Below are 115,343 nucleotides of genomic sequence, written 5' to 3' on the forward strand. Positions count from 1 at the left end.
AGAAACTCACCTTTATCGTAATGGCTATAAACGGCGTGTTTTACGCCATCCAGAAATACGGAACCGATCAAACCATGGTACAGCGTTACCTGACTGCTAAAACCGACAAAGCAGCTATTCGCGCATCCATATTAGGAGTGGCGCTTACCGTGCCTTTATGGGCTTTGTTCATGTTTATTGGCACTGCATTATTTGCCTATTATCAGCAAAACCCACTACCTGCAGGTATTAAAGCCGACGCGGTTTTTCCTTATTTTATCATGAGCCAACTACCTACCGGCGTTGTAGGATTGATATTGGCAGCGTTGATCTCGGCAGCTATCTCCAGCCTTGGAGCAGATCTTAACTGTCTTTCGGCCATTGGTGTGGAAGATTATTACAAAAAATTCAGGCCTCATAAATCAGATAAGGATTACCTAAAAGCCGGGAGATGGATAGTAGTACTGGCCGGTTTCGGTGCTATGGGTATAGCTACCCTATATATGCTTGCCGGCGATGAAGGCGCATTGGGCATTGTGTTTACCCTCTACGCCATTTTTTCGGGTGGTATAGCTGGGATCTTTTTATTGGGACTGTTCAGCAGCAGGGCAAATAGCCAGGGGGTAAACATCGGCATCATTGCCTGCATCCTGTTTACCGGTTACGCGTTTTTAACATCTGCCAAAATTGGTTTGGGTGATGATAAACATATCCTGCTTGATCTGGGCAAATATAATTTCAATCAGCATAAATACATGCTCGGTGTATACAGCCATCTGGTGGTGATCATAGTTGGCTCCCTGGCCAGTTTGTTTTTCCCTAAACCCGAGTTAAATAAAAACCTCCTTTTCAGCGGGTGGCTTGAGGCCAAACGCGCCGGAAAGCTTACCAAATAATTTACAGCAATGAAAAAGTTACTGGCATCAGGCCTGGGTTTGTTCATGTTTATATCCACACAGGCACAGGTAAAACTGGCATCCATTTTTACCGATAACATGGTACTGCAACAGCAAAGCGAAGCTCCTGTTTGGGGTTGGGACAAAGCAGGATCAACAGTTACTATCAATACCTCATGGAACAAAAAAAGCTACAAAGCCAAAGTGAATGCCAATGGTAAATGGCTTGTTAAAGTAAGTACCCCGGTTTATGGGGGACCATATACTGTAACCATCAGCGATGGCAATACCATACAACTAAATAATGTACTTATTGGCGAAGTTTGGCTTTGCACGGGACAATCAAATATGGAAATCCCGATGAAAGGCTATAAAAGTCAGCCTATCAGCGGTTCTGTTGATGCCATCCTGAAATCAGCCAATAGTAACATCCACATTTACACCGTCCCCCACTCATCTGTAACCGAAGTCCAGGAAAACAGCAAACCATCCGAATGGCATGTGGCCTCGCCTGAGTTTGTAGCCAATTTTAGCGCTACAGGTTATTATTTCGGCAGGTTATTGAATGAGATGCTTCATGTGCCCATCGGTTTGATCAGCGATTGTTATGCCGGATCTAACGCCGAGGCCTGGATGGATACCGAAGGGTTAAAAGATTTTCCGGAGATAAAAATTCCGGCCAAAACAGATACCATCAAGGCGGTATCACGCACGCCTACTACCCTATTCAATGGCATGCTGAACCCGGTTATTGGCTATGGCATTAAAGGCTGTATCTGGTACCAGGGCGAATCAAATTATGACCGCCCCGACCAATACGAAAAACTTTTCCCAGCCTTGGTAAAACGCTGGCGGGGGCTTTGGCAGCAAGGCGATTTTCCATTTTACTATGTGCAGATTGCCCCTTACGATTATGCCCAATTGCCACCATACAATACCGGTGGCAAATACAATTCGGCCTATTTGCGTGATGCCCAGCGTAAATCATTAAAGATTATCCCCAACAGCGGCATGGCTGTATTGCTTGATGTTGGCGAACAGGCTCTTATTCACCCTTCACGTAAAGAACCCGTAGGCACCCGGCTGGCTTATCTTGCATTAGCTCAAACTTATGGCATCAAAGGTTTCGACTATGCAAGTCCGCTGTACAAAGAAATGACTGTGGATGGCAATCAGGCTACCATCAGGTTTGAACATGCCGAAAACGGGCTTACGTCCTTCAACAAGTCTATCCAAAACTTTGAAATTGCCGGTAAAGACAAAATGTTTTACCCTGCACAGGCCATGATATCGGGTAGCGCAATTATTGTATCTTCACCCCTGGTAAAAGAGCCTGTGGCCGTGCGTTATGCCTTCAAAGATTTTGTGGTGGGCGATCTGTTCGGCACTAACGGGCTCCCCGTTTCCTCATTCAGAACCGACGATTGGTAATTATGAAAAGACTCCTGCTACTCTGCTTCCTGTACTGCAATATCGCGTTAGCTCAAAACAAAGGCATAGAACAATACAATGAAGTGTGGACCAGCCAGAGCCAAAATTCAGGCCAGTCGATGCCATGCGGCGGTGGCGATATCGGCCTAAACGTTTGGGTTGAAAAAGGCGAGCTGCTTTTTTATATAGCCCGGAGCGGCACTTTTGATGAAAATAATGCCATGCTTAAACTTGGTCGGATAAGGGTTAAACTATCGCCCAATCCTTTTGATGGCAATGATTTTAAACAGGAACTCAAACTTCAAAATGGCTCGGTACTCATCAACGGAAAAAATGGCGATTTAAAAGCCGAAATAAAGCTTTGGGTTGATGTTTTCCGTCCGGTGATCCATGTCAACATCAGTAGCAATAAAGCCCTTAAAACCGAAGCTATTTTTGAAAGCTGGCGCTATCGCGACAGGGAGGTAAAGGGACTTGAAAAAAATGAAGGATCATGGAAATTCGCACCGCGTAATGATGTAAAAACGCTGAAGGATAACATAGCGTTTCAAGGCAATGCCATCCGGTTCTACCACCACAACCTCGACTCCACCATATTTGATGTTACGGTGAAGCAGCAAGGGATGAATGCGGTTAAAGATCAGATGTACAACCCGCTTAAAAACCTGACTTTTGGCGGGCTAATGCAAGGCAAAAACCTGAAAGCAGCCGGAAACACCAAAGGGCAATACCTCAACACCGATTTTGAAGGCTGGAAACTGGAGAGCATTAAACCTACGACCAATCAGGATATCGAGATCTATCTCAATACCCAACAAACCGCATCCGTAAATGAATGGCAACAAGGCCTCGAAAAAGTAATTAAGGAAGCCGAAACCAATACTAAAACCGACTGGCAAAAAACAGCCGACTGGTGGAAACAATATTGGGACAGGAGTTTCATCTACATCAACGCGACTAAGCCTGACAATGATACAACAGCCTGGCAAACCGGTAAAAATTACCAGCTTTTCAGGTACATGCTGGGTTGCAATGCTTACGGACAAGCGCCCACCAAATTTAACGGCGGTCTGTTTACCTACGATCCCGTTTTCGTTAATCCTCAATACGCCTTTACACCCGATTTCCGTAACTGGGGTGGTGGCCTGATGACGGCCCAAAATCAACGCTTGGTTTATTTCCCGATGCTCAAAAGCGGCGACATAGACATGATGAAACCCGAGTTTGACTTCTATCTCAATTCTCTTAAAAACGCCGAATTACGCAGCAAAGTTTATTGGGGCCACAACGGCGCCTGCTTTACCGAACAGGTAGAGAATTTCGGTTTGCCCAATAGCGCCGAGTATACCTGGAAGCGTCCGGCCGATTTTGATAAAGGACTTGAGTATAATGCATGGCTGGAATACACCTGGGATACCGTTTTTGAGTTTTGCCTCATGATGCTGGAAACGGAGCGATATAAAGGCGACGACATCCATCAATACATTCCGTTTATTGAAAGCTGTCTTACTTTTTTCGACGAACATTATCAATACCTTTCGCGCAAGCGTAGCGCTAAAGCCCTCGACGGCAACGGGCACCTGGTACTATATCCAGGCTCTTCTGCCGAAACTTTCAAGATGGCCTATAACTCCAACTCGACCATCGCAGCTCTGCAAACCATCACCAAACGGATGCTGGTACTGCCTGATGGTTATTTAACTAAAGATGAACATGCCAAGCTGGAAAGCCTGTTAAAACGCATCCCTCCTATCACATTTGGCGATATTGACGGTCATAAAACCCTCACACCCGCCAAATCATGGGAGCGGGTGAACAACGAGGAAAATACCCAGTTTTACCCGGTATATCCCTGGGGCATATTCGGCTTAGATAAACCGGGATTGGATATCGCTTTAAATACCTGGAAATTGGACACGCTTGTAGCCAAATTCAGGAGCGGCATAGGCTGGAAACAGGATAATATTTTTGCGGCCCGTTTAGGTCTTACCGATGAAGCCGCCAAACTGACTAAGTTCAAACTCAAAAATTCCGGCAGGCGTTTCCCTGCCTTTTGGGGACCGGGTTTCGATTGGACACCCGACCACAATTGGGGAGGCTCAGGAATGATTGGCTTACAGGAAATGCTGATGCAGGTAGATGACAAAAAGATCCTGCTGTTCCCCGCCTGGCCAAAGGGCTGGGATGTGCATTTTAAACTTCATGCACCTTATAATACTACCGTTGAAGCTACGCTCAAAGATGGAAAAGTTGTTGATTTAAAAGTTTTTCCGGAAGAAAGGAAGAAGGATATTGAGGTGATGTTAGATAAATAAAGGCTCCTCAAAATCTCCGCCGCCGCTTGGCTCCAGCCGAGTGGCAATTATCAGGGCGGCCTCTGGCCGCCGCGACTAAACTTGGATTAAAATAGCTTTTACCCTTGCGCTTCGGCGGCCAGAGGCCGTATAATAGTTGCCACTCGGCTGGAGCCGAGCGGCGGCGCGTTTTTTTTACAAACTTTTGCCTTTTACCTCATCACTGGCCGAGCGGCTGCGTAGAGGGTTAACAGGGTTAACACTTTTCGAATACTTACAAAGCAAATAACTGACAATCAAATATTTAAAAATCAACAGGGGTAACACTAAAGATTGATTAAAAATATCAGCCTCACGCCGCCGCTCGGCTTGAGCCGCGCAGCGACCTGTGCATTTTTATTGCAACCTTTTGCCTTTAGCCTTTCGCCTCGAAACTACCTGTCCAGCGGCATCCAGGTCTCCATATCCACATGCCCACGGTTACCCCATGCGTAGTATGGAATCAGCCTGATATCAACAGCATTTTGTTTTGGCGTAGATATTTCCTTGTAAAGCTGATTACTCCAATTGTTTTCATCACGTAGGTCGGCTTTACCAACAAGACTCATGATTTCGCTGTTATCTATCCTGATCAACTCGGGTTTAAGTTGATTACCTGCAGATAGCGCTACATTGAAGACCTTTTGTCCCTTAGCCAGATCGGCTGATTCCAGGCAATAAACCACCGGACCTCGTTTTACCGCAACCTGGTTTCGCGTTTCCTCAACCAGCGGGTTGGCTTCCATCAGCGTAACCGGCATAGGCAGATCAAGATCAATTGTCATTCCTTTTTGCCAAACGGCGTTAATTTGAGCATACGTTCCAGGTGTGGTATCCAGTTGCGGCACCGGCTGACCAGCAAGCTTTATACTTGCGCCCTTACACCAGCCCGGAATCCTTAAAAATACCGAGAACGCTTTATTGCCCGGTACTTCATCAAACCGGATGCGGATCTTTCCATCCCATGGATAATTGGTAGTTTGTGTTAGTTTTACCGGCGTGCCATCTTTCAGCTTAGTGGTTATTGTATTGCTGCCATACAGGTTAAACCAAAGGCCTTTATCTGATGTGCTGTAAGCATAATCGCTTACCTCGGCAATGGTACGCACTACATTTGGCGGACAGCAATTGGAAAGTTTGATGTAACCTACCCTATCCTTAGACCAACGCTGTTTAAATGGCAAACTATCCGAATAAGCCAACGGGTTGGTATACAAAAAATTACGTCCGCTAAGGCTAATGCCCGAAAGCACGCTGTTGTATAGCGCTAGTTCCATCACATCAGCATATTTGGCATCACCGTTTACCTGCAGCATGCGCCAGTTCCAGAGCACGTTGCCAATGTTGGCGCAGGTTTCATTATGGGCTGTGAAACTTGGCAGTTGATAATCGCGCCCGTAAGCCTGGTGTACTTTCTGTACATCGTTAGGATTGTAAGAAGTTCCGTCGGGCGAAACGCCGTCGTACAATGCACCGCAGCCACCGGTTATATACATCTTGCGGTTCACGACATCGTTCCACATCAGGTTTAAGGTGTGCATGAGTGTAGTGTCGCCGGTTTCGGCATAAACATCGGCAGCTCCCGCGAACAGGTAGTTGGCTCGTACAGCGTGTCCCATAGCCTGTGTTTGCTGCCGAAAAGGCGTCCTGTCCTGGTTATCGTCTGTGCCATCCTTCATCAAGCCCCGGATATCGATCAGATTTTTAGCCAGTTCCAGGTATCGTGGATCGCGGGTGGTACGGTACATCTCCACTACCCCCATGTAATGCGAGGGACAAATGGCATTCCGCGCCAGTTCGGGCGAGGCAGTTTTATAAAACTTATAAAGATAATCGGTGGCTTTAACAGCCACTTTCAATAAAGTAGTTTTACCTGTAACCCTGTAATGAACACAGGCGGCGGTCATGAGGTGCCCAAGGTTATAAGTTTCAAAATTAAGGCGATCATTAAAAGCCTTTTCCTTACCACTATTCTTGCGTTCTTCAATAAGGGTTGGTGTGTGGATATAGCCATCAGCGCGTTGGGCTTTGGCAATAACAGCTATGGTTTTATCCATCAACGCGTCCAATTTGGGATCATGCGTGGAGGCATACATGCTGGCTACCGCCTCAAACAATTTATAAAAATCGCCGTCATGAAATGGCGGGCCTTCATGCGATCCGGTATCCAGTCCTGCGGCTATCTCAAAATTGCGGTAGGCGTGACTGATCTTCGGATCGGTGTAAACTCGCCACAGGTTAGGGATCATGGTATCGCGGCAAACCTTAAACCTATCGGCCCAGAAGCCGCCTGTCCATTGTACCGCGCCCATATCAAGGCTGCTGAGTTTGGCGTAGTTGCTTTTGCTCGTATTTACCAGCGCTTTGTTTTGGGCCGAAAGTTTTAACGCGCAGCTTAACAATAATGTTATTCCAATATATTCAAAAGTTCTTTTCATATCATTAAGGGATATCAATGAGCAATTTCACTGGGCTAAGCAGGCCGGCCGGTAAAAGCGGGCGACCATCCAACCGGTAAGGCGCGTTTGTCCATGTAATACGTTTATTTTCGGACAGGGCATGATCGCCCATGAGGCGGTTAGCCCAGGTGTTGGTTACTTTGATAGTCAGTTTATTTTCGCCTGATTTGATGGCTTTGCTCAGGTCTACCCGGTAAGGATATGTCCACGCCGTGCCGCAATTGATGCCGTTTACATACACTTGGGCCATGTTGGCAACATTTCCCAGGTCAAGATATGTTTTGGCCCCTGCTTTTCCGGTAAACTGAAACGTGTGACTGTAAACCGCTGTTCCTGAATAATACTTTATACTATCATTGGTATTGCGCGACCAGTCTTCAGGTTGATTGAATGTAACCTGCTTCGCCGGGCCTCCATATTTAGGATCGAACTGTACCTGCCAGTTTGTAAAAGTTTGTATAGTTTTAAAATGAGATGGCTTATTATCCCCGATTTTTGCCACGGAAGAGGCATTTCTGAAAACAATAAAGGCTGAGCCATAAGCGGCCAAATCAAACTTAACATTTGTACGGGTTGATTTACCTGTGCTATACAACTGCCTGATCTCACCAGTTAAAGGATCCCAAAGTTCAGGGATACGGGCCGCTGTCCTCAATGATAAATTAATGGTGCGATTTAAAGCCTGCTGATTGGAAATAAAATAGATATCAAGATTAGCTGAACTGCGATGTACCCATGCGAGATCTTTTGCGGGTTGATTAACTGAATCGGTGGCGATCAGATCACGGGGAATACCTAATTCGTCGAACGTTTCTTTTTGATAAGGGCCGATGAGTACCTTACCTTTCAAAGTGGCTTTCATCCGCTCATTGCCTAATAAAACGGTAGCGCCCTCATTTACCAGTTGCTGAAGCATTTTTACAACCTCAACCGATAATTGCCACGGCTGAGGCGACATCTGACTTACACCGGGGATCACCAGCATGGCATAGCTTGCACCACCTGGCAAAATGATCCTGCCGTTTTTTACCGTGGCTAAACGTAGCAACGCGTCTTTGTTGAAGGAGTCGTAGGCATATCCTCTCAGCGGGTCTATCCAGTTTTCGGGCAACGCCATATTAGCAGAATGGCTTGCATCCTCAATTGAGTTAATGATTGGTACACCTTTGTTGGCTAAGCGCTCTGTTTCCTGCTTTACCCGTTCCTCACCAAAAATCCCCGGCAGGGTGCTAACCAGCCTGTCGGGCAAAATAGCGCGGCGTGGTGTTTCCTCGCCGGTAAAAACAGCGATATCAGCAACCGGGTGCCCCTGTTGCAGCATAGCCTGGCAACGACTGATATAATCAAACCAGGCTTTACCGGGTTCCCACCAGGTTTGGTCGCGCTGGAAAAACAGGCCTATACCGTCGAGCGTCATGCCCGGCTTACGGTCAAGCCATGGGTTATGCACATTTACATGAAAAACATAACGGTTGATGCCGAGGGCAAAATTGCGGTCGGCAGTGGTTTTGAGCATCCCGGGATGTTCATCCCATAATAGCCTCAACTCGGTAAAAGCCTCGGCCTGGATAATATTTTTGCCATAGATGTGCCCACCCGATATGGCATCCAGCATATCATTAGGCTTATCATGCGTAGGGCTCCTAAACCAAAACTCCCCCATCGGGATATCGGCCTTTTGGTAATGCAGCATGCCATCGCTCATCATGGTTGGGGCTACGCTTTCGGCAGTAAATGCGCAACCTTTTTCGTGCGCCAGTTTAGCCATAGTACCGTAGAAATTACCTACCAGTAATTCGGCTATGGTCTGCCTTACATCAGCCAATACTTTTTCAGATTTTTCGGCACTCTCTACCGGTACACCGGCCATTAAAGGCAAATACAGCAACAGGTCATATCCCCTACGCTTCTGAAATTCAGCAGCAAACACCGGCGACCAGTTTTGACTCCCGCATTCCCAGCTATCCACATGAAAGATTTTCAGTACACGCTTTGCCAACTCCGGCCCCGCCTGCTTTACAGCCTCACCGAACCAGTTATCAAACTGTATTTTGGCGGCTTCGGGATTAAACTTATCACACTCCAAACCAATACCGCCACCGCCGGTAGCATTGGTATGCCCGGTAGAAGTGTGCCCGATACGGATAATTGTCCATCTACCTGCCGGTACCTGCCAGTTCAGTTTGCCGTCTACTCCTAATTTATCGGTAAGGTTGATGATCTTGCTTTTATCTACACAAAGGTTAGCCGGCAATTGTGCATTTGTAGTTTGCTTGCTCAAACGCCAAACCTCGCCGGTTTTGCTTTCATATTGATGAATGCGCGGTTCGCTTAATAATTCAATGCCCGATAATTTTAAAGTCGGTTTCCATTTGGCAAAGTCAAGGTCTTCTGCTCCGGGTTCCGAACCTTCTTTATCGTAGGTGAACCTGAAATATCTGGCAGTCGTCGGAGCGATGGAGTTTGTGATCTCAGCATCCCCATCCTGCCAGCCATGGCGTGGAGGCTCCAACCTACCTAACGAGCGATAATTTTTACCGTCATCGCTTACCTCAAGAATCAATCTTTGCGACTGGTAATTACTTGCTGAAGTATGGATAACAAGCGAGCGGCAGGCAAAAGGCTTTTCAAACTCCAACTGCAGCCAGCACTGCTCATTGCTTGTAAAGCTTTTGATATTTCCTTTTTCTGCAAGATATTGCACATCAGTATTTGGCACACTGGTGCTTACTTTCGGATGATCATCATAACTGCTTATCCCCTCGCCCGGGAGTGACGGATAGGCCAGTACCTCGATATCTCTATAATAGTTTTTATAATGCTTAGGAACAGGCAAAGTATCATGATACGCTTTACCGCCTTCAAGCTCAATTTTTGACCATACCACTTTCTGCATGGAAAGCTCCGGGGTTATCCAGGGGCCACCGGCCAGTGCAAAACCATCGCTATCGTGCATAGCCATTTTTACGCCTATCTTGTCGGCTTCCTGCATGGTAAACTTCACCATCGCCCACCACTCCGGACTTAGCTGATTAATTGACGGGGTAATAAAAGGCGGGGTAGCAGGTCCTTTAATGGGCATTAAATACGCTCCTACTATCCCAGCCTGCTTCATGGCCTGCAAATCGGCGGTGATCCCTTCACGGCTTACCGCACCCTGCATCCAGTACCAAAACACCCATGGCTTTGCAGATTCAGGCGGGTGCAAAAAGGCCTGCTCCAAACCATCGTTTAAGCGCGATACTTTACGCTGCTGGGCCACCCCAGGTAAAAACAGGCAGCAAAGGCAAATTGTGAAAACGTATTTCCTCATGGCTTCCTGTTAAATTTTATCTGATACGCCGCGTTTCCTGCCGCCTCAGGTTTACCCTCATATGGTTTTAGGTAAAAACTGTATTGATACTTTTTGGCGGGAATGCGGTATTGCTCCAAAGGCTCGGCCACTTCCGACCAGCTATCGTTACCGCCTACGCCCATTTGCATCAGGTCGATATTCAACGTAATAAATCCTGCATCCATTAGCTTATTGGTGTGCTTTGCTTTTTGAATATTCTCTTCGATATAGGGCCAGGCACTCATACTCAACAGGCTATCGGCAGTGATCAGCAAACCGCCCGTTTTATGGTGCAGCAGCATCCAGCGTACATCCGTACGGTTGCCGTTTTCCTGGGGCACAACATAGGGTTCCATAAATTGACCTATCGATTGTGAGTAGATACCTGCTTCCGAGCCGGTACGCCTGTCGATATAGTTTTCAAAAGGCCCCCGACCATAATAGCTGATATTACTATCGGCCTGTGCAATTCCCATTTGCATACCAACTTTAGGAAGGTTTGGCAAACCTGGTTTAGCGTCAAAAGTATAAGCAACATTCAGCAAACCGTTACCGCGAATGGTATAACTTACTTGTACCGAGGCACTATCGTTAACCATAGAATAAACACTTGTAACCACTACCGAACCATCTCCGGCTTTTTGGCCTGAGATCTTTTTCAGTATCGGCACAGCCTTAAACCATGCCGCCAGTTTCTTTTCCATCTTCCAGCCACGATGATCGTTATCGGTAACCGGTCGGGTAAAATGTGGCAATAAAGGGGCGAACACCTGCTGAGCGCCTTTGTACAGGTACGAGGTTAAAGCACCATTTTCTTTGCTGATGCCTATCTCAAAATCCTTTCCACTGATATGATAAGCCTTATCATCTTCAGATAATTTGGTTTCTGGATAACGCTTATCATTAGCGTTTGCGGCTAATGTTTTAGGATAGGTTAGTTGAAACTGGTCGCTCGCTATTTCGTATCCTTTGCTTGCCCATGGCTTATCTTCGGCCAAGTTAAAGTGAATATCGGCCAGATATTCGTGATTGGGTTTTAAATTGGGCAGGTATTGTTTAATGCTGATGCTTGTATCATGCCCGGCTGCAAGGTTGATATGGGGCATTTGTTTTTTCAGGATGATATTGCCGTCTTCCTTCAACTGCAGGGTAACATCGTAATCAGCCAGAGAAGCCACACTATGCCAGTTTTTGATGTGGATAGTTGCCTTATCGGCATTAACCAATTCACAAACCGCGGGCTGAAAAACGTGCTTGCATTCGTAAATGGCAGGCTTTGGTCGCCCGTCGGATGCTACGATGCCTTTAATGGTAAAATTATCAAAATAGCGTTCGCCATAATCTCCACCATAGGCATAGTACGCCTTGCCTGTGGAGTCATATTTTAGTAATCCCTGATCCTTAAACTCCCAAATTGCTCCGCCAATAATCCGCTTTGTCGATCTCCACTGATCCCAAAACTCCTTTAAGTTTCCGTTAGAGTTGCCCATCGCGTGCGAATACTCTACAAAAAATATCGGGCGGTTGTCTCCATTTTGCTGATTGGCCAGCAAAGGTGCGGTATAAATGCCGGGGTACATCCGGCTTACGATATCCACATAAGGCTGATCGATAGGGTTCTGCAACCTGTGCGAGTGGTCATTAGTTTTAGGATAATGCGGATCGGTTGGGTCGATGTAACCTTCGGCCTGTGGTGTGCCCTGGGCGGGCTCATAGTGTACCGGACGGGTAATATCAAAATCATGGATCCAACCGGCCATAGCCGCATGGTTTGGCCCTCTGCCGGCCTCGTTTCCCAAACTCCAGATGATCACACTTGGATGGTTTTTATCGCGCATCACCATGCGGGTAGCCCTATCGAGATAAGCGCCGGTCCACATGGGGTCATTACTGAGCTTTGATCCCAGGCCATGGGTTTCCAGGTTGGCCTCGTCTATAACCAATATGCCATATTCATCGCACAGATCATACAGGTGGGGATCCATTGGGTAATGGCTGGTGCGGATACAGTTAAAATTGAAACGCTTAATGGTGCGCACATCACTCAGGATATCCTCGCGCGATAATGCCTTTCCTTTTACCGGATCATGATCTGGCCGGTTTACGCCGTACAGGTAGGTTACTTTTCCGTTGATGAGTAGTTTGCTGTCTTCCTTGCTAAACTCGATGCTTCTGATCCCCACCTTGCAGCTTTTAACCTCCAGGGTTTGGCCCGTACTATCGATCAGGGATAAAGTAAGTGTGTACAGGTTTGGCTTTTCATCGCTCCATTTTTCCGGGTTTTTCAGCGTGGTTTCCAGCAAACCGAATTTTACGTTATCCAACCGGGGATAGATCTCATTAATGATGCTTTCCACACTTCGCTCCAAAGGTTTCTGCAATATTTCTTTATTATTTCTATCGAAAAGCCTTGCTTCAATTTTATAACCGGGTACAGCTTTACCTGTCAGGTTTTCAATCCGCGGACGGATACTGAAAACAGCGTCTTTGTATTGCTTGTCGAGTTTTGCCTGCCATTGAAAATCAGCTATACGCAATTTAGGTTCGGCTAACAACATTACTTCACGGTGGATACCACTCATGCGCCACTGATCCTGGTCTTCCAGGAAATAACCATCGCTCCAGCGGATCACCTGTACCGATACTACATTTTCACCTGCTTGCAGGTATGGCGTAATGTTAAACTCCGAGGGCAAAAAGCTATCCTCGCCATAACCTAAAAACTTGCCATTCAACCAAACCTTAAAACCCGAACTTACACCGCCGAAATGCAGGGTGATGTTCAGATCCTTCCAGTTGGCAGGCAAAGTGAACGTACGCTGGTAACTGCCAACGCCATTATAATCCTGCGGTACATGAGGCGGGTTGACCGGTCGGAACGGATAAACCGCACTTTTATAAATAGGCTTATCATAGCCCTGCATTTCAATACTTGAGGGTACAATGATCTTCTTCCAGCCACTTACCCTGCTTTTATAAAAATCTTTAGGTGCGTCGGCCGGTTTTGCTGCGTAGCTAAAATCCCAGTAACCATTCAGAGATAACATTCTCCCCGATCTCTCCCTGTCACCCGCCAGTGCATCTTTAATATTGCTGTACGAATAGGCCGTGGCGCGTGCCGCATCCCGGTTTATACCGTCAACTAATGGATTTTCCCAGGGGTCGGCATCATAAACCGTTGGCGCGTTGGGTATGGCAGCGGGTGTTTTATCAACCAGCTGCGCGTAAAGCCCTGTTGATGAAAATGCTGTTAAAAGCAGGATATTTATGAGCCGTTTCATCATTTTTTTGCGCTATAGTTTATAGTGTACTGTTTTTGTTTTTGGATGGTAAGTTCATAAGTGCCGTTCCCTTTTGCAGTTAATTCCCCCTCTTTGCAAACCGGTTTGGACGTACTTGCAAACCGCAACAGACCCGTTCCGGTACTGCTGCTTACTTTAATTTGTTTAGTACTGCACGATACTTTGATATCCCCATTAGCAGTTGGCACGCTGCCATTCATCCATTGCAAACCGCCCAATTGCGGCTCAATAATATATTGCTGATAACCCGGTGCTGTTGGTTTTACACCGAGATAATATTTACCCAGCAAGTATATCGGACTTGCACCCCAGGCATGGCAAAGGCTTTTACCAAACGGTCGTCCGTACATGGCGTATCGGTCGGCACCGGTTTTAGCGGGATTGTATTCTTCCCAAAAAGAGGTAGCGCCAAGGTTGAGCATGCCACCCCAATAGTCTTTCATTTCTTTGATCACATAACTTTGCTCGCCCATGGCACAAAGCGCTTCCAGTTCGTAAAAGCGCATGTAGGGCGTAGTTATCTTTTGGATCTTGTCATTCAGCAGCACGTATTTTTTAATTTCCTGATGTTGGCCTGGGTTCAGGTAATTGAAAAATATCGAGAACATATTGGTGTAGCGGGTCACATTATCGCTTTGCTTACCATCAACCAGGCTGTGTATAAAAGCGTGTTTATCACTGTTCCAGTACAGGGAGAAGATCTTCGATTTCAGATTTGCCGACAGTTTTTGGTATTGATCGTTACCTGTTTTATCATCCATGATATTGGCGCATAGGGCCATGGTTTCCAGGCTACGGCAGAGCAGTAATTGCTCAAAGCTTACCTCTCCTTTTTTGCTGAGTTTATCGGCCCAGTCAATAAACACCCAATCGCCGGGCAAGCCTTCCATCAAGCCATTTTTATCGCGGCGTTGCAGGCAATAGCTCATCAGGCTTTGCATGCGTGGATACATTTGTTTAATGAAGCTTTTATCGCCGGTGTACTGGTAGTAATCATAAATACCCATGAACCAGTAAAAGGTATAATCCATAATGGTATTGATATGGCTTGTTACAGGGTCTTTACCGCGGAGGGCATACAATGTTCTGGTTACCGTTGGCGAATCAAAATACAGGTAATAGTTCATCAGGTAGCTTTGATAAGCATCGCCCGACCAGATCCACCTGTCCCTCTTGATGCCATCGATAAAAAACTCGCGGGTGTTCAGGTGCAAGGTATAGGCAGAAACATCCCAGATCTTGTTGATCAGTTCGTCCGAACATTTAAAGCTTCCACGCTGCTCAACCTGCGAATATTCATAAAGCATCGAAACGTCATCGGCAGTCACACTATCATCAAACAATATATTGATGTAACGGAAAGCACGGGAACCCTGCATGGTATAATCGGCTTTCTGAGGCTGATCGATATAAACACTATCCAACAGTTCACAATTGGTTAATGATAAAGCTTCTTCCTTTGATTCGCCGTAACAGAATTTAACATTGCCTTTGCCTTTTAAGCCGATAAGCCTGGCGTATCCAAAGGTTTCTTTGCCAAAATCAACTACAATTGAATGCTCCTTCCGTTCGGTTTTCTCAGGCTTATACTCCTCTGTTGGTAAACGAAATGCTGAGGGTAATTTATCAACCGAATCAAAATTCCAGTTACCGGCATTTACATATTTTGTGGCCGATACATCTGAAGTTTTCCCAGATTCGTCAATCCATTCCTTATCTTCATAAGTTACCAGCCATGAGGTATCTGACACCAATTGCTGCCCCTTAACAAATATGGCGGGAGCAGCAGCCTGGTTATAGACTTTGAGACTAAGCCTGTGCCTGCCAGCCGGCACATAAATTTTTTTAGGGTAACCGGCCAATGCCTTACCATCAAGCTTTACATTGTATTGCCCCTCAACAGCCAGTTCGACCGTTTCGGGCTTTGTTAGCGTAAAATCCTTATGAAAATCAACCAGTACATAATGGCTGTCGAGTTTCCAGAACGGCGGAAAGAAAGCGCCCCGCTCGGTACGGCGGTTCTGCATCCGGTTACTCAGCCATACTTCATAATCGCCTGGGTACCAGATCCAGGTAGCTTTTTGTGCCTTGGCGATATCAGCAAAAAGCATAAAGCTTAGCAGCGCGATAAATACACGGGCCTTATTGAATTTTATATGGGTAGATGTTTTATGCATTTTAATGTCCGTTAAAAATGAGGTATAAGGCGATCATGACTACCGTAAGTAGCAGCCAGGCTATTTTTACACGCCGGGTAGGCTTTGCAGTATTTTCTGTTTCAGATTGTTCGGCAACATACACCGCGGGTGTCTTATCAAGCAATGAGATCAGCACAGCCGATACAGCCAGGAAAACAAATATGAAAAACGACAGCATCAGGTAATGCGGCCAAAAGCTGTATTTATCGGGCGGTAACACCCACAGGTAAACTACCCCAGTCCCCAAACTAAAAGCCGAACCTACTGAAAGAATGATATTCACCGCCTTACGGGTTGTACGTTTCCAGTAGACGGTAAGCAAAAAAACCACAGCCAGCGGTGGGGCGATAAAACCCAATACCGATTGAAATACATCAAACAAATTGAGGCCTTTAATGCTGTCAATAGCCAGCGCCATACCTATAGCAAATACGCAGCCGCCAATTACGGTGTAACGCCCTACCCTGATGAGATCTTTATTAGTGGCATTGGGGTTAATCTTTTCGGCATAAATATCCATGGTAAACACGGTGCTCAGCGAGTTGAGCGATGAGCCGATGGTGCCCACCAAAACCGCTATCAACACTACAATAACCAGTCCGTTCATCCCCGGAGGGAAAAGATTAGTAACCATGGTCATGTAGGCTAAAGCAGGATCGCTCAGATGCGGAAAAAGGATAAAACACAGGATACCCGTTAGGATAAACAGCGGCAGCGATAATATTTTCAGCCAGCCAATAAAGTTAACGCCAAGCTGCCCCTGCTCCAGGTTTTTAGCCCCCAATACCGATTGAACCATAGCCTGATCTGTACAGAAAAAAGCCACCGCCGATACCGGGTAACCCAGCAAAATAGCATACCATGGGTATTTAACATCGCTTGCCGGGTGGATAAGGTTCCAGTAATTTGCGGGTGTTTGATGAAATACGGCCGATAAGCCTCCGGCTTTGTTTACACCTAAAACAGTCAGCGTTAATGATACGCCGATAAGCAGCAACATCTGGAAAACATTTACTTTGGCAATAGCCTTTAAACCGCCGGTAAACGCGAATAAGCCAGCGAAAGATACCAGCACAATAACCGATTGCCACATCGGGATACCCAATATCTGCCTCACTAAAAAACCACCTGCAAAAAGGCCTAATGAAAGCCAGGAGATCAGCATTTTGATAAGCGCGTACCAGGCCAGGATATTACGGGTTGAATCGCCATACCTATTACCCATAAATTCGGGCATGGTTGACACTTTGGCCGCGATGTATTTAGGCGCGAATACCAGGGCCAGCAGCATCAGGAAAACAAAAGCATACCAATCGAAATTAACTGCTACTATACCTGTGCTGTAACCGATGCTTGCAAAAGCCAATAACATAGATGGCCCCACATTGGTGCCCCACATGTTAAAGCCAATACTTGCCCAACCCAAAGATTTATTGGCCAGAAAAAGCGTTTCGTCCGTTTTGTTTTTATTGCTAAAGCTGGCGCGGAACCCGATTATCATTAAAATGATCAGGTACACGGCAACCGCCGAGTAATCAAGCAGCGTAAGGCGCGATACGATATTGCTCATGCCCAATATCATGCGCTTAACTCATTTACGGTTAAATTAAACTCGGTCAGGATCTCATCAACCTTTACGGGCTTACCGGTTTGTAACGACCGATCCATGGCCTGAAGCAGGGCGATGGTGCCGATACCTTCTTTTATGTCCGGGTAAGCGGTGTAGCCTTCGGTGATGCTATCGGCAAAGTACTCGAGGTAGTTTTGATACTCGCCGGCGTGGTGGCTTTTGCCCTCAAACCTGAAGTAGTGTTTTAGTTTATGCTCCCAGGTAATGATGCGTTCTTCGCCGGTGTTATCGGTGATGGCATAGCGTAAATCCATGTAATCGCCCTGGCTGCAGCCTTCGGTACCGCGTAAAATGCAGCTCATTTCACTGTCGCGGGTAACGGGTTGCACCGGCCCGGTGTAACAACCGCTCACGCGTGCAATGCGGCTATCTTTTGCTTTGAATATAAAGTGCATGGTGTCGGGGTTCTTCAAGCCTCCTTTTGCACCATTAGCACTTAACATGCCGTAGCCCATCACCTCTTCAATCTCCGGCAGATACCAGCGGATAAAATCAACCGGGTGACTTAAGCCGCCGTACAACCATTTAAAAGCCTGTTGTAATGACCATGGCTTCGCTAAAAACCAGCGATGATCAGCATGGTAGTAAGCCTCAACAGTAATTAAATCCCCTATCAAACCTGCCTCGTAATCTTTACGCTGCTTTTTCATCGGCTCAAAAAACCGCGAGCTTTGGCCTATAAATACTTTTTTGCCGCTTTGCTCAACCAGTTCAAGCAGCTCGGCCGCTTTGCTCAAATCATCAATAAATGGCTTGGTACATACCACGTGTTTGCCATGCAGTAAAGCCTGTTTAACGTGCTCGGCATGTAAATGATCGGGTGTGTAAATGGCAATGATATCTATTTCGGCATCGTTGAGCATGTCCTGATAACTGGTGGTATAGTTATGAAAGTTAAACTCCTCCGCGCGGTGTTTGCACATTTCAATATTCATATCGCATACCATTTTCAGTTCAAGCTTTTCGCTTTTCAATACTGCCGACATGGTGCTGCGCCCTTCGCCTAATCCTAATATTCCTATTTTCATTTTATATCTTATTGCTGATGCTTTAATTTGTATGAACAGGTCTGAATTCAACCCAAACCTCGCCCGACTTTGCACCGGGAATGCCTTCCTGGTATTTCTTCATCAGGCGGTTCCATTCATTTACCCTCGGGTTATTTTCGGTGGTTTTAGGGTTCAGTTTATCAAGGCTTTCGCCTTTGGGAATGCTGATGACCAGCATTAACTGCCTGCCGCTTTTGAACACGAGCAATTGCTGAAAATTTGCGTTGCAAAAGCCTTTGGCTACCTCCGGCCAGTTCTTAAACTGTGTGGCATGGTAGTTTAAATATTCTTGCTGAAGCTTAGGCTCATTAACCAGGTTGGCGGTCATGACTATATTTTCCCACTGTTTGGCCCTAATGGTATCCGCGCACATTTTCCGGTTAAATGCGTAGAAAGGTTTTTCGTAGTATTTGATCGAATCCTGCGGATATGATTTCTTTATTTCCTTAAGTACACTTTCGGGATTTGGGATGTGGAGGTAAATGGTAAAATGATTTTTCCATTGGCGAATGTCGTCAATATCACCGTCTACACTTTTGCCGATATCGAACAACCCGTCATAGTCAAAGTGGGCCTTATCATGTGTAATAATTTCAATAACAGCCGGGCGCACAATCAAGCGTGGTTTTACCTTAGCTACAGCCTTTGGTTGGCTGGCCTTTTTGGGAAGAGGAAGATCACAAGCGCTTAAAATCGATGTAAGGCATCCTCCAAAGAAGGTTATAAACATCAAATATTTTCTCAACTGCCTCATTCCATTTTGTGATTAATGGGCCAATTGTCCCGGTTTACCGATTTGTATTTAAGCAAATATTTATAAGCTGCTTCCAACCCCGCGGCATTTTTAACAGCGGCATCAACCTGCGGACCGTTATTTTCCCAGACATTGCCGGGGCCATTGGCATTCTTCAAAAATTTATCTGCCGGGCACCAGTTGTTTTTTAGGGTGATGTATGACGATCCCTCATCAGTATACAAGTAAAACCAATGCTGCGGATCATGCGCGTAAGGGGCTTTGTAAATGCTATCCACATAGTTATCACTGATAACCGAACCGGGCTGCGCCGATAGCGTGTAGATAGCCGCCACATCATACATATTGCGGGCATAGTGATGAATTTTATTGGCCGTGACGCAGTTATCGCTCATGGCGTTAACGGTCTTGGTCCAGCCCCAGCCCATGCTGATGCCGGTGTAGTTTATATCGCAAACCTCGTTATGCATTATACTGATACCTTTTACATAGCCCGCCCCAATGCCCACACAGCCCCAGTCTTCGTTAGTAGCGTCGGTGATTAAATTGTTGGTAATGGTATCGTTGGTGCAAATCTCCCGCTTATCACCTGGGTTATAGGGTAAATGCACTTCTTGTGCTTCATCAGAATATACGCCGTCAAGTATCGCAGTTCCTCCAAGATCTTTAAACAGGCTGCCTTTAACCACATTATTATGTGTGCCACGCTGAAAATCTAAGCCGGTTGAGGCCATATGTTCAAAACCGCAGCCATCGAAGTTAATATGTGATGCATAAGCCACTTCAACCGCTGCCTTTGGCCTGCCTACCCACGCCTGGTTTTCCAATCCTTTTTTATCCGGCGTACCGGGAATTTTCAGTTTATAGGCATCAAGCATATACATTCCCGCCTGGTGCGGAACCAAACCTTCTTTTGAAGGGCGAAGCCAGCTGCTATGTTCAAAACTGATATTTTTAAAGCTGATGTAATTAACCGTGTTATCAACGGTGCCCTGCATTTTAACCAGGGTTTCCAATTGAGGGACTGTTGCCGTGGCCGTTTGCAAATCTTCTCCCTTGCGGGAGATGTAGTAAATTTTGTTAGTCCTGCGGTCATGATACCACTCGCCGGGTTTGTTTAAAAAGCTGATGGCATTGCTGAGATAAAAAGCTGAATTACCTGTTTTTTTGGAGATCCAGGGCGCGGGCCAGGGGTGCTCTGACTGGATACGGCTTTCGGGCTGATAAAATGATAAGCGGGCGCTATCACCCATCACCTTAACAGCTTTAACACGTAAAATAGCAATGGCCCACCACTGGTGAATAAACATCTCCATCCCCTTGAGATGAGAGGTATCTACCGATGCCGACCATGGAATTACGCAAGTCTGAGTTTTATGATCCCAGGAAAGGATGCGGTTCATCAATGGCGCTTCGGTATCCCGGGCACGAACAGCCTTTTCGTTGTTCACCCATAGCTGCCTGAATTGTAAGGGCTCATCGCCGATTACAGGGCCATCAGCAACCCAAACTTTCGCTTTAGCTTCCGCGGGCAAACCCGGAATTTTGTTGTTGACTTTATGCCAGCCATTTACTTTGATACCGCCGCTTAAAATAGTTTTACCAATGCCCTCGCCCTCAATAATAGTGGGGCTATCGGCAGTACCTGAGTCTTCCGGACGGATAAATAACGGCTCATTTAAATAGTAAACTCCCGCTGCTACCCTGATATAAATGCCACCTTTTATCGATGCGTCATTTAAGCGCCTCAATTCACGGGCTTTCCTGATGGCCATGGCTACGGTAGCCAGCGGCTGTTCTCGGGTACCGGTATTGGTATCAGAGCCTTTAGGTGATACCCAGATTTCGGCCGCAAAAAGGCTGCCTGTCAAAATAACATTTAACAGAAATACCAAAACAATGATGCGGCGGATGTTCATTTATATTTAATTAGTTAGCCTGAAAAATTGATTTTACATAAGTGGTGTTCGCGCTGAAATTCCACTTCACGTTACGCGGGTCTTTGGCATCGCGCGATCGTTCAATCACCAACCAACCCGACCAGCCCATTTTATCTAAAGTGGCTTTTACATGCTCCATGTTGATCTTAGGATCGTTTTGCAGCCAAACGCCATCGTCATTGGTGCAATGGATTTGAATAATGTTGGTTTTACCCAACGTTTTTAACTCCTTATCCAGATCGCGACCGTTTCTGATAGCGTTTTCAAAATTGAAATAGCTTTTGATAGCCGGCGAGCCTATATCTTTCAAGAGCTGCAACTCGCCTTTGGCATCTAATGCAGTTTCGATACCGATCACCACACCAGCTTTTTCGGCTATCTTGCCAACCTCTTTCAGGCGGGAAACTATGGCCCCGCGCAATTCGGGAAACTTCACCAGGTCGCCTTTTATGCCCATGGGCAAAAAGCCAACTTTAACACCCATTTGCTTCATGGTGTTGATGCAATCGGTAACGGCTTTAATTGCGGTTGGCCGTTCGGCAAATGATTGAGCGAAGAAGCCGGTCATTCCCATAGATGGGATTTCGAGATTCAGCTCTTTGGCCTTGCTCAGAAACACTTTTCTGATCGAATCATTGGCCAACTGGTTATCAAAAGTTTCCCGGTCGCCAAGCCCCCCCATATCAACTTCAACCCCATCGGCACCGATGTCTTTAGCCAACTGAAAGGCACCCAGCTTTTGCCGTTTAAGGATCATCAAATCAACCACCGCAACTTTATAGCGTTGCTTTGACGCGGTTTGCGCAGTAGATGGTGCCCCCAAAGCACATACCATTAGACCTATCCAAAAACCTGATATCAACCTGTATTTCATATCTTATTTTTTTATTGACTGCGCAAATACTTTCTCTAACTGATCAAAACCTTTTATAGCGTTGGCGGGGAGTTTTTCACCTTTATCGCCAAATACATACATAGCAGGCTCTTTTTCAATGGTCACCTTTTTATCATCGAAGCTGCCGCCGCTGTCTTTGATCTTATTAAGATCTAACCGGAAATTCTTTGCTACGAAAGCGTACAATGCAGCCCTTTTTGACGGGCCGAAATCATGCCCCTCGTTGGGTAGGTGTACATTCTCTACCTTATCGGCAACCCCGTAATAACCGTACATTTTTTGGAGGTAAGGAAAATCATGTTCAGGCATATTGGCTGTCCAATCCTGCCCGTCCGAGATCAGCAGCTGGGGCCGGGGCGCTGCCATAGCCGCCAGTTCTACATTGTCGGTTCCGTTGCCGCATTGGTGGATAGGCATACCGCTTTCGCAAGGGCATCCCCCATAAAAATAAGATGACACCGACACCACCGGGGCGCTCAATTTGATCCGGTCATCCAGGGCTGTCATTAAAACGGTATGACTGCCGCCACCCGAACCGCCGCTGATGCCTACCCGTTCCGGGTCGGTTTCTTTAAGCGAAACGACATAATCCAGGATCCTGATAGCACCAAGCGCCTGGATGGTTTGCGCCAGGCTACGGCGATGATCTTCGTCTTTAAACTGCAGCAAGGATTCGCCCCAGGCAAAAAGATCGTAACTGTAGGCCATCGCTCCCATCCGCGCCAGTGATGCGCAACGGATCTGGCAATCGGCACGGTAGCGTTGATGCTCCCAATGCCCGTCCGGACTTAGTATCACAGGTATTTTACCTCTAATTTTCAGCGGTTTATACAGCGAACCATTGATGTACAAACCCGGTAATATTTCAATGGCGATATTCTCAACGGTATACCCATCAAACGTTCTTTTTAGAGTAATGATTGGTTTTGACGCAGGTTTGGCAGGCAAAGGCGATAGTTCTAAAGCTTTGTAAAGCTCCGGCTTCAGCATGGCCTTCCGCTGTTCCCAGGTATCACGGTCGTGGTATTGAGCGGCTATCCTGTCAAGCTCCTTCCAGCCATCGCTTACCGCCCAGCGGAAGTATTCATATTCTTTGAGCTTATACCTGCCGGGAGCCTCTTTATTCACTTTCAGATCGAGCGGGGTGAGGATATTGGCCAGTGAGGTATCCACATTGGGCCTGAAACGCCATTGCGCGTAGTTAACCCATTTACCATCAACCTGGGCAGCTGTGTATTTGATCTTTACGTGGTATTTGTCCTGCACCTCATCAAGCACCTCCTTCAGGGTTTTCCTGTACATGGCATCTGTAGTTTGCTGCGCGTGGGTGGCAAAGCACATTGCTGTGAGGCAGGTTACCAATATGTAGATCAGTTTTTTCATGGTTTTATTTTTTGTAGAGACGCATCACATGCGTCTCCCGTGGGTTGTTATTCAACAGTTGCTTGTCCTGAAGGAGACGCATGTGATGCGTCTCTACATTTGCAAAATCAAGGTCATGCTGGACTCGTTTCAGCACCCCACTCGCCAAGTCACTATGCTAAGCAAATCGACTACCTGTCCTGTGAGGTGCCGAAACAAGTTCGGCATGACGCTTTTTTGTCCATCAGGGTCTCTTTCCTCCTTACAAATCCTTCGTCTCCCCAACCGGCACGGGCGGCGTATACCCCTCTACCTTAGGCCAAATGCCATCCTTTATCTCTTTCAACTCCAACTTTGATGGATCAATAACCACATGCTTTATCTTTTGCCGGCGCCAGGTGTAAACCACATGCACCATTCCATCCGAAGTTTGAATTACCGATGGATAAGAATACTGGCTAACAGGCGAATCTTCAAGGATCAAAGCCGCATACCACGTAATGCCATCTTTGGAAACTGCCACATTCAAAGGCGTGCGAGCACCTTTTGCGAGGTTTCCTGGCGGCAAAACATGGTTGTAAACCAATAGCTGCCGGTCATCTTTTAGTGTCATAGCGTCGGTACCGGAATTGTTATTAGGCAGACTGGTCTTCTCCAAAGGCGACCATGTTTGTCCGCCATCCTTAGACCAGGTGCTTAATATCGCCCGGTTCTGGCTGCGGCAAAGCGCCTGCAGCCTGCCATCCTTGTAAGTTAAAATACTCGGTTGTATAGCTTTCAAATCTTTGCCATCGCTGATTGGGCCTATCATTGTCCAGTTTTCCCCAAAATCTTTGGTGGCTTCAAAATGAACCTGCCAGGCCTTACCTTCGGTACTTACCGGGCTCAACAGCGTGCCGTTTTTAAGCAATACCGGTTTGTTTTTGATAGGGCCTAAAAACCCTTCGGGCAAAGCCTTCTGCTCCGACCAGGTGATGCCGCCATCTTTAGATGTTTTTACAAAACCTTTCCATTTTGCCGGGCTTGGGCCTATTTTATAATAAAGCTGCAATTCGCCTTTGGGCACCTGGTACAATACCGGGTTCCAGCAGGCATAGCGTAAAGTATCATTCTGGATGCCGTTTGCTACGTTAATACCCTCGGTCCATTTGCCGTTAACAAAACGGCTTACCCAGATACAAACATCGGGGTTACGCTCCTTAGTACCGCCAAACCATGAGGCTACAAGGCCGGTCGGTGTTTCGGCTATAGTCGCCGCGTGGCACTCGGGGTATGGTGCTTTATCGTATATAAACTCGTCCTTCACAATGCCCTTACGCCAGGGATTTTGGGCAAAGGCATTGATCATGAATAAGCAGCTTACCGCACCGGTAAACAAAATCTTTTTTAACATCATAACATTATTTTTGAGTGACTGCCTTATCCTTTGCGGCTTTATCAGCAGCCTTTTTCGCGATGATGGCTTTGGTATAATCGCCGTATAATTTGTGCCAGTTACGGCCGTTGCTGTTGAGGTATTGCTCGTTTTTGGTTTTGTAGATCTCGAATATGGCCGATACCTGTTTGATATTTTTAAAATCGACTGCCTGTTCGCGGGCTTGCTTCAGGTTGGCGAGGATCGCGGCCTCTTCAACCGGTGTCAGGTCGGGGATAATCGATTTATAACCGGCTAAGGTGAAAGCCACTTTGCCGATGGTGTATTTATCAAGCAACGCTTCAACCTGCTCTTCGGTCAGGTCATTTCGCAAACCGGTCATCAGGTTTTCATGTACCGATTTTGGCAGCGATGAATTAACGATGATCTGCCTGTCCATGGTGCTCAAAGTTTTACCCGTAGCCGGATCAATACCTGCCGGAACGGATTCATACGAATGGGTATTGTTCCAATCGCGGATGGCTTTGAGGTGGTTTGCTATCACATTTTTTACGCGAGTAGCCTTTGCGGTATCAGTAAGCGATAATGAGGCAACCCAATCAGTCGCTTTCTTATCAACCTCAGCGTCGGCTTTGGCCTGGGCTTCGGGAGATGGAGCTGCTTTAGTTACCTGTTGCTCCTGGGCTTTCAAGGTGCCCGACAGTGCTAATAAGGCTATTAGCATAGCACCCGCCACGTTTAATTTTTTCATATCAATGTTGCTTTAATATTTTACTTCAAAATCATAATCGCCCGAACCTATGCTGAGTACCGCTCTCCCGTTCTCCATTTTCACTTGTTTAATATCTTTTATGGCGGATACTTTCTTCCCGCCCTCGGTTACTTCATCCATATTTTTTGATGGCACATAAACCAGCGCCGAACTGTTTGGCGGTACGGTAACATGCCAGTTAAAACTGCCCTTTGTATTGGTATAACTGCTTTTTACAAGGCCATAGGCTGTTTGGTACGAAGCATTAACACTGTCCAGCCCTTTGATAATTGCCGGTTGCATCACCAGTTGCTTAAAGCCGGCGTTAACCGTTTTTATCCCGGCTACGTCCTGATAAAACCAGGCAATCAGATCGCCCAGCAGCATAATGTGATTACGTGAATTCATAGCCGGATTGGCAGTATCGCCATTCCATAATTCCCAGATGGTAGTAGCGCCCCTCTCGGCCATATAGCCCCAGCTTGGGTAAGTGGTATTAGATGCAATTTTCCAGGCCAGATCGGGGCGGCCAAACTCCGTAAGCCCACGCATAAGCCATTGGGTACCAATTACGCCGGTACTGATATGATTATGTGCCTCGTTGATCTTAGCTACTATATTTTTGAATACCGCTTGTTTATTTGCAGGTGGTGTGATCCCAAAATATAACGGCAGCAGGTTGGCTGTTACTGTATTGTTGCTGTATTTCAATGTGGTTTCATCAAAATATTTATCATTAAATGCTTTAGCTATATTTTGCTTCATGCTGGCAAAAAACTGTGCATCAGCAGGTTTGTGCAGTATTGTCGCGAACTTTTCCATTAGTCCTGACAAGTGATAATAATAGGCCGTAGCAATCAGTTGTCCATCGGTATTCAATGATGAATCTTTGGCGTGGATCAGTTCAAGTGATTCCGGCGGCACACACCAATCACCATATTTATCTTTGGTAACGATGGTGTTTTTCATGTACTTAACCCGCATATAGTCCATCCATTTTTTCATGGAGGCATAATGCTTTTCAATAGGCGCTTTATCGGCAAACTGGCGGAAAAGCATATCAGCCACCAGGATATAGGTACCGGGCCAGGTCATGTTGTCGCTGTAATAGTTCCAGTAAGCGGGCGCAACGTCCGGGATAGCGCCATCCGGCGTTTGCGATTGCGCGATATCATCCAGCCATTTGGCGTAGAAATTACCGTTGGCAAACACAAAACTTTCGCCAAGCGAACCCACAGCCCTATCACCAAGCCAGGGCATCCGTTCGTTACGCTGCGGGCAATCTACGGGCATACCTTTGTAATTGCTCAGGATTCCCCAATACGCATTGTGATATATCTTATTGACGATGCCGTTAGATGTTTCAAAATGGCCAATAGTTGGTAAGGCATCGTAAACCACCTGCCCTTCAAAATCGGCTAATTCAGGCTTACCGGGATACCCGCTGATCTCTACATACCTGAAACCGTGGTACACAAATACCGGGTGCCAGGTTTCTTCTGCCCCGCCTTTCAGGGTATACACATCGGTTACTTTGGCATCGCGAAGGTTAGCTACGTAAAGTTCATTGTTGGGCTGAAGGGTTTCTGCATAACGGAGTGTTACTTTATCGCCGCGGTTTCCTTTTACACGCACCAGCAACCAGCCTGCCATGTTTTGCCCCATATCCAAAACCCACGTATCTTTTTTAAGCTGACTGATGCTAACAGGTTTAACGATATCCATCACCCTGATCGGCTCATTCATCTGCGCGTCGAGCTTTCCACCGGGAGCCTGCACCAGTTCCGCTTTAAGCCATTGGCTGTCGTCAAAATCTGCATTGTTCCATCCCGGAAATTCTTTGGTGGCATCGTATTCCTCACCGTCATATTCGTTATTGGTGCGGATAGGGCCATCAGCGGTAAAATGCCAACTGTTATCGCTTATGATAGTTTGCTTTGTTCCATCGGTATATTCCACCTCCAGTTGAAGCAGCATTTTTGGGAAACCAAATTCCTTGATCTTTTTAGGCTTGTATTTTGGCCGCATGGTAAAATAACGGCCGTTACCCAATACCGTTCCGATAGCATTATTGCCCTGTTTCAGATACCCGGTAACATCAAACGTGTTGTACTTAACCGATTGGGTATAGTCGGTAGGTGCTTCGGCCAAAACCTGGTCGCCTATGATCTGGCCATTAACATATAGCTCGTAATGACCCAAGCCAACTATGTAGGCCGTGGCATGCTTGATGGCCTTATTCAAACTAAACCCTCGGCGATAATACCGGCCCGAAAGGCGCGAAAACTTGGAAACACTATCCCAGGCAAATCCACGATCACAACCTATCCATTTGGCTTTCCAGTCGGCTGGATTTAAAAGTCCAACACTCCATTTAGCGGGTTTACTCCAAGCGCTTCCACCGTTGTTTGTCCAAACCCTTACTTTCCAGTAACATACCGTACGACTCACCAGGGGCTTGCCCGCATAACTGATCATGATGGATTCAGCAGAATTTACTTTGCGAGAATCCCACAGATCACCCTGCCCGACTGTTAGCTTTTCGGGAGTTGAGGCTACTAAAATTTGATAGGCCATCTGGTTGGTATTCCGTGCATCGCTGGTGATTTGCCAGCTTAAGCGTGGTTTATTGGTGCCGATGCCTAAAGGGTTATTCTGCATTTCGCATTTCAAGTTTTGCAAACCGATGTGGGCATCCGCATAGCAATTGCCCAGGCAGGTTAACATAACCACTACAGCCAAACCGATATGTGCAAGCAACCTTCTCATCGATTATTTACCCGAAAAGTCGAAATACAGGTTCAGCGAAAGCGCGTCTTCTATATTCCTGTCGTAATTAAAATATTGGTTCTTTTGTCCGCCCGGGCCCAGCTTTTCAGGCTTTTGCGATTTGGTGCCGATGGGCGTGATACCATGCATAAACGAGATATCGCCCGAAGGGAAAGCTGGGGCCGTATTGTAAACCTTTGCAGGGTTTGTCGGCGTGAACAGACGCATAAAAACATCCCGGCTATTGCATACAATAGTTACAGGTTGCCCCGTGGTTTCCAGTTTCATCCAGTACAGGTTGGAGTAATAGCCTTTAAACTCAGGATAAACAACCTTGCCCTGCCCGGTTATGGTATTGTTGTAGGTTTTATCCCATACACCCAGCGAAGTACCCTTCATCCTGTTTTTCCATACCCGGTAAGGGCCATCGCCCATGTAGGTAACGCCTTTAATCTCTTTTTCGGGGAAGGAGAAATTAACACCCATCAGTGTAGCATCCTCGCCAATTGGCCAGTATTTAACATCAAGCTGCACCCAGCCCGATGGATAGATAGTCCATTTCAGTAAAGGTTCTGATTTTTTGGGTGGGAATACCGCTTCAACTACCAGGTTATCGCCTTCGTAATGATAGCTGAGTTTTTCAAAACCTGTTTGATCCTGCCCTTCAACCAAAACAGGGCCGTTGTTAAAAGGAATATCACCTTTAGCATTTTTCACACTAACCAATATGCCCGAATTACGGTTAAACGCCAGTTCGATCCCGTTGCCGGTTTTTACTTTATACAGCGAATCTGTTTCGGTAATTACAGCTTTACTTCCGTCTTTTTTTGTGATGATACGGTTGGTGATTTGATCATGATTGCTTACCGGGAAACTCCAGGTAAACAGTTCGTGCTTGTTTACATCAAAAGCCGATATATAAAGCACATCATAGCTTTGCCAGTCCTTTGGTAATTGTAATTGCAGGTTTCCATACTGTCCGGGCGCAACATCCGGCGACGCAATAGCCCCGGTTTTACTTGTTGATCTGGCGTCGTTTAGCGTAGCCAACTTATAGCTGAATGTGCATTGTTTAAGGTTAGTATAGGCGTACCTGTTCTCTAAACGCAAAATGCCGTTAAACTCGGGAGTTATTTCACGGGGTTCGAGGTAAACCGGGCTCCAGATTTCTTTAATAGCATAGTAGCTGCCTTCTTTTTCATGATATGGGCCTACTATACCATCGGGACCGTGGTCGCCATCACTGTCAAGGTCTCCATTTTTATCGGTGCGAACTACGGCCTCATCAGCAAAATCCCAGATAAAACCACCCGCCGAAATTGGGGTATGCCACATCTGTTTCCAGAAATCATCCAGTCCGGCACCGCCGCCGCCATCATAAAGACCGTGTAAAAACTCGGTCGGGAAAAATACGTCGTGTCCATTTATACCTGTATTGGTACCGTAGTCATAATTGATATAATGCTGCGTATTTGTTCCGCGAAAGATCCCCCAGGGATGAATCAACGGGCGTTTTTGAAGATCCAGCTCATCAAACCAATGATCGAGGTTAAAGTTAAAGCCACCTTCGTTGCCGTTATCCCATATCACGATAGAGGGATGATTGATATCTTTTTCGATTAGTTCTTTGGTCAATTTCGATCCTACCACATCATCATATGCATGGTGCCAGCCGGTGAGCTCATCCAATACAAACAGACCTAATGAATCGCACACGTCCAGGAAATGATCATCGGGCGGATAATGCGACATACGCACGGCGTTCATGTTCATATCTTTCATGAGCTGAACATCTTCGATGCTTACTTTTTTACTTAACGCCCTGCCTGTAGTTGGCCAGAAAGAATGGCGGTTTACGCCTTTAAACTTGATCTTGACGTTATTTACATAAATGCCGTCATGCTCCCGCAACTCAACCGTGCGGAAGCCGATGCGTTGTTTTACGGCATGAACAGGCTTGCCATTTTCATTCAGAGTAAACACCACATTATACAGGTTAGGAAACTCCGGCGACCATAATTTTGGCGAGGCGATGTGAGTATTGATATTAGCAACGGTATCACCCGCGTTAACTTTTACAGAAAAAGGAGCGCCAAACTTCTGCCCTGCCAATGTATATACTTGTCCTGTCACCGTGCCGCTTTTTACAGATGCCAGTTTCAACTGTGCTTTTAAATTACCATTGGCTTTGGCATCAATAGCATAATAGCTGATGTGCGATTTAGGGGCAGCTTCCAGAAATACCGGTCTGAAAATTCCGCCGAAGATCCAGAAATCGCCTTTGCGTTCGGCCGCGTTTACCGATGCATTGGCCGAATGTTTAGATACTGTTACCTCCAACAAGTTTGATTTTCCGTAGTTGAGCAAAGCGCTTACATCGTATTTAAAACGATAAAATGATCCCTGGTGAATTGCTCCGGCCGATTTGCCATTTAGTTTCACTTCGGTATCGGTCATCGAGCCATCAAAAACAATATTGATAGCCTTACCCTGCCATGATGCGGGCACCTTAAATTCGTATTTATATAACCCTTGCTCCTTACCTTTTAAACTATCTTTTGCAAGCCCGTAATTGTATTTGCCAAAGCCCTGAAACTCCCAGTTTGATGGCACCGGAATGGTAGTCCATTTACCTGAATTGTTGCCCGCGGTGCAATAAAACTGCCAGTTCACGGTATGGTCGCTCCCTGTACCCGACAGGAATAACTTTTGCGTTTCCTGGCCATGGCTTACCGACCAGTTAATAACAAACAGCAAAGCAATCCATATTTTAAAGCAGGCAGATCTCATTAGTATATTCAGTTAGCAGTTAAAGTAAATTTCAAAGGGTTATCTGTGCGGAAAGGGGCAGCAGGCAAACCATCTTTGTTATAAAAATTGGGTTGTGCCGATTCCGACCAGGCAAAGCGTGCGGTTACGGGTTTGGCAACCGACATGGCTAATACTTCAACCGTATTTCCTTTTATTGTGGCTGTGGCCACAGCAAAATTTCCGTCGGCGCCGGCAATGGTGAAATCAGTAAGCGGTTTACCATCATGGCTCACCAAGCCAGCACCCACATGATCAAACTCAAGAATGATCTTGTTGTCGCTTATCTTCATGCTTTTATATACCGGGCCCGAAAAAACGACTGTTTTTTTGTAGGTGTTAGCAAGCGCCTGCAGCTCAAGCCTCCTGCCTATTTCCCATTTAAATGGCGGATGGATATTTTTAAGATCATCGTTTAAATCGGTAGTGATGATCATGCCTGTATGCGGAATTTGCAGTGCGGCGGCTTGCGCCTCACGAAATTCGGGCTCGGTAAATTGCGTATAGGTTACGGGGCCTTTTCCCTGGGTATAGTAATACGGTGCTATCTGTACATAGTAAAACGGCAATGTTTTATCGCCCCAGAGCTTGCGCCAGTTATTGATCAGCGCCTCCATTTTGTAAGTGTAGCTGATGGTTTCACCTAAAAAACAGCCACTTTCGCCCTGGTACCATAAAAAACCTTTCAGCGCGTACGGCGCAACAGGCTCAATCATTTTGGCATAAAATTTACCCGGATCGCCGTCAATTTTAATATTATTGGCTTTGAAATAAGGGATAGCATCAAAACTTTCCTGCGATACCCAGGGCTCGATCCTACTACCGCTTACTGCCGATGAAATAATGCCCACCGGCACTTTCAGATCATGCTGCAGGTTTTTAGCGAAGAAATATCCCGCCGCCGAAAATGCCCTCAAAGCCGAATCTTCGGCCACGCTCCATCCCGAATGGGTTGAATCGGGCTTTAACAAATTTTTCTGCGTAACCAGGAAGATCCTGATCTGCGGGTTATGCGCGCGGTCCAGTTCATCAACCGGCGAATTTGCCGTGCTTGTATCCGGCTTTTTCACCTTGCTGTTCTTGCGCATTTCGTATTGCATGTTTGATTGGCCGGAGCAAAGCCACACCTCGCCCACCAGTATATTTTGCAGTTGGATAGTGTTTTTACCCAATATGGTTAGCGTTACCGGTTTGGCAGAGGCCGGCATCGCGTCAAGCTTTATCATCCATTTGCCCGCCGCATCAGCTGTAGTTGTTTTGGTTTGCTTATTGAACTTTACCGTTACCTTTTCGCCCGGCGAGGCTGTGCCCCAAACAGGTACGGGAGCATTACGCTGCAATACCATATTGTTGCCCAAAACTTTAGGTAAAACTACCTGCGCCCCGGCAATCCCGGAACTTAGCAGGCAGACCGTTAACCAACAATATTTTATCAGGCGCGGTATCATTAGTAATTACTTGTTTTAAATGATTTGATGTAGAAAACAGCTTGCTTTGCTGCTTCACCAGCGTTTGGCCGGTCGAAGTCCTGATCGGTAGGTGTATCGGCATCCGGGAACCTTCTGATATCCCCCGTACGGAATACAACCCGATTTACGCTTAGCACCGGCGCGAAAAACAGGCCGGTAAGTACATCCTTTCCGTTCACATTCACCGTGTAAAAGCGGGTATCCGTATTGAGCCTGATGACTACGTGATATTGCGTACCACCATCATACTTCATAAAGTTTTTATTGCGGTACCCAGCCTTGGTCCTGAACTGTCCCGCCGAATCAAGCGTAAGCCTGATGGCAGCAGTACCTTTTTCATCCTGAAATTCAATGTCCAGCATACCTGCGTTGTTTTGCCCTGCAGTGATGGTGAAATCGGTCATTAATTTTTTAGAAACAGGCACAACACGTTCTGCTTTGGCAAAATCAAATGGATCGCTGTCTTTCAGGGTTAACGCGCGCTCACCATCAGGCGACTTGTCGATACTTGCTGGCGCCCACTGCGGACTGTAAGTATTCCATTTCTCCAGTTCTTTACCGGAAGGTAATTCGTTAAAAACCTCGTTGGCGTGCGTATCCGCTTTTTCGGTGATCGGCACGGGGATGGATGATACCCAGATATCCTCCTTGTTCATGCTGTAGGTTACCCAAAGCTTACCATCTGGCGGGGCTCCGTTCCCTTCCTCAATACCGCGCGTATATTGCGGACCGTATGATTTATAAGCCCCACCGTAACGCATGGTGGTTATCTCGCCATTAACCAGTAGTAGATTAGTATAATCTAATCCATCCTTACTAACGGATAAAGCCAGCGGCCAGCGGAACTCCGAGGGATTGTAAACCGTAGCGTATTTGCCGTCGGATGTGCGTTGTCCCCAGATCTTGGCATTGGCGGTTACAAAACGTGGTGCGCGGGCAGCATTAGCAGGCCATGTTTTGCCATTATCTGTGCTGATGGCGGTAAGCGCGTATTTCCATAAACCAACCACGCGTCCGTCGGGCAGGTGGTAGAAGTTAAATGCCTTATAATCCTTATGCAGCGGAATCAAAGGATCTTTCCTGTCGGTTTCCTCAACCCATTGCATCATCATTAGCGGGTTGGCCATCAACTCATCGCAGGCCTGTACAAAACCTTTGTCCTTACTGGTTTTGTAAAAGGGATATGAGGTATTCTTTTCGTTCCATTTGGGGTTGTAGTGAATAAAATAGACCGGCCCAAATTTGCCGTTTGGAAAAACTTCACGCACTACGCGGCCAACACCCAAACCATCGTTAGGGTCATCATGACCATCCAAACAAATGCCATAAAAACCAAGCACCAGCAGGCGTTTTGATTTGGATGTATAAAAACCCATACGCTGGTGCATTACCGAATACAGGTCTTTAGCCACACCGGGATGCCCTTCTTTGGTGGTGCCATCAGGTATTTTATACTGAGGAAAAACTACAGTAGGCTTTGACCAGGTTTCGCCATCTTTTGAGGTCATGAGCAGGGTTTGGCCCGGTGGCACGCTTTCGCCTACCTTATCGCTCAGGTATTCTACATAAAAAGTATTGTTCCAGTAGGCCAGCATGGGCGCATGGTTATAGGTAAAACCAAACCCATCGGCCAGTTCCGGATGTTCGCGGTTGGCCCTGAAGATCTGTTTGCTATGCACGCCTATCACCGGAGTTAACTGTCCGTGATGATAATCAACATTGGCAACCGTATTGCCGCTGTAATGCACGGTGTCCTGTGCATTGGCAACGCAGGCCATCGATATAAAAAACAATATGCTGATGAACTTATTCATGTTTAGCTGCTTTGGTTTGCCCGGCGGCCTGTAAAAGCTGCGCAAGCTGTTTTTTGGTAACCTTAAATATGGTGCCATGCTTATGCCCTTCCGGTACGCTTACGCTGTCGGCCAGGTCGGTAAAAGTTTTAAAGTCGGTTGTGCGCATAGCGCCATATCTTTTTAATCGGTACGAATCGTAATAGATCAACCAGCTATTGCCCGCTTTGGTCATGCTCGGGCCTTCGCTGAAGGGCTCGGTAAATCTTGGGATATAGTTATTATATGGCCCCAGGGGATTATTGCTGAACGCTACAAGAATATTGCGGTTAGGCCGGGTATTATCCTTCATCACCAGCGCGTAATCATTTTTGGCCCGCTTTACAATTTCGGCGTCGATTACACTAAAACCCGGATCAAGGAAGAGCTTTGAGGGACTGAAGGTTTTAAAATCTTTGGTTGTGGTGTAGTAAAGGCGGTGATTATTATTTTCATCCTCCTGCCCTTTTGAAAAGCGGAACGGTACAGTTGAAGCCCAAACGATAATGAAATACTTATTACCCTCATCATAAAACAACTCCGGTGCCCAGGCATTCACCGCGGTGGGCTCGTTGGCCATCACTTCAATATGCTCTTCTGCCGACCAGTGAATCAGGTCCTTTGAACTGGCATAACCAATACCTTTATCGTTTTTCCAGCCGGTTGTCCATACCAGGTGATAAACTCCCTCGGGGCCCTGAGCTATGGATGGGTCGCGCATGATTTTGGCGTCGCCAACTTCCGGTTTAATGAAAATATGATCGATGGCATTCCAGTGATAAGCATCATTGCTGTATAAAAAGCGTAAACCTTCATTAGCAGGCTCATGAAACGATGTAAAAAGGTACACGCTTTTACTGGCCTTGCATGAAAACATCAACGCAATTGCAAATAGTAAGCTGATATGTTTAATCGCCCTTTTCATTTATATCGCGTCTATGATAAGCACCCAGTCGTTACCGTTTGATACTTTACCGGGCGGTTTAAATTTTATTGTTTTAGCTTTCGCGAAGGTGCCAATAGCTGTAGTTTGCCCGTTGCGCGGGTTATACCATGATGCTTTTAGTTTTGTGCCTTCCAGTTTATCAGCATTGATATTGATCTCACGACCGGTGTAGGTATACACAAAAGCATAATTTTTACCATGGGTAGCTATCAGCCTGTTATATTTTTCGCCATTGTTACCCGCTATTAATGATTGATCGGGTACCCGATCAAAATATGGGCGCGACAGCATTAGCTTCTTCAGATAAACCATCTGCTTAGCCCCCGGATCATTAACTGAATTATACCAATACCCTTTTGAACCGTACGCACTGCCTTTATCAGTTGGCTTGTGCATTTGCATCACATCATTATCGCCATAAGTATATCCGCAAGCCCCGGCAAAAACCGACCAGTAACCGTAGCGTCTTACATCGGCGGCAGTCCAGCGGGGTAGCTTGATGTCATGCAGACCATAAGGGATCTTTTCATAGGATGGTTCGGCATCAAGCGTTGGTTTTGCAGGCGATAGATTGTAATCCGTTTGCACATAGCGCCAATTGTCCTCGCCATATTTCAGATCTTTTTTTGAGGTATCCTGCGCATAGGTACGATGGCCGGATTGGAAGCAATTGAAATCTAACCAGTCTTGATTATGAAACCATTTTGATGATTGCGTGCGGCCACGTGGGTGGTAAGTTACCAGGTGTGTTCCGTCCTGATCATGCAGCGTGTTACCTATGGCATTCCAGGTTTTTAATGAATCTGAACCAGCAATATCGCCACCATTCATCCAGATCACATTCGGCCGGTCGCGATATCTTTTGGCCAAAAATCCAGTATACGTTTTTGCTTTATCAGCACCAATATGGCTTTCCTTCACAACCGATCCCCAAACAGGAACCAAGGCAACGTACAAACCTTTTTCGGCAGCTTTGGTGATAATCCAGTCAATATGATCCCAGTAGTCATATTCGTTTCCTTTACCAAAGTTATTGCCGGGAGTTGTTTTTGGTTGAGCGATATTTTTATTACTTAGCGCGGAATCCCCGTAGGCATTGGTTTCTTTAATGCTGTGCACTACCATCACCTGTATCACGTTAAAGCCCTGTTTTGAGCGAGTATCAAGATACTGTTCTGCTTCTTCTCTTTTCAGTTTGGAGAATAACAACCAGCCTGTATCACCCAGCCAAAAAAACGGCTTATCACGGGCCATAAAATAGCGGTGATTGGTGGATATGCTTAAACGTGGCATTTCCTCGTTGCTTTTAAAGGCAAAAAGCAAACAGGCTATAGCGATTAGTATGGTAGATTTTTTAAGCATAGTATAGTAACATTTATAAGTTCCCCTCTTGAGAGGGGGCGCGTTGGGTTGAGCATTGGCAGGGGTGTGTTTCGCACACGTTTATTATCACTTTGTTAACACACCCCTTCGCCCCCCCCCCCAAGAGGGGAATCGCGCTGTCCGCCGCTTTTTTAATCCCTTTATTTTCATTATCGCCAGTTCAAGCGCCCTTCGCTTGAACTATACCCGAAGTAAGCGTCCACGCTTACATTCCATACATTTTTACTGGAGCGTGGACGCTCCTACTAAGCCCAACACTCAAGCGTAGACGCTTGACCGTGCGCAGCATCAATTCCGGCTCAACCACAAAATTGCAGCCTCATTACCTTGTGCTTTAATTTCTGTATTAGCAGTGCCTTTTACCGTGTCAGCACCGGGTAAAAGTTCACCGGTTCTTGGGTCAATCCATTGTGCTTTATAAGTGGTACCAGCCGATAAATCAAGACGGATAGCATTACCACCATTACTGTAAACGATATACCCTTTTGATGAGGCCAATCCCCATTGATCTTTAGGCGAACCGGGCAGATCTGCAGGTTTCATGCTGCTTGCATCGGCCAGGAAAGCTTTATTGGTATTGGCGGGCAGCACAGGTAATGAGCCACCAGCTATGAATACTGCCCAACCGAAATGGTCATAATCATCGGCAGAAAACAAGACCGCTTTATCAGGGTATTTGGTGCGATACTCATGAACTGCGCGGTAAACCTGCTCAAATGATGTTGCCTTTGGTTTCAAAATTCGGGCCTGCTGACGTGGCGCAAGGCTTTGACCACCTTCTGGCTGATAGGCCGTTCCGTTGGCCTGGTAATACCAGTACCGAATATCAATAACATTAATAACCGCAGCTGTCGCCGGGTTGGCAAGAATGGCATCCTGAACATCTTTGGTAGCGCTCAGGCCTATGATCTGTTTCTTTTTATGCGTGGTCTCCCATTGTTTAATAGTTTCTACCCAAAACTTCATAAAATGCAGCGGCCCAGTAAACTCTGCCCCTATTTGTTGGATCACCCCGGTATTACCGGCGAAGTTGTCCATGCATTTGTTGATGTAAGCGATATGAAGCTTACGACGGGAAAGGTCATTTTCATCATAAAACTGCTCGGCCATAAACTGGCGCTTGTCACCGGCATAAGGTACGGGTTCGGGAAAACCACTGCCATTGATGTTATTGGCAGTACGCCATGGAAAATCAGTATAGTGCGCTCCTGCCTCAATAATATTGTGCTGAAAATAGTTTTGATGAACCAGTACCAAACCTTTTTCATCGGCCAAATCGGCGAATTGTTTTAGGCGGCTCCAGTACCAGGTATTGTATTTAGTAAGATCGTATTTGCTTAAGCCATCGTAAGCCAGTTCTTTACCACTGCGGGCAAAAGGCAACTCATAAAACGGTGCCCAAACATCACCATCCATCCGGCGAATGCGCTCATGATCATCACGACGGCGATCATACCATAAACCGTAGTTATGTTCAAAAACCACGATATTATCTTTCTTCATCCAATCGGTTACCGCGTTAAGATCGTCAGTTAAACCGGTTCCGGTTTGTCCGGGTACCCAACGGGAGATAGCTGGCTTGGCCTCTTTTTCCGTATAATCCGGATGAACTGTGCCATTCCACCATGGTGTTTCAAAATGTTTCCCGGTTAGCACAACATTACCACGGGTTAACCAACCGTTGGTAACAGCCATTTTAGGGGCTAAACTCTCCGGCGCTACAGGCTTATATCCTATTTCATCAATAGTTTTTGCACCCGTTGATTCTGTGCTGATCGAATTTCTTTTTGGCGATTGATCTATCCAGGTGCTGATAGTTACCGCGGGTTTACGTGCAGCGGCCATTAACTCTGCCGCCTGCTCAACGGTTGGGCTGCTTGATGGCTCGGTGGCCGGGTAAAGGATATCGGCCTGCTTAGTTACATCTTTATTTAATCGGTTAGCCAGTTGCGTATAGTAAAAACTTCTTGGGCTTATGGTGCTGTTTGGTGTGCTCCAATAGCCATCGCCTGCAAATTGCGCCCATGTACCAAAAGCCCAGTTTTGAGCAGTTGGGGGTTGGTAGCAATCAACACGGGCTGCGGTACAATTCCAGAACAGGCTGTTGGCAGCGCTCCATCCGGCACCTTGTCCGTCCTGTCCGCGGTTCATATAGCTTAGTGGCTGCCCATCAATATTGGCAATATCAAACAAAACGCCCGAAGCCCAGCTATCAATACCTCCGCTGAAACCCAACGAACCTACCGACATACACTGCACAAAAGCATTTGGCCCCGGCGCGCAATAGCCGGTAGCAAAATCATGAAAGCCCTGTTCAGAATATAAGCGCTGAAACAGGTTTTGCCCGCCCATGGTCAGGAAGGTGTTTCGTCGTTGCCCTCCTATTTCTGAAACTGGCGCAAGCGATTTACAGTCCTCCACCGTAACGCGGTTACCGGTAGTGCCAACAAATACCGCCGAGCCTGCAAAATGTTCGAACGTTACCTGCCGCACCCAGGCATCACTTACGTTTTCCATAGTGATAGCCATCCAGCGGTGGGCTTCATCTTTTGCATTAGCAGCGTTATAAGCCGACTGTAGTTTTAAGTTTTCGATACCTACCTGCGCTATTCTGCCGGGCCATTGGTAGGCTGATATTAAGCCCCCTCCGTAACTGGTATCTAAAGCTGTTGTTAATGGCGCATCAAGGGTTATTTTATTACCATCTATTGATGTTACTTTACGGTCCCAGTAAATATCACGTTCGCCGGGTTTCCAGGCTAAGGCGGTTAAGTCGCCGCCAAAATGATCGGTTTTGATGGTACTGATCCAGACCTGTGTACTTGGGCGGTGAATTAAAACCGGATCGCCGGTTTTAAGATCCGCGCCATCCGCAATATGCACCGTATTGGCGTTTACCGGTACGTAAGCATCAGTAATTTTAATTTCTTTGGATGTTTTCCGGTCATTTTTACCGCTGACGTGGATAAAAGTTTCCCTATCCGTTCCGGCAGCGAATAGTACGGTACCGTTAGCTCCCATCCCACTTCCACGCAAAACAACGCCTGATGCATTTATTTTAAGGCTACCATTAACCTGGTAAGTGCCTTTGTTGAGCAGAACCGCCCCACGAAATCCGTCTTTATCGGCAGGTAAACCTGCAACATAATCTAACGCAGCCTGGATCCTCAGTGTAGCGTCACCTGCTTTTACAGGTACTACAACTTTTACAGGCACCAAAGGGATGGGCTTTTCAGAAGCCATGTACCCGCAATATGAGTAATCAGGAATACGGTCGCCGTTTGGTGCAACCGCGTAAGTTAGCTTACCGTTTTTATCGGCAGCAACGGGCGGCTGTGGTTTAGGGGCTTTTTTCTTATCCTGTGCAAATAAGGGGGAATGCATAAGCATCCCCCCAGTCATTAAACCAACCCAAATATAAATCCTTGTAAACCTCAATCCCCGCATTATAGCAGTTGTTTAAAATGTATTTTTTTTCATTGCCGTTGGTTTTAACCAACGGTTATATAAGCTAAAAAATCCAGGCTTCAGCCCAATTATGCATTGGCATTTGGGCTAAAGCCCTTTGTTTCCATTTATTATTCCGTTGGTTAAAACCAACGGCAATGATTTTTATAAACGGCGCAAATGACTTCAAGGCTTTCTAATCTCTTTACTTTAACGAAGCCAATTTCTTTTCGCCTTTAGCGGCTACTGTATTTAAATATACTTCGATATTGGTATAACCACCGCCATTTTTTGCAGGCAGGGCCGAGTCTTTACCATCTTTAGGGTTCAGGCCATGTGCTGTTTCCCAATCATCTGGCAAACCATCATGATCCGAATCTTTGTAAGGCGTTCCTTTATATTCAGGATAGCCGCCAACCTGCCATGGGGCAGTGATGATACCCAGTTTGTACGAGTCTTTAGGTAATTTACGCACTTTAAACTGGTAAGCAGTATCGGTTTCCATTTCCTTGTAAGTAATTTTACCGGTGCGTACCTGCTCGGTGATGCGCACATCAACGGGGTCGCGTTTGGGAAGGGTTGCTCCGGCGTTTGCCACAACAAATTTGAAAGCATCCTTTGCCGACATGATCGTCATTGAAGGCATCGGAAACGGATCATCCGATTTCATGTAATCTTTATATTCACCTGCATCAGGCAATTCTTTACCACCGGCACCTTCAACCTGGATACCACCGTTCCAGGCATCTTTAGTCACTTCAGGATAACCTTCCATAATATTGCCCGAAGCATAAACACGACCAAAGAATTTTTCTTTCAACTTGCTCCTGCCTGATTCTGGTTTCAGGATGCGGTGGCCTACCGGCTCATCTTTTGGTGTAACCGGACCCGGTTTAAAATAGTTATTGATAACGTTGTAGTTGGTAGTGTAATCGCCGCCATCCATTGAACGGTGGTGCCAGTTAAATACTACGTTGTTTACAAAGTTGTATACGCCATTCCAGCCTACAGATGGGTTACGACCAGTATTATCGGCCCAAAGGTTACGCATCAATGAGCTGTTTTCGCCACCGGTTGTTGAGCCAAAAGCATGGTTCCAGTAATCCAATGATTCTGAATAGATACAGTTTTGGATGGTGATATTCACGGTACCCAGTTTCTCTTCTTTTGAGCCATCACCAGGGTCAAACATGTGACGATACATTGAGAAGTTTTCGTCAAGGCCCCAGCTTGCAGATACGTGATCGGCAATGATATTACCAACCGGGTTGCCACCCAAAGCATCATCCCTGCGACCAACATTAGTTTCACCACGACGGAAACGCATATAGCGGATAACCACATCATGCGTATTTACCCAAAATGATTCGCCTGCAATACAAACACCGTCGCCCGGGGCAGTTTGCCCTTCAATAGTGATATATGGCGCCCTTACAATAATTGGCGTTTTGATGCGGATAATACCGGCAACGTTAAATACCACGATGCGGGCACCTCCTTTTTCGCAGGCTTCGCGCAGGGTACCAGGGCCATTATCTTCCAGACTGGTAACTACATATACCTTACCGCCGCGACCTCCAAAAGTGAATTTACCCCCACCTTCGGCACCCGGGAAAGCCGGGATCTTAGCCTGTGGCAAATCGGTTGGGCGCGCAGCCCATGGTACATATACCTTGCCTTTTCTTTGATCGGCTTTTATAATAGGTAGTGCAACCGCCCATGCTGAATCTGAACGACGGGTAGCCTCTTTCATCAAAGCTTCACTCTCTGCTTTAACCTTCTCCGGCACTTCAGGGTACTGGGCAAAAGCCGGTTTAGCTAAACCCAATGCCGCTGCTACTAAAAATAAAGCTGTGTGTTTTTTCATATTTGTATCGATAATATTCTTTTTGCTGAGTGATTAGCAGGCACCCATCGTTCTATTAATTTAATTATTGAAGCGGATCAAACGGCCCACCCCAGGTGTTATTTTGTTGTAAATTGATATTGTTTAACAATGCTGCCGAAGGGATCCCGAAAAAGTAATCACCTGCCTGAACCGCGATGTTGTATGAATCTAAAGCTTTGGTTTTAACCGTGAACGACGTGCTGTACAGGACATCTAAAGATGCAGCTGCCGAAGCATCACGTGTACCGGTTATGTAATCCTTAGCACTCGCGTTATTGTTCAACGTAACCGTCAAACCGGTTCTTTTGGTACCGTTCAAGGTGCTTTCAAGCAATTTACGGCGACGAAGGTCCCAGTAACGTTTACCTTCAAAAGCGAACTCGATCTTGCGCTCGTTCATGATAGCGGTGATCATCTGGTCAGGACTCATGCCCGCGTCTAAGCCATATTGACTATCGCCACCGGCTTCAATGCCTGCACGTTTTCTGATAGCTATAATATTGGTATAACCGGTAGTTACGTTACCCAACGCGGCAGCACATTCGGCCTGGTTTAGCAACACTTCGGCATAACGGATCTCCATCCAATCGGTACCCACATATTGCGCGTTAGATACGCTGATATTAGGATCGATAGCTTTACGTAAGTAAAAGCCTGAGCCTGTTGCCGATGTAGGTTCGGTAGTTTTAACACCCGAGCCATCCGCCTTATTGTAGTAAAAATAAGTCCACAGGCGATATGAGGTATTACCGTTTATAGGCCAGTTACAACCGTTGTAAGCAATGGTTTTGTTAAACCTTGGGTCGCGGTTATCAAAAAACTTTGAATCATCATAAGCATATTTGGTTGACGCGCCAGGGGCTTTACCATCAAGCATCGGGTACGATTTTACAATATCCCAGGTTGGCTGGTTTGAACCACCTTTGGTACCCAAATAAGCCGGACGGGTTGCATTGTCGTACGTATTGTTATTTTGGTTCTGATCGGTTGTTGATGTATTGTAACCTGTTACCAAAACCGCCTCCGGATTGCTGCTGCTTTCGGTAAACCACATGTTATCGTACGATGGGTTTAAGCCATAGTTATTGGCATTAAGTATTTGAATGGCCTTATCATTGGCGTCAGCAGCTGTTTGCCAGCGGGCTGCATCATTATTGGCATTAAACTGAGGACTTGCATAAGTTAACAATACCCTGCCTTTGAAAGCCGCGGCTGCAGCCGATGAGATTCTGCCATAGTCGCTTCCGCTCCATTTGGCGGGCAGGTATTTGATGCAGCTGTCCAGGTCGCTTACAATTTGTTTAAAGCATTCCGAAGTTTTGTTACGAGGTAGCAAAGCCGCGTTTTTAGCATCCTGTCCGATAGCATCCAACGGTTTTAATACCAGCGGAACACCACCGTATAACCTTACCAAATCAAAATACCTGAAAGCCCTCCAGAAATAAGCCTGCGCTTTATACCTGTTTTTGGTTGATGCCGGTAAAGTGCTGGCATCAAGATCCTGAAGGGTTTGGTTGATGTTACGGATGCGGCCGTAGTTATTGCTGATATTTACTGATGTACCGATATCGCCAACGGTTTCGGTAGTAACGGTACCTTTTACATATGCGTTATCGCTGTAAAATTCGTCGCATTTATCGCCGCCACCGCCAAGGGCGCCGCCGGTATCGCCAAACCAGCCGGGCTGATTAGCAGTGTAAAGGTAATTTATGTTTAGTATGGCTACTGTTGAGTCATTAAACACCTGACCGGGAGTACTATGGGTAAGATCCTCCTTATCAAGCACCTTTTTACAGTTTGTAAACAGGGCTGATACGATCAAAGCTGCAAATATGGTTTTAAATAATTTCATGTCTTTCAAAGTTTAGAAGCCTAAGTTTAAACCAAAAGATACTGTACGTAAGTTAGGATATGCCCCAAATGGTGATGAAATATCACGGTAATGATCAGGGAAAGGGTTTACAAAGTTGATAGGGTTTGTTGCTACCACGTATGCCCTTATGCTTGACATGCCAAGCCTTTTGGTTAAACCGGCAGGCAGGGTATAGCTTAAGTTAGCGCTGGAAATATTCCAGGTGAACGGACTAACAAACCAGAAATCACTTGTAGCACTCACATCATCTGAATAGTATGGATCCGGATATCTTGCGTTTGTGTTAGTCGGGGTCCAGTGATCGGCCCAGAATACCGGTCTGTTTTGGTTAGCCGTACCCTGTTTAATGGCCGCGCTCTCAATTGATTGCGTACCGCCCCAGCTCATTCCCATTACCACATTAAGGCTTAGTGTTTTATATGAACCACCTAAGTTTAACCCAAGATTATAGTGGTTGTTGGCTTTATGACCTAAATAAAACTGATCGTTAATATCATTCTGCTTGATGATACCATCGCCGTTTTTATCAACGTAATTGATCATACCAGGAGCCGGAGTGTAACCGAAGATCTTAACGTTTTGCGCGCCACCGGCAGCGGCAGCCCTTTCAGCAATGATCGCGTCGGCATCGGCTTGTGTACGGATGATACCTAAGGATTTGTAACCCAGTGTTCCGGGGTCGCCAGATTTGCCTGTCAAATCCTGGATGGTTCCAACCTGCGCCGCAGCGATATCATATTTGATGTATTTATTATCGCTCCATGAAAAGAACGGGCTGAAGTTGTAGCTAAAGTTTGATCCTATTTTATCTTTCCAGCTTACCGAGATCTCATAACCAAAAGTATTGATGATACCGTAGTTTTCGGCAGATGGCGCGGCACCAATAGTTACCGGAACCGAAGTATTCAATGAAGCTAACATATCATAACGGTGCTCCCAGAAATAATCGGCCGAAACTGATAAACGGTTATTCAGGAAAGCAGCGTCCAAACCGTAGTTTGTTTTCAAGTCGTGGTCCCAGGTTAGGTTAACGTTAGGGATAGCGATGTTTAACAACGCGCCCAGTCCCCTATCGCCATTACCACCGAAAACCGCGCCACCCTTGTTACCTGTACCAAACTGGTAGTTAACCGCGTACAGGAATGAAGGCGTATTATCAGACCCTAACAAACCTACCGAACCTCTGAATTTCAACAGGTCAACAAAGCTTACCGATTTAAAGAAGTTCTCTTTTGAGATTACCCAACCTGCCGATGCCGAAGGGAAATAACCCCACTGGTGGCCCGGTGCAAAGTTGGTATTGGCATCCGCCCTCATGGCCAGTTCAACCAGGTATTTATCTGCGTAAGCATAGTTTATCCTGCCTGCAACCGCTTTACGGCCATACTCTTTTACCAATGTAGCCTGGTTTGACGATTGATCGCCGATGGTGAAGGTCTGATTGTCTTTTCCGCCTACAATTACACCGTCGGCCTCAGCTGCAACACCTTCGCTGTATGATTCATACTGCTCATACAACGCAAGGGCGGTAATTTCATGCGCGCCAAAGCGTTTGTGGTATGTCAGGTTAGCATTGAACTGATAATTATCAGCCAATGATGGTGTAAGACGAACCTTGTCACCATTTTTGATGGCTTTTACGCCTACCACAGTTCCTCCCGGAATATGGTTATTATCGCCTTCGCCAGAGTATTGGTTGTAATAAAATGTTGAACCATATTGCTTGTTAAAAGCGTTATTGATGTTACGGTTATAGCTTACATTGGCGGTTAACCCGTTAATGCCCGGAATTTCGTAACTCAAATTGGCTAAACCATTAAATACAGTATTATTGTTACCTGTGTAGTTGTTTGAATTTTGAACAGCAAAGAAGTTAAGGTTATCGTTATTGCTGGTTCCTAAGTATACAGGATGCCCGTCGATAAAATATTTTTGCCATGGTGGTGCCTGGTTAAGCGACAGAAAGTCGTTATCAGGGCTTTCGCTGGTGCTTGCCAGTTTGTACCAGTATATTTTACTTTTGGCAAGATCCTCGCTTAATGATAACGATAGTTTTAAACCTTTGGCCACTTTAGCGTCAACACTTGCCCTAAACCCGAAACGGTTGGTATTTACACCTTTAAAATTTGAGTTTTGGTTTACGTAGTTAGCACCGGCAAAATAAGTAACCTTATCATTACCGCCGGTTATGCTAAGTGCGTTCCTGGTGGTAACGGCCGGTTTAAATGCCTGCTCCAGGAAATTTTGGTTATTGTTTTTGAAGTACTCCAGCTCATCAGGCGTATAATATTTTAAGTCTTTATTGCTTAAATCGCCATTGATGTAACCTTCAGGAGTAATGGTGTGGTTATATCGTGTTTGCTCAATATCATTCAGATAAGTAGCCATTTGAACGCCCGACATCATTTTAGGTAACTGAATAGCGTCTGCAACACCTACCGATGAACTGAAGCTCACTTTAGGCGCACCTGCCTGACCACGTTTTGTAGTTACCACGATAACACCATTCGCGCCCAAAATACCGTAGATAGCTGCAGCTGCATCCTTCAATATCGAAATGTTTTCAACCTCACTCTGATCAAGCAGGTTAAAATCGCTTTCTGTACGTTGCACTCCGTCAATAATATATAAGGGAGTTGTGCTACCACCATTCTTGGCCAGGAAAACCGGGTTACGGATAGTGATGGTACCGCTTTGGCCTGGCCTGGCTATACCACCGGTAACGCTAACCGCCGCATTGGTTCCACGTAATGCTGCCGCAAGGTTGGTAGTAGGAATATCCTGAATGGTCTTCATATCAACCGCGGCAACCGCGCCTGTTAAGTGAACCTTTTTCTGGGTACCGTAACCAACTACAACCACCTCTTCGAGGGCGTTTTGTGATGGCAACATTTTAAAGTCGGCATTCATTTCGCCAATCTTCAACGTTTTTTCCTGGTAGTTGTAGCCCAGAAATTTAACCCCAACAACAATGGCCTGCAGGTTGGTAGCCTTAAGTGAATACTTACCATCGGCATTGGTTAATGTACCTGTGTTGCTGCCTTTTACCTGTACGGCAACCCCTGGCAGCGGAGCACCTTTCTCGTCCGTAACGGTACCCGTTATGTTACGATCCTGGGCTTTTAGCGCGCTGCCTAAGCACAGCAACACCGAAAGTAAGAGGAAAAGTTTTCTCATAAACTTGATAATTTAATTTTCATGATCAGGTTAATTAATTGGTATAATTGGTTGGCCCGGCTAAAGCTTATATCATGATACCGGGGATATTTAGGTTAGTTCAAAAATTACTGCTTTGCAGCCTGTCGCTCCTTGATGCGCTTTTGCCATTCTTCCCCCTCCTTCTTCATATCGTAGCCCTGTGCAGACAGGTAGTTATTAATGCGGCCTTTAAACTTGCCAAACCAGGCATGTTTTTTCTCTGATGATTCGGCGTCGATAGCGTTTTCCCTTGCTTCCAGCAGCCAGCCTTTTATCTTACTTTTTTGCTCTTCAGTAAGGTTCGGGATTTCGTCCTGGTAAGCCGTATAAGTGATTGGATAAATGCGGTAGGTCATGCCGTCTTTTATTTTATCAACCTCATCGGCACTTAACTCTTTATTTAACTTCTTGATGTATGCGGTATGTAACACTTTAACCTGCTTTACCACATCGGTATCTATAAGGGCTATTTTGGCATTAGCACCGTTTTTGTCATCGGGCATCTGCGCTTTAATATCGTTTACCTTGGTTTTGCGAGCTTCGTAAACTGTGTTCAAATCGTTGTATTGTGCAACCACAATATCACGCACTTTCTTAAATTTTACAGAATCGGTAATGCCTGCTCCGGTGACAATTTTGTTTGAGCGCTCGGTTATTACTTTAATGTAGTTGTTATCGGCAGGTGACTGCGCAAAAGCGGCGTTGCATGCAGCTGATAATAACAATATGGCTATGTATTTAAAGTGCTTCATGGTTGTTTTAATTGGTTAAATTATTATACAGCTTATTATAAAAGCCTCTCAAAATTTTATAGAATACTGCCGTTTTTCAATGCAATTAATTGTTTATATCACAATTAATTAAATATTAAAATCTTGTCAGTTCTAAAAGCCTGATAAAAAGTATAATTAATTTTATTGGTTTATATTTCCTGGTATCCTGCAGCCTGATTTACAAGTTGCTTTAACAAATATCACGTGTTAGGCTTTGCGTTTCCTATTTGTATTTATCTATTTATTATACAATCTTACCATAAGCCATTTTTCCTGTAAAGCTAAATTTTTGTCAAAAGAAAATTACATTGTCACAAATAGGGTTTAATTAAAAATTGCTACTTTTAAAAATATAAACCGAAGCGGCGCATACCTAATCGCCTGCCGATCTGCTAACCTTTATTGATTTTTACAAAATGAAGCCCCATTTTCTCAAGGTTGCGGTAAAACCGCAAAATTCATTCAGTATCAGGCATGATATTTTGCCCACCTTCAGGGGTATCTGGCATTATCATCCTGAGCTTGAATTACACTACGTAATAAAGGGCGAAGGGGTTAGGTTTATCGGTGATAATATCAGCAATTTTTCGCCGGGCGAAATTACTTTGCTTGGCGAAGCTTTGCCACACTGCTGGCGCTGCAAGGATGAATATTTTTTGCCCGATTCCGGATTGAATGTCGAAGTGATCGTGATTCATTTTTTGCCCGACTGCCTTGGCCGTTACTTGTTAAATTTACCCGAAGCATACATGCTGCCCAAGCTTTTTGAAAAAGCCAAAAGCGGTATGGTAATTAAGGGCGAAGCAAAAACCGAACTGGCCAAACTGATGCGCCAGGCTGTTGAAGCAACCAACCTCGACAGGATCATTATCCTGTTATCGATACTGAAAGTACTGGCGGAAAATGAAGAATTTGAACCGATAACACTATCACACAGCGACTTCCACCAATCAAACGAATCGGATACCATCCGTCTCAATAAAGTATGTTCTTATACCCTGGCCAACTATAAGCAGGAGATCAGCCTGGAAAAAATAGCAGCTATCGGCAATCTTAGTGTTACCTCATTTTGCCGCTATTTTAAGCTGATGACCAAGAAAACTTATTTTGATTTTTTAACTGAGATCAGGATCAGTCATGCCTGCCGCTTTTTGATTGAGGACAAGCTGCCTACCGAAGTTTTGTGCTTTGAATGCGGTTACAACAATATCTCCAACTTTTACCGTCACTTTAAAAGGGTTACCGGGATGACACCGCTTGAATATAAACGCCGTTACATCAAAGGGCAAAAGCAGGCAGTTTCAGCTTGATTTTTGTTAAGTTTTAAGTCCTTAGCCGGAAGTTCTAAGAGGTTGTTTTAAAATGTAGAGACGCATCACATGCGTCTCCCACATGCAAATCCTTGTTTTAATGAATTTACAAAGCGGCTTGTCCTATGGGAGACGCATGTGATGCGTCTCTACGTAAAAACTTCTCAACAAATTTAAATAAGAACTTTCGACTCCAGACTTAGTACTTCCCAATACCTATCTCGCTTCGCAACATTGTATAATTGCTATGCAGATCTTCGATCTTATTGCGGATAGCGGGTGAAAAATAACCAACATCTCTACGGGTGGTAGTTGATATTTTCAAGCCCCGTTTGGTAAGATAATATTTTGCAATAACCGGGTATACATTGTGCATTACATCCATGTTTTCGGTTAAAAACTCCTGCACCATAGCAACCTCATGCTCATGCGATTCATCTACATAATGATCACATAACCAAACAATAAGCTCCGGAAAAAAATTCCCCTGGATACATGACAATCCCGCCGAACCCGCTTTCAACGATTCAACCGCGTGGACCATGTAAGCATCATACAAACCAAAGGCCGGGTTAATTTTACTTGCCTCCAGTTTCTGTTTTACCATATCCAGGTTCAGGCAGGTATCTTTATGATATATTATCCTGCGGGTAGCTGCAAAATGATGAAGCTGCTCTGCCGATAATAACCTTTTGTAAGGCACCGGGCATTCATAGAAACCTAAAGGAATATTTTTGGTTTGATCAAACAGATCAAATACGCGGTCATTAAATACTGCGTCTGGTTCATTGGCATCAGCCAATAAACTTGAGATGGCAATTACCGCCGAAGTACCTGTATCATAAACTCTTTTTACAAAATCAGCTTGCTTTTCAACCGGGCCGCCAAAGGTTCCAGTGGCAACTACGGGCACAGCGCCGTCAACAGTTTCAACCACGTGCCTGATAATGGCCAGCCGCTCCTCACCACTCAGTTCAAACATTTCGCTTGAGAGACAATTGGCAAACACACCGGCGGCGCCGGCGCGTAAATACATTTCGGTAAGGCGGGTCAGGGCTACATAATCAACCGCGCCGTTATCTTTAAAAGGCGTTAACATTACCGGGATAAAACCCTTTTTTGATTGTTCCATTTGATGATGATTAAACTGTTAACTGCCTGGTTTTGGTTAAAAATATTCCTGTTAAAAATATAGCGAGGGTACCTGCAACAATGATCATATTGGTATTGAGCGTGCTGCGAAGAGCGGCATATTGTTCCGGAATGAGCGATGGAAAAGTAAGCCAAAGGATCACTAAAACGCCAATAATACTGGCGATAATGGCTTCATGGTTGCGGGTTTGCCTGCTGATAATGCCCAGCAAAAACAAGCCCAGCATACCCGCGGCAAAAATGCCCGAAAGCTGCCACCACAAATCAAGGATACTCTTTACCCCTATCATGGCTATCCCAGCCGCCATACCCGCGAACCCGAAAAGTACGGTGCCAATATGCAGGGCATTCAAAGTATTTTTGTCGTTGAGTTGTGGCTTAAAATACCTTTTATAGATATCGATGGTAAAAACAGTAGCTGAGGCGTTCATGCCCGAACTGATGGTACTCATAGCGGCCGATAAAATAGCTGCTACAATAACGCCAACCAGCCCTGCCGGGATTTTGGTAACCATAAAATGCGGCATGATCTTATCACCATAATCGGCAGGGGTAAGTTTGCTTATAAATGCCGAAACCTCATTTGCCGAAGCCGTAGCAGGCAGACGCTCAATGGCTACCTGGTGTTTAAGGCTCAGGATCAGATCGGGATGCTGACTGTAGTAAGCATATAAGCATGAGCCTATTACAAAAAACAGAAAAGATGCAGGTACATAAATACCAACGCAAAGCCAAACCGATTTGGCCGCCTGTTTCGTAGATGTTGCCGCATGATAACGCTGAATATAATTTTGATCCATCCCAAAATTGTTGAGATTGATAAAAAAACCATAGAACAGGATCACCCAAAAAGTTGGTTCAGTAAGGTTGAGCGAAAAACTGCCCAGGCTAAACTTATGATCAGCTTTGCCAATTTCTACAATTTTATCAAAGCCGCCGGGGATACTGTTTATCACCAGGTAAATGATCAGCAAAGCTCCTAAAGTTTTAATGATAGCCTGTACCACCTCCGTCCAGATCACAGCCTTGATCCCTCCGGATACGGTATACAATATGATGGAGATGCCCATAACGATCATGATGGTTTTCATAGAGAGCCCGGTAAGCGCCTGCAAACTCAATGCAATGCCGAAGAATACCGAACCCATACGGGCTATCTGCGTAAGCAAAAAACATATTACCGCGTAAACCCTTGCCCAGGGACCAAAGCGTTTTTCGAAATGGGTGTATGCCGAAATATTACCGGTATTACGGTAAAATGGTATAAAATACTTAACCGCTATCCATGCCGCGAATGGCATGGATAAACTAAATACAAAAGCGTTCCAGTTACCTCCGTAAGCCTTGCCCGGTACGCCTAAAAAGGTGTTACTGCTTAAAAAAGTGGCATAAATTGATAAACCGATAGCCCAGCCCGGTATTAACCCAGAGGCGACGGTGAACTGCTCGGCATTTTTATTTTTACGTGAAAAATAAAAACCAACCAGTACCATAGCTATAAGGTAAATACCTATAATCGCGAAATCTAACACGGGCAACACTTTCATGCGTTAATCGGGTAGTACGGTAAAAATTAGTATTGTGGTTTAAAATTGTATAACAAATTTAACAACCCACAGTTAAGCTTTACTGTAATATTTTCTCCTGCTATTGTAGGATATTATCACCAACGAAATAAATAAAGTCCCCTCGGCTGACTGGAGGTTTTAAAAATTCCCCTCTTGAGAGGGGGCGCGTAGGAACGTGTGATAGCAGGGGTGTGTTTCTGCTATATACTTATCAAAGCAGAAACACACCCCTCCACCCCTCTCAAGAGGGGAATCGCACAATCCGGCGCTTTTTTCGTTAACGGCAATGAACCCCCTTTCGCTTTTAACAACTGCTTAACGCTTGCCCTGAATAACTAACCGGGCCGGTTGTAATCCATCTGCCGTAGCGACTATAGTAATTTCGCCCGCAACTGATTTAGATTGAATAATTGCCAGCCCCAAGCCATTAAACAAATGGTGCTGATCAGACACAAACGGATCCAGATCTGTTTGTGAACCATTATCCAAACCCTTCAAAATCCCTTGCCCCGTTACTTTAAACTTTACCAGTTGATTAGCATCGGGCACGGGCACATTGTTTTTATCCAAAACAGACACGGTAATATATGACAGATCTTTGCCATCGGCATTAATCTTATCCCGATCTGCTTTTAACTGTATTTTATAAGGCTCGCCTGCTGTAACCACCTGCGTGGTCATGACTACTTTACCGTTACGACGGGACACCGCTTTTAACACTCCCGGTTCATATTTAACACTCCACATGACATGCAGGTCATCGCCGTTCTTTTTCTTAACCGCTATCGATTTACCGTTTAAAAAAGCTTCCACTTCATCGGCATTATTGTAATAGGCCCAAACATCAATTATCTGTCCAGGCTTCCAGTTCCAGTGCGGTAACAGGTGTAAAACAGGCTTGGTTGTCCACTCGCTTTGGTACATGTAATAAACATCTTTGGGGAAGCCGGCAAGATCAACAATGCCAAAATATGAACTGCGGGCAGGCCACAGGTATGGGGTTGGTTCGCCGATATAATCGAAGCCTGTCCACACAAAAAGGCCTGAAAGGAAATCATGTTTTTTGATGATCTTCCAGGTTTCCTCGTGCGTTGAACCCCAATAGGCCGAAACATTATCGTAAGATGATACCGTAAAATCGGCATTACCATCTTTTAAAGGAGTTTTACCATCTTTTGGCCAGCGCCTGACACTATCCGAGGGCATATCATAATGTCCCCTTGTTGCCAGGGCCGACATATTTTCGGTGCCGATAAACTTCTGACCGGGATAGTTTTTTTGAAAATCGGCATATACTTCCTGGTGGTAATTTAAGCCAACCAGATCAAGCGCGCCCGACTGATAAATAAAATTCTTTTTAGGGTCGGCATCACTCAAGGCCGATGTAACCGGCCTGGTATTATCCAACTGCTTTACAATTTTAACCAGCTCGCGGCCTATGCTCACGCCGGTACTATCAAACTGCTCCCTGATCTCGTTTCCAATACTCCAGGCAAAAACGGACGGGTGGTTACGGTCGCGTAAAACCTGGTCTTGCAAGTCTTTCACATGCCATTCATCCCAATCTTCGTGATAGTCGTGTTTGCTCTTTTTCTTCTTCCACATATCAAAGGCTTCATCCATCACCAGCAAACCCATTTTATCGCACAGATCAAGTAACTCCGGGGCTGGCGGATTGTGTGAGGTACGGATGGCGTTGCAACCCATTTCTTTTAAGATCTGCAATTGCCGCTCTATAGCACGTGTATTAACAGCCGTGCCCAAAGCCCCCTGATCATGATGCAGACAAACACCAAGAATCTTCATTGGCTCACCATTTAGACTGAAACCTTTATCCGCGTCGAAATTAAAATACCTGATGCCTGTAGTTGTAACATAATCATCAACCACTTTGCCCCCCGCCATCAACTGCAGCTTTACTTTATACAGGTAAGGATGCTTTACCGACCATAGTTGAGGATTGCTTAGCCGGATACTTTGCTGAATTACAGTGTCGGTTATCGGAGTTATGACAGATCCAACAACCTTACGCTTATCATCCAAAACAACGGCTTTAAGCTTATACTTTGAGTTGATGGAACCCGGCAAAACTGTACTAATAGTGATCTCTGCCTTTTGATGATCAACCTGCGGTGTAGTGATAAATGATGACCATTGCGGCAGATGAATTTTATTGACGGTCGTCAGCCAAACATTACGGTAAATACCAGAACCGGTATACCAGCGCGAATTAGGCTGATCGCTGTTATCCACCCTCACAGCTACAACATTTTGTTGTGTGCCGAATTGGAGGTAAGGCGTTAAATTATACATGAACGAGATATAGCCGTTAGGCCGTTTGCCTAAATAATGGCCATTGATCCAAACCTCGCTGTTATGAAAAACACCGTCAAAATCAATCAAAATAATTTTAGCTTTTGATGATGCGGGGATAGAAAAACTTTTACGGTACCAGCCAATGCCGGCTGGCAATCCACCTTCGGCCTGTGTGGAGGGGTTTTTACTGTCGAATTTCCCTTCGATGCCCCAATCATGCGGAAGGTCGAGTTTCCGCCAATGACTATCATCATATTTTATCGCGTTAGCTGTTGGATCATCGCCTAAAAAAAACTTCCACCCGGCATTAAAGCTCGTTGTTTGGCGTACGTTTTGGGCAGATACAAAACCGGCCGTGAAAAGCACCAAACACAGCGTATATAGATAACGTAGCCTCATTTATTTGGATTTGCTTTTCTTAACAGGCGGCGCTACAAAGTTGAGCCCGCTTTTACCCTGATCTTTTGATACAGCTACGGCTATACCACGCTGATCGGCTTTGTTTACGGCGCAATAAAAATGATAAACCATGCCCTTATACTTCACCACGCACGATTTATGGGCGAACATATTATCGTAAGGCTCGGACGATTGAATGAGCTTCTCCCCTGTCCAGTCTGTCCAGTGCACCAGGTCGTACGAGCAGGCAAAGCGGTTAAACACGCCAGAGTCACCGGTTTTCCAAAAAGCTCCGAAATAGAACATTACATACACATTTCCTATTTGCTGGATATATGGATCACCCGTGATACCGTCGCCATGATTCAATACAGGGTCTTTGCCAAAACGTTTCCAGTGCAGCATATCGTCTGATACGGCCATGCCAATCCGCTCGGCACCACGTTTTTTATTTACGCTGTCGCCATTGGCATTGTAATACATAATGAAAGGGTGACCTGTCAGCTTCTTTTTATCCCAGATCACGGTTTGTTTGTATTGCGTATGGTTATCCCACCAACTTACATCTTTATCAATACTCGATAATACCGGATGATCTAAACCTTGCCACTCATGTACCGTACCCGGATCTTTATCGGTAGAAGCTACGCTTATAGATAGCAGACCTTTTTCATACCCCCTGCTTTGTCCGCCGAAGTACGACAACCAGTACTTACCATTGTATTGCTGCAATTTATATGAGCCGCCCCATTTATAATCCTGCAAACCTACGTAACCCGCCTTTTGGTTATTATCCCATTTAGTGGTATCGTCCGAAAACGACAGGATCCGGCCACAGGTTTTCCAGTGCAGCAGGTCCTTACTATCAGCCAGCCAGGTTTCATAACCCCTGCCATTGAAAATGATATAACTCATATACCAGCTATCGCCCTGGCGAAAAACCGTGGGGCAATCGGCCTTTTGGCTATTATCTTCAGGTGCTATCACCAGGCCATATTTGTAAGGTGTTTTTACCTGTTCATAAATATCCTTCATCACCTTTTCGGGTACATCCTGGGCGTGTGCCTTCAGCATTAAAAAAACGCAAATGAGGAATGCAGATGATTTGAAAATGTGTTTCATGGTCTGTTTAAATATTATTTGGCGATGAATGTATAGTTGCCTGAACCTGCCTTGATCTCAGCTTTCCCATCGTGATAACCTATAAATTTAATATCATGGCGAGTTTTAATATTTTGTCCGTCTACCATAATAGTTGCGTTATTTTTTACGGGCAAAAAGATGCTTGCAGTTGTATTTGCAGGGATGCTCACCTCCAATTTAAACTGGCCCTGCCCCTTCGCCCAACTGCTTGAAATATCGCCATAGGGCGATTGATAATTGGCCTTAGCCCAGGTTACATTGCCCACCGTTTCGGGCCTGATCTCGATTTTATTAAACGCGATGGCATCATCTGCAGGACGGATTCCTGCCAGGCCGCTGTAAAACCATTCCATCAGGTGCCCCAACATAAAGTGGTTATTAGATACTGAAGGCAGCGCCGCCCATGATTCTGTCAAAGCGGTAGCCCCATGAGCCAGTTGATAACCATAACCGGGTACATCGGCACGGCTGTTCATATCATATATTACATCCGAAAGCCCCTCGTCATCCAACACACGCAACAGGTAACGATAACCAATATCACCTGCCGTTAAGGCATTGCCACGCCCACGGATATCTTTTACGATATTGTTCACCACTGCTTTTTTATACTGTTGCTCAACCAAACCGGCATAAACAGACATAGCATTAGCCGCCTGACTGCCGGTGCCGTACTGCTTGGTACCGGCATTAAAAAATGTTTTATTATAGGCTTGCTTTACTTCAGCAGCCAACTTTTTGTATGATAGGGCATCATCGTTTTTGCCAAGCAGGGTAGCTATTTTGGCGGCTATATCCAGATCGTAATAATAAAGCGAGGTTGCGGTAATGCCCTCAGGTGTTAATTGCGAAACACCGGGAGGGTTTGGGCCCAGATCATACCAATCGCCAAGGCCTTGGTACAATAAATGATTTTTTGATTTTTTATCGAGATAGGCCAGGTACCGTTTAATCATATCATAATTTTGCGTAAGCACTTCCTTATCGCCATACCATTGGTACACATACCATGGCAGGATTACCGCATTACTCCCCCACTCGGGCGAATCACGGAAAGGTTCGTCAAACTTTACATATTCGGGCGAGATCTCGGGAATCAACCCATCCTCGGTTTGGGAGATGCGCATATCGTTGATACACTTACGCGCTAACCCAACTATATCGTAATTGTAATGCAGGGAACTGCCAACCAGATGCGCTTCTTCCAGCCAGCCCAATTTTTCGCGGTGAGGACAATCGGTAAATACACTGGCCATATTGCTTTTCATGGCCCAGTCAATCAGTTTAAAAGTTTTGTTAAACAGCTCGTTTGAGCAGGCGAAACTCCCTACTGTTGCCGCGGAGTTACGGGTATGCAGTCCTTTAATCTCAATAATCACAGGTAGCTTCGAGGTATTGCGCTCATTTACAGGAACCGCGCCCTGCACCTGCAAATACCTGAAACCATAATAAGTAAACAGTGGATGCCAGGTTTCAACGCCGTTACCCTTCAATACGTAGCTATAATAATGCGGACTGCCGGATGCTTTCTGATTGGCGCTACCATCCTCGTTAACCAATTCGGCGGGGATAATGCGTACAGTATCGCCTTTTTTGCCCTGAACGCTGATTTGTGGGATGCCTGAAAAGTTTTGACCAAGATCATAGATCCATGCGCCATTAGCGAGCTGCTTTTTACTTTGCGGTTTCAACTCCTGCATAATTTTCAAAGGCTCGGCCGTTTGCGCATTTAACTCAGGTATGCCATCTACCTTAACCACACTGCGCCATTTGGAATCATCAAAGTTGTTGGTGTCCCATTCCGGTTGTTCAAGATTGGCGTTATAATCCTCGCCACCGTAAATACTGCTAAAAGTAACCGGCGAAGGGGCTGTTTTCCATGAGCCATCGCTCACTACATTATCTATCCGGCCATTGTCATATTCTAACATCAAACGGCAAATCATTTTGGGATATCCAAAAGCACCGGTGAGCTTTCGGTAACGCCTGTCGCGCGGGATATAGTAAAACCCGTTGCCCAGCGCTACGCCAATGGTATTTTTACCAGAAACAAGCTGATCAGTGATATCAAAAGGCACATACAAGGCCTGTTTATCATACTTTGTCCAACCTGGATCAAGGAAATGATCTCCTACTTTTTTACCATTCAGACTCAGCTCAAAATGCCCCAATCCGCATAAATAAAGCGTGGCTTTTTTTAGCTTGCCATCAACATTAAAGCCCCTACGCATTAAAGGCAAAACATCATTGGCGGCACCCAACTTTTTAGGCCCTTTACCATGAAAAAAAGGTACTATTGCCGATGAATCGGGCAATTTATCATAAACAATCCACTCGGCATTATGCCAGTCGGCTTTTGTGAGCAGGCCCATTTGCCAGTTGGCTATGTTGCTCCACGCCGATGCTTTGCCGTGATTATCCCAAACCATTACCTTCCAGTAATAAGTTTTTGCGGCCTGCATAGGCTTGCCATTATAGGAAACCTGTAACGATGCGCTGGATGGAACCTTACCCGAATCCCATATATCGGCATTGTTGTTTGCCAGTTTAGCAGCTTCATCGGCAATCAAAACACGGTAAGCGGTTTGCATTGTATTGCGCGCATCGCTTTGTATTTGCCAGCTTAACTTTGGCTTAAGCGATTCAATACCCAGCGGATCGGTTTTGTACTCGCATTGCAGGTTTAACACTTTCAGACTTTGAGCAAAAGCGCCGAAGGGCAGTAGCAAAAACAACAGGCAGATACTTTTTTTCATGTTAATATTTTATTGCATTTCAATACCCGAAACAGCCAAACCATCGGCCTTAATACCTGTGATTATCAGTTTATAATTACCCGCGTTGATACTTGTGCCTGTATTGGTTGCAACCGTGCCCGATTTATTTTTGGCAACCGGTTTAAAACTCAGTTCTTCCTCCTTCATCACCGTACCATCGGCGGCCAGTAATTGCATTTTTGCCGTAAAAGTTTGATTACTCAGGTTATAATATTTTATGCGTAAGGCATATACATCTGCAACTCCCGGTGTTAACGCGAATGCCACACTGCCGCCTGCCACACTGCTAAATTTAATTACTTTCTTTCCGTTCAGGGTGTCGGCTTTTAAGCCCTCGCCTTTTATTTCAGCCGTCTCCGCCTTATAGCTTACGGTTTTACGAAGATCAGTAGCCGGTTGCAACGAAGTAACAGGCAGTACCACTACGGTGTACATGAACCTGCCTTTATTTTCGCCCAAGGTTACTACATCAGCCTTTTTAAAACGCTTCCTGTAAACAGACAGTTGACGCCGCCCATCGGCATCATTTTTTACAAATAAACCGGTATTTTCATAACCGGCAACCCAATCTGTCTTGTCCGATGCTGACTTGTCCATGGCAACATATACGTCAGCATCAGCATTTAAAGTAAACGAGCCTGTTTGCCCTTGAATCGAATTTGCTGTACTTATCCAATCGGCACCGTAAAATATGGGGGGCAGATCATTAAAAGTTACCCCGACATCGGTATATTGCTTTTGGCCGATATCCATCCAGCTTTTTATTACCCATTTGTTATTGCCCTGTAATTGGCTAATTATTCCTTTGCCCGACTGATTTGGCTTGGCTGCTTTATTTAAAGTACCTATAGCAATGCCTGATATGATAGCTTCACCGGCCGCAGCGTTTGGAAAAGATATGGTTAGCATCCCGCCGGTAACATGAGCAGTAATATTTTTCTTAAGCGCCTTAGTATAGCCTGCTTCTTTCCAGATATCCAGATTGCGGATCATGGTTTTACCATTTACTGCCACATCAAACAAACGCCAGCCTGAGCAGTCTATCCCGCCGCCCGTGCCGTACCAGGGTTCAGCAAAATATAGTTCGATGCGATAATCGCCATCCGGCACCGGGAAGTTGAACTTCAACTTATCCAAACCATACCTGAAAGTCCGGAACAAAGCCTCATCGGTGGTATTGCTGATTCTGTCAAAAGTGCGCTGCTGACTGGCAAAAAATGCAGGCATACCGGGGTAATCATCCGTCCATGATTTGGAACCGGGTTGTTGTTTATTATCCTGATGTTTGTCGGCCATCCAGGTATTACCGTAGGTGTCGGTATAATCCGGTTCGCCGCAATTGAGGCGGTACAAATAGTTGTAACCTGCTTCCGGTTTCAGAATGACGGGATTCCCTTTAAGCAGATGCGGTGCCGATGGCAGGTGGTTCAGCATCACCTCATCATGAGCTACCTGCTTACCATTAACATATCCCACAGCATACAGCACATTGTATTTAATATCCACCCCATCCCACTGAAAATGTGTGCCGACGCCCTGTCGTTTTCTTCGGCCTAAAGATTCATGATTGACATCATTAAAAAGCTCAACCTCATCGCAGTTGGAATAAACGATTATGCTATCCTTTTTGCCCGGAGCCAACCAGCGGTTTGGCCAGGTATGCGATGCAATATAAACCATCGGCTCCTTATTCTTTGGGGCATAATTGGCCCGGTACATGTAAAAAGCATCGGTTGGCTGGCCCCATGGCGTAAACAGGCCTTTATAATTAACAGGGCCAACCCTGTCCAATTCACGCTGACCTTCGCCGCCCTGCGTTCTTCCAGGATTTTCATGTGAGTATAACAGCCATTGGAAATGTCCCGCTACCTGATCTTTTACAGACTCGGCCAGGCGGACTTTAGTTTCCATCAGCTGGGTCATGCGGTCTTCACTTAGCGGGCCGTTTGCATCAAACGGCCCCTCGGTATGCAAACCAAGGCTTCGCCAGGCGCCATACTCGCCTACTAAGATTTGTTTTTTCAGATCTTCACCATAAGTAAGCGGATTACCGCCATAAGTGCCCGTCCAGTTTTGGGGCACATCCCAATCGGTACCCTCGCCGCCGTTACAGGTTGTTATTTTGCGTTGCGATGAAGCCGTAGGATCAAACTTGCGGATAATGTCGCTGCATTCCCGGGCAAAATCGGCAGGTAATTTACTTTCGTTTTGTAAGCCCCACAATATTACCGATGGATTGTTACGACGCTCTTTTATCCAATCAACCAATAAAGCTTTATAATTGGCCCTGAACTCAGGCGAATCATACCAGATATGCGCCGAATACTGCGGCCACCACAAAATGCCCAACTTATCCCAATATTGCTGATAGGCGAGATTATGAGGCTGATGCGCATCCCGGAAAGCATTAAAACCGGCGGCTTTTACCTGCATTACCCGGGCTTTGATCTCCTGCGCTTCAAAAGCCTGGCTTTTACCCATCAGGTGTTCATACTCGGCAATGCCATTGATAAACACAGGTTTCCCGTTAAGATAAAAACGATTATCGTTATTATTCCTGCCAATGGGCCAGCTGATCCACCGGATACCATAAGGTGTTTGCGTTCTGTCAATCAATTTTCCATCAGCCCAAACCTCTGTTGTTACATGATACAGGTAAGGTTTCTCCAGCGACCATAGCTGCACGTTTTTAACATCGGCAAATTGTTGACTTACTGTATTAACTTCACCGGCTTTTAATGTTTTGTTTGTTTTTGCTTGCGCGATAGTTTTGCCACCGGCATCAACCAGACTGTTTATTACGGTTATTGCAGATGGCTTGCCGTTGTAGTTTTTAACTTCAGTTTCGAGGTTGAGTGTAGCTGATTTTTCGCGAACAGTGGTATCATTCCAGATATGTACGCCAAAAGGTTCAATCCTGATAGCGTTAGTGACCATCAAATGCACCGGCCTGAAAATCCCCATCGGCTGCGAACCCTCTGAAAAACCCGGATCATCCGAGCAGGCCCCGCAAACCCAGGGCAAATCTTTAATAAACGAAGGATGATCGGCCCTAACGCATAGCAGGTTTTGTTTGCCTGCTTTGATAGCATCTGTTACATCAATAGTAAAAGACGTACGTCCGCCGGCGTGGTATCCAACCTGCTTTCCGTTGAGCCAAATAGTAGCATAAGAACCTACCCCCTCAAACCACAGGAAATACCGCTTATCATTTTGTTTACTTTCAAGCGGGAATATTTTGCGGTACCAGGCAGTGCCGTGCCTGTTGCCATGCTTCAGCCGGCGATAGCCTCCGTAAGTGTCCCAGTTATGAGGTACGTTTACCGTTTGCCATTGGGTATCGTTAAAACCAGTTTGTTCAAAACCGGCATTAGCTTTTGGATTGGTATCATCGGCGATGCTTTTCCAATTGGTATTTAATAAAACATCTTTAGGCTGTGCAAAAAGGTAACTATTGGAAAAAAGGAGTAGAAGCAGCAGCGAGGCGATCAATTTTAAAAAAGGAAAACACAGCCCTCCCTCTTTCCCAAGAGTAATAGCCCATGAATTGACAATTCCCTCCCCTGGGAGGGGCGCGTTAGGATTGCGTGTTGGCAGGGAGGGGTTTATGCGCCTTTCTGACGACAATACATCTCGCCGAACCCCCTCCCTACACCCTCCCAGGGGAGGGAATCGCACAACCCAACGCGCTTTAAACTCCTCTATAGCCTTATGGGCTACTACTCTCTCAAAAGGGCAATCACACAGCGCCAAAACACATTGCGCTTTCCCTGCTATCCCGCAGTAATATTTTTGCGCTTCGCCCATCTTTTACAATTGTTTCAGATCAGCATCGAAGCGATAGCTTTTACCTTTTTGAGTTTCGATATCAACTGTTTTTCCGGCATAATTTAAGCGACAGGTTTTGCCCAATTTTGAAAGTACCTGCAGGTTTTTCAAGCGGCCATTTTGCCATTCAAAATCCAGCACAAAGCCGCCCCTTGCACAAATACCTTTAATGCTACCTTGTGGCAAAGCAGTTGATAAGGCTGGCAGCAATTCTATAGCATCGCCCTGACTTTGTAAAAGCATTTCGGCTAAACCTGCCGCGCCGCCAAAATTTCCATCAATCTGAAATGGTGGATGTGCATCAAACAGGTTATGATAAACGCCGCCCTTCTCTTTACCCGAACTTACATCGGCTGGCGAAAGCAGTTTGGTTAACATGAGATAAGCATGATCGCCCTGGTGCATCCGCGCCCAGATATTTACCTTCCAGGCAATGCTCCAGCCGGTACCTTCATCGCCACGGTATTTCATAGATTTTTCGGCGGCATTCAATAGTTCCGGCGTTTTAAAAGTGATATCTGTTCCGGGATAAACGCCCCACATGTGCGAAACATGACGATGAGTATCAGTGGTATCATCTTTATCTTCCATCCACTCCTGCAACTGGCCATACCTGCCAATTTTATTGGGTGCTATCTGGCTGTATTTCAACTTCAGCGTATCGGCAAAAGCCTTATCAATGTTAAGCACTTTAGCTGCTTCGATGCAGTTTTTAAACAAATCGCGGATGATCTGGTGATCCATCGTTGGCCCGGCAACCAAACCGCCATGCTCGGGCGAGTTAGACGGCGTGCTGATGAGGTATCCTGTTTTAGGATCTTTAACCAAAAAGTGTACGAAAAACTCCGCGGCACCTTTCATTTCGGGATATGCCCTTTTTTGCAGAAAATCCTTATCGCCGGTGTATAAATAATGCTCCCATAACTGGTGGCAAAGCCATGCAGCCCCGCTAACCCAGATCCCATGATTGGAGGCGTTAACAGGTGCCGCCCCACGCCACAGATCGGTATTATGGTGCAATACCCAACCCGGGGCACCGTAATGCTCAACCGCGGTTTCATGACCCGTTTTTGAAAGATCATCGACAATACTAAAAAACGGCTGACTACAAGCCGATAAGTTGAGTACCTCAGCAGGCCAGTAATTCATTTGAAGGTTGATGTTGGTGGTAAACTTGCTACCCCAGGGCGGCGTAAGCAGGTTGTTCCACAAACCTTGCAAGTTTGCGGGCCCGTTGCCCGGTCTTGATGACGAGATCAGCAAATACCGGCCATATTGCGCATACAAGCTGATAAAAGAAGGATCAAGTGATTGGCCAAATTTCAGGATCCTTTCATCTGTCGGCAGCTCCGCATTTTCGCCCTTGCCTAAATCGATAGAAAATGTATTGAAATACCTTTGATAATCTTTAATGTGAGCAGCTTTGATAGCCGCATAAGTCTTGTGCGTTATTGCTTCTATTTGAGCTTTGCAGATAGCCTCGGGATTGCCCGATACATCATGATAGTTTTTAAAATTGGTTGCCGCTGTAAGGTAAAAAGTAGCTTCGTTAGCTCCTGTGACTGATATATTCTTCGGACTTACCACAACCTTACCAACCGCGACCTGTACATACAGGTAGCTTACGCCACGCAAAACACCACTTTTTATTTTTAAAGATAGCGCCAGCGTATGGTCATCAACTTTACGGATAACATAGTTTTTTTGCAGACTACTAAGCAAAGCTTTCACGCCGATTTTGCCCGGTTTATCGGCAGTTAAATGTACCGCCATCACCTGATCCGGTGCACTGCTGAAATACTCGCGACTGTAAGTAACACCATCTGCCTTATAACTCACATGGGCGTTAGCATTAGTAAGATCAAGGTCGCGTTTGTAATCCGTAGCCTCCTGCTTTGGAAATTGCAGGTACAAATCAGCGAAGGGCTGATAATCGGCATTGTAGCGGGGATATGCAGGTGGGTTATCATCCTGTATAAAATATTTCCACTGTCCGGCAAGGCTAATCGCATCATTTTCACTTCCTTCGGGATAAACTGATAAAGTTTTAGCGTTGCTCGTAAAGCCACCCTTATCATAAAAGTTGATTACCTGTACTGCAAGCCTATTCTCACCGATATGTATTTTATTTGCCGGGATAATGTATTTCCGGTAGGCGTTACCCGAAGTTGTGCCGATGTAATCTCCATTAAGCCAGGTGCGGTCGATATCTCGTATCCTGCCTAAACTGATCACCACGTTCTTCCCTTTCCAATCAGCCGGAACATTAAAATGTTCGATGAACCAAACTGCGCCATCAACTCCTTCAAACCCTGGCGAGACTTCCCATCCCTGTTCTGTCGGCAAATTGATAGTTTTAAAATTATCATCATGAAACAGCTCGTCTTGCGGCAAATGGTACGCACCTATCATCTTAAACCACCTTGCAGAATCAGCAGCATAAGTAGCTTCATCGCTCTTCGTACCCATAAAATGTTGTTGGGCCATGGCCTCTGCTTCGGCTTGTTTACCATCAGCAAGGAGCTTACGGATGGGCTCCAAATATTTCACGGCACCTTTGCGGTTATAGTCGCGCGGGCCGCCTGTCCACAGGCTTTGTTCGTTATACTGGATATGGTCTTCGGTAACGCCGCCATAAATCATGCCACCAATGCGGCCATTACCTATGGGTAAGGCATCCGTCCATTTTTGAGCGGGCTGTTTATACCAAAGCTTAAGGGGTTGCTGGGCAAAAGCCTGTACAACTCCAAACATTAACATAGCGATATAAAAACTTTTCCTGCTATTCATAAACATCAGTTAAAAAGCCAGCGTAAATCTTTGATATTACCTTCGTTGCTTAAGCCGGCATCGTACACCGGCACATTGGCCTCCGCATCAACAATGCCCAAAACCAAGGCCGCACCTTTACCCAAGGTAAGCGTATTTGAACCCGCTTTAAAGGTGTAGGTATGGATATTTACAGGCGGCAAGCCATCAATTTGAATGGCATTGGCAATCTTGATATCTGCCTGACCATAATCGTTAGCGCTGGCATCTGTTTCCAGTTGTGGTTCGGGCAGGTATTGAGGCATTTTACTGTTGAAAAAGCCAACCAATACCTTTACCGGTTTATCATTTTTAAAGCTGATGGTTGTGCCATTTTTATGCTGATCAGCCTTAGATAGCTTTGCACCTTTTAAACCCGCCAGTTCTTTCGCGATATTTTTGATTGCCGCTGATGTATCGGCAAATACCATCTCACCGGCGTTGACTTGATAGCTATTATTTTCAAACTTCACAGGCGCATCTTTCAAAACTGCAACCTCTTTTTGCTTTTGCTGTGTTTGAGGCGATTTCAGCGAATCAATATTGCGTTTAAAATTGTCAAGTTCCTTTTGGTAAACTGGCAAAAGCTCGGCCCAGGTTTTCATTTTGGCATCGTTGCCCCCAACCGGGATTTTGCGCTGCTTGGTTTGCATGCTGTTGGCATACAGGTAAGTGTTTTCGGTTAATTTCACCAGTTGTTTATAATAATCCAGACTGGTTTGCAGTTCGGGCAAAGCCTTTTCAAGATCGGCAACATTATCCGAATATTTATAGCGCAATACCCATAATGCCGCTTTTGCCTTGTAGGCATAGTTATTGGCCATGGCGTTGTAGCAATACATGTCGTTTTTTAGGCGGTTAAACTCCGCTTTATCTTTAGTTACCTTTGCAGACGCTTCGTTAATAGCCTCAACCGCCTTTTGTCCCTGTACTATTACGCTATCGATCACCTTAACCGGCGTTTCGCCGATATGCGGCTGGTGTTTCCATTCTCTCTCGGCATATTCGCTCATCATTTCACCAACCGGGCCCTCTGAATTGTACAGCAGCGAAAACAAACCATATTTTTCGGGATTAACCAACTGGCTCATCAGCATGCCCAAAGTCATGGTTTGGCGGTTGCCATCGGTAATACCAAAGCGGCGCAGCAGTTCGGGCGAGATATTGCCCGATTGCTCATATGCTTTCAAAACAGCCTCGCCATGAGCCTTATCGCATCCATATTTATCCGCCAACTGCTTTGCCCAATAACTTATTTCGCCGACCCTGTCCCGCTTGCTATCCCAGGCATAGCGCGACCATGCTTTATACCAAATCCAGTCCCTGTCTAATTGCAATAAGCGCTCGCCGCCGGTATTATCGGCAGTATAAGGCCAATCCCAGTATGATGCCTGCGGATACAAGTGCAGGGCATTAGCTCCGTAAATTTGATGCATAGCCTGTACACATTTCTGAATAAAATCGGCCGAGCCATAGCGGAAAGGCTCCAGGTTGGCCATGATATGCACATTCTCTATCTGTACGGTTCCAATACTACTCAGCGTACGATGCAGATCGGCCCATGGGCCATGCGGTTCATAAGTAGTCAAGGCCTCGCCGTTATACTTTGCTTCGGTGTATAAATTTGAATAAAGTGGCTTAGCATATTTCATCACAGCAGGGGCGTCCGTGTCATGTGCACGGAGCACAATCGGCGGTTCATCAGTGCGGCCCAAAGCTTTTAATCCGTCCTTTACCCCCGGAATAATGGTTTGGGTAAACCAGTCAATATCATCCTGACCAACACCTTCCATGGCCTCTCCCAACGTAACCAATAAACCAACGTGAGGGTATTTTTGTACAAAGGCTGCGATAGATTTGCGGGTATAATCGGCTATGATGGGTACAATATGGCGGTTCCTGTCCTGCGTTTTCAGGTTGTTTTTTTCGGCGAAGGGTTTGGATACGATGATATTATAAAATCCCTGAATAAGCCAGATGCCGCGCTTATCAGCTTCATCGGCCAAAAAGCTATAGATCTCTTCATTTTTCTTAAAAGTAGCATCATCAACTTCCACGGCATAAGGATATTCCTTTACCCGCACCAGCGAGGCAAAGGGGTGGCCGTTCCACAAATACAGAGAGTTCATGCGGTTATACGCCAGCGAATCCAGGTAACGGATCCATAAAGCTTTATCATAAAACCATGGGAAATTTTGAGGGGTGTAAGGGTACTCATAAGTACCGCGACCAGGAAGTAGCGCAGGTTTTTGCACCCCGATACAGGTCCCTCGCAAAACCATTTCGGGCTGATCATGCAGATTGATATTTACCGGAAGTTTTCTATTTAAGGCGATCCTATCCGCCAGTTCAAGACAGCCGTAAAGCGCACCGGAATTATCAGCACCCGCTATCAATAGTTTATTTTTTAGGCCGTTATCACTGATGATAAAACCCTCTTTTCCGGGACGATTACTTGCAGTACCAGCCAGTTTCTTAACCGGGGCATCCGTAAGTAAACCAACAACTATAGCATTGGCTGAAGGAAGTGTGCCTTTATATGCTTGTTCGGTAACCGAATACCCGGCATGTTGCAAAGCCAGCGTTAGCTTTTGTACGCCATAACTTATCCTTGCGTGATGCTGGGGCAAAGTAACGATGGTAATTTTTTTAAATTGGTTTTGAGCGTGTGAAGTTGAATAAAAACAAAAGATCAGCGTAAAAAACAGCAACAGGTAACGGTTGAACATCTTCATTTTCATTCGTATTAAAACAGGCTTACCAAAGCCCGTTTCGTTGATTTGAATGAAGGCTTTAGTATCTTAAATGATACCCAGGGTTTTGAACTTAATTGGTTGTATAGTATTCAAAAATATCAGTGCAAGGCTGCAATTTCATCTGATATTTTCTCTATCTACTATACGATATTATCATCATTAAAGTCAGCAAACCAACAAACAAGAAAAAATGAGTCAAGATTAGCCCGGAAGCTTAACCAGGATACGTTTCAATTGCGCACTCCGGGATATTTCCTTACCATCGGCATAAATAATAAAACCTTTGCCTTTATGGTATTTGGTACCCGTTTTATCCCATACCACGCTGATGGTATGACCGTGATAAAGCACATTATCCAGCGCAAACCATTTCCACTGGTTTTGAGGGATAAGCGGGAAAACTTCTAACATATTATCTTCACGTGGTTTCAGGCCAACAAGATCATTGATCACCAGATCACAAAATCCGGAGTGGTTGTAATAGCTGCTTCGCGGGTTATCGCCTTTAAGCCAGTAGCCGGTCTTTTCGTCCTGGTATTCGCCAAGGTAAGGTTGCCCACGCTTAATGTGCGAAAGGGCATATTTGTGCAACTCGTCATAAAAAATACCCGGCGTCATATTGCCCCTATTTTGATAGGCGGTAAGCAGGTTGGCCAGTCCTTTTAAGGTTTGCGTAGTAGCAAAAGGCCATACCGCACCGTCCCACTCGCAGCCATGCCCGGTACCATGGGTACGGAACAGGGGGTGCCTGCGTTCGGCTGTGGTAATGCCCCAGGGAGCTTTGAAACCTTTATCGTCAGTTAACTGATCCCATTGTTTAGCATAGGCTGCTTTATCATCGGGCAGGTTAAAGTACCAGGGGATAAAACCCAGTTCCTCGCGGGCACCGGCAAAATGTCCATCGGGTTTGCGTACTTCAAAAAAGGAGGCACTATCGTTCCACAAGCTATCCTGCACCAGTTTTTTCAGGTCGATAGCTTTTTGTGTGTATTTTATTTTCAGCGAATCATTGCCGGTTAAGGCGGCCATTTTTGATAGCGCCAAAGCATTACCATACATATAACTGTTAATGGTAGGCCGGATGTTTTTGACTTTGCGCCCCCCGCTGATACTTTCTTCCATGGCGTCGCGCACATCAAACTGCCAGAACAATTTGGATGGCAGCTGCTTTTCCGTTTCCCAAACGTGGTAATCGGTGTTAAGCAAAGGCAAAGCCTGTTCAACAAAGTGTTTGTCAAGGTTTACAAGATAGTAATTGTACACTGCGTCATCAATCCAACTGCTGAAAGCATGCAAATGCGGCTTCTTTTGCTTAGGATCAACATACAGCCAGAAGTTAATATACTGGTTTATATATTGCGGATCATGCAGCCAGCGCCCTTCGTAAACCTGGTGACCAAGCGCACTGCTTGAACTGTTATAAACACCGGTAAAGCTAACGGGAGTTATAAATTCGGTAAAAATAAAACCATCTGGTGTTTGTTTCAGGTGTTTCCGGAATGTCCACCAGCGGTAATAATAGATTTTTTGAATAGCCGAATCCGGACATTCAAATAAGGGTACATTTTTGGATAACCATTCGTAGGCATGATCGTTGGTGATGTAATTTTTAACCATTTCGGTATCGGCTTTGTTAAAGCTGTTTACATACGTTTTCAGCTTGTCAAAACTCAATACACGCTTTTGCTGTGCAAAAAGATTACCCGCCACACAAAAAAACAAACTAATTAAAAATGCCCTTTTCATCATCGCTTATACCTCTACAATAGCCTTAATAACTCCATTTGCCGGGTTAAGCCAGCCTTCAAACTGATCTTTTACTTCATCAAACTTTAACCGGTGAGTGATATAGGTCTGCGGGTTTACCAAACCACTTTTCATTGATTTGATCACATGCTCAAAATCCTCGCGGGTAGCATTACGGCTGCTCATCAACGTGCTTTCGCGTTTGTGAAACTCGGGGTGACTTACAATAATATCATCACGCTGTAAGCCAACCAGCACATACCTGCCGCCATGGGCCAGGTACAAAAACGCGCCATTAATAGCTTTTTGATTGCCGGTAGCATCAATTATCACGGTAGGCATATCGCCATTGGTGATCTGTTTAAGCCGCTCCGTTACATCTTCGTTTTTTACGTTGATGGCATAGTTGACTTTAAGGTTTTCACGGCAAAAATTCAGGCGTTGTTCGTTTACATCAGCAGCTATAACCTTTGCGCCGGCAATACGGGCAAACTCCATAATACCCAGACCGATAGGTCCCGCGCCGATGACCAGTACAAACTCGCCTGGTTTTACATCAGCTCGTCGCACACCATGCGCACCTATAGCCAATGGCTCAACCAATGCCAGTTCGTCAAAGCTCAATCCCTCGCCATGAACCAGTAAATGCGATGGAACCTGCAGGTATTCGGCCATACCGCCATCGGTATGTACACCGCAAACCTGGATATTTACGCAACAATTTGGTTTGCCCGAGCGGCAGGCAATACAATGCCCACAATTGAAATATGGGATAAATGTAACGGCCTCGGCCTTTTCAAAACCTTCGGCGTCGCCTGCTTCAACCAGTTCGGCGGCAAGCTCGTGGCCCAAAATTCTGGGGTAACTAAAAAAGGGCTGGGTACCTTCAAAGGCATGCAGATCGGTACCGCAAATGCCTATGCGTTTTATTTTAAGCAGCGCATTACCCGGTTTTAATTGCGGAGCTTCGGCAGTGCCGTACTCCAGTTGACCGGGCGTTGTACAGGTTAGTATTTTCATTGGCTTTTCGTCGTGTTTTTATCCCGTTTCCGTGTCCTCACGGAAACCCGATGTTTTTTTACTATGGTTGTTCTCTTTTCATTCCATATCCCCCCTCAATACCTGTCTACGGGTGTTCGTGAGGACACGAACACGGGGAGGAGGAAATTAAAGCGAAACCCCTCTTTTCCAGGGAATAAAATCATCCTGCCCGTGCCGTACAGCATGAACTTCAATTTCTCCGCTGGCTACTTTTACCACGTAATCCAGGATACGTTCGCCGGCTTGTTCAATGGTTTCGTCACCTTCTACAATAGTACCGGTATTGATGTCGATAATATCGCTCATACGGTTATATAACGCCGTATTGGTAGCAATTTTTACAACAGGGGCTATCGGGTTGCCGGTAGGCGTTCCTAAGCCCGTAGTAAATAATACGATATTAGCGCCCGAACCAACTTCGGCCGTGGTCGATTCCACATCATTCCCTGGCGTGCAAAGCAGGTTAAGTCCGGGTTGTGTTACCTTTTCGGGATAATCCAATACATCTGCCACCGGCGATGTGCCGCCCTTTTTAGCCGCCCCGGCCGATTTGATAGCATCAGTGATCAATCCGTCTTTAATATTACCCGGCGACGGATTCATGTAAAAACCGGAACCGGCTTCCTCTGCACGTTGGCTGTAAGTACGAACGAGATCAGCGAAGCGATCAGCTTTAGATTTATCTATACAACGGTCAATCAGGTTTTGCTCAACACCGCAAAGCTCCGGAAACTCGGCTAAAATAACCGAACCGCCCATAGCCACCAGCAGATCTGAAGTATAACCAATAGCAGGATTTGCAGAAATACCCGAAAAGCCATCCGAGCCGCCGCACTCCAAACCAATAGTGAGTTTACTTAGCGGGGCCGGCTTACGGGTGTGCTGATTAGCCTGCATCAAACCGGCAAGCGTTTGCCTAATAGCCAGTTCCATCAAATCGGCCTCTTTCCCTGTTTTTTGCTGATCTAAAATGTATAGTGGCTTGTTAAACTCCGGCGAGCGTTTATTGATCTCTTCCTGCAAAGTTTTCACTTCGGCATTCTGGCAGCCTAAGCTCAAAACCGTTGCACCGGCTACGTTGGGGTGAGTAATATATCCTGCCAGCAAACCACAAAGCGCCGTTGAATCCTGACGGGTGCCCCCGCAGCCGCCGGTATGTGTTAAAAACTTAATGCCATCAACATTTGGGAAAACTTTGTTACCGGCATTTTGGGCGGTATCGCTGCCTATTTCGGTATATAAAACCTCATCTATTTCCGCGCCAGCCTTTATTTTACCAATAAGCTCCTGCGCTTTGATCTCATATGTTTTTTTTCGCCCGTAACCCAGCGGTTTTACCAATGCTTCCCGCAATACTTCAATGTTGCGGTTTTCGCAAAACACCATGGGTACTACCAACCAGTAATTTGCCGTACCCACGCCGCCATCTTCACGATGATAGCCACTGAATGTTTTACCCTCCCATTTGCTGATATCCGGCTTGTGCCAATCGATATGGCTTTGGCCTGTCAAAAAGCTGTTTGCAGCGTGCTTAACATTGGCCGTACTTATCAAACCACCAACCGGGATCGGGCTTTGGGCCTTGCCTACCAACACGCCATACATAATAATTTCGTCACCTTCCGGGATCTCCACGATAGCGAATTTATGTTTGGCCGGAATCAGTTCTTTTACGGTATATGTTTTATCCTGGTAAGTAACCTGCTCATTAGCCTGTAAATCGGTAAGTGCTACAAGCACATTATCGGCAGGGTGTACTTTTAATATATTCTGTTTCATTGTTATTCTGTTTAAATAGCGCGTATGGCTAATTCTCCCTCTTCATTAATCAATTTAAACTGACGTGTTACGGCCTCGGTAAAGCCGGATAAAGTTGTCAGGTCAGCATCCCAAAGGCTTTTATTTTTTAAGATAGCAGCTATCGCGGTTTCAGCATCAGCCCCGCTCCATGCTTTGCTCAAAGTAGGCGCCTGATCGTCAGTTACCGTGTAGTTATCTGCATGAGCTATACCTATGTATTTGCCTTCGGCGGTTTCCGTGATCTGCATAAAGCGAATAAAAGCCGCGAAACCGAGGGCCATCATTTGCGGTGCTTTATTGTTTTGTTTATAGTAGTTCAATAATAACGGAATAACCCGCATTTTAATTTTAGTAGCGTATTGTACCGAAATACTTAACCACTCATGCCTGATGTTGGGGTTACGGAACCTGTCGAGCACTTTATTACCAAAATCGCGGGCTACATCTTCATCAATTTGATAAGGGATGGATGGCATAATTTCGGTGAACATCAGTTGGGTAATGAACTTGGTGAAATGGGCATCGTCCATAGCTTCCTTAACGGTATTGAAGCCAGAAAGGTAGGCTACAGCGCAACTTAACGTGTGCGTGCCGTTAAGTAACCTTAGTTTCAATTCCCTGAACAGTTCAATATCTGGGGTGATCACAACACCTTTATCAGCCTGGGCAAACGATAAAACTTCGGCTATTTTTTCATCGCCCTGGATAGCCCAAAGGCTGTAAGTTTCAGACATGATGCTCAGGTTATCGGTATAACCACGTTCTGTTTCCATGGCTTCACTAAGCTGCTGATCAGGCCTGCCGGGAACGATCCTATCTACCAGCGAATTGCAAAAGCTATTGCTGCTCTCCAGCCAGTCCATAAACGCAGGTTCAAGCTTATTCAAATGGGCAAGCTCCAGTACTATAGCTTCCAGTTTTTTGCCGTTATCGATGATCAGCTCGGTTGGAATGATCACCAGACCGGTATCCGGTCGGCCATCAAATGCCCTGTAACGCTCATATAAAATAGCCAGTAATTTGCCGGGGAATGATACAGGCGGATGTTTACGAACATCCTCCTTAACCAGTTGAATGCCTACTTCAGTTGTATTGGAAATCACTACTTGTAAACTTTTACTGCGGGCTATCTCCAGGATCTCTTCCCACTCGTTTGAGGCAGACAGCACACGACTTATCGCCGAACAGATGACCTGCTCGTTAACTTCTTTACCATCTTCAATACCTTTTGAGTAAATGGTATACAAACCGTCCTGCATATCAAAATCCGTGGTCGAACCTTTGTCGGTTGATTTAACAACGGCTACCCTGCCGTTGAAAATGCCCGCGCGGTTCGCCTTATCAATAAAGTAATCGGGCAGGCCACGCAGCAATACGCCCGTGCCGAATTGCAGCACTTTTTCAGGCAGATCGAATACATTTGCAGGAGGCAGTTCGCCTGCCGGTACAGTGGTTTTGTTCAGGTTATATCGTGATAATATCATTTGCTTATGGATTGTAAGGGGTTACTATTTTTTTGTTTGAGGGATTTGTTTAACCAGCCAGCTCACCAAATCGTTAGCTGCTTTAAAATTGTCATATTCGGGAGGCAGTTTCCGGCCGTCTACATATTCGTTGTAAAACCAGGGGTCACCAACGACAAACACGGTGCCTTTACCATATTTGGCAGTGGCTACGATAATATCCTTGCCATTGGTTAGCTGCGGAACTGCCGGGTTGCTTAGCTGCAGCGTGCTTAACTCTTTGATGTAGACTTTGCGGGCCGTTTTAAAGATAGTGTTGCCGGCAGGAATATTAACAGCACCCTGCTCAAAGTTACGCCCAACCACTTTGTTAATGCTATTTTGGTTAAAACTGATGCCAAACCTCGCCATCAATTTGTTCAGATGTGTAAACTCTGCATTGCCGGTATCATTATTTAATACCACCAGTACACCGCCATTTTTCACCCAGTTACCGATGGCTTTGCTATGCGGCTCTTCGATATATTTAGCATCCGGGTTTTCCTTTGGGATATCAGGGTCAACAATAATGTAAACTGAAGCTTTTTTCAGGTTGGCATCTTCCGGCGCATCATTTAAAGTCTGGGTATGCAGACCGTAATTATTAAAGATCTGCTCAAGGAACGAAAAACCGTTAGGACTCAGCTCATCCCACTTGTAATGATACGGAATACTTTTACCGGTAACATCTGTGCGGTGCTCATTGTTGAAGTAGCTATCCAGCAGCACGGTTTTGCCTTTTCCCAGGTTCAGGTTAGCAAGGCGTTCCATTTCCACACTGGCCAACATAAACGCACCAACGCCTTTAGTTTCATTAGTGATGGTTTTAACGCTTGTGTAATATTCGTAGCTACCATCGCGATAAGGCTCGCCGCCCAGGCCCACCGCACCTGCCGTACCTTTAAGATTTACCTGCCCGGATGCATCTGTTTCGATAAAGTTTTTGATAATACCATCATAGGCTTTTCGGGCAACCGGTAAATATTTTTGAGGCAGATATCCTTCCCTTACACCTTTTGCCAGTGTATAAACAAACATGCATGACGCGGACGCTTCCAGATAATTGCCTTTTTTAGCGCCCTGATCAAGCACCTGGTACCACAAGCCCGAAGCTTTGTCCTGGCTACCTTGTATAGCCACAGCAAGGCGGTTTAAAATAGCTACTAACGCGGCACGTTTAGGATGATTGACAGGAAAATACGGCAACACATCAACCAATGCCATGGCATACCAGCCATCGGCTCGGGCCCATAAACTTGCCGATAAGCCAGTTTGCGGGTTTGCCCAGCGTTCTTTTTTACTTTCGTCCCAGGCATGATACAACAAACCTGTTTTGCTATCACGCGCGTGTTGTTCCATCCAGATAAACTGATCGGCTATCTGGTCAAAATCCGCATCCTCATGATAAACAGAAGCGTATTCGGCATAAAAAGGTTCGGCCATGTACAAGCCATCAAGCCACATTTGGTTAGGATATCTTTTTTTATGCCAGAAACCGCCTTCGGGTGTTTTAGGTTGCCCATCCAACTGCTTACGAAGCAATGAAGCTGCTTTATAATACTTTTCTGTATTTAATACCCGGTGCAGCAGCAACAAGCTCCGGCCCGAAAGGATATTATCCAGTGTATAATCATTGGCTTTATAGGTGCGGATATTCCCATCAGCACTTACATACCTGTCCATTGATTTTTGGATATAACCGAAATACTCGCCCTGTGCCGATTGTTGCCACACGCTTTGCAAGCCCAACAAAACAATCCCCTGATCATACGACCAATTGGTACCCGGCAATGAATCTTTCCAGATATGCAGAGCGGTATTAGCCATGCGTTTTGACCAGGGCAGTGTCTGCGCGCTAATCCCCAAACCCGTAAACAGGAATACAGCTAACAACCATATTTTTTTCATCGTCCAATTCATTTTATCAGCGTTACATCCCATTTATCGTTCCCGGCAAGTATGTTATTCAAAGTATATTTTTTCGCTTCAGCATTCGTCAATTGGCGCGACCATGGTGCCCGCTTGCTTACATCGGTACCCTTGCTTTTGTATTCGGCAAAAAATGCGGTCTTTTCATTTTCGGGGTTACGCCAGTTGTCCCAACCTGTGGCGGAGATTTGGGTATCTATCTGCGTATTGATGAAAACCGATTTGGCATACGGTCGCCATGGTCGGCCCAGGAAAACTTTTTTAACAGATGTATCAGCCGGGATCAGCTTACAAGCCAGAAACACAAAGCCAAACTGCTGCCTTGCTGTGGTTGCCGGTGCGGTTATAAAAGAGTTTTTAAGACTCCTGATCACACAGTTTTGAAAAACAGCGGTGGCTTCGCCAAAAATAAAATCGGTAGTACCTTCAATATAGCAGTCCTTATAAAACTGGCGACTGCCCTCCGTTCCCGCGTATACCGTATCCTGGTTACCCAATAGCCTGCAATCGATCACGGCACACCTATCACCTTCAATATGCAGGGCCACAGCCTGCCCTACCGGTCCGGCGGCATTTGCTATGGTTAAATTACTGGCGGTAAAATCGTTGCCCTGAACCAAAACCGTATAGGAAGTATAGGTTGTAAACTCGGCTTTTCCGAAAGCATCCTTGCCCTGAGGGTTTGGTTTACCGGAGAAATCGCTGTTGGTTATGATGGTTTCATTTTGATCCTCGCCCAACAGTTCGATATTACATTTCCAGGAGGGGATCACCAGTTTTTCCTGGTAAATACCTGCTTTTATATTGATGACAACTCTCTGTTGCGACAGATCGCGAACAGCGTTTACCGCCTGCTGGATGGTTTTAAAATCGCCGCTGCCATCCTGCGCTACAGTAAAATGATTTGGATATGTAACCGCCTGTGCCAGCAGCAAAGCAGGTACAAAAACAATCCACATCAATAGCGCCGCCCTCTTCATTATTTTGAACTAATTAAAGCGTTTTCCGCCGCTCCTGAACTAAACGCTGCTTTGTTTTTAGCTTTCGAGGTATCTGTATTCAGTAATTTTATTTGCTGTGATTTTTTCCCGCTGATCCTGAACAGTAGCTGTGTATCGCCATAAGTGATATGATCGAAGCTTATATTACTACTATTTTGAATGTTGATGAGCGGATTGGTTTCCTTACTTTCGAAATGGATATTTTTCAGGGAGATATTCTGTGCTTCAATCACATCCGCTCCTTTAGTAGTTTTGAACGTACTGTTTTCGATGTGGATGTCCTTAATTCCCATCTCAGGTAGCCCCCTGATCATAAGCGCTTTTTCGGCGCCATTGCAGGCCACATTGTTTACATAAAATTTGCGGAAAGATGGAGTAGCTTCGGTTACCGGTACAACGGCCTGGTCATTTACATCGCCATCTTCGCCGGGCGATTTACCGCCATAGTACATATCAAACAAGATGGCCTCATGAACAATATCTTTCATGGCGATATCCTTAATAAAGATATTTTCGACCACGCCACCCCGGCCACGGGTAGTTTTAAAACGCAAACCAATATCCGAGCCTATGAATGTGCAGTTAGATACAAAAATATTCCTCGCCCCGCCAGACATTTCGCTGCCTATCACAAAACCTCCGTGCGAGCGGTAAACAACATTATCTCTCACAATTACATTTTCGGTAGGTTTGCCCCGTTTGCGGCCTTCCTCGTCCCTGCCCGATTTGATGCAGATACCATCATCGCCGGCATCAAAAGTACTGCCTTCTATCAGAACATTCCGGCACGATTCAACATCAATACCATCACCATTCTGCGCGTTCCAGGGATTTCTAACCTTTACGTTTTGCACCGAGAGGTCTTCGCACAATAGCGTGTGAATATCCCAGGCAGGCGAATTCTGCAGCGTAACGCCCTGTAGTAATACCTTTTTACAATTGGTAAGTACCAGCATATTGGGCCTGAAAAAATCTTTAAAGGCTTCGTTGTCCTTTATGGTTTTGCCGTTGCCTATCACACCGGCTCCGGGAGTTTTTAATCCGTTAACATAGCTTTGGGACGGATACCAAGCCTTGCCATGTTCACTTACCACGCCTCCCGAGGCCACCAGTTTATTCCATTCGGCTTCGGTTAGCCTGTCTTTGCCTATGGCCCGCCAAACTTCGCCATGCCCATCAATGACACCCTCGCCGGTAATGGCAATGTTTGTAAGATCTGTTCCCGAAATCGGCGATTCATTACGTACGGCGGCGTGACCTTCATAATTGCCTTCAACAAGCTTGTATTGGGTTTTATCGTCGGTAAATTGCAACAACGCAGCACGGCTTACATGCAGGTTAACATTACTTTTCATCACCAGCGGACCAGTCAGCCATAATCCCTGTGGAATAAGCACTACCCCACCGCCTTTGGCGCTGCAGGCAGCTATGGTTTTGTTGATACTAACCGTATTCAATGTAATGCCATCGGGTTTAGCGCCGTATTTTAAAATGCTGATGGTGTCTTTTTTAAACACAGGCTTGCTCACCTGCGGCAAATGCTGCCAGGAGTATTGCTGTACCTGTGCCTGCGATGTAACACAGCCTGCCAAAAGCAAAACCACTACCCTAACCGTTGTTTTTATTACCGACATGTTTTTATTTTAAAACAGCTATTTATCGCCTTATAATTGGATGCAGGATTGTTAAATCCCAAACAAGATTAAAGGCTGAGGGCAATAAAAAAAAGGAATTGTCCAACTAAAAAAGCGCAAACGTTCCCAGAAACGTTTGCGTAAAATTTTAAGCGGTTTGAAAACATAGCCGGATTGCTAAGTTGGCCGGACGGACACATCCCGCCAATTTGCACCGTCAGTTGCTGTTCAATCAATACACGGGAGAAGCATGTTTGAAAGGGTAGCACCTACGGCGCAAAAAATCCAATCTGTTATTCTGCTACAAACAGGTATCCCCTACGGGGAATTAAGGTCTGATAAAAATTATGCTCATGGGGATTGGGCCAATTTGAAAACATAGCAGAATCACTATCCCAGTTGGATAGCAATCCTGCCAATTTGCGCCGTTAGGTGCTACCTATTTGTAGATTATCATCCCGAAAATCCAATTGCGCCGTAGGTGCTACCCAATCGTACATGGAAGAATCATCTTTAAGAGGGTATCATCAAGGCCTTACAATACCACCTTGATGGTATCGCCGCTTTTGATAACGTAGGTATGCTGTTTGGCTCCTTGGATAACTTTTACGGCAATTTTTCCACCCGCCCGTCTTGAAATTCGGACATCGAAAACTGTTCCGAAGGCTTTAATTTTATTCAAGGCCATATTATTCCAATTGGTTGGTAACCTTGGCGTACAATCAAAACTGTTAAAACCGATAGGTCTTATGCCGAACAGCCCCTCGGTGAAGATCCGGCAATACAGACCGCTTTCGGCCGATAGATGACGTTGGTTGCCCTCAGGATAGGCCTCAACCGGGTATGGCACATGCTCACCCAACAGTCTGCGGGTTGAATAGTAATGCAGATAATCTATTGCCTTGTCAGTTGCACCGGCTTGCAGCACGCCTCGCAAAGCATACAAAGTTGACCGATCCCAGAATGTTTCTTTTCCGGCTTCGGTTGCCAGTCCATCTGCTGTCCATAGTTTTGGCGAAAACAGCGCCTGGATAGTTCCTTCTTTCCTGTCGAAAATACCCATGGCCAATGGCATACAGATCCAAGCCCGGAGGATATTGTTGGTTTCGTAATAACGATAGGTTTGGTATCCGTCGATAGTCGCGCCAAAGTATTTTTCTATTGCGGCTTTAAGCTGGGCCGCTTCTTTCCGGTAGCCATCGGTAATTTTAGCAGGAACCTGCAACTGTTTACCAAGCAGCGCTGCTGATGTCAAAGCATCATAATACAAGCAATTGGTTGATAAATTGGCTTTCCCCGCCGGAAACCGTCCTTCCAGTTCGTCGGCATCAGAAGTTACCACACCTTCCTGGTTAATATGCCTGCGGCTGTACTCCAGGCACCAGGTTATCAGCGGCCATAATTTGCGGGCCGAATCTATTTTACCATAGGCAAGCGCAAATCTTGACGCACCATAAGCTATCATAGCCTGGTCGCCGCGGTCGCCTGCGCCATTCCAGTAGGTATCGCCCTCGGCTACAATTGAACTTGGAATGGGCTTGTACTGCGGGTTCATATAACTTGCAAACAAGCGATAACAATTCATGGCAGATAAAACGCCTATGCTATCGCCAGAAAAAGCAAAATACGGACTTACATATTCTGCCTGGTCATTAGCCCAGATAGCCGCATAGTATGATAAGCCACCCGGCCCATGCATATAACCGGCTTTTGTTTTAAAGATGCTCTCTGTGGCGCGTATTTTGGCAAAAGCAAATTCGGTATTTAAAATACTATCGGGTGTTTGTAACTGCAGCGGCGCTAAAATCTCGGTTACACGCTGCTTTCTTGCGGTTTCTTCGGCTAAGGGATTAACCGGGTTTGACATTCCCGGATGATCGGTAGCGAGGTAACAAACAGACAAAGCTACCGATTGCCCCGGCTGCAACACATGCCTTCCATCATTAACCGTTTGCATGATCACCTTATGCGGTGCCGATTTACTGGTTGCCGAATCAGTTGTAACCATGCGACTTAACTTTTCCATCGAAACAGTTACCTGTTCGCTGCCCTTATTTGTGATGGTAAACTTTTCAATAGCCAAAGGTTTGTCGACAGAAGGAAACAAACTGCGGTCGACGCTGATAGTCCCTTTTCTACCTGCCTGGCCCAATAAGTGCATAATGCCATGCTGATTAATACTCTTAACCTTCAAGCTTATATCCCCGGTACCATCTTCGCCGGTTAAATGCAGCAATTGGTTATCAATATAAATGCGCGGCAGTTCATTATCATGGAAAGTGTAAGCGATATGGCTCCGGGTATCATCGGGCAGCATCCGGAAAGTTGGAAAAACCACCGTGCGGGTCAGGTTAGCCAATTCGCTGGTGTCTATTCCATACTTAACCCATAATGAAACCTTTTCGCCCGACATTTCAATGTGGTCGCTATGTGGCAGACGGTTATCTGTTTTCCAGGAGATACTGCCGTCGGGTTGTATAGCCCACCTGTTATTTTGTTTAGCAAGACCAGCTTGTTGCGCCTGAGCTGTACAACAGGTCGATACAATAGAATATAAGAAGATGCAGTTTTTAATAAACTTCATAAGGTAGAAAGCATAATTGCCGATAGATTAATATACTTTGATGTTAACTTTTTGATTGGGGTTAACGGTGGTTTCCACAAAAGACACTACTTTGTTTTGCAAGTCTTTTCCCGCTTTAGTGGCCGTGATTTTACCATTAACATTGGCATGCTTAAAAGTGCCATAAAACATGGCTTTCCATTTAAAAGCGCGGGCTCCTGTATTTTTCATGGCCGATTGCTGCCTGCTTAAATGATCCAAACTGATATTGGTGTTTAAAAGCGGCACATTGCTGATTGCAGCATTACCGGGCGCATCGGTTTTGTAAATGGTGCTTAAGGTTTGTGTGCGGGCATCGGGCGATATCCCCATCAGGCCCTGCACAACACCCTCCACTATACCATACGATACTTCAGGATATTCCCGGCGGGCGGTTGACGGATCGGAAAGCAGCAGGATATAATCGCGGGCCTTTTCCCACCGGCCAAACTTGTAAAACAGGAAAGGATAGTACGACATATTTTCGACATTAATCCTGGCCGCGGTAACCCTATCCAGGGTTTTGCCTGCCCTTACGTTATCCTTCAAAGCATCAAACCAAAGCAAAAACGTTTCACCTTCGTCTTTTCCAAATTGCCCCGTATTACTGTAATAGGTATAGTATTGATTATCCTTATCGCTCCACCAATCGGCCTCAAGTCGGTCGAGATATTTTTGCGCTTTTTTCGCGTAAACCGCGGCTTCCTTAGTTTTTCCTTTAAGCGTAAGGATATCCGAGTAAGTAATCATTCCACGATAAAGCGCGGCAACCAGATCGACACCGGTTTTAAGGTTTTGTACTCCTTCCGAATAAGAAGGTAAGCCCCGGCAGCGGTGAAAAGAATCACTTTCATTATACGGAACAGGAGCATTGGGATGGGCAGGCCTTTTCAATAAAGAATCGGCGGCCAATACCCAGCTGTTGATATACTCGTTCACAGATCTCTGCTGAAAATTAACAAACGCGGGGGCATCAATATAGTGGCGGTTGCCGGTCCACAGGTACATTCGCCAGCTTGCATTTAACACATCAAAATTCGCGGGCAGGTTATACCAAAACTCCTTATCGTTGCGGTAATCATCTGGAGCAGGCTTGTTCCATTTATTGATTTCCCAGTACGAACACCAATCTTTTGACTGCGAAATGTTGTCCGCAAATAAGTTGAACATATTAACGTTCTCAGGGCTCAAACCCAATACTTCGGCACCAATGCACTGATGCGATACATCCCGCATACAAAATGCAGATCTTGGAGGAAGCGCAGATTCATACCAGGGGCCAACAGGGTCTGTAGCACCACCTCTGTAATGCAGGGCTTGCTCTTTTGCCCAATTAAAGGCCTTTTCAACAGCCTTATCCGACGATGTAAAGGCCGGTTGAGCGACGGCGTTAAAACATACCAAAAGCAATAAAAGCAGGCTTGCTTTATATTTCATTAAGGCCATATCGTAAATTATTTAATGTTTATAATGTATTAAGGTTATAGCAAATATACAATAAAGTATAAATTCTATTCTGTTCTATTCTATAAATTGTAAAATATATTTTAAACAAACTTACTTTGCCAGAATCAAGGGAGAGAACATCACAAATAACGCTATCATAAGAATAAGCAGAATACCTGCAAAATAGTACCGGTTTTCCCAGGGGCGGATATCTACCAGGTTATTCAGCTTTAAAGTATAGGGCACCGGCATAGGATATAGCTTGCCAATAAGCAACATCAAACCACACGTAAGCACAAACAAAATGGCCAGGATATGCAGGAAATGAATATGCGTATTCACCACTAACTGGGTACACGCGTAGCAGGTAATAAAAAAGCCCAACCCTACTTTAGCAGCTACACCGGGCACTTTTTTAGTTACAAAACCGATGAACATGATTGTAAAAATGGGCACGTTGAAAAAGCCGTTAACAATTTGCACGTAAGTGTAAAAACCATTTTTAACAAACATGATAAGCGGGGCTATAAACATGGCCAGCAGGCAAATCAAAATCTCAAACTGTTTGGCTGTGCGCACCAGCTTTTTTTCTGTAACCGGTTTTGAGTGTTTTTTTAACCAGGGCTTGTAAATGTTCAGCATAAAAAGTGTGCTTGAACTATTGAGCCCGGCATTAAACGTTGTAAGCGATGCCACAAAAACAATTGCCGAAATAAAGCCCGCGATAAAAGGCGGCGATACCTGGCTAACCAATCTCGGAAAAGCCTCGGCGGTGTTATGCATATTGGCAAAAACATGAACAGCAATAATCCCAGGGATATTGAGCAGCAGTGGTGATACCAGCTTTCCTAAACCGGCAAGAGCGATGCCTTTTTGGGAGGTTTCCAGATCTTTGGATGACAACACCTGCTGAATAATATATTGCTCGGTACCCCAATAATAAAGATTAACCAGCAGCATCCCCGTAAACATAGTACCAAATGGTATAGCGTCATGCGCTGAACCTATGCTGTTCAAGTGCCAGGTATTTTTGGTAAGCACTTGCTGCAAGCCGTTACCTATGTTTCCATGCCCAATATACCTGAGGCCGAAGAATGGCAGCAGGATCCCCCCGCAGAAAAAGCCTACACCCAATAATATATCCAGCTTTGTGATTGCCTTTAATCCCCCAATGATGGATACAATGCAACCGATAGTCCCCATGATCCACACCAACACCACAATCACGGTAGTATATGATATTCCCCATACATCGGAAAAATGGTATAAACCATTAAATGCGACTGCGCCTGCATAAAGCACAGACGGTAACAGGTTGAATATATAACTGATCAGGAATATTACCGACACCAGTCTGCCCACATCAGCCCCATATCTCGCGGTCAAAAAATCGGGAGTTGTTGCTATTCCCATTTTGAGGTACAACGGCATCATAAATTCCGATACCAGCAGCATAGCAACCACCGAACTTACGCCCCAGGCCATAACCGTCATGTTATTGGTATAAGTAAGCTCATTTTCGCCTATGATGGATGCTGCATTGATATTGGTGAATAACAAACCGCTGCCCACCAGCACAAAGCCAAGGCTCCTGTTAGCAAAAAACAGGTTATTCAGGGTATTAACCCGCGCACTGCCCCGTCGGTACCATGATATAAAAACTACTATACCGGCAAAAAATAAAAAACCGGCAATCATCATGGCATTCATATCGATGGGTTATAGCGTATTCCTGTCAAACAATAACATCGGAACGGTTAGCTGCAGTTTTTCCTTAGATAAAACAGCCTGCCCGGCCCTTTGCCCCATGCTCGAGAAATCGGCAGAGAATGTCGTTATACCGATGATTTCCTTGGCTGGCTCATCATTATGCGATAACACCCCCAAGTCCTTACCCGGTTCAAGCATCTGCGTTTTACAGTCGCGCATAATTTGCCAGAGCGCAAAGTTGTCGAGCGTAAAATATACCTTTCCTTTTTGGATAGACCCGGGTACGTACTCTTCCAGGATCTTACCTTTCACATCAAAATCTTTCAGGAACTTTTTAAACGATTGTACGATCTCTTTTGGGTCGAGCGAGTTTTTAGAATGGTAAAATATAAACTCATCAAACTGCTTTATCCGCGGGGCAAGCTTCGAAAAAACATCATAGGAGCTTTGTCCAAACTCCTGGGTAATGTGGTTAAACTCCCCTTCCAACGACTCGAACCTATCAAACATCAGGAATTTATTACGGGGAATAATCTCCAGCAACTCTTTGGTTTTAGGATGCGGGATAGGTGCAACTACATACATTTCGTACTTCCCTCTTATCTGCAAAAGTATGGTTTCAAATATCTCGATATTACCATGATGAAAATAGGTGGTAAGCTGTACGGTTTCCCCAAGCTCATGCCTGAAGTTGCGGTAAAACTGCTCCTCAAAAGTATCCAGGTTATACATGAGCAAGGCTACATTTAAGGTTTGCCCGGTATTTCCGTTGCCAACAAAGTAGCCCAGCCTGTTTTTACTCTCCACAATCCCCCTGCTGATGAGGTCTTTATAACCTTTCATGATGGTTTCGCGTGAGAAGCCCAGTTCCTTGATCAACCTGTTCACCGATGGTAACACCTCATCCTGGCCGATGAATTTTTCGTCGATAGCGTTGATAATTCCCTGAACAAACCTGTCATGCTTGGAGTAAGAAGGAACTTCCGCCAGCTTTCTTATCTCATCAAATATCTTATCCATTAAGTACGTAGTTTTAGGCAAAGTAAGAAAAAAAGGCAGCTACGCTGCTGCCTTTTTTATGCATTGTTTATTTTAATTGTAATTAGGGTTCTGTTTAATATTAGGATTGATCTGGATCTCTTTACGAGGGATCGGGTAATAATAAAAACTTGGCACCCAGGTACGTTTTTGTATCGTGGTTACTTTATAAGTGAACGATGTATTGGCCGGCGAGGTTGGAGTAATAGTAATACCCAGCGCGTCTTTAGAGCCTATTTCGGCCATGCCCCATCTCCTGATATCAAAGAAGCGGTGCCCTTCAAAACATAGCTCGATCCTGCGTTCATGGCGGATAGCATCTGTTAGTGCCGCGCCTGTAGCGGTAATAGTTGGCATGCCGGCCCTTACCCTGATTTTGTTCAGATAATTCAGCGCCTCGCTGCTGTTGCCAAGTGCGGCTTCAGCCTCGGCATAGTTCAGATAGATCTCGCCCAAACGGAAAGCAACCCACTGGCAGGCACTATAAGGCTGCACATTAAAGTCATAGCTTTCATCAACCATCTTCCTGATTGTATAGCCTGTTTTTGAAGCATTCCATGGAGATAATGAGCTTGTTTTTGAATCAAGCCCGCCCTCGTAAAACTGCGCACTGCGCTTCTGGAAAGGTGCTCCATTATATAAGATATCGGCATAAAAACGTGGCTCCCTATTTTGATAAGGGTTAGTGCCGTTTGCGGTCCAGCTAAAGTGGCTGCCATCGGCCATATCAAAATCCTCAACCATTTGCTCCAGTACATTGTATGCGCTGTAGCCGTTGTAACCGTTAGGGCTCAGGTCGCGGTAAAGGGTGTTGTAGCGGTCTTCCTGTACCTGGGCATTAAACACCCGCGAAAAGATCACTTCACTGTTAAAGAAATCGGTGAAGATGGTGTTATAGGTTGTCGCATTTCCGTGTAGAGAATAAACGTTAAGATCAATCACCGCCTTTGCAGCATCGGCAGCAGCCTGCCAGCGGCTTACATCATTACCGGTGTTAAAAGTTGGACTGGCAGCATACAACAGCAAACGGGATTTAAGGGCAAGAGCCGCGCCAAGCGTAGCTTTACCATAATCGCTGCTGTTGGCATACGTTTTTGGTAGTATTGCAGCGGCGGCAGCTATCTCGGTCAAAATAAAATCACGTGTCTGATCATAAGTAGCTCTCGATTCCGTAAAAGTATTATCGTTAGCGGTATATACTTTGGTAATCAGCGGAACGCCGCCAAAACGCTTCAACAACTCAAAATAACAGAGCGCTCTCAGAAAGTGCACCTCTCCTTTCATATTGTTCAGCTGTGCACCATGCCCAACGCTATCGGCCATACTTACGTTTTGAAAAAACAGGTTCGTTTTCTGGATGGTGCTGTATAGCGTTGTCCAGTAATTTAATGTGGAGCTGTAATTTAAAGGGAACGAACTCGATTGGTTATCAGGCGTAGCCTGACCCATGATATAGGTATTTTCATTACACCAGTTAAAATTACTGTACAATTCGTCTGTTTGTGATCCCCAGCCAAAGCCGCCGTCTTTAAAGGCAAATACCGACTCTTTATAGATCTGGTTAACAAACACCTGTATCAGCGAGGGGTCCTTCCAAACGTTGTTGGTTGTGAAGGAGCTGGTGGGCTGCAGATCGATTACCTTTTTACAGGAAAAACCCATAATCAGCAGCAGTAGTAAACTAAAAGTTATATATATCTTTTTCATCACTCAATTCATTAAAATGTAACGTTTACGCCCAAATTGATGATCCTTTGTTGCGGGTAGATCCTGCCATCGTTAACAGTACCTGTGGCACTTTCAGGATCAAACGAAGGCCCGAACTTATCAAACGAGAACAGGTTGTTACCGCTTACAAATACCCTGGCGCCTTTTACTTTGATCTTGCTCAGCAACTCTTTTGAAAAGCTGTAACCCAATTCAACATTTTTGAGGCGAAGGAAGGAATCATTACGCAGCCAGAAAGTTGAGGGATAAGCATTGGAACCGAACGTGCGGCTGGTTGGCCCGTTGAACGTGCGTGGGTAGTTGTTATCTCCCTCTTTTAGCCAGCGGCCGTCAAAAAACTCTTCGGCCATATTTAAGCCATTAGGTTTCAAAATAGCCTGAGCCCTTGCCTGTCCCTGGAAAAACACAGTAAAATCAAAGTTTTTGTACCGGCCACCAAGCGTTAAACCGTAAAGGATCTGGGGGGTGTTAGATAAAGTATTCCTTACTTTATCCAGGTCGTTAATAACACCATCATGATTTACATCTTTATACCTGATATCGCCCACACCTGTACCTACCGGATGTGGATAAGCGTTCAGTTCGGCAGTGTTTTGAAAAATGCCATCGGCCTGGTATAAAAGCCATGAATCAATCGGATGACCGGTAACGCGCTGGTAATCGGGCACATTGGCTGGCTCGGCACCATAAACTACTTTGTTAACCGCGTAAGTAAGGTTTCCGTTGATGTTAAAAGAGAAATCATTGCTGAGTTTTTTGCTGTAGCCCAGGTCAAGCTCGATACCTTTGTTATCAACTTTACCCAGGTTCACGTCCGGCAAAGTTAAACCGGTGTAATCAGGTACCGACGCGCTTGGCGGAACCAGGATATTTCTGCGCGATGAACGAAACGCGTCGACACTTACCGAAAAGGCATGAAACAACTGCGCGTCAAAACCGATGTTAGTAGTTGTAGCAACCTCCCAGGTTATGTTGGCATTAGGCGTTGGGCCTAAAGTAAAACCAGGTGTCTGTGTTGCATTGGGTCCGTAGTAGTAACCGGCACCCAGGTACTGTGAAATCTGGCCGGCCTGCAATCCGTAAGTTTGCAGATATTGAAACGCTGCCACAGCATCGTTACCCGTTTTACCCCATGAACCCCTCAGTTTCAGGTCATCGATAACTGATGAATGGAAGAAAGGTTCCTGTGAGATACGCCATGCAGCCGAAACTGATGGGAAGAAACCGAAGCGCTTACCAGCTGGGAAGTTTGGCGAACCATCATAACGCATGTTATAATCAAGCAGGTACCTGTCGTCATAATTGTAAGAGAGCCTGCTGATGAAATTTTGGCGGGCAAACTGGGTTGTTGCCGAGTTATTGGTTTGCCCTTCGGTGCTGCCTGCAAACAATTCCTGCACGTTATTACTCAGGAAACCGGTACGGTAAGCATCCAACTCGGTATAAGTTTGCTGTTGCTGCTCGTAAGCCACAAAAGCCTCAATCCCATGTTTACCAAATTTACGCTCATAACCAAGTTTGATGTTGGTTAGCCTGCTTTTGGTTTGATAATTACTGATAGAAAGGTTTGGCGGCACGGTAGAGGTATACTCATCATAGTTAGTGGTGATTTTGTTATAGCTGTAAGCAGGCGGTGGCATAGCGTTAAAGCCTTTGTACGCCCTGCTATTGACATCATAAGCAAAATAACCGTCCAAATGCAAACCGGGGGTAACTTTAGGTAAAGCCCAGCTAAATGATGTTTTGGTCTGTAAAAAGTCGTAGGTATTGTGGGTGTAACCTAAATCCTGGTTGAGGATGTAAACCATACTGGTAGCGGGACCGCCACCAATACCAACACCCACTTTCCCATTTGGATAAACTGGTGTAAGGTAAGGATAGGCATTCCACAACTGCTGGAAAATACCATTGGCGTCATAGCCTGGTGCTTCGCCATTTTTAAATTCACTCCGGTACATCACATCTACGCCAATTTTAAAATTGTCGGTAGCGGCAATGTCCACGTTGGCGCGGGCGTTATCATTTTTATAATAATCGGCTCCGCTGTTATAAATACTGTTTTGGTAAAGGTGCTGGCCCGAAATGTAATATTTCACCTTATCCGAACCGCCCCTTAATGTAAGTATGTTGTTGGTTTGTGTTGCCCATTTACGCATAACAGCATCCCACCAATTGGTATTCGGGTGGCCAAGCGGATCAGATCCGTCGCGGTATTTCTGAATATCATCGGCAGTATACTCGTGCTGCTGGCCAACCAGGTCGTCATATTCATTGGCCGCCTGTGCGTATTGCCATGAACTTAACATTTTAGGTACCCGGGTAGGCTGGGTAATAGAAAAATTAGAGGTAAACGATAAAGTTGCTTTACCGGCAGTACCCCTTTTGGTGGTAATCAGGATTACACCGTTCGCCGCCCTTGCACCGTAGATAGCTCCCGAGGCGTCTTTCAATACCGTAAAAGATTCTATGTCGGCAGGATCTAAACGGTTAAAGCCACGGTCGGGAATACCATCAATTACCACCAGCGGACTGGTATTGCCTAATGTTCCTTTACCACGTACAAGGATGCTGGCATCATCCGCACCAGGTTCACCACTGCGGGTGTTCACGATGAGGCCGGGTACCGCGCCCGCCAAGGTATTGGATACGTTAGCAACCGGCGATTTCTCCAGTTCGGTACCTTTAATGGTACTAACCGCGCCGGTAAGGTTTGCTTTTTTCCTGCTTCCGTAACCTATCACTACAACCTCGCCAAGACTGCCCGCGTTTTTATCAGGTGTCAGGGATACATCGCCATTCCAGTCTTTGGTAACAGGCACGATCTTTTTGGTGTAACCAACAAATGAAAACGAAAGTTTTGCATTGGCGTCGGGAACGTTGATTTTATAAAAGCCGTTTTGGTCGGTACTGGTGCCCAGGCCCGTGCTCTCCAATAAAATACTTACTCCCGGCAGGGCCTGACCATGCTCGTCGGTAACATGGCCAGTGATACTTCTTTTTTGTTGGGCAAAAACGTGCTGATAACAAAGCAGCATGATACAGCACAGCAAATACATGCCCAGTTTTTTAGGTGGTACTTTTTTTTTCATAATGGTTTTTAATTTGAATAATTGGTTATTCTGTTCTGGTCTATTCTTTAATAAAGGTAGTAACAAAAATGATACGTCCAAACATTTTTATTTTTTTTGGTGAAGATTTATTAGGGAAGGGGAAGATTGGCGGAGAAACGGGATTATTATTTACGGTGGGGATCCCGCTGAATAATGGGTTGCCGAGAGTATCGAATAGGAAATCCGTAATTATCAGGCCCGATTAGAGTAGTTGAGGTAAATCAGTATTTGCCCCCATTTTGGGGCACAAGGAACATCAAAATGGGGCAAAAATCAAAATCCGAGCATAAAGAAGAAACCGCGTAATTAGCTGTAATTAAGCGGTTTTCTTGTCTAAGAAAGGATTGAGTTTGTTTGATTTTGACGGTTTACTTTCCGATACAGAAAGTACTGCATATCTGATTATCAGTAACTTAAACGATTCCAGGTACAAATCAGTAACAAATATCGATTTTGTTACTGAGTACTATTCTGTTATCCTTTTGTAGATAACTACGCAATACTAAGCATTACTTTTCAATAATTGTCAAAGTTGTTTTTGACTATAATTGATCAATAAGCTTATATAGTCTCGTCAGCACGGTGGTGTTTCATCCGCTATTTCAGCTTTGAACAAATCGATCGTGATCAGATGCAAGGTAGGTCTATTTTTTTGTAGGCAAACAATAAGCATTCGGATCCAAAAAGACATCCGAACGCTCTGCAATGGCAGCTTTCCGTTCAAACCGGCGATATTGTATCCTCACCTCGACCCTAAATATCTTTCACCTCTTCCCCATCCAGGTGTAATCTACTTTGCCAAACCTATGATGCACTAGCTCACAGTACACTTGAAAAAACCAGTACCGCATTGTCACCAAAAGCTTGCATTCCTACCACGACTTCCAGATACGCGATGCTTGAAAGGAGCCAAACTGTTAGACCATTGATTAAAAACATACCTTTTCCCAAAACTACGGATGTTGTTAATTCGGCTCTTCCTTATGCTTGTGTTGAGAAATGACGAATAACAACAAGATAACAAAGAAAACACCTATGTAGAGCATTTCCAAAGGATCCAGGTGTTCCCCCGATTCTTTAAAAAATAATTTTTCAATGATTTTTAGTGAGGTATAGGATAACAGCGATGAGAAGAACAACTTTTTAGAAACGTTTAGATATTTTTCAGCATTGGGGTTAGGTTTATTTGCCTTGTTGATCAGCCTGCTCCATTCCAGATCGTAATAGTTCAAAATGCCAAACAATATAAATACCGGCAAAAAATAGAGGAAAAGCTTCTCGGAAAACTGTAGGATGAACGGAAATTCATGCTCATCAGGAATAGTCAGGAACTTTCCCTGAATATCAACGAATAATTGAAACCCGGCATAGGAAATGGAACAGATCAGCAAAGCATAAATCAAATAGACAAGCATATTGTCAATTAACTTCTTACTGATAACTTCTCTGAGAGTTTCTTTTAGTACTTCATTTATCCAGCACCAGACTTCAGTGATTATCCAATTAGTTTTCTTCCAGGACATGGCCATAAAGGTTTTGATCCCGGTCCCGTGATTTAATTTTTCGTCGGGTGTTATTCCGTCGCCGTCGTAGTGGTCTTCCATAAAATATTGATTGTATTTCGCGTTTTTATTGCAAGTTCGATTCCTTGGTAATGATTTTTGTTGATAAAATTTTTCTTGTCAAACGTAACATCCGTATGAAACTCTGATCTTTCCCAATTTGATACCACGATAGGAATTGCCCGACCAGTACGTCGGTGATCCAAATTGATTTGATTGAAGAGCTTCAACCCCAATTCGTCCTGTCCTTTATCTAAGCTCACATCTATGATAAAAAGATCTATTCCGTCAGGGATCAATTCAATGCCTTCACCCTTATTCAAAGCGGCAATAAGCGCCGGAAGCTCCACTTTTTCGATGTCAAACTTATATTTAGACATCGCTACGCCTTCAGCAAATAACTTATAATGCTGCGGGTTATCTTCTATGATCAAAGCCTTATAATTCATCATCTTTTGATTTTTATTGAAATTAAGAAATAATCACCATATGGCTTTACAGGCATGCTGATTGAACAACGGCTGTCTTCTAATTTTTCCACTTCTTTACACATCTTTAATCCGTAGCCTTCCACCTCCTGTGATACAGTATCGCTTATACGGTTGCCAAAAATCAGTTCAAATTCCGTTTTATTATCCTTCCAGTTAATGGTCCGGTCAACTCCATATTTTTTTTGATTGAGTATCAGTTCCGGAATAAGACTGTTAACGATGACTACCGGCAGCTTAATTTTGTCGAATTCATTTGGATTAAGAAACTTAACAACTTTGCAGACATCTAGTGAACCGACTTTACCCAAGCGTTCAGAAAAGTAAATGGTATAAAGTAAGTCCATGAAATAAGCGTAAAAAAACACCTTCTCTCCTTTGTGTTTTTTTGTACTAATGCCCATCTGGCTATTAATGGAATTGGTCACTACCAGGAATTCTTTAAATGGGAATGTAGCTTTTTTGATATATTCCAATTCCAAAGCTTCCTTCACATCCTCGATTTCGTCGTCGACTTCAATTTTTCTCCCGATTTGTTCATAATCCTGTACGATAGCTACCTGATTGGAAATGAAGTCTCCAATGCCGTGCTTTAAATGCCGCTGATAATTCATAATCGTGCGGTTTTCGAGTAATTCCAGAAAGGTATTACTTGATGTTTCAGACTTGATAAACTCACTCAGCGACTTTCGAAGTAGTAACAAGAGCCTTAATTTCCGTTCATCGACACGCTCTCCGCTTTCAGATACGATCGTCAGCACTGCTTGCGTGAAAAGTGTTTTGCTCTCTTTGATATCTGACAAACGAATGGCCAGTAAGGAAAATGAATTTAATTTACTTAGCGTTTTTATTTCTGAAAAGCTTCCCATCAATTTGTCGTTGATGATGTTTTCCCGATAGCGTATTCCTGCCTGCGTCTTGTAGATCTCGATATTAGATGGGCTATGCTCTGCGCCGTTTACATACCGGGATTCAAACATATGCCTGGTCAGCGATCCCTTAAGGCTTTCATCATCCTCTAGGATACGGTGTACGGGAGGTTTAATACCAAATTCACACGGGGCGAAAACGTACAAGTCCGAATCGTTTGCTGATTCCAGGCTATTATAATTGACCGTCAGGTGTGCAGATATTACCTGATTTCCAAGCATTATACCAACTTGCTTGAGCAACTGATTTATCTTGTACTTAAGGTCATTACCTGTTATAGGTTGCTTATTGGTCTCCGCTCCCCAATTATATAGCATGCTTTTTATTGTTAAAAAACCTTTAAACGCATCCTCACAATTGATAATAAGGTCATCTCTGATTACCTTAAATTTCGGATCATGCCTGTAACTGCCGAAGAGATGCCTAATATTGATGATCGAAATTGTTTTTTTACCATTGGCGCTTTCATTTAAGCGGTAATGTTCCCAGAAACGTTCGATGATGGCAGTATTTTCAAGTTTCAGTAAGCGCAGGTAGTGATTAAAGTTACCATTCCGATCGTCTGTTGGATTATATTTGGGCTTACTCCATAAATCCAATTTCAAATTTTTCTCTAAGCGTATCGCTTTTGTTTCATGTTCCTCGATAAGTTCCTGAACTAAGGAAACCAATTGGTAAATGAACTTTTTTACGGAAACATAGGTATACTTTGATTGCTCCTTTATCGCTTTAAGATGACGGTAAAAGCCCTCTCTCTTGGGGTCAAAAATCAATTCCGTGTTATAACTTATCGCAGCTACTTCGAGTTCCTTCTGATCTATATCTTCAATAAGCGTGGTGTAAGCTTCTGACATGATTAGGGCCTCGAGTTCCTTTAAATATTTGGCTACTTCGATTTTACCAGGAGTATAATCTGTTTGTACAAATAAATTAGTTAACTGGTCGAATATTTTCCTGTTACTTGCAGCAAATTCAAGATTAAGCATGCTTTCCTGCTCATAAAGCATATCCATAAATTTCTCCAGCGATCTCAAAAAGGTAAGATGGAAAATGTAATTGCTTTTAAGCTGAACAGAGCGCTTCAAAAGGAATTTGAGCCGTTGAAATTTGGAAAAGTAATTTCTTGATGTGACTTCAAAAAATGTGGCTAATTTCTTTCTATCTATGAACTCCATTTCTTTGCGCAGTCCCTCTAATTCGTAAAGCACCCACTGAAACGCCGCGTTCCTAACACCTTTATAGTACACCAATGGCGTACTGCACAATAATTTCAATATGACGTATTTCACATTGTGCGCATATTTTTCTATAATGTCTTTATGATGGCTATCATTAGCTAAACCATTCAAAATGAAATTGATCAGGTTTTCCAGACTATGCTGATCTGCATGAAAAAAATCATGTATGGGCTGTTGATATTCATAATTCATCGCACCGCTATCCATCTGTGTTGCAGACCGGATCTCAAACAAATTATATAAATGATGTAAAACTAACAGCTGAAATAACTTCTTGTCAAAATAAGCAACATCATCCCTGATCCGATTCGGTACGCTTTCTTCGATATCTACCGGTTCCAGTTTGTTCAGCTTGGTCAGGAACAGCAGTCTGATAGCATCGAGTGACGAGGTCTCGGCAAGAGCATTATACCGTTTACGCTCTTTCGCCAATGGAAATTCGCTGTCAGGTTCCTCAATAACTGCATTATTCAGCTTTGCAAAATATAATAAGCGGCTATGTTCTTCTGCATTTAACGAAGGTAATTTGATCATCAAGTTATCCTCGCAATCATATGACATCCTGTTAATAAGTGAAATACAAAAATCGATCCCTCTTCCGGTTAAATATTTATTCCGTATATATTTGACGATGTAATTAATCTCTAAGAAGGAATTGATGGAAGACAAAACATCATCCACAAAAATAACAATATCCGCCTGATGTAATCCGTCGGCGTAAAGTGATTCTGTATTCTCGATATAATCTTCGCCTAAGGAGATCGTCAGGCAATTGGCCGTATATTCAAACAAATATTCATTAACTAAATCAATAAAATTGGACTTAGTTCCGGTCGCCGGGGTCAGTAGTACCACCTTCTTGAAGGCAAGGACACTTTCGTTAAAGACGTCTTTCTTCAGGCGCCTGAGCCACTCAATGATCGATTGGCGATTATTCGATACCACCTGGCCAGACCTTGAGAAATATAAATAATTATTCCGACCTTTCGTAATATTACCATATAACAAGGAATGCCGGAGGTCCAATGGGTTTCGGCCGTAATCATTACAGGATTTTACTTTTGGATACCCAAATATAAGTGTGGGCGTAATGGAGGTCCTGCCGGTCTCAATAAGGCATTTTTCCGCAACGATATCGTCTGGGTTACACAGGTCACAATTATCGGCATCCTTCCAGCTAGTATAGACGGGGATAAAATAGCGCTGAAATGTGTACTCATCCTCATTTGAACCATTGAAAGATTTTAACCTTACAGTCTTCCAGTTACGATTGATAGACACCCAGTTATAGGTCCGGTTCAATAATTCATCATCATAAAGGAAAAAATCCAGTCCTGCATCCTCGTCCTGTTTTTCGCTCGCCATTCGCTCAAAAGGTCTGTCATGCTCATCCCTGTGACCGACAAGAATAAGATTAAGGCTCTCGGGCAATATGAAATATCTACTGGCATATTTATAACTTTCCTGGGTGCGGAAGATTTCGTCCAGCTGGTTTTTGATCTTCAGCGAGGTTGAAAAGCTTGATGCTATCGGCACAAGGATCAAGATGTTTTTACTAACAGTTTCCAGGCCTTTAGATAATCGTCCGTCTTTGATTGTATTGTGATTGAATTCGATCCGAAGGTCCCGGACGTGTTTATTTTTACTAAGGATATTCCTGATCGTACTGGTCAGAAACGAAGAGTAATCTTCATAACCAATGATGGTCATTTTAAAAACAGGATCGGTTGCTCCTAAGGCATCCTCCCGCAGCAGCTCATCATCATATTGCGCAATGACGCCGACAATGGCTTTTGAAATAAGGTAAGAAAATGGCGTTGTAAAAAAGCTATTTTGAAATAAACGTTTTGCGTAATAAAAATCTTTGATATGAATTTTTGAGCCTAGCCGGAAATGCGTATCGGAAATCTTGTACCCTTTGTTATTAGTATCGTAATTATTTTCAGCATTAAATTCTTTATTGAGAGAGAATTGAACAGAATGTTCAAATATGGTGAGTTCATTGCCGTCAGGATATTTATTCTTGATAAGCAACTCGAAATACAACAACTTGTCTGCATGAAAAAGCTTTGAATTTGACAGGACATATCTTGAATCCGCACCATCTGTTTGTGACGGCTCTTTTAAAAAATCTTTTCTGAAGCTGTAATGGTGCCTCCAAATGTTCTTATTTAAAATATCGAAAGAAGTCTGACTTGCGCCGGTTAATAATGTGGCCCCATACCGCCTGATTTCTCTTCGGTCAGCCAGTTCTTTATAACTATAAAATAATACCCTACTTTCATTGTTCCAAAATTGCAAAGCCCCCTGGTCCGAGATCGACCGCCTTATTGCGATGATATTTCGAATAATATCATAATGCAGGTTAAATACGATCACGTCAGAGAAATAAAGAGACAGGGCGGATAAAAGCCTGATCCACTGACTTTCATTTTCAGCTCCCAAAAATGCTGCGTTGATCAGCAGGATATCCTCCCCGATCTGCGGCGCCAAATCTGAAAGCTGCCGATATACTCCGGCAATGCCTCCGTATTTTGTTGTCTGCTGCCCAACCTGAGCTGCCAGCGGCTGATAATATCGGATCGGCCTCTTATCAACTATTCCGGACTTCGTTATTCTATCCCATTCGACAATCTCATATTCATCCAGTTTTTGAAAAGCATTGATATTGGTAGCTTCCTTTCGCTTGTCTTTCAGAAAAACATCGTTTTTATCGGCAGTTGGACCCTGAAATCCAACAGGAACTATACAACTGTAAGCAGTCCCCAAACTCCTTGCCGAACTTAAAGATTGAACATAATCTGTATTAGAAGGCCCGTGATAAGCAATAAACCCTTCGCTCAGGGATTGTGACCGGATAAAACCATTATATTGAGATTTAATGATATGGGTAAAATAATGCAACCCAAACCGGCTGATCAATTTGTTCTGTTGATGATCTAAGCGTTGATACTTATCTATATCAACAATAAAAAAGTCTTGGAAGTGATAATCTTCCCCAATCACTTTTGCGTCAACAAGCCCCCCGACGTCCGAAATGACATTGTCCTGGATCAGGTCTTTAAAACTTTTCAAATAAGTCTCACGTATCGACTCCTCACCAATGTCGACCATCTCAATAGTCAAATAATGGCTTGCATTACATTGTTCTGTGAACGTTTTTTCTTCTTTCTCTTTCAAAACTGCCATCCGCCTGGCATCGAACAAACGACAGCTGATGATGCCTTTCCCGGTGCTGGAATGTTCAACGGCGTTCAAAGAAAGTTCTTTCAACCCGCGGCTGATATCGACCGCGAAACTTGCAAAATAATTTATTTTTTCCCTGTCCCTTGAAATTATTTCCCTTTTTTTCCTATCGTTAACATTGCGGTTCTCATAAAGGTCATCTGCCATGAGCAAACTCATGATACAAGTTTCTATGAAAGTTAAATTCAGCAAGGCTTCTGTATCGTAGAGAGCTGAACCGTCCGGATATTGCGTTAAGGTTACAATGTCCGCCATCAACCTGTCCATATAAGCCTTCCAAAGCCGGTCTGATGTGCCCTGCGAATACCGCCTGACAAAATATTTGTCTATATCATTTTTATCTTCAGTAAATATCAGTGGTGTAAATTTTCGGGATGCAACAGGCTGATCGCTTAAGTTATGAGTGATCGTTTGAATTTCGCCAGTCTCACGATCAGCCATTTTCGATCTCAAAATGATTTTACCTGCAAGCCAGGGGTTCAAATAGATGAGCTGACAAAGCTGATCTTTTAAACTAAAAACCCGGTCAGTAAGTTCCAGTCCTTCAAATGAGATGGCTACACGGCAATTATAATTTTCCCTGATAATTAAAACCAAGTATGACAAAAACACAGGATCAGCTTCGCCAACCAGAGAGCCTTTTTTTGCCTTTTCTCCCGTCATGGCTATAATTAATTCGCTGGAAGTTTCCTTAGAAGTCTCTTTATAAAATTTGATCAGCTGATCGATTGCTTCAGCGTTGATGTTTGCAGCTACCCTGATCTCTTTTTTCATATGATTAACGTGATACGCGGAATTTAGGCTTGATAAAACACTATTAAATAGACATTAACAAAGCGTAAGTTATATAACAATCTTATTTAAACAAATCATTTTAATAAAATAAGTCCGATCTACTTACATATTTACATTTTAAGTTAATATTATTGCATCGGAGTACTTACGAAAGAAAATATTATGGGTTTAATATCAAGATTAATAAAGAAGTTCTCCTCCTGAATAATAGATTGGACGACGGTCCGGCAATTCACGTAATTCTGTTGTTTAGGACTGCTAATCGTAATAATTTACCCTGGACCGGAGCTTGAAGATTTCCGGGTCACTATCATTCTTCCGAATCTTTGGGATTACGATTTCATCCTCCGCATCGTCACCAAAAGCCAGCATACCCATCACAACTTCGTAACGAACAAACTCTTTAAAGTCATGGATTTTGGGGATAATCCGAGTCATATAATACTGAGAAATTCACTTTAAAATGGGTAAGTATTTTATCAAAGGGTAAGTGTGAACTTACTCTGCGTCCGGATAAGGATTAGTTTGCAATTTATCTGGTACTTGTCGGATCAAATCTCATTATGGTTTCGGATGATACATATTCGCCCCCCTTTACGATAATTGGATATCACCCAAAGAAAATTTCGAAAATACACCCTGAGAAGATGAAAACGGTCAAAAGGTCTACTACACTTTTAATATCGTTTTTGCTGTTTTAGTGTGTGCTGTCATTGGCTGCTTCTTCTATTTGATAAGTCACATCTTCACTTCGAAGCAAAAACTTCAAAGAGTCTCTTAAGCAAAATGCCCCTGTAATAGTCGCAGTTGTAACAATATTAGGTCTTTTGATAAGTGGAGAGAAAACAAATCCAAGTAATCAATTTCAATGTCAAAAGATACCACGAAAAAATAGAGTTATGAGTATCCCGGAGAACGGATGATCGAAAAATATCGTAATAAGGTCTCTCATCAACAAAACCCATACCTCTGGAATGAAAATAGGCTGCCTGAGGTAAGGGTTTATAATACTTCTAAATCAATTATCGCTCGTTTTGCCAGCATCGGCAACGTATGATTCTAGCTGTCCGAGCAAAATCTTCTGATGCACCGACTTTGATTTAAAGGACCTTATTATTTTTATATCTTTTATAAACTGGTTGAGTTGAATCGTATCCGCAACTGGATATCGCCGGTCCAATACGAGGTCGGTCATCCGACTGAATTTCGTATCCTTAGATTTATCCGTAGCCACAAGTGATGTACCTCGATCTATACGGGCGATGTAAAATTCCCGTGATCTGTCTTTAAATACATTGTAAGGAACTTCGCAATATCCATTACTTCCCCAATCAAACCCCCAGGAGTTAAGTAAAATAAAGCGCCTGGTAATGTCATTGTATCCCACACACAAAATGGCATGATAAGCATCAATATCATCGGAGGCAGGAGACCATAAAAACGGTTTCGTCTTATCAACATGATTATATCCTTCGAGGTCCATGCTACCGGATGAATAAAGTCCAACTATAACAGGTATTTCCAGAGCTATATATTCTTTGACCGTCTCGATATCGCTGCTTATCCTTCGAAACCGGTAGTTGTCGAGCGTGGCTGCTTTTGCGAAAGCGGCCGCACCAGGATTAGCATTACAATTTTGGAGAGAACCGGTATAGGGATAATCAAACCATTTGCAGATTCCTTTTCTACCGATAAGACCAAATGCTTGAGAGAAATCTATCCCGCTACCACAATTCCTATTTCGTTGTTCATATTTGATGGCATTGAAAACGAATGCGGGACTATAGACAGTTTTGTAATCCGGCTTGTTATTTCTTTCCCCGTAACTATAGCCTCCCTGCCGTTTTTCATAATAAGACACCAGCGAGTAAGAAGTACAAAAGGCCGCACAAGAACCCTGCTCCAGTTGATCTCCTGCAGGCGGAAAAAAGCTTGGATTAATGCGTGCCGTCTTAGAACGGCTTTTCATAAAGTTCAGCGCACCACGGTCTAGCGTGTCGTATGGTATATTCTTGACAGAATCAAAAGCAGGCACAAGCAGAGGTTGATGTACCCTGCGTTTGGATGTGTCAGGCGCATTAGCGTTATTATCTGCGCTACCGCCCTGCCCGCAGGAAAACAGCAGCCAAATCATACCGGATAGCGTCAGTTGGCAATAGGCCCAAAAGCTGCCTTTTCTGAATGTCGGTCTCATATTCCCTTCCTCCTAGGAGCCTTTGCCGGTGCCCCGAAATTAAGGTTCATTTCTGCCCGAAAACCAAAAGTCAGGATTTTGAGGTTATCATAAGTTTTATATGGCCCTTGATTTAACAGTCCCCTCCATTCGGCAAAAAAATATAAAGGTGTATTTGCTTCTTTAGATGAGATTTTAGTCTGTAAGCTAATCATCAAATACTGCAGGTCGGTGGCGCGTTTGTTAAATACAGTTTTAAATGTTTTTTCAGATTCACTTGTCGCATTGTGCCAGGCGTAAGTATACTGAATTCCCATTATGAAAAGGTCATCATAGGAGAAAGCCAAACCCGAACGCAGATTGTGCTGTACTACCGTCAGGGTTGAATCAGCAAAATTTGATACAAGTTTTAACCCGAAGTTTACAGGAGACCAAGCCAATTCTCCTTTACCCATCTTGAAGCGCAAAAAGTTATTTATCGTTATTCCTGCAGTTCCAGGAAGCATCAGCCCAGGAATATAAGAAGTCGAATCTCTTATATCAATCTGACCTCCAACATAAGGATTGATTGAAAGGTCGTAGTGAAAGCGTTCGTCCTTTGACGTTGCCATCGTCCGTGTCCAACCGTAGTTAACAACCGGTGTTAAGTTACTTAAGCCTTTTTTGTTCCCAGAAAAGTTATAAGACAATAGCGCACCCAAGATATTTGGCTTGGCATCTTTTAGTTTTTTATCTTCCGGGTCATTACCCGCATTCTCATCAAAGGTACTATCAGAAACGGTTGTATCGGAAACGGTAGTTGTTTTTTGCATAACAGGTGTTTGTCCTATGCAAAAGTTTGCCATGAGCATAAAAAATGCCAGAAAAATATGTTTCATAACTATGATTATTAAGGTTAATAAAAGTGAGGGAGACCTAACGGAGCAACCGCGTCGTATCTCAAAGAGAATTCAGATTATTATACAGAAAAATTGTCGTCGTCGAAGCAGGTCATTTTTACAAACAAAACATGACTGAAAAATACGCTGCGGGGCCGGGGCACTCCGGTTTTGATAGAAGCGATGAAATGTTGACATAACAATTGAGTTAATGATTAATAAACAGACACTGGCAGATAATTCTGCTCCATACCTGACAGACCAAAATTGGTTCAATCTTGCTGCTTACTCACAAGTGTTTTGCCCGGATCTTGAAGTATTTTCCTCATTTAAAGCACCCCATGGCGGGGGTTTATCTTGAGCATAGTCCAGAAAAACTTTAAGTGAGGATGAAAACACGAGATAAGGGCCGTGGGAGGCTCTTACATCATTACATTTTCTAAGGAATACCGATAGCAAGATTATTCGTAACAGCTTCAAAAACAAGATGATTATCTGAGCGAATACGGTCAACAAATATTTAATAAGTAAAATTATCTTCCGTATTCGTGCGATTACAGTCCATTAATACACACTTTTTGTCACAACAGCAACAAGATTTTCAAAAAATTTGATAAATACCTATAAATCAGATATTTTTAATAACAAAACAACCAAAATGCACCCAAACCTTAATCATTTCTATCCTGACCTGATATTTTCGGTCTCGGTTCTTAAAATGAAAATACAACTGCTTTTAATACAATCTCATTACATACCTAACCTCACGCATTAATTCTGACTGCATGAAGACAATCAGCATAGTTATTGTAGACGATCATATCCTTTTCGCGAAGAGTTTAGAAATTCTTATCAAAGGATTTCCCGAATATTCGGTATTATTCTGCTGCTCAGATGGTGTCGATCTTACCAGAAAAATAAGTCAGAAGTTGAAACCCGATATTGTTTTACTGGATCAAAATATGCCAAATATGGACGGTTTAGAAACCGTAACATGGTTAAAACAAAACTATCCTGATATAAAGATACTTGTGCTATCGATGAATCATACCGAAGACACAGTTCTTAAAATGGTAAGAAGTGGCATAAACGGTTATATCCTTAAGGATTCAGACATAAACATATTTAAAAATGCATTAGACACGGTCAGTAATGACAATTATTACTATCCCAGATTCGTCAATAACTATTTAATAGGCAAAACGAAGTCATCGGATACATCGCCGAACGTTAAAAATCAGGAATTAAAAGATCACGAGATCGAGTTCATAAAATTAGCGGCCTCCGAGCTTACCTATAAAGAGATAGCCGATCAAATGCTGGTTAGCCTGCGGACAGTTGATGGTTACCGAGACCAGTTATTCAAAAAGCTGGAATTAAAAAACAGGGTTGGCCTTGTCTTATATGCCATTAAATGTAAAATAATTTAATGTTGTTTAATGCAATAAACCGATCAATAAAGGGAGCCCTCATAGAGATCTTATTTTTAAGATCTCTATGAGGTGTCTTCTGTATAATAATCTAGAACAAGAGGACATGTGCATGTTAAAAAAGATTATTCCAAGAAAAACACTTACCGCAGAGGGGTTTTCACTTGATTTCTTTTTTATCAATAGCTATACCTTTAATTCATCAAATAATTTAATAGTAACTCCCAAAAAGTCATGGAAAACACAAATCACATGTGCCTTCAAGGAAAAGATGTTGGCGATTCAAACAAAACAATTAAGATCAATTTAGCAGATGATGTTTTAGAAGTAAGAGGCTTCGGTCAACCTATAACCCGCGAGCGGGCGAAACAAATGGCAGAAGCTTATTTTACCGATATCGAAGCGGCTGACAGGTTGGTGCAAAAAATAATTAACGATGACAGATATCGTGACCTCGCAGAGGATCCGGATTTCGACAAATTAAAAAAACTGATTTCACCCGAATCTCAAACTGTTTCAGGTGTATTTGGGAAGGAAATCATATTGCAGATTCTGGCCATGAAAAACTGCGAAGGAATAAGATACATTGTCGGAAAGGACGAAGATGAAAAGAGAAACACGATCATCTTGATTGGGGTCACAGATGAAGGTGTGATAACAGGTGATAATGGCATTCCAAGAGCAAGTTCTCTTCCCTTAAAAGTAATAGATGCAAGCACTAATAATATTCCGGTCGATGGTGAGGTCCATAAAGCTAGCTTAACAATAGCTCAGACCAAGACAATGCTGAATAAACATAATTTACTCGACTCACCCAAAACCAGGACAGATATAATATTCGGTTCCTTTTAATCATGTTTACAGCTTACGATGTCATCTATTTTATAATTTACATAATATGCCTCACCGTTAGCTTTAAAACTACAACAAGAAGCATACCTGGATTGTCTTATATCCGCCTAATACTTTGTTGTGGTTTTGTGACGGAGCTGGCGGTGAGCATATGTAAATATTACAGAATCAATGATAATAAACCATATTATCTATATATTCCACTGGAATACTGTCTGCTGGTGCTGTTTTATGTTGCGAACACACAACGAGTTTTCTTAAAGAATTTCCTTTATATATCAATCGTTCTTTATTTAACCATTTGCCTGACCCTTGCTCTAGTGCACCCTCAATTTACAACTTATCCTTCTCTCATATACAATGTAAGTTGTGTTTTGAATACGCTCTGGGTTACCTTTCTTTTTTTTGAACTTGTATCTATTGACGATTTGCCGATTACTGATCTCCCCTTATTTTGGATATATACCTCATTTCTTATCTTTTATTCGGGTATTTTCTTTTTTAATGGCGTATACAATTACTTTTTGGTAACAGATTCCCTATTGGCAAAACAACTTCGTAACCTGATCAATACCGGCCTCAATTATGTTCTCTACGCTACACTCACTTATGGATTTTTATGTTCAAAGAACATCAAGAGGTATTAATTACCGTCGTCGTCGGCGTATTACTGATTCTTTTTCTGGTAGCTGTGTTTATATTTTCTATCGTAAAATACAAGCGTAAAGTGACAGAAGACATCAAAGAGCGTCTTGCCATGAGAAAAAATTTCGAAAACATTCTGTTTCAAGCCCAGATAGAAGTCCAGGAATCGACACTTTCAACTTTGAGTCGTGAAATCCATGACAATATCGGCCAGCTCCTGAGCACCGCAAAAATGTTATTAAACATTACGGTAAGAGATTCCATCGAACCCGCCGAAACGCTTTTGGTAGCAAGCGAAACGTTGACCACTGCCATCAATGAATTGAGGGCGCTTTCAAAATCCCTGAACAAGGATTGGTTAGTTCAATTTGACCTGATCAAAAACCTTGAGGCCGAAGCAGAACGCATAAATTCAGGAAAATCCTTGCTTGTTGTCCTTAAGCATACCGGCAACCTGATGATCAGCTCTGATCATCAGATTATTCTTTTCCGCATCATTCAGGAAGCATTGCAAAATACCATTAAACATTCGAATTCTAATATTGTCCATATAGAATCACTTGCCACAAATGAGCTTATAGAAATAAAAATTGAGGATAACGGGAACGGTTTTGACATTCGGCAAATGAGTGATGGCATTGGCATTTCAAACATGAAGCAAAGGACCAACTTGTTAGGAGGGACGATCGAATGGACATCGATGAATAATAACTGTTCTGTGTTTATAAAAATACCTGTTACACAGTGTTAACGGGCATATTTATATCCTACATAGGCATATACTTCTTCTTGATTGAATTTTTCCTTTCTAAACAATCTATATCTCAATTACGGGAAATCATACCTTTTGCAGAAAAAAGCAATATCCATTGCTAATCATCAAGGGCTGCGCCTAATCCCAGAAATACCCAAATTACCAATACCGTCCATCAGTAATTCGAAAAAAATCCTACAATGTACTCTAATGATGAATGCGCGAGGTTTGTTATCACCCAACAAACTGCCAATTTAATATCATAATTCCAATGTTTCCTCCAAATTCTCCTCTTTAAACAGATCTAAAGTGGCTCTTTGCATACGATAAGAATACGGGATTGACACCGGCTGACTGTCAGATAGTTCAGGATTTAAAGTTATCTTATTTTGAGGAACCATAAGCTCTTTGGAAAGTAAGCTAAGTAACTCATCTTTTGTGACAAGGCGGGTGGAATATTCCTCCTCAATATCTGTATTCGTTATATTTACCCCGTGAACATTAACTGCTGATATAGTTGGTCTTCCGCTTTCATCCCTAAGCCTTCCAATGGTTAAATCAACCGGCAAACTTAGGGCATCTGGTCCTGGTCTATATAACAATCTATCGCTGAATGGGCGTAACTGATCGTTAATCATTACAAATGATTCTCTAAACCGAACATCGCCTTGCAGATCAATAACTTCCTTGAGAAATTTTTGCTTCAATGCACTTTTTCTAAATAGTCCATGTCCATTAAAGTATATCTCAAAGAACATCCCACTTACAATATGGTGTGCCCTTGCACCTGCATTTCCAATTAACCAATTTTTTAAATCACGATAAATAGCGATACCTGAATTTGAATGATTTTCGCCAGCATTAACTAAGCCCCGCCCCAATAAAAATAATTGATCATCCGACCAGGCATTTAATGATAAATGCGGTATTTTATCTAGTGCTTCATTTTGCTTATGAAAATCACCACTTAAAGCTGCCAACAATAAATCAACTGCTGAACCTGAATTAACGGTTTTAAATTCGTAATCAGCGATTACGGTGTCGCTGTAAGGCAAATTTTTCGAGTGTCTTAACTGGCCTGAGTTCAGAATTAGCGGTCCGATAAGTGAAGTATGCTCCCAGCTGGTTTGTGCGCCTTGTGTAGCAGACGATACGGTTGCCCTAACTCTTTTAAAGAACAATTCAATTTCAATATCTTCTTGCTTAAGATGCTGAACAAATGCCAAAGTATAATAACTATTGTTTCCGATACCGTCTTTAGCAGCCTCGCCCGGGGAAGTTGAAAAGGCTATCAGGGTTCCCTTGGGTGCAAATACAGGTGCAAAATCATTGCCTTCACTCCCACGTACAACACCTTCAATCGGCTTTCTGCAAGCATCTAAAATAACAACTTTGGCATTCACGCCAGATCTATCCATTTTTTTTATAAGGTCTTCCAGCAAAATAGAGTCTCTTTTAGCGGATGTGAGGCTGAATGCATTTATTTCCTTCCCGGCAAGCAGATTCTCGCCGTCAATCTGAAACCCATGTCCGGCAAAATAGAAAAGCCCCAAATCATAATTTGTCAATGCGGAACAAAACTCTTCAACCAGACCGTCAATCTCCCTGATGGTCATATCATAGCCGCGTATAACTATAAACCCTAAATTTTCTAAGGATTCGCTGATTAATTTAGCATCGCTGACCGCATTATCTAGTTTTGTTAAAGTTTCATAATCATTGAGGCCGATTACCAACGCAAGTGCACTTTTCATTTTTATAATAGTATTTTCAAAAATAGCTTTTTTACATCAGGCTTCTTCGCCCATAGTTCACCAATTACAGAATGCTAACAATTCAAGTATGAGCAGGACTGTTCAGTACAAAGACTTCCATCTCTGACCCAAAAATTGAAAGTACGCCTAAACTTCATTTGAATAAACAGGTGTTCTGAAATATACAATAAGATACTAGCTTAAGCGATTCAGATTTAGAAACATCGGTAACAATAGCATTTTTTACCGCCTGCTCTCTTAATGTCATGCGATTATGCTTACCTGAAGTTTTATGATAAGAAAAACGCTTTACATTTCCACGATTAACAAACTATCAGAAAATGTAGGGCGAAAAGGGCGGGCTATTTATTTGCAGGAAGCTCCACCTGCCTTTATCCTGGCAAGTGGGCTTCCGGTTTACCTTTCATTTCCTGTTCAACCAGGCTGGCCAGGAATTTCGCAAAGGGCGTGATATCCTGCTCTGTACTGGCTTTTTCAAGCGCCGCCATATAAGCAGTCCTTTTTTCAACCGGGATTACTGTCCAGGGATAACCGCCGGATGCCAGCATGCTGTTCATCAGAAACCGGCCTATACGGCCGTTTCCATCCATGTAGGGATGGATAAAAACAAATACAAAATGGCCTAATACAGCCCTTACGCATGCTTCAGGTTCTTCTTCCAGCAACTCAAATAATACCGGCATGGTATCCCTCATCGCGTCAATATTTAAAGGGGTATGTTTGGAACTGGTAATAAAAACCTGGGCATTGCGGTAGCCGGCGAGGTCTGAAGCTTTCAACAGACCTGCAGACACACTGGGATCAAACAGTTCCCGGTACCAGGCAGCGTGGTCCGCGTCCGCCTGTTTTCCGGGATTTCCGCCATCTATGATCCTGCTGATCGATTCCTTTACCTGCTGAAAAGCCTGGTAATATCCCCTTGCGGCCATTGCGTCTTTTTGCTTCTTATCTTCAGGGTTTTCATTCTTGTCCCAGGCCCCGCTGCTGACCCTTTCGATCAGCTCAGGTGTTACACGGTACCGCTCTATCGACAAAGAATGATAGGCATCGGTGACGAAGACATCATCAATATGTTTAAGATAGGCCGCTTTATCTTTGGGTATGCCCGGCGCGGCCGGAAAATTCCGAATGACTGTGGGGCGCATCAGCTGCCACATCAGGCGAAGCCTGTTAACATAAGGCGAACGTTCCCTTGCTGACAAATTGATGGCTATCTTTTCTTCAAAAGGATCGGATTCCCTCACATCATAATCTGCCGAACGCATCGCACCAAGAATGTTGTCTGCGATCCGTTCCCGGCCTATATTTCTGAAAGCACCGGCCAGCCTTCCCGCGATAGAGGTATGTCCTTTATCCAACAACACCGGCAAAAGCTCAGATGCGTCCCTGATCATGGACACCGCGGTGCGTGCGTCAATCGGGTTCCGGGCGTAGGTGTTGGCCGAAGCATAAATTACCGCCCCGATGAGCGTATACATCCTGATCCCGTTTTGAACCATTCTCAAGCCTTCTTCCGGAAGTTCGGCTTTAAGATTAAACAGCGTGGTTTGAAAAGGCAAATTGGTCAGCGTATTGTTGGCTTTTAGTGACCTGACAATCAACTGTGGCGGAACCGTTAAGTTACCGGCATGTAACTGTAAGGATTGTTCGGCGGAGATACACCAGTCTGTCCCGTATTTATGTTCCAGTAACCTGGCACAAAAATCCCAATACGAAGAGTACCACGAGGTACTGTCTCCAGGACGTTCCTGCGGGTCTGCCGGTATGTACCAGCCTTTGATGATCTCTTTGAGAAAACCTTTTTTAAGCAATAATACCCGGATCGTTTTTTTTGAAATCTCAGAAGTATGGATTGCGACCAGGCCTTGATCCTGAAGTTCCTTTAATGTTTCCAGCGCTTCTACAAGCCGTTCCCTAGGTGTAGCCATTTAAATCAGAGCAATTAGAATAATATAAACAGTTGTAATAAAACAATTACAAACAAATGTAACAAAACAATTATAGACAAAAGAATTAAAACAATTACAAACAGATGCAACAGAACAATTATAAACAAACACAATAAAACAATTACAAACAGCCTCAACAGAACAATTACGAATAACCGCAACAAAAACCTCGCGAACAAGCGCAACAAAAAAACATCGCGAACAGGCGCAATAAAAAGAGGCATCAGCAACGACCTGACGTTATCCCGATTGCCATAAAACCTGATAAAAATCCGGCATTAAGGTTTATCGGCAGTGCATGACAAGAAAAGCGCCCCGCATGCTCACCAGAATATAAATAATGGGGCATGCGGGGCGAAGGGGGCGGGCATTAGCCCGCCCGCCGGGGAATTTCCAAAAATTCAAGGTAACTGCGGTTCGTAGACCCAGATATCGGTATCCAGCAGGGACAGGTGATGTTCAATCATCGCCCTGACCCGTTTCCAGTCCAGTCCGCCGTTGCCGCAGCCCAGTGCGGGCATGGCCAGGCTTTTGAGCGGATTTTCTTTCAGGTAAGCGGCAAGCATCAGCAGGCCGCTTTCAATATACTCATATTTCGAGGGCAGTTTCCAGTGCTGCTTTGTCGGAAAATTGATGATCAGCCTTTCCCCGAGGATCAGGTCGCTATCGCTGACCGCCAATAGCTGCCCGGTCTGCAGCTTACCCGACAAACAGGCTTGCCTGTATACTTCGTAATTGTGGGGGAAGGCATTTTTGAATTGCAGGGCGATGCCCTTTCCCATTACGCCAGCTGTATTCACGGTATTGACTAAAGCCTCCGCACTCGAATCCAGCAAGTTACCTGTTGTAAACCTTAACATGTTGCAAATATTTGAATTATCGGTGATTTTCCGGTCACCGGTTTGTTGAAACCTTAAGCGACTTTAAGCGCCTGTGACCTGAACTCCCCGAGGTTCAGGAAAACGCCCCGGCTAAACAGCATCCCTTCGCGGAACATCTTCTTCAGGATTTCCACGCCGGTATAAGCAAGCGAGGCATTGATAAACAAGTCCTGCTCTTCCAGAGCGCCCGCTGTCGAGCAGGTATTCCGGCCGTCCCCTTTTTCCGACAGGGCCAGCAAATCCCTGAACTCGTCGGTAATCTTCGGCAGGTTTTGGACTGGCCGGTACAACTTGGATTGGGGCTGCGGGATGTCCCCGACTGTCGACAGGATCGCTTGTCCCGCTGATTTGCTGTTCCCGAAATCAAGCCAGTAGCGGGGCTGCCCGCGGTTATAGCCGGAGGCCTGAAGTGCCTGTTCCAATACCGCTGCAATTTCCAAACGGGCTGCGACTGAATCCACGCAGCTGACGGTAATTTCCGCAAAGGGGATGGACGCATCCGCTTTGAGCAATTGCCGGTCGAACTTTTCCGTAAAAGCTTTCCAGTTCGTTCCGAAAAAACGATTGTTCCGGTTGGTGACGACCACTGATTTATATAAACCGGTTTCCGAGGATGCAAACAGCGTCCGCAGGCGGTTGGCGGGTTCTATCCGATCATCATCGAACACCCGCACCATCAGACCGGGATGGTTCATTTCGGTCAGCATATGGTCAAGTCTTGCCAGTGCGGTCAGCACATGGCTGCCTGTCCCTCCCGCACCGATGAGGTTGACCGTTACGGGGTTGGTGGGTTTCAGCAGTTCGGACGATACGAAGTGTACCGCCTGTCTGATGTTATTCTTCAGTTTACCTTTCATGAGATCAATTGTTTAAGGGTATACCCCGTCCTGACGAGTTCCTCCTGCGGAAACGCTTCGCCGCTTTCCCGCAGCCTTGCCCACAGGGCTTGCAGGGGTGATCTGGTGCTGCTGTTCCCGTTAATGGAATGGCTGAAATAACTGTTGAAAAAATACTGCTCCCATGCAGTCATCAAGTCCTCCAAAGCGGTCTGTGCATGAATACCCACCTGCACTGTCCCCATACAGACATTACCATTGTGGTAGATATTGAAATAAGGCGCATGGTAAAGCGGCGTATCTGCGGTGGGTTTCGCTTTTCCTTTGATGGCGAACACGGCCAGTTTCTCGGCATCGGCACGCCATACCATTGCCGGGATTTTGGTTTTTCCGGAGGGGATATGCAGCGTATCCGCAAAAAAGAGGTTAACCTCCTGCGGAGGCGTATACCATACGGCGAAGCCGCCAGCCTGCTGGTTCAGGTACAGCAACCTGGAGGGGATGATCCCCGCCGGGCGCAGGTAGCCACCTTTGAGTTCCTGCGTGGATAGCAGGATTTCGCTTAAGGCGCTCATTTCTTTCAGCGTCAAAGGGTGCGCATTGATGGGCTGCCCCTGTTTTCCGATGTCGTAGCTTTCCACATAGATTTGGGTGGCGGTGTCGTAGTTGAGATAAAGGTTGTTATTATCTTCTTTGGGTTGGTGCAGGTAGATCAGCAGGGCTTTGACCGGGGTAAAAGCCGTATCGAAATCTTCGGTTATGTTGGTCATGGTCTTATTCTTTGGTATCGTATTGGTTCAGCAAATCACGCAAGCGGTCGATCAGGTCAAAAAGCCGGTGTTCGAAATCAAACTCAGGCACAGTGTCCACGGGCAGGGTATCAAAGAAACGGAGGCAGAGGGGTTCGTCCATCATCGGCATTTCCTGAAAATAACAGTTCAGCATCTCGTCCAGTTCGTCCGCAAAACAATCGTTGCTGCTCCAGAAAAACCCGGTGTACATATCCGGCCTGATCCGCTCTTCCTCGGCGGGACAGATCAGGTCGGGACGGGTGCAATCCGCTAAGGAGCGCCGGGGATAGTCCCGGTACAACCGCAAAAAATCCCGTCCCAACTGCTCCCATTCGGCCTCCCCTTCGTCCCGGTGACGGAATGCAGTGATCTTCACCTCCATCTGCTTTAACCAGTACGGGTCCTGCAGCAGGCGCAACAAACCGACACCTGCCTGCGAGGCCTCGTACAGCGTATTTTCCTGGTGTTCCCGCCATTCCTGTTCTTCCCCGCTTTCTTCCCCGTCACAGTCCTCCATCAGCCACTGGTACAGCGTATCGTACTGGCTGTACATGAAGCTGCCGCTGTCGCCGTAACAAGGGATACCGACGATCTGGTACAGGTAAGCGAAAACGGTCAGGATCAACGCTGTGATCTCCTGTTTTTCCGCACATTGCGACCAGCGCCACCACGTCCGGATGGGAATAAAATACAGGTTGTAGCCGATACCGAACATTCTGGCGGTGGCCATTACCGCCCGCCTTCCCCTGTCTTTGACGATCATGGCGTTGAGGTTCGGGTCAACCGCCTTCAAGGCCTGTTCCACCTTTTGCCATGCCGCATAGATATTCTGCGGGTAAAGCGCCTCCCCTGTCTGCGGCAGGGGTATCCGGTAAAAGCGGCAAAGGTTGGAGAGGGAGTGGTAAAACTCCCTTTCCGTCTGCTCCCGGTTTCCGCTCACCGCCCACAGGGAGCGAAAACGGTGTTTCAGAAAACCATTCCCGTCATTTCCGCCGGGGCGCTCCGCAGCGGGTTTTGCTGTACCTCGCCTGCGTCCGGCAGGCGGTTTAAGTGCGCTGCCAGTTTTCCGAATAACTGCTGTATTTTCCATTGGTCTCCCTCCCTCCTGATCCTGACGACCCGGTTTTTGTTTATTGTTCTCATCCTTTTGTTCCCATCGTGCTTTCGAAGCGGTAAAACACTTCGTCGTCCCTGATCTCCGGTCCCGAAATTTTAGCGTTGGTGAGTATGGGATAAGTTCCCGCATAGAAGTGCTGTACATCGCCTGCGGAAAACTCCGCACCGGGGTCTGCCAAACGGATTTCCTGCCCGCTTACGGTGTGCAGGAACACCCTTTTCAATTCATTTACGATCATGGTTCTATTATTTAAAAGGTTATATACTTAATCCTGAAGGCTTGCATAGATCGCTTTTTGTTTGCGAAGTTCGGCGGCTTTCGTATTGATCTCTTCCACCTGTTCCGGGTGTTCTCCGGCATCCGGCAAAGCGGCGATGGCTTCATCATATTTAAAGGTCTGTTTGAGTTCCCGCACTTTGTCCATCGCTTCATCGAACAACTTTTTCTTTTCCGCTTTCGCCTGTTTGTCGTCCGCTTTCGGGCTGAACAAGTCTTCGGCAGCTTCTTCTGCTTCACCCTCATTTTCAGATTTGGTTTTGCCCGCTTTGTCCTTGCCGCCCTTGCTGTCTTTCTGCGCTTTGGCCAGTGCCTGCTGGTAAGCCTCGGCGTTGGCAAACAGGTCGCCGGTCTGTTTGAGCGGGCCGGTCAGTTTCTGAAAAAACACCTCGTCGAGTTCCCCCGGGCTACCCTTGAACAACAGCGGGGGCAGGTTCTTCCCGGTACTCACCTGCGGGTTGCCCGGTGCGGGCAGTACGGATACCAGCAGGCTGTCATTTTCATTCAGGATCATATTGATTTGCAGGTTGCCTTTGAACTGCAATCCTGCGAAAGTTTCAAAAAAATTGGTTTTCATGTCGTTTTCATTTAAAGGTTATTGAAAAATCAGCAGGAACACTCCTGCAAGGATGGCCAGCAGGGCCAACAGGCTGAGCAAGTTTTCCAGCCGGGTGGTCAGCCACCATTGTTCGTAGGAGGCAAATACCTGCAAGCCCGTGATCCCACGGCGGTTAAACCTGCGCCTGCCGATGATATACCGGACGGCGAAACCTATAGCGATGAGTATACAAGCCTGTTCGTGCGTGGCGATGAATTTCATGACAATAAGTATTAAGGGTTAAAAAATAAGTCGACGGCAGTCCTGAACTTCGGGTCTGCATGGTGGTTATTCCCTACGTACTGCTGTAACTGATGGCACATAAAAAGTGCGCCGAAACCCGAAAACAGCTGTTCGGCAAATACCACGCTGCTCGCAAACACCCCTTTGTGTTTCCTGTTGATGCAACGTTCGGTTTCCGCCGCCAGTTCGATCCACCTATCCGGTGTAAGCAGGCCGTTCATCCAGTCCCTGCGGAGTTCTTCCCGGTTGTCTGCGATGATGAGGCAGGCATGCTGAACATAATCAAGAAACGCCGGAATTTCCTGCAGGAACAGCGCATGTATGAGCCTTGCTTTCTGCACGTTATTTAAAACTTTCAATGGTTGCATTTTCACTTCTTTTTAATGGTTGATCATGCCGGGGCGGTCTCACCACCCCAGCTTTTTGGTAAAAGATTTGATTTCTTTGAGGGCGATCTTATGACAGCCCACCACGATAAAATCCACATTGACAGCAGTGACGGCATACCTGTTCATGAGCATCAAACGGCAATCGGTACAACCGCCTTTCTCGAGCGTTTCGAGTATGAGCGCATAAAATTCCCGGGCTGCCCCGGCGGGTATTTCCACGGCCTGCGTGGTTTCGACCCGCCCGGTTTCGCTGTTGTAACGCAGGTAATCAAAACCGTCTGCGGTCGAGATCATGCGCCTTTTAAAGCTGCGCCAGTCTTTCAAAGCCGTTTTTTGCTGCGCCACCCGTGCCGCCTGCCGTTTCTTTTCCTGCGCCGCTTTCCATTTCTTTCCGGCCTTTAACAGGTCGGCATACTGTTGCTGATCCTGGATGCCCCCGGCTTTGACCAGATGTTCGGGCAATTGCAAACCAAAGAACCCGGCGTATGCTGCGGCCTCTTCGAAAACCGAGGCGATCTGCAGGATATATTTTCCAGGCTTTTTGGCCTTGTTCAGGCAGGCGGCTATCTCCTTGATCCGCGAAAACCACCGATCGAACAGGCCTTCGGCATCTTCCGCAGGATCGGGAACAAACAATGCCCTTTTTTGGCTTGCCGCATTCCGGACGATCCCGATTTGCGCTGCCGTGGTCCTGCTGTAGGTTCTCCGGGTAAACAGGACGGCGCTCTCCCCAAGTGTGTTTTTGACGTGCCTGGCGATCATAAAATGATGCCCGTAAGAAAAAATACTGTCCCCCTCAAAATACAGGCTCCCGTTCGCTGTCCTTGCCTCCTCCTGTATCCCGTTCGCCCAAAGGTGGGCAACGGTATATCTGTCAACTACTCTTATCATGGCTCAAAATTTCGGTTCTCTATTGTTTCAGATCATCAAAGCGCTGTTAAAACGGCAGGTCGTCATCGTCTGACGAACTTTTGCCTGCTGCCTGTTTTTCCGTTTTCTTCTCCTGATCCCCTGCCGGTTTGGCTGCCGCCCCGCCTAAAAATTTGATATTGGAAGCGTTGAAGGTGACGACCCCACGG

68 protein-coding genes (2 of these 68 cut by a window edge) are annotated in these 115,343 nt (G+C 44.9%); 8 read left to right on the top strand and 60 right to left on the bottom strand.

What is annotated here, in order from left to right; all coding sequences use genetic code 11:
* The 3 genes in view from EAH55_RS19800 to EAH55_RS19810 are tightly spaced (at most 9 nt apart) and all read left to right on the top strand, a layout consistent with a single transcriptional unit that may run on beyond the window.
* A protein-coding gene (locus tag EAH55_RS19800; RefSeq protein WP_121811180.1) for a sodium:solute symporter crosses the window boundary here: on the top strand, positions 1-875 show its 3' portion. 691 nt of this gene lie to the left of the window's left edge; only the last 875 of its 1,566 coding nucleotides appear in the window; its start codon lies beyond the left edge, outside the window; the stop codon is at positions 873-875.
* 9 nt (positions 876-884) lie between these two features.
* Entirely contained in the window at positions 885-2,306 is a 1,422-nt protein-coding gene (locus EAH55_RS19805; RefSeq protein ID WP_121811181.1) for a sialate O-acetylesterase, read from the top strand.
* 2 nt (positions 2,307-2,308) lie between these two features.
* Positions 2,309-4,621: a DUF5703 domain-containing protein gene (locus EAH55_RS19810; RefSeq protein WP_121811182.1), complete on the top strand. Its 2,313-nt coding sequence runs from the start codon at positions 2,309-2,311 to the stop codon at positions 4,619-4,621.
* Between the two features lie 413 nt (positions 4,622-5,034).
* Here the strand turns inward: EAH55_RS19810 and EAH55_RS19815 are convergent, their stop codons facing one another.
* From EAH55_RS19815 to EAH55_RS19925, 23 genes are all read right to left on the bottom strand, one after another.
* The gene (locus EAH55_RS19815; RefSeq protein WP_121811183.1) at positions 5,035-7,077 is read right to left on the bottom strand and encodes an aceric acid hydrolase; all 2,043 of its coding nucleotides are present in this window, start codon (positions 7,075-7,077) and stop codon (positions 5,035-5,037) included.
* A gap of 4 nt (positions 7,078-7,081) precedes the next feature.
* The gene (locus tag EAH55_RS19820; protein ID WP_121811184.1) at positions 7,082-10,411 is read right to left on the bottom strand and encodes a glycosyl hydrolase; all 3,330 of its coding nucleotides are present in this window, start codon (positions 10,409-10,411) and stop codon (positions 7,082-7,084) included.
* Complete coding sequence (locus tag EAH55_RS19825) at positions 10,408-13,716, bottom strand: glycoside hydrolase family 2 TIM barrel-domain containing protein (RefSeq protein ID WP_208644894.1); 3,309 nt, start codon at positions 13,714-13,716, stop codon at positions 10,408-10,410. The genes EAH55_RS19820 and EAH55_RS19825 overlap by 4 nt, the downstream gene beginning before the upstream one ends.
* Positions 13,713-15,911: an alpha-L-rhamnosidase-related protein gene (locus EAH55_RS19830; RefSeq protein WP_121811186.1), complete on the bottom strand. Its 2,199-nt coding sequence runs from the start codon at positions 15,909-15,911 to the stop codon at positions 13,713-13,715. The genes EAH55_RS19825 and EAH55_RS19830 overlap by 4 nt, the downstream gene beginning before the upstream one ends.
* A gap of 1 nt (position 15,912) precedes the next feature.
* Complete coding sequence (locus tag EAH55_RS19835; protein WP_121811728.1) at positions 15,913-17,502, bottom strand: sodium:solute symporter family transporter; 1,590 nt, start codon at positions 17,500-17,502, stop codon at positions 15,913-15,915.
* A gap of 8 nt (positions 17,503-17,510) precedes the next feature.
* Positions 17,511-18,590 (bottom strand): Gfo/Idh/MocA family protein, encoded by a 1,080-nt coding sequence (locus EAH55_RS19840; RefSeq protein ID WP_121811187.1) that lies wholly within the window; start codon positions 18,588-18,590, stop codon positions 17,511-17,513.
* Between the two features lie 22 nt (positions 18,591-18,612).
* Positions 18,613-19,365 carry an L-rhamnose mutarotase gene (locus EAH55_RS19845; protein ID WP_121811188.1) on the bottom strand — a complete coding sequence of 251 codons (753 nt, stop codon included), beginning with the start codon at positions 19,363-19,365 and terminating at the stop codon, positions 18,613-18,615.
* A complete protein-coding gene (locus EAH55_RS19850; protein WP_121811189.1) occupies positions 19,362-21,284 on the bottom strand; it encodes a right-handed parallel beta-helix repeat-containing protein in 1,923 nt (640 codons plus the stop codon). Before EAH55_RS19850 ends, EAH55_RS19845 begins: the two co-directional genes overlap by 4 nt.
* A gap of 10 nt (positions 21,285-21,294) precedes the next feature.
* A complete protein-coding gene (locus EAH55_RS19855) occupies positions 21,295-22,179 on the bottom strand; it encodes a sugar phosphate isomerase/epimerase family protein (protein WP_121811190.1) in 885 nt (294 codons plus the stop codon).
* A 3-nt stretch (positions 22,180-22,182) separates the two neighbouring features.
* Positions 22,183-23,583 (bottom strand): alpha/beta hydrolase family protein, encoded by a 1,401-nt coding sequence (locus tag EAH55_RS19860; protein WP_121811191.1) that lies wholly within the window; start codon positions 23,581-23,583, stop codon positions 22,183-22,185.
* A gap of 241 nt (positions 23,584-23,824) precedes the next feature.
* Positions 23,825-24,958, bottom strand: coding sequence for a sialidase family protein (locus EAH55_RS19865; RefSeq protein ID WP_121811192.1), 1,134 nt, complete (start codon positions 24,956-24,958; stop codon positions 23,825-23,827).
* Between the two features lie 4 nt (positions 24,959-24,962).
* The gene (locus EAH55_RS19870) at positions 24,963-25,688 is read right to left on the bottom strand and encodes a DUF3826 domain-containing protein (RefSeq protein ID WP_244228263.1); all 726 of its coding nucleotides are present in this window, start codon (positions 25,686-25,688) and stop codon (positions 24,963-24,965) included.
* Positions 25,689-25,700: 12 nt separating this feature from the next.
* A complete protein-coding gene (locus EAH55_RS19875; RefSeq protein WP_121811193.1) occupies positions 25,701-28,457 on the bottom strand; it encodes an alpha-L-rhamnosidase in 2,757 nt (918 codons plus the stop codon).
* Positions 28,458-28,460: 3 nt separating this feature from the next.
* Positions 28,461-31,247 carry a glycoside hydrolase family 2 protein gene (locus tag EAH55_RS19880; protein ID WP_121811194.1) on the bottom strand — a complete coding sequence of 929 codons (2,787 nt, stop codon included), beginning with the start codon at positions 31,245-31,247 and terminating at the stop codon, positions 28,461-28,463.
* A gap of 8 nt (positions 31,248-31,255) precedes the next feature.
* On the bottom strand, positions 31,256-32,713 hold the full coding sequence (locus tag EAH55_RS19885) for a sialate O-acetylesterase (RefSeq protein WP_244228265.1): 1,458 nt from the start codon (positions 32,711-32,713) through the stop codon (positions 31,256-31,258).
* Entirely contained in the window at positions 32,713-34,548 is a 1,836-nt protein-coding gene (locus EAH55_RS19890; RefSeq protein ID WP_121811195.1) for a sialidase/neuraminidase family protein, read from the bottom strand. The genes EAH55_RS19885 and EAH55_RS19890 overlap by 1 nt, the downstream gene beginning before the upstream one ends.
* On the bottom strand, positions 34,541-35,491 hold the full coding sequence (locus EAH55_RS19895; RefSeq protein WP_121811196.1) for a glycoside hydrolase family 43 protein: 951 nt from the start codon (positions 35,489-35,491) through the stop codon (positions 34,541-34,543). Before EAH55_RS19895 ends, EAH55_RS19890 begins: the two co-directional genes overlap by 8 nt.
* Positions 35,492-36,874 (bottom strand): glycoside hydrolase family 140 protein, encoded by a 1,383-nt coding sequence (locus tag EAH55_RS19900; protein WP_121811197.1) that lies wholly within the window; start codon positions 36,872-36,874, stop codon positions 35,492-35,494.
* Between the two features lie 309 nt (positions 36,875-37,183).
* Complete coding sequence (locus EAH55_RS19905; RefSeq protein ID WP_244228266.1) at positions 37,184-40,279, bottom strand: DUF6298 domain-containing protein; 3,096 nt, start codon at positions 40,277-40,279, stop codon at positions 37,184-37,186.
* A gap of 268 nt (positions 40,280-40,547) precedes the next feature.
* Positions 40,548-42,209 (bottom strand): pectate lyase family protein, encoded by a 1,662-nt coding sequence (locus EAH55_RS19910; protein WP_121811199.1) that lies wholly within the window; start codon positions 42,207-42,209, stop codon positions 40,548-40,550.
* A 64-nt stretch (positions 42,210-42,273) separates the two neighbouring features.
* Positions 42,274-44,082: a RagB/SusD family nutrient uptake outer membrane protein gene (locus tag EAH55_RS19915; protein WP_121811200.1), complete on the bottom strand. Its 1,809-nt coding sequence runs from the start codon at positions 44,080-44,082 to the stop codon at positions 42,274-42,276.
* Between the two features lie 12 nt (positions 44,083-44,094).
* A complete protein-coding gene (locus EAH55_RS19920; RefSeq protein WP_121811201.1) occupies positions 44,095-47,280 on the bottom strand; it encodes a SusC/RagA family TonB-linked outer membrane protein in 3,186 nt (1,061 codons plus the stop codon).
* 107 nt (positions 47,281-47,387) lie between these two features.
* Complete coding sequence (locus EAH55_RS19925; protein ID WP_121811202.1) at positions 47,388-48,053, bottom strand: DUF3826 domain-containing protein; 666 nt, start codon at positions 48,051-48,053, stop codon at positions 47,388-47,390.
* Between the two features lie 437 nt (positions 48,054-48,490).
* Here EAH55_RS19925 and EAH55_RS19930 point away from each other — a divergent pair, with 437 nt between their 5' ends.
* A complete protein-coding gene (locus tag EAH55_RS19930; RefSeq protein ID WP_112569292.1) occupies positions 48,491-49,384 on the top strand; it encodes an AraC family transcriptional regulator in 894 nt (297 codons plus the stop codon).
* A 199-nt stretch (positions 49,385-49,583) separates the two neighbouring features.
* Here the strand turns inward: EAH55_RS19930 and EAH55_RS19935 are convergent, their stop codons facing one another.
* The 26 genes from EAH55_RS19935 to EAH55_RS20065 form a co-directional block, all read right to left on the bottom strand.
* Positions 49,584-50,516: a dihydrodipicolinate synthase family protein gene (locus tag EAH55_RS19935; RefSeq protein WP_121811203.1), complete on the bottom strand. Its 933-nt coding sequence runs from the start codon at positions 50,514-50,516 to the stop codon at positions 49,584-49,586.
* Between the two features lie 10 nt (positions 50,517-50,526).
* Entirely contained in the window at positions 50,527-52,083 is a 1,557-nt protein-coding gene (locus EAH55_RS19940) for a sodium:solute symporter (protein WP_112569288.1), read from the bottom strand.
* A 336-nt stretch (positions 52,084-52,419) separates the two neighbouring features.
* Positions 52,420-54,819: a beta-galactosidase GalB gene (galB, locus tag EAH55_RS19945; RefSeq protein ID WP_121811204.1), complete on the bottom strand. Its 2,400-nt coding sequence runs from the start codon at positions 54,817-54,819 to the stop codon at positions 52,420-52,422.
* Positions 54,820-55,941: a glycosylase gene (locus EAH55_RS19950; RefSeq protein WP_121811205.1), complete on the bottom strand. Its 1,122-nt coding sequence runs from the start codon at positions 55,939-55,941 to the stop codon at positions 54,820-54,822.
* Positions 55,942-55,955: 14 nt separating this feature from the next.
* Positions 55,956-58,718, bottom strand: a complete 2,763-nt coding sequence (locus tag EAH55_RS19955) for a family 78 glycoside hydrolase catalytic domain (protein ID WP_121811206.1) — start codon at positions 58,716-58,718, stop codon at positions 55,956-55,958.
* Positions 58,719-58,727: 9 nt separating this feature from the next.
* Positions 58,728-62,231 (bottom strand): malectin domain-containing carbohydrate-binding protein, encoded by a 3,504-nt coding sequence (locus EAH55_RS19960; RefSeq protein WP_244228268.1) that lies wholly within the window; start codon positions 62,229-62,231, stop codon positions 58,728-58,730.
* A 318-nt stretch (positions 62,232-62,549) separates the two neighbouring features.
* On the bottom strand, positions 62,550-65,357 hold the full coding sequence (locus tag EAH55_RS19965; RefSeq protein ID WP_244228270.1) for a glycoside hydrolase family 95 protein: 2,808 nt from the start codon (positions 65,355-65,357) through the stop codon (positions 62,550-62,552).
* A gap of 5 nt (positions 65,358-65,362) precedes the next feature.
* Entirely contained in the window at positions 65,363-68,110 is a 2,748-nt protein-coding gene (locus EAH55_RS19970) for an alpha-d-galacturonidase (RefSeq protein ID WP_162996970.1), read from the bottom strand.
* Positions 68,111-68,332: 222 nt separating this feature from the next.
* Positions 68,333-69,880: an MGH1-like glycoside hydrolase domain-containing protein gene (locus EAH55_RS19975; RefSeq protein ID WP_121811210.1), complete on the bottom strand. Its 1,548-nt coding sequence runs from the start codon at positions 69,878-69,880 to the stop codon at positions 68,333-68,335.
* Positions 69,881-69,883: 3 nt separating this feature from the next.
* On the bottom strand, positions 69,884-70,897 hold the full coding sequence (locus EAH55_RS19980; RefSeq protein WP_121811211.1) for a zinc-binding alcohol dehydrogenase family protein: 1,014 nt from the start codon (positions 70,895-70,897) through the stop codon (positions 69,884-69,886).
* A gap of 147 nt (positions 70,898-71,044) precedes the next feature.
* The gene (locus EAH55_RS19985) at positions 71,045-72,697 is read right to left on the bottom strand and encodes a UxaA family hydrolase (protein WP_121811212.1); all 1,653 of its coding nucleotides are present in this window, start codon (positions 72,695-72,697) and stop codon (positions 71,045-71,047) included.
* Between the two features lie 11 nt (positions 72,698-72,708).
* Positions 72,709-74,202, bottom strand: a complete 1,494-nt coding sequence (locus EAH55_RS19990) for a tagaturonate reductase (protein WP_121811213.1) — start codon at positions 74,200-74,202, stop codon at positions 72,709-72,711.
* Between the two features lie 24 nt (positions 74,203-74,226).
* The gene (locus tag EAH55_RS19995) at positions 74,227-76,128 is read right to left on the bottom strand and encodes a glycoside hydrolase family 88/105 protein (protein ID WP_121811731.1); all 1,902 of its coding nucleotides are present in this window, start codon (positions 76,126-76,128) and stop codon (positions 74,227-74,229) included.
* A gap of 8 nt (positions 76,129-76,136) precedes the next feature.
* On the bottom strand, positions 76,137-77,129 hold the full coding sequence (locus tag EAH55_RS20000) for a pectinesterase family protein (RefSeq protein ID WP_121811214.1): 993 nt from the start codon (positions 77,127-77,129) through the stop codon (positions 76,137-76,139).
* Positions 77,129-78,784, bottom strand: a complete 1,656-nt coding sequence (locus EAH55_RS20005) for a glycoside hydrolase family 28 protein (protein ID WP_121811215.1) — start codon at positions 78,782-78,784, stop codon at positions 77,129-77,131. The genes EAH55_RS20000 and EAH55_RS20005 overlap by 1 nt, the downstream gene beginning before the upstream one ends.
* A 535-nt stretch (positions 78,785-79,319) precedes the next feature.
* On the bottom strand, positions 79,320-81,368 hold the full coding sequence (locus EAH55_RS20010) for a hypothetical protein (RefSeq protein ID WP_208644895.1): 2,049 nt from the start codon (positions 81,366-81,368) through the stop codon (positions 79,320-79,322).
* Positions 81,369-81,395: 27 nt separating this feature from the next.
* A complete protein-coding gene (locus tag EAH55_RS20015) occupies positions 81,396-82,823 on the bottom strand; it encodes a hypothetical protein (RefSeq protein WP_162996971.1) in 1,428 nt (475 codons plus the stop codon).
* A gap of 120 nt (positions 82,824-82,943) precedes the next feature.
* On the bottom strand, positions 82,944-84,542 hold the full coding sequence (locus tag EAH55_RS20020; protein WP_121811217.1) for a solute:sodium symporter family transporter: 1,599 nt from the start codon (positions 84,540-84,542) through the stop codon (positions 82,944-82,946).
* 9 nt (positions 84,543-84,551) lie between these two features.
* On the bottom strand, positions 84,552-85,562 hold the full coding sequence (locus EAH55_RS20025) for a GntR family transcriptional regulator (RefSeq protein WP_121811218.1): 1,011 nt from the start codon (positions 85,560-85,562) through the stop codon (positions 84,552-84,554).
* A 72-nt stretch (positions 85,563-85,634) separates the two neighbouring features.
* Positions 85,635-87,287, bottom strand: a complete 1,653-nt coding sequence (locus EAH55_RS20030) for a RagB/SusD family nutrient uptake outer membrane protein (RefSeq protein ID WP_121811219.1) — start codon at positions 87,285-87,287, stop codon at positions 85,635-85,637.
* A gap of 11 nt (positions 87,288-87,298) precedes the next feature.
* Complete coding sequence (locus EAH55_RS20035; RefSeq protein ID WP_121811220.1) at positions 87,299-90,397, bottom strand: SusC/RagA family TonB-linked outer membrane protein; 3,099 nt, start codon at positions 90,395-90,397, stop codon at positions 87,299-87,301.
* A 986-nt stretch (positions 90,398-91,383) separates the two neighbouring features.
* Positions 91,384-92,022 carry a hypothetical protein gene (locus EAH55_RS20040; RefSeq protein WP_121811221.1) on the bottom strand — a complete coding sequence of 213 codons (639 nt, stop codon included), beginning with the start codon at positions 92,020-92,022 and terminating at the stop codon, positions 91,384-91,386.
* Entirely contained in the window at positions 91,992-92,432 is a 441-nt protein-coding gene (locus EAH55_RS20045) for a response regulator (RefSeq protein WP_121811222.1), read from the bottom strand. The genes EAH55_RS20040 and EAH55_RS20045 overlap by 31 nt, the downstream gene beginning before the upstream one ends.
* Positions 92,429-98,656 carry a hypothetical protein gene (locus tag EAH55_RS20050; RefSeq protein WP_121811223.1) on the bottom strand — a complete coding sequence of 2,076 codons (6,228 nt, stop codon included), beginning with the start codon at positions 98,654-98,656 and terminating at the stop codon, positions 92,429-92,431. Before EAH55_RS20050 ends, EAH55_RS20045 begins: the two co-directional genes overlap by 4 nt.
* A gap of 1,039 nt (positions 98,657-99,695) precedes the next feature.
* Positions 99,696-100,871 carry a C1 family peptidase gene (locus EAH55_RS20060; protein WP_121811225.1) on the bottom strand — a complete coding sequence of 392 codons (1,176 nt, stop codon included), beginning with the start codon at positions 100,869-100,871 and terminating at the stop codon, positions 99,696-99,698.
* A complete protein-coding gene (locus EAH55_RS20065) occupies positions 100,868-101,728 on the bottom strand; it encodes a hypothetical protein (RefSeq protein WP_121811226.1) in 861 nt (286 codons plus the stop codon). Before EAH55_RS20065 ends, EAH55_RS20060 begins: the two co-directional genes overlap by 4 nt.
* Before the next feature lie 785 nt (positions 101,729-102,513).
* On the opposite strand from EAH55_RS20065, the gene EAH55_RS20070 reads away from it, so the two are divergent.
* The 3 genes from EAH55_RS20070 (at position 102,514) to EAH55_RS20085 (ending at position 105,406) form a co-directional block, all read left to right on the top strand.
* The gene (locus EAH55_RS20070) at positions 102,514-103,158 is read left to right on the top strand and encodes a response regulator transcription factor (protein ID WP_121811227.1); all 645 of its coding nucleotides are present in this window, start codon (positions 102,514-102,516) and stop codon (positions 103,156-103,158) included.
* A gap of 234 nt (positions 103,159-103,392) precedes the next feature.
* Complete coding sequence (locus EAH55_RS20075) at positions 103,393-104,010, top strand: hypothetical protein (RefSeq protein ID WP_121811228.1); 618 nt, start codon at positions 103,393-103,395, stop codon at positions 104,008-104,010.
* Between the two features lie 619 nt (positions 104,011-104,629).
* The gene (locus tag EAH55_RS20085; protein ID WP_121811230.1) at positions 104,630-105,406 is read left to right on the top strand and encodes a sensor histidine kinase; all 777 of its coding nucleotides are present in this window, start codon (positions 104,630-104,632) and stop codon (positions 105,404-105,406) included.
* A 263-nt stretch (positions 105,407-105,669) separates the two neighbouring features.
* Here EAH55_RS20085 and EAH55_RS20090 read toward each other — a convergent pair whose 3' ends face one another.
* The 8 genes from EAH55_RS20090 to EAH55_RS20125 all read right to left on the bottom strand — a co-directional run bounded on the left by EAH55_RS20090 (position 105,670) and on the right by EAH55_RS20125 (position 113,611).
* On the bottom strand, positions 105,670-107,163 hold the full coding sequence (locus tag EAH55_RS20090) for a caspase family protein (RefSeq protein ID WP_121811231.1): 1,494 nt from the start codon (positions 107,161-107,163) through the stop codon (positions 105,670-105,672).
* A gap of 392 nt (positions 107,164-107,555) precedes the next feature.
* Positions 107,556-109,112 carry a Fic family protein gene (locus EAH55_RS20095; protein WP_121811232.1) on the bottom strand — a complete coding sequence of 519 codons (1,557 nt, stop codon included), beginning with the start codon at positions 109,110-109,112 and terminating at the stop codon, positions 107,556-107,558.
* A 422-nt stretch (positions 109,113-109,534) separates the two neighbouring features.
* A complete protein-coding gene (locus EAH55_RS20100; protein WP_208644896.1) occupies positions 109,535-109,993 on the bottom strand; it encodes a macro domain-containing protein in 459 nt (152 codons plus the stop codon).
* Between the two features lie 53 nt (positions 109,994-110,046).
* Positions 110,047-110,871 carry a PRTRC system ThiF family protein gene (locus EAH55_RS20105; protein WP_121811233.1) on the bottom strand — a complete coding sequence of 275 codons (825 nt, stop codon included), beginning with the start codon at positions 110,869-110,871 and terminating at the stop codon, positions 110,047-110,049.
* Positions 110,868-111,620, bottom strand: a complete 753-nt coding sequence (locus EAH55_RS20110; protein WP_121811234.1) for a PRTRC system protein B — start codon at positions 111,618-111,620, stop codon at positions 110,868-110,870. Before EAH55_RS20110 ends, EAH55_RS20105 begins: the two co-directional genes overlap by 4 nt.
* 4 nt (positions 111,621-111,624) lie before the next feature.
* The gene (locus EAH55_RS20115; RefSeq protein WP_121811235.1) at positions 111,625-112,731 is read right to left on the bottom strand and encodes a hypothetical protein; all 1,107 of its coding nucleotides are present in this window, start codon (positions 112,729-112,731) and stop codon (positions 111,625-111,627) included.
* Positions 112,732-112,780: 49 nt separating this feature from the next.
* Positions 112,781-112,996, bottom strand: a complete 216-nt coding sequence (locus tag EAH55_RS20120) for a PRTRC system protein C (protein WP_121811236.1) — start codon at positions 112,994-112,996, stop codon at positions 112,781-112,783.
* 27 nt (positions 112,997-113,023) lie between these two features.
* Complete coding sequence (locus tag EAH55_RS20125; RefSeq protein ID WP_121811237.1) at positions 113,024-113,611, bottom strand: hypothetical protein; 588 nt, start codon at positions 113,609-113,611, stop codon at positions 113,024-113,026.
* A 21-nt stretch (positions 113,612-113,632) separates the two neighbouring features.
* Here EAH55_RS20125 and EAH55_RS20130 point away from each other — a divergent pair, with 21 nt between their 5' ends.
* Positions 113,633-113,869, top strand: a complete 237-nt coding sequence (locus EAH55_RS20130; protein ID WP_121811238.1) for a hypothetical protein — start codon at positions 113,633-113,635, stop codon at positions 113,867-113,869.
* Here the strand turns inward: EAH55_RS20130 and EAH55_RS20135 are convergent.
* The 3 genes in view from EAH55_RS20135 to EAH55_RS20145 are tightly spaced (at most 46 nt apart) and all read right to left on the bottom strand, a layout consistent with a single transcriptional unit that may run on beyond the window.
* Positions 113,866-114,243, bottom strand: coding sequence for a hypothetical protein (locus tag EAH55_RS20135; protein ID WP_121811239.1), 378 nt, complete (start codon positions 114,241-114,243; stop codon positions 113,866-113,868). The two genes, EAH55_RS20130 and EAH55_RS20135, sit on opposite strands and share 4 nt — an antisense overlap.
* 39 nt (positions 114,244-114,282) lie before the next feature.
* Positions 114,283-115,155: a hypothetical protein gene (locus EAH55_RS20140; protein WP_121811240.1), complete on the bottom strand. Its 873-nt coding sequence runs from the start codon at positions 115,153-115,155 to the stop codon at positions 114,283-114,285.
* A 46-nt stretch (positions 115,156-115,201) separates the two neighbouring features.
* Positions 115,202-115,343, bottom strand: the end of a protein-coding gene (locus EAH55_RS20145) for a single-stranded DNA-binding protein (protein ID WP_121811241.1). Its footprint extends 254 nt past the window's final position; only the last 142 of its 396 coding nucleotides appear in the window; its start codon lies off the right edge, out of view; the stop codon is at positions 115,202-115,204.

Origin of the sequence: Mucilaginibacter kameinonensis, assembly GCF_003675385.1 — a bacterium.
GTDB classification, from domain to species: Bacteria; Bacteroidota; Bacteroidia; order Sphingobacteriales; family Sphingobacteriaceae; genus Mucilaginibacter; species Mucilaginibacter kameinonensis.

What these genes read in the sequence shown, in the direction of transcription:
- EAH55_RS19805 (WP_121811181.1), top strand. Translation starts at nt 885, where the DNA reads ATGAAAAAGTTACTGGCATCAGGCCTGGGTTTGTTCATGTTTATATCC.
- EAH55_RS19810 (WP_121811182.1), top strand. Translation starts at nt 2,309, where the DNA reads ATGAAAAGACTCCTGCTACTCTGCTTCCTGTACTGCAATATCGCGTTA.
- EAH55_RS19815 (WP_121811183.1), bottom strand. Translation starts at nt 7,077, where the DNA reads ATGAAAAGAACTTTTGAATATATTGGAATAACATTATTGTTAAGCTGC.
- EAH55_RS19820 (WP_121811184.1), bottom strand. Translation starts at nt 10,411, where the DNA reads ATGAGGAAATACGTTTTCACAATTTGCCTTTGCTGCCTGTTTTTACCT.
- EAH55_RS19825 (WP_208644894.1), bottom strand. Translation starts at nt 13,716, where the DNA reads ATGATGAAACGGCTCATAAATATCCTGCTTTTAACAGCATTTTCATCA.
- EAH55_RS19830 (WP_121811186.1), bottom strand. Translation starts at nt 15,911, where the DNA reads ATGCATAAAACATCTACCCATATAAAATTCAATAAGGCCCGTGTATTT.
- EAH55_RS19835 (WP_121811728.1), bottom strand. Translation starts at nt 17,502, where the DNA reads ATGAGCAATATCGTATCGCGCCTTACGCTGCTTGATTACTCGGCGGTT.
- EAH55_RS19840 (WP_121811187.1), bottom strand. Translation starts at nt 18,590, where the DNA reads ATGAAAATAGGAATATTAGGATTAGGCGAAGGGCGCAGCACCATGTCG.
- EAH55_RS19845 (WP_121811188.1), bottom strand. Translation starts at nt 19,365, where the DNA reads ATGAGGCAGTTGAGAAAATATTTGATGTTTATAACCTTCTTTGGAGGA.
- EAH55_RS19850 (WP_121811189.1), bottom strand. Translation starts at nt 21,284, where the DNA reads ATGAACATCCGCCGCATCATTGTTTTGGTATTTCTGTTAAATGTTATT.
- EAH55_RS19855 (WP_121811190.1), bottom strand. Translation starts at nt 22,179, where the DNA reads ATGAAATACAGGTTGATATCAGGTTTTTGGATAGGTCTAATGGTATGT.
- EAH55_RS19860 (WP_121811191.1), bottom strand. Translation starts at nt 23,583, where the DNA reads ATGAAAAAACTGATCTACATATTGGTAACCTGCCTCACAGCAATGTGC.
- EAH55_RS19865 (WP_121811192.1), bottom strand. Translation starts at nt 24,958, where the DNA reads ATGATGTTAAAAAAGATTTTGTTTACCGGTGCGGTAAGCTGCTTATTC.
- EAH55_RS19870 (WP_244228263.1), bottom strand. Translation starts at nt 25,688, where the DNA reads ATGAAAAAATTAAACGTGGCGGGTGCTATGCTAATAGCCTTATTAGCA.
- EAH55_RS19875 (WP_121811193.1), bottom strand. Translation starts at nt 28,457, where the DNA reads ATGAGAAGGTTGCTTGCACATATCGGTTTGGCTGTAGTGGTTATGTTA.
- EAH55_RS19880 (WP_121811194.1), bottom strand. Translation starts at nt 31,247, where the DNA reads ATGAGATCTGCCTGCTTTAAAATATGGATTGCTTTGCTGTTTGTTATT.
- EAH55_RS19885 (WP_244228265.1), bottom strand. Translation starts at nt 32,713, where the DNA reads ATGATACCGCGCCTGATAAAATATTGTTGGTTAACGGTCTGCCTGCTA.
- EAH55_RS19890 (WP_121811195.1), bottom strand. Translation starts at nt 34,548, where the DNA reads ATGAATAAGTTCATCAGCATATTGTTTTTTATATCGATGGCCTGCGTT.
- EAH55_RS19895 (WP_121811196.1), bottom strand. Translation starts at nt 35,491, where the DNA reads ATGAAAAGGGCGATTAAACATATCAGCTTACTATTTGCAATTGCGTTG.
- EAH55_RS19900 (WP_121811197.1), bottom strand. Translation starts at nt 36,874, where the DNA reads ATGCTTAAAAAATCTACCATACTAATCGCTATAGCCTGTTTGCTTTTT.
- EAH55_RS19905 (WP_244228266.1), bottom strand. Translation starts at nt 40,279, where the DNA reads ATGCATTCCCCCTTATTTGCACAGGATAAGAAAAAAGCCCCTAAACCA.
- EAH55_RS19910 (WP_121811199.1), bottom strand. Translation starts at nt 42,209, where the DNA reads ATGAAAAAACACACAGCTTTATTTTTAGTAGCAGCGGCATTGGGTTTA.
- EAH55_RS19915 (WP_121811200.1), bottom strand. Translation starts at nt 44,082, where the DNA reads ATGAAATTATTTAAAACCATATTTGCAGCTTTGATCGTATCAGCCCTG.
- EAH55_RS19920 (WP_121811201.1), bottom strand. Translation starts at nt 47,280, where the DNA reads ATGAGAAAACTTTTCCTCTTACTTTCGGTGTTGCTGTGCTTAGGCAGC.
- EAH55_RS19925 (WP_121811202.1), bottom strand. Translation starts at nt 48,053, where the DNA reads ATGAAGCACTTTAAATACATAGCCATATTGTTATTATCAGCTGCATGC.
- EAH55_RS19930 (WP_112569292.1), top strand. Translation starts at nt 48,491, where the DNA reads ATGAAGCCCCATTTTCTCAAGGTTGCGGTAAAACCGCAAAATTCATTC.
- EAH55_RS19935 (WP_121811203.1), bottom strand. Translation starts at nt 50,516, where the DNA reads ATGGAACAATCAAAAAAGGGTTTTATCCCGGTAATGTTAACGCCTTTT.
- EAH55_RS19940 (WP_112569288.1), bottom strand. Translation starts at nt 52,083, where the DNA reads ATGAAAGTGTTGCCCGTGTTAGATTTCGCGATTATAGGTATTTACCTT.
- galB (WP_121811204.1), bottom strand. Translation starts at nt 54,819, where the DNA reads ATGAGGCTACGTTATCTATATACGCTGTGTTTGGTGCTTTTCACGGCC.
- EAH55_RS19950 (WP_121811205.1), bottom strand. Translation starts at nt 55,941, where the DNA reads ATGAAACACATTTTCAAATCATCTGCATTCCTCATTTGCGTTTTTTTA.
- EAH55_RS19955 (WP_121811206.1), bottom strand. Translation starts at nt 58,718, where the DNA reads ATGAAAAAAAGTATCTGCCTGTTGTTTTTGCTACTGCCCTTCGGCGCT.
- EAH55_RS19965 (WP_244228270.1), bottom strand. Translation starts at nt 65,357, where the DNA reads ATGAATAGCAGGAAAAGTTTTTATATCGCTATGTTAATGTTTGGAGTT.
- EAH55_RS19970 (WP_162996970.1), bottom strand. Translation starts at nt 68,110, where the DNA reads ATGAAGATGTTCAACCGTTACCTGTTGCTGTTTTTTACGCTGATCTTT.
- EAH55_RS19975 (WP_121811210.1), bottom strand. Translation starts at nt 69,880, where the DNA reads ATGATGAAAAGGGCATTTTTAATTAGTTTGTTTTTTTGTGTGGCGGGT.
- EAH55_RS19980 (WP_121811211.1), bottom strand. Translation starts at nt 70,897, where the DNA reads ATGAAAATACTAACCTGTACAACGCCCGGTCAACTGGAGTACGGCACT.
- EAH55_RS19985 (WP_121811212.1), bottom strand. Translation starts at nt 72,697, where the DNA reads ATGAAACAGAATATATTAAAAGTACACCCTGCCGATAATGTGCTTGTA.
- EAH55_RS19990 (WP_121811213.1), bottom strand. Translation starts at nt 74,202, where the DNA reads ATGATATTATCACGATATAACCTGAACAAAACCACTGTACCGGCAGGC.
- EAH55_RS19995 (WP_121811731.1), bottom strand. Translation starts at nt 76,128, where the DNA reads ATGAAAAAAATATGGTTGTTAGCTGTATTCCTGTTTACGGGTTTGGGG.
- EAH55_RS20000 (WP_121811214.1), bottom strand. Translation starts at nt 77,129, where the DNA reads ATGAAGAGGGCGGCGCTATTGATGTGGATTGTTTTTGTACCTGCTTTG.
- EAH55_RS20005 (WP_121811215.1), bottom strand. Translation starts at nt 78,784, where the DNA reads ATGTCGGTAATAAAAACAACGGTTAGGGTAGTGGTTTTGCTTTTGGCA.
- EAH55_RS20010 (WP_208644895.1), bottom strand. Translation starts at nt 81,368, where the DNA reads ATGAAGTTTATTAAAAACTGCATCTTCTTATATTCTATTGTATCGACC.
- EAH55_RS20015 (WP_162996971.1), bottom strand. Translation starts at nt 82,823, where the DNA reads ATGAAATATAAAGCAAGCCTGCTTTTATTGCTTTTGGTATGTTTTAAC.
- EAH55_RS20020 (WP_121811217.1), bottom strand. Translation starts at nt 84,542, where the DNA reads ATGAATGCCATGATGATTGCCGGTTTTTTATTTTTTGCCGGTATAGTA.
- EAH55_RS20025 (WP_121811218.1), bottom strand. Translation starts at nt 85,562, where the DNA reads ATGGATAAGATATTTGATGAGATAAGAAAGCTGGCGGAAGTTCCTTCT.
- EAH55_RS20030 (WP_121811219.1), bottom strand. Translation starts at nt 87,287, where the DNA reads ATGAAAAAGATATATATAACTTTTAGTTTACTACTGCTGCTGATTATG.
- EAH55_RS20035 (WP_121811220.1), bottom strand. Translation starts at nt 90,397, where the DNA reads ATGAAAAAAAAAGTACCACCTAAAAAACTGGGCATGTATTTGCTGTGC.
- EAH55_RS20040 (WP_121811221.1), bottom strand. Translation starts at nt 92,022, where the DNA reads ATGGAAGACCACTACGACGGCGACGGAATAACACCCGACGAAAAATTA.
- EAH55_RS20045 (WP_121811222.1), bottom strand. Translation starts at nt 92,432, where the DNA reads ATGATGAATTATAAGGCTTTGATCATAGAAGATAACCCGCAGCATTAT.
- EAH55_RS20050 (WP_121811223.1), bottom strand. Translation starts at nt 98,656, where the DNA reads ATGAAAAAAGAGATCAGGGTAGCTGCAAACATCAACGCTGAAGCAATC.
- EAH55_RS20060 (WP_121811225.1), bottom strand. Translation starts at nt 100,871, where the DNA reads ATGAGACCGACATTCAGAAAAGGCAGCTTTTGGGCCTATTGCCAACTG.
- EAH55_RS20065 (WP_121811226.1), bottom strand. Translation starts at nt 101,728, where the DNA reads ATGAAACATATTTTTCTGGCATTTTTTATGCTCATGGCAAACTTTTGC.
- EAH55_RS20070 (WP_121811227.1), top strand. Translation starts at nt 102,514, where the DNA reads ATGAAGACAATCAGCATAGTTATTGTAGACGATCATATCCTTTTCGCG.
- EAH55_RS20075 (WP_121811228.1), top strand. Translation starts at nt 103,393, where the DNA reads ATGGAAAACACAAATCACATGTGCCTTCAAGGAAAAGATGTTGGCGAT.
- EAH55_RS20085 (WP_121811230.1), top strand. Translation starts at nt 104,630, where the DNA reads ATGTTCAAAGAACATCAAGAGGTATTAATTACCGTCGTCGTCGGCGTA.
- EAH55_RS20090 (WP_121811231.1), bottom strand. Translation starts at nt 107,163, where the DNA reads ATGAAAAGTGCACTTGCGTTGGTAATCGGCCTCAATGATTATGAAACT.
- EAH55_RS20095 (WP_121811232.1), bottom strand. Translation starts at nt 109,112, where the DNA reads ATGGCTACACCTAGGGAACGGCTTGTAGAAGCGCTGGAAACATTAAAG.
- EAH55_RS20100 (WP_208644896.1), bottom strand. Translation starts at nt 109,993, where the DNA reads ATGTTAAGGTTTACAACAGGTAACTTGCTGGATTCGAGTGCGGAGGCT.
- EAH55_RS20105 (WP_121811233.1), bottom strand. Translation starts at nt 110,871, where the DNA reads ATGAAAGGTAAACTGAAGAATAACATCAGACAGGCGGTACACTTCGTA.
- EAH55_RS20110 (WP_121811234.1), bottom strand. Translation starts at nt 111,620, where the DNA reads ATGACCAACATAACCGAAGATTTCGATACGGCTTTTACCCCGGTCAAA.
- EAH55_RS20115 (WP_121811235.1), bottom strand. Translation starts at nt 112,731, where the DNA reads ATGGAAAATACAGCAGTTATTCGGAAAACTGGCAGCGCACTTAAACCG.
- EAH55_RS20120 (WP_121811236.1), bottom strand. Translation starts at nt 112,996, where the DNA reads ATGATCGTAAATGAATTGAAAAGGGTGTTCCTGCACACCGTAAGCGGG.
- EAH55_RS20125 (WP_121811237.1), bottom strand. Translation starts at nt 113,611, where the DNA reads ATGAAAACCAATTTTTTTGAAACTTTCGCAGGATTGCAGTTCAAAGGC.
- EAH55_RS20135 (WP_121811239.1), bottom strand. Translation starts at nt 114,243, where the DNA reads ATGCAACCATTGAAAGTTTTAAATAACGTGCAGAAAGCAAGGCTCATA.
- EAH55_RS20140 (WP_121811240.1), bottom strand. Translation starts at nt 115,155, where the DNA reads ATGATAAGAGTAGTTGACAGATATACCGTTGCCCACCTTTGGGCGAAC.